This window comes from Serratia sp. JSRIV006 (genome assembly GCF_019968685.1).
In the GTDB taxonomy this organism is placed as follows: Bacteria; Pseudomonadota; Gammaproteobacteria; order Enterobacterales; family Enterobacteriaceae; genus Chania; species Chania fonticola_B.
The window spans coordinates 634,039-749,381 of record NZ_CP074137.1 but is presented as its reverse complement, the minus strand read 5'-3'; the positions used below and the strand labels follow the sequence as shown (position 1 = coordinate 749,381).

Here is a 115,343-nt window from a genome sequence, read left to right as displayed (position 1 = left end):
TTGCCTACGGCTGATCCTGACTAAAGCAGTAACAATCAACCATACGCCAATGCTGGCGCGGCCTCCCCATGCTTAAAAAGCGTGGAGGGTAATGATTGACGAAACTCAAGGATAATGACGATGTCCAGTGATGCAGTTTCTGTGCCTTCTGCCGGGGCCTTGCTCCCCTGCCCACCCAGGCTGTTAACGGCGATTATCGTGTTTGCCGCCATCGCACCGGGGATCCTGATGACCGCCCCCGCCGTCGCTGCCCAGTTAGCTAGCCAGTGGCACCTCACGCCAGGCCAGATCGGCCATCTGTTTTCCACCGAACTGGGAGCCATGAGCATCGCCACGCTGCCTGCCTGGTGGTGGATCAGCCGGATCAACTGGCGCAAAATCGCCACGCTGGCGGCTGTCGTCTTCCTGATCGGCAATCTGGCCTCGGCGATGGCCACCGATTTCAGCCTGCTATTGGCCTTGCGATTTATCGCTTCACTAGCCGGTGGCACGCTGATGATCCTCTGCATTTCCTGCGCGGCGGGCACCGCCAACCCCAGCCGGGTCTATGCCTTTTGGGTGCTGGGCCAACTGCTGCTAGGCGTATTCGGCTTGCTGGCATTGCCCCCGCTGTTTGCTCATTTCGGCCTGATGGCCGTTTATCTGATCCTGGCGGCGATCATGCTGTGTTGCCTGCCGTTACTGGGCGCATTCCCTAGCGGCTTTCGCCATAGCCACAGCGCGGCCAGTCAGATGCCTCCAAGCCCCCCCATCTACAAGCTGTTTGCCGTGCTGGCGGTATTGGCCTTTTACATCAGCCTGAGCGCGGTCTGGACCTTTATCGGCACTATCGCCGAGGCCGCAGGCCTTTCACCGGTGCACAGCGGGCAGGTGCTGGCCGCCGCCACCCTGTTTGGCATCATCGGGGCTGGTGGGGCGGCACTAGTTGGCGCAAGACGCAGCCACAAACCGCTGCTGTGGATCGGCTACGGCCTGCTGATTGCCAGCGTCCTGCTGCTGAGCCGCAACCCGCTACTCATTCGCTTCACCCTCGCCGCTGTGATGTTCAAGTTTACCTGGACCTTTGTGCTGCCATTTATTCTGGCGCGCGTCTCGGTGCTGGATAACAACGGCAAGCTGATGAACAGCATCAATCTGGTGATTGGCGGCGGCATGGCCATTGGCCCCACGCTGGCAGGTTACCTGATCGAATCTTCCGGCGGGATCAACGCATTGCTGATCGGCGCATTGAGCTGTGCGCTACTGTCACTGCTGCTGATCTCGCTGGCTTCACCGCGCGCGCCGCGCCGTTTAACAGGAGTCATAAGGTGAAAAGAACAACCGGTTTTTTCTTCGATGAACGCTGTTTCTGGCATAGCACCGGCCTACATGCCACCACGCTGCCGGTGGGCGGCTGGGTGCAGCCGCCTTCGGGGGCTGGGCATGCCGAATCGCCGGAAACCAAGCGGCGGATGAAAAACCTGATGGACGTTTCCGGCCTGTCGCGCCAGCTCAAGCTGCTGAGTGCCGAGCTGGCCGATGAGGAAGATTTACTGCGCATCCATCCGGCACATTATCTGCAACGGTTCAAACAACTGAGTGATAACGGCGGCGGTATGTTGGGAGAAGAGGCACCTTTGGGTCCAGGCAGCTATGAGATTGCCAAACTCTCCGCCGGGCTAGCCTGCGCTGCGGTCGAGGCGGTGCTGAAAGGTGAACTGGACAATGCCTATTCCCTGTCGCGCCCACCGGGCCATCACTGCCTGCCGAATCAATCGATGGGGTTCTGCTTCCTGGCTAATATTCCCATTGCCATCGAACGCGCCAAAGACCGTTTCGGGCTAGGCAAGGTGGCGGTGATCGACTGGGACGTGCACCACGGCAACGGCACCCAGCATATCTACTGGCAACGTAATGACGTGCTGACCATCTCATTGCACCAAGACGGCTGTTTCCCGGCGGGCTACGCTGGCGAACAAGATCGCGGTGAAGGGACCGGAACGGGTTACAACATCAATATTCCGCTGCTGGCCGGGACCGGTGACGACGGCTATCACTACGCCATGCAGCAAATCGTCATTCCGGCACTGGAGCAGTTCAAACCAGAGATGATCATCATCGCCTGCGGTTACGATGCCAACGCCATCGATCCACTGGCGCGGATGCAGTTGCACAGCGACAGTTTCCGCGCTATGACCGCGCAGGTGCAAAGCGCTGCGGACAGGCTCTGTGGTGGCAAGCTGGTGATGGTACATGAAGGGGGTTATTCCGAAGCCTATGTGCCGTTCTGCGGCCTGGCAGTAATGGAAGAGTTGAGCGGCATACGCACCGAGGTGCAGGACCCGATGCTGGAATTTATTCAGCAACAGCAGCCCCGCGAAGCGTTTAACCAGTTCCAGCGTGACGCTATCGACCAACTGGCACGCCAATTCGGTTTATAGCTGCATTCGGAGGCGTGGCAATCCACGCCTCTGGCTGTTAGCTAGCGAATAAAGCGGAAGGTTTTCGACTGGCAAGGGGCCAAGGTAGTGAAATCCCCTTTAGCCACATCCTGCTGTGGCAGCGGATGCTCGTCCATCCCAGTTTCCAACCATTCCTTGACTGGCTCTGCCAATGTTAACTGTCCGCCGATCGACACCTGCTCCGAAGGGTTATACACGCGAATAATCAAAGCATCGGCATCCTCAGCCTTCTTCAACACGCTCAATACTGGGCCTGATTCTGGCATCGAAAGCAGGCTAAAGTGCAGCGGCGTGCGGAAGTTTGCCAGATTGAGCTTCATCGCATCAAACGGGATTTTGTTATAACAGCGTATCGGTGTGACGTAGGCCCGAGCCTGCTGCATCACGCCCGCCCGGTGTGGATCTCCTGCAAAACCGAACAGGCTGAACCGGCAATGCAATTTGCCACGCATCTGGGAATCAGGCGTTGGTAGCTTGATGCCAGAAGGGCGACCTGGCCGCAACAGCAATTCTTCTTTACCCAGCACGCCTACCGAACGGAACAGCGTCAAGGCAAAGGTATCGCGGCGCTCACCAACAATCTCGAACTCGCGCAGCCCCTCGGTAAACAACGCCAACCCATGCAGATCGTCATGCAGGGCGGCAAAATTCATCAGTTGCCACACTGGGATCGGCGCTTCTTTCCAGCCCTCTTGCTGCCAAACGGCCATCGCCGGATCGTCCACCGGACGAGTAATACAGCCAAACTGGTTATCCGCCAGCACGCTTTCACTGGCGAACGGCGTTGGGATCAACACCCGTACGCGATGATCGTCGGCCTGGTTATCCAGCCACATCTCAATATCGATCCGGCGGCTGTTGTGGGCTAACGTCACTTGGCACAGCACATCCAGATAACCGTCACTACGGCGCTCCGCCCGCTGTTGCAGGTTGGCTGGCAATGCCATACGCAGTTCCAGTGTGGCGATACTCTGCCAAGCCTCATGTTTGATGGAGGTAGCCACTGCGCTTTGCGTGGAATAGATCAACCACTCTTCACGGGAAGGCGAATAGTCATACTCATCGCCATCGTCGGAGCCATCCTCCAGTTGCAGCACCTGCTGATAGAGATAGCCGCTCTGTTTATCGGTAATATCCAACGTACCGTTGGCATTCAGGGCAATGCGGTAATACTCGTTTTCCAACAGTTCTGCCGGTTGTGACGCAGCTTGGCGTTGCTGGCCTGCCTGGTTGGCATGAATATGCAGGGTGCAATATCCCATCGCGGGCAATGACTGACAGAGTTGAATGTCGTATTCCATAAAGGGATCGTAGTTGCCGTAATGCACAATCTGGCGATCTACCAGTCCAGGATCGATCTCCCGCGCGGCGCGGATAAAATACTCCACCGGCTGGCCCTGTTCGTCCACCAGCGAGAACTGCTGGGCACGAATACGAATGGTGGTGTTGATCATCTCTTCACGCGGGTAAGGCAGCAGGTTGAAGAACGTCAGTTTGTCGGCATCTGCGTGCTGTACCGGCATATTGTCGACGATCTTGCGCATATAGAAGCGCACCAGGTTTTCCGCCATGTCGTCCGCCAGAATAAAGCGCGTCATGATCTCCTGATGTACCTTGTCGCTACAGCAACAGCCGATGCTGTCATGGGCGTGGTTCTTGAGGATCTCTTTCCACATTTTCTCCAGCAGGCCGTGATGGTATTCAAAACCCAGCGACCAGGCGATCGCCGCCAACGGCTCGAGGATATTAACGATTTTGTTCTCGATCTCGGCGTGGGCGATCTTGATGTCCATGCGGGTAGACGAGATGGTGCGGTGCACGCGCATGTATTTGCCGTCGTTAAACTCCCCCTTCAGCGTCGCCAAACGTTCACGACTGGCCTCAATCCGTTCGAAGACCTCTTCAAAGCGGCTCATGACAAACTCGCGCTGCGGGTAAATCTCGCGCAGTTTGGCCATCACCTGGAAGATATTCTGTTGCAGCGGCATCTGATCGTGGCCATTCGGCAACAGGATATCCTTGGTAACCGAGGCGTTTTCCAGCACGGTGAAATAGCTGTCCAGCCGTTTGCGCAGCCCGGCTTCATCTTCGGGCAGGTATTTACCAATGGCGTAACCCAGCGGCAGCACCTGTGCCGCAACTTCGCTGCCGTCGTTGCTTTGCCACAGGAACTCGGTCTTGTCGGTGCCGTGGCGCTCGGAGCAGCCGCGCCAGAACATGGCGCGCGTGATACCAAACCCGTTGAAAATATGCGGTAACTGCGAAGACATGCTGAAAGAGTCCGGCAGATAGCCGATCTTCATCGGTTCGCCAAAGGACAGGCAGTCGCGCATGCCAAACATCAGGTTACGAACGATCGATTCCCCTGACACCACCATGGTATCGGTTTGGGTATACCACGGGCCAACGATCAGCTTGCCAGCCTGCACCAACGCTTTCACCCGCTCGTGGTTTTCTGGTTTGATGGCGAAGTAGTCTTCCAGCACCGCCGTTTGCCCATCCAATACATAGAAGCGATACTCGGGATCGGTTTCCAGCCGGGTCAGGATCTCTTCCATGTTGTTGATCAGCAGGATGCGTGACTCCTCGGTGGTGAAATACCACTCACGATCCCAATGCATATGCGGTGTAATGTGAACACGTGATACAGCTTTCATAATCAATTCCTAAATAAGACAGCTAATTCGTCTGGAATTACTGCGGCTGAACGAGGGTGTATTTGCCCTGCTTCATCGCCTGACGGCGCCAAAGGATCAGCACCAATGTTGAGATCGCCGTGCCAAGCAGCGCCGCCCCCAGCCAAACGGCTGCCGACAGCAAGCCACCGAGGCCATTATCGTGCAGCAGGAACAGCGAGAAGATCCCCGCGCCCGGCGTCGACAGGCCAATCCCCATCCCACCAACGATCGCACCGGTCACCAGCGATCCCACCAGGAAGGAACCGATCACCCGCACAGGATCTTCAATTGCCATCGGGATTGCCCCTTCGGTAATGCCTGCCAGACCAAGCAACCAGGTCGATTTACCGGTTTCAATCTCGAACTGTTGGAACAGCCGTGGGGCCAGCAACGTTGAAGCGGTAACCGTAAAGGCCGAGACCATTTTAACCGCGCCAAAGATCGCATAAGGGCCGAACACACCGTTGGCCATCGCACCCAGGCAGAACGCATAGGCTGCCTTGTTCACCGGGCCGCCGAGGTCGAAAGAACACATAAAACCGAGGATCGCTCCCAGCACCAACGCGTTGGTACCAGACAGGCCGTTAAGCCAGGCGGTCAGGCTGTTGTTCAACCAGGCCACCGGCTCGCCGATCACAAACAGCATCAAGCTGCCCGCTACCAGCGTGCCAATCACCGGGTAAAGATAAAACGTCAGGAAACCGTTGAAGTTGGGGCTGAGGCGCACATGGTTTTTCACCCAGCGCATCAGATAGCCGGCGATCAGGCCGCCCACAATACCGCCAAGGAAGCCGGAACCAATCATGTTTGCCGCCAGCCCGGCCGCAAAACCTGGGCCAAGGGCCGGTTTATCCGCCAGCGAATATGCCGTGTAGGCCGCCAATACCGGCACCATCAAGATACCTAGCATGCCACCACCCAGCTTGCGGTACATCCACAGCCAAGAGTTCTCTTGATCGAACAGATGCTGCAGACCAAAGATTTGCGCCAGCAGTACCGAAACAGCCAACACCGTGCCACCCGCCACAATCAGCGGCACTGCAAAAGAGATCCCGCTGAGTAATGCCTGTTTGAGTTCGGTCTTCACGCTATTTTTCTGCACCGGCGCTTCGCTTTGCTGCACCCGCTCAGCACCGTTAGCGGATTGGCCCACAGCCAATGCCTGCTGCAAAATGCGTTCGGCGTGTTTGATTGGCTCGGCGACCGGCGTTTCGATACGGGGGATACCGTTGAAGCGCTCCACTTCTTTAATCGCGACTTCGGCGGCGAACACGCAGGCCGTCGCACTATTTAGCTGTTCCGCCGTCAGGCGGCCTTCGATCCCGTTGGCTCCTTGTTTCTCCACATACACGTTGATGCCGAGCTTGCGCCCCGCCTTCTCAAGATATTCCGCCGCCATATAGGTATGGGCGATACCGGCCGGGCAAGCGGTGACGCACACCACCGTAGGCCGCGAATCATCCTGCGGTTTGGGGGCAGATTCCGGCGTCCCTCCTGCCAACAGGGCCAACAACTGTTCCGGAGTGCTGGCCTGTAACACTGCCGCGCGGATATCGTCATCCACCAGCGCCGTTGTCAGGCTGGTCAGTAATTGCATATGCGTGGTACCGGCCTGCGCCTGCGGGATCGCCAGCAGGAAGATCAGGTTGACGCTTTCCGGCCCATCAATCCCTTCCCACTCCAACGGCGTGTTCAGCGTGGCAACGGCAAATGCGGCTTCCTTTACCGCATCGCTTTTACCATGGGGCACCGCCAGCCCTTCACCCAGCGCGGTAGGGCCTTGCGCTTCCCGGGCAAAGACCTCGCGTAGAAAAGCCGCTTTGTCGTGTAATTTGCCTTGCGCATCTAGTTGGTCGGCAAGCAGATGAATGGCCTGATCGCGCCCCGCAAAGGCTACTTGCAGGTTTATCAGGCTGGGGTGGGTCAGGCTGCTCAGGTCCATCTTAATCCTCACGCTGAAGCCAGGGCGGCTCCGTCAATAAACAGGCGGCGATCATACCAACACAATCCACACCAATTTGTGATCAATTTCAAATCAACGTCATTTTTGTATTAAATTTGTATTAATTCAACTTAAAAACAACTTACCGAGAAATAGCGTTATTGGTTTGTTTATCCCTGGCCTAAGGCTAGAATGCGGGCAGCAGATCCAACAACCAGCCGGGGACACTCAAGCGTGAGCAAAAAGCCTATTTATCGCCAGATTGCGGATACCCTGCGCCAACAGGTTGCGGATGGTGAACTGAAACCCGGCGACGCGTTACCGACCGAGGCTTTACTGCGCGAGGAGTACAACGTCAGCCGGGTAACGGTGCGCCAGGCGTTGAAATTGCTGACCGAAGAGCAGGTGATTGAGAGCATTCAGGGCAGTGGCTGGTACGTCAAAGAGGAAAAGGTCAATTACGATATCTATCAGCTCACCAGCTTTTATGAAAAGTTGGCGGATCGCAACGTGGAAACCCACAGCGACGTGCTGATCTTTGAAGTCGCCAAGGCCAGCCCAACCATCGCCGAAGCATTGCACCTGACTACTGAAGACAAAGTGTATTACGTCAAACGGGTGCGCTATATCAAGCAAAAACCGGTCACGCTGGAAGAGACCTGGATGCCGTTGGCGCTGTTCCCCGACCTCAGTTACGAAGTGATGCAGAAATCCAAATATCACTACATCGAACAGGTTAAAAAGCGGGTGATTGACCGCAGCGAGCAGGAGATCATCCCGGTAATGCCAAGCGAAGAGGTGGTGAAGGCGTTAGGGATCGATCCGCAGAAACCGATCCTGGAGAAGGTCTCCACCGGTTTTCTCAACGACGGCACGGTGTTTGAGTTCAGCCGCAACTTCTTTAAAAGCGAAGATTACAAGTTCACCCTGGTAGCCAAGCGAACACGCTGAGTTTTTCCCATAAAAAAGACGCCCGCAGGCGTCTTCTGAAACTGCAGACATTCCCCACCAAACTCACAAGGGGGCCCGTACGGCCCCCCTACAAACTCCACAATATTGTCAAACTGAGATTGCCGCAGGCGTCTGTGCAATTTTTCTGTACAATAAACCATCAGAACTTGATTGTCGTACTATGTACGAGTATTGTGAATGATATGGAGGCGTCGTAATGGAATACTTTGAGTTCATCGAAACCCCAGTTTTTAGCAGGCAACGCGAAACCCTATTAGACGATGATAGCTTTCGTGAACTACAAACCCACCTGTTAAAATATCACTCAGACGGCGATACTATAAGTAAAACAGGCGGTTGTAAAAAAATCCGATGGAACCGTCCAGGCATGGGGAAACAAGGTGGTGTAAGAGTTATCTATTACGTTATCACCCGCAGCGGCAAGCTTTACCTACTGATTGTTTATCCTAAAAACGCCAAAGACGACTTAACCGAATCCGAGAAAGCGATACTTAAAGCGTTAACGGATAAACTGAATTAAACGGTGCCGCACAAGGTATAGCACTTGCTTAGAGGTTGCACAGTGGACAAAGAACTTTTTAACGATCTGGTCGAAAGCATGGAACAGATGGTCGCGATTGAAAAAGGCGAAATGCAGCCTGCTCGTGTCCATCGCCATCATATCCCCAACGTGAAATCACTACGCGAAGCCAGCGGCATGAAGCAGGAAGAGTTTGCGCAGGCGGTTGGAGTTAGTCCTTCCCTAGTGCAAAGTTGGGAACAAAATCGCCGAATACCCTCCGGCTCTTCACTCAAAATCTTGCTGATGATTGAGCGCCACCCCACAATTGTTAACGATCTACTCACCATCTAAATTCCATAAAAAAAGACGCCCGCAGGCGTCTTTTTCACAGCAACAGCCTAAATCAGTTCACTTTAACCGGCATACCGGAACGAGCCTTGATGGCCGCGTCCACGACGCTCTGGTCAACGGCTGGATCCATCAGCACTTTGCCAACCGGCGCGGTAATGGTGATTGGCACTGGCTCTTTCGACTTCAGCTCTTCTTCGTTGGCAGACAGCGGGTTGTGCACTTCCAGGTAACGTGAACCGTCTGGCTCAACGGAAGCCTTCACCGGCTCGTTGATGAACTGTACGCGAGTGCCTACTGGCACGCTGTCGAACAGGTATTTGATGTCATCAGCACGCAGACGCACACAGCCATGGCTCACGCGCAGGCCGATACCGAAGTTGGCGTTGGTACCATGGACCGCATACAGACGGCCAACATAGAGCGCGTACAGACCCATCGGGTTATCCGGGCCTGCCGGGAATACGGCTGGCAGGATTTCACCATCGGCAGCGTACTCTTCGCGCATTTTAGCGGTTGGCGTCCAGGTTGGGCCTGCCTTCTTACGCTGTACTGTAGTGACCCAGTCCAGCGGCGTATCTTTACCCAACTGGCCGATACCAATCGGCAGCACCACGACGGTCTTGGTGCCTTTCGGATAGTAGTACAGACGCATTTCTGCGCTGTTGATAATGATGCCTTCACGCGGGGCGTCTGGCAGGATCAACTGTTGTGGGATGGTCAGCGTGCTACCTGGCAGCGGCAGGAACGGGTCAACACCAGGGTTAGCCTCCAGCATGTTGCTCAAGCCCATCTGGTATTGAGCCGCAAAGCTCTCCAGCGGCAATTTGCTGTCTGCAGGCACGGTGATCTGAATATTTTCCCCAACCAGACGGCTGTCTTTGGCGGGCAAAGGGTATACAACGGCGAAGGCAGCCTGGCTGAATGCAACCAGAGCGGTAAACAGGGTTAATAACGCGCGAATGCTCATTTTCATCTTCGTAGTAAAGTGGTGGCCGCACTGGCTAAAAATGGTATGTGTTCTGCCCGGCCTGGTTTGACCGGATGCGCATTATATGTGCACTTGCCGCCAAGATGGAAACATTACTCGCGCCGATACCTCACTTTTTTGTAGCCGGATATGGGGAAAAGTGTTCTTTTGGTAAATTCCTGCCTTAGCGTAGCCCATTTCCCCCTCGCCATGGTGGATCGAGATAAGATATTTACAGCCGATTGCCGCCGTTGAAACCTCTGCTGACAATGCCTGATGTCGCCTTTCAGGCTATACGCGGTGACGGATAATCCCTGCTGGAGCAGCGGCTGTTGCGAGTACCCACTTGCCCCAGCGTACAGCTCCCCTGCTGCACGTGCCCCCCTGATTTCATCGGCGGCAGCGCAATAATCTCCACCTCTGGCGTTGGCTCATTGGTCATATGCAACGGCGGTTGCAAACCCTCACCAGGCCAGTCCAGATTGCGGCGATAGGCCGCTGGCGGCACACCAAACTGCTTTTTAAAACTCCGGGTGAAGGTCTGCTGGGAATCGAACTGGTATTTATCTGCGATACAGGCAACCGTGGTGCTGGTCAGGCGCAGTTCACGCGCCGCCGCCGTCAGCCTTCTGCGCCGGACATAGCTCCCCAACATTTCACCGGTGAAGTGTTTAAACATCCGTTGCAGGTGCCATTTGGAATAGCCAGATTTGGCCGCGATGCTACCCACCGTCAAGAGCTGATCCAGGTTTTGCTCAATCCAGGCCAGAAGTTGACTGATGACATTTTCCTGGTGCATAGCCTCTCCTTTTGCGTTATCGGTCATGAGCGCGTTACCACAAAACACGCCAGTGGCGCTTACTCTATCGGCGTTGGCGCTAGACCACATTGCACAATCAAGACATAATATTGCTCAAACACGCCAATGTGATAATTGTTCTCATGAAAGCCACTTGCCAGCATCCCAGACCCGATATCGATAACGTGCCACGCGCCATCTTCGCGGTTCAGGCATCAAGCGTGCAGAAAGACTGGGAATGCACCCATCATCGTCACCGCAAGGCGCAATTGATTTACACGGTGCGCGGCATGATCCGCTGCGAAGTGGAAAATGGCCTGTGGCTGGTGCCGCCACAGTGCGCGCTATGGATGCCCAGTAACGTCAGCCACAACGCGCGGGCCACCAGCCAAAGTGAATGCTATTGCCTGTTCGTTGAGCAGGACGCCATCCCTGGTTTGCCGCAAAACTGCTGCACTCTGACAGTGTCCCCTTTGCTGCGAGAGCTGCTGCTGCAGGCCAGCCAGTTCGATATTCTCTACCCGGAAGAGGGCCCAGAAGGGCGTATTGCGCAGGTTTTGTTGGATCAACTGGCCGCCGCACCGCTGGAGAACCTGCACCTGCCGGTATCCAATGATGCACGCATCCGCCAACTGACCGAACAACTGCTGGCCAACCCCGCCGATAAATCCACTCTGGGCCAGTGGGCACAACGCATTGGCATGAGCGAGCGTTCACTCAGTCGCACGCTGCAACAGCAGATGGGCATGAGCTTTGGCCACTGGCGGCGGCAATTACATGTGATGCTGGCTCTGCAACGCTTAACCCAAGGTGAAAGCGTCCAGACCGTGGCGTTAGATCTCGGCTACGAGAGTGCCAGTGGCTTTGTCACCATGTTCCGTAAAGCAGTAGGTAAGCCCCCTGCCCGTTATCTGGCCGAAAAAGCTGCTGCAGATCAGGCTGTTGCTGGTGCGATTAGGCTGTGAGTTCGTTCTTCGACTGAACATGTTGCCTGCATCTGTTCTGGTCAATTCTCACACAACCTGCTATAACTGAGGATAGTTTGGTTAGAATGGTTAAAACGGTTAGCTTTAGCTAACGGGAGAAGAGAATGCTGGCCCGAGAAATCGACATCAACAGAGATGGCCTCAGGATCAGGGAAGATGGGCTGCAGATGGTCATCAGTAAAAGGAAAATGAAGGCGCAGAAGCCTTTCTTTCAGCTGAAAGTTGATATAGACAACTCAACGTCTCTCGGCGTGGTCGAAGAGCACCTGAAAATCATGTTGCAAACTCTCCGCCAGGTTAGAGAAGCTGAAAACGATCATGGCGACATATGCCACATCGACGAAACACGTTTTGAAGCCATGTTTCATAGCCTGGAGCAACAGATCAATCCAGATGACACTGCCCGGATAATTCTTCCGCGGGATACGCAAAAGCCCGTCAACCACAGCGGACTGGTTGATATCTCCAAGGTGGAGCGCGGGCGTGAGCATATCCTGGCGGCCAGTGAATGGCTCACGGCAGAGCAGATTTCCCATCTGGCAGGCTTTGCTACCGAGAACCCCTCGGCCCAGCCAAGCAAATGGAAAAGCCATAACCGCATATTTTCATTGAAGAAAGGGGCAACACAACTCTTTCCCCGTTATGCGCTGGATGATAACTATCGCCCTCTCCCCGTTATGGCAGTGTTACTCGCCAGCTTTAAAAACCTGAAACACGGCTGGGGGCTTGCCCAGTGGTTCGCGACGTCAAACGCCCTGCTGGCTGGCCGCCGTCCCATGGAGATGTTGCAATCATATCCGGCCAATGTGATTGCGGCGGCGGAATATGAAGCGAAAAGGATCGCCGATGGGGCAGAACAAAATTAAACAGAAGGGTGAGCCCAAAAAGGAAGATTTTGGTTCACCCATTTTTCTTGGCCGCAAGATTACTGCCCCTGGTAAGACTCTGCGGGTAAGAATCGAAGTCATCCCCAAAGGCACGGTGTTACATCGCTGCCATGATGCGCAGTACCCCGGTGACAGTTTTAATCCCGGCAGAATATTGCTTCCCCATGAGTATGGAGCCCGCTTCAGCCCTATCTGGGATGCGGCCTTGGATCTGATCCCCACCATGTATCTGGCCAGCAGTTGCGAAGCCGCAATCGCAGAATCGGTTTTTCACGATGTGGTCGCCACCGGCAAAACGGAATTTTTCGACTTACGCCCATTTACCAATATGCACTACATCCAGTTGCAACTAGAGCGGGATCTTAACGTCGTCAGTTGCCGAGCACAGGACTGCATCTATATGGGCATCGATCGTGACGAATTGATCGGTAGTTCCCAGCTCGAATACTCACAAACCCGAGCCTGGTCGCAGGCTATTTATCAACAGCATCATAATGTTGACGGAATGCAGTGGTACTCAAAAAGAGATGACGATCATTTCGCCTTGGTCCTGTTTGGCGGCCAACGGGTCATGGCTAGTGAACTCTCAATAGTCGAACCCTCCAGCCGTCTTCTCAGCCATAAAACCCTTGGCCAAATTATCCAAAAGACCGCCGAGCGTCTGGGCCTGATCCTGACCGAAGAGTAGACACTGGCTGGATATTCTCCTCTCTCTGATTTCCCTAAACGTGACAGTTATCGCCCCAAGCAACAAAAGTGCTCCCCTTCCGTAAGAATAATGATTATCATTCACAAATATAGTGAGCCGCATGCAATGACATGACCGGCCAGATTTTGCTTTCGATTCAATGTTGAGCCCGATTTAGCCGCCGAGCAGCAGCCCGGTGGTGACCTGTATTTTGATGAAATGGAGCTTTTATGAACGCTATGATGACCACCAGCCGTAAGTTTGGCGGACGTGCGGTTTACCCTCTGTTACTGCTCAGCAGCCTGATGTTTTCCACCTCTGTGCTGGCACAGACAGAAACGGAACTGCTGCGTAAGCCGGTAGGTAAAGGCGCTTACGAGATGGTGTACAGCCAGGGCGAGAATGCGCTGTATCTGGCAACTTCACAGAGCCGCAAGCTGGATAAGGGCGGCATCGTCTATCGCCTCGACCCACAAACGCTGGATATCACGCAGATCATTCATAACGATATCAAACCGTTCGGTGCCGCCATCAATACCAAGACCGACACTCTCTATTTTGGTAACACCACCAGTAACTCGCTGACCGCGATCGACGGCAAAACCGGCGAAGTGAAAGGCCGCCTGGTGCTGGATGCGCGTAAACGCTCTGATACCGTGAAACCATTAGCCCCACGTGAGCTGGTGGCAGACGCGACCACGGACACCGTCTATATCACCGGCCTGGGCGAATCCAGCGTGGTTTGGGTTGTGGATGGCAAGGATCTGACCCTGCGCACCACCATCACCGAAACCGGTAAATACGGTACCGGTCTGGCGCTGGATGCAGCGGCAAGCCGCCTGTATGTGACCAATGCCGATGGCGAGTTGGTGACTATCGATACCAAAACCAACAAGGTGCTGTCACGTAAGAAGCTGGATGAGTCTAAGGAACACTTCTTCCTGAATATCAGCCTGGATCCGGCAAACCATCGTGCGTTTATTACCGACTCCAAACAGCCACAGGTGCTGGTTGTTGATACCAACAACGGCAACATTCTGCAGAAGATCGACGTGCCGGAATCCCTGGCCGTGCTGTTTAACCCAGCGCGTAATGAAGTCTACGTCACTCATCGTAAAGAAGGCACCGTGAGCGTAATCGACGCCAAGAGCTACAAGCTGTTGGAAACCATCAAGACGCCAACGCATCCAAACAGCCTGGCACTGTCACCAGATGGTAAGACGCTGTATGTGAGCGTGAAACAGGCTTCAAGCCGTGAAAAAGAAGCGACCGATCCGGATGATGTGATCCGCATTGCGTTGAAATAACAGCGTTATTCTCCCTCACCCTAACCCTCTCCCCTGTACAGACCGGGGACATCATGAACACTTGTTCGGGGACATGGTAGACACTTACAACATAGGTATGAGTACTTCTGAGTGGAGTTGCTTATGCCGTGGGATGAGAGATCTGCCATGTCATTACGTACCGAGTTTGTGCTTTTCGCCTCGCAAGAAGGCGCTAATATCCGTGCGCTATGCCGTCAGTTCGGCATAGCGCCTGCTACCGCATACAAGTGGTTACATCGCTGGCACTCTGATGGGCACGCCGGTCTGAACGAACGTTCTCGAGCGCCACACCATTCCCCCAGCAGAACCTCTGACACCGTTGTCCAACATCTCCGCGCTGCACACCTGGCCCATCCGATGTGGGGCGCACGCAAGCTCAAGCGGTGGCTCGAGATGCAGGGGCATACGTTACCGGCCGCCAGCACCGTGCATAACCTCATGCGCCGCCATGACCTGCTACCGGGCGGTCCGTCACCGGCGCCCACCGTCGGACGCTTTGAACATGACGCCCCGAACCGACTCTGGCAGATGGACTTTAAAGGCCACTTCCCCTTCGCCGAAGGGCGTTGTCATCTGCTGACCTTGCTGGATGACCATTCGCGCTTCTCGCTCTGTCTGGCGCACTGCCCGGACGAGCGACGTGTCACCGTGCAGTCACAGTTGATAGCGGTGTTCGAACGTTATGGCTTGCCGGAGAGAATGACCATGGATAATGGTGCCCCCTGGGGCGACACGACGGGCAGTTGGACCGCGCTGGAACTGTGGCTGATGCGTCAGGGTATCCGGGTGGGTCACTCTCGGCCTTATCATCCTCAGACTCAGGGTAAGCTGGAGCGCTTCCACCGCAGCCTGAAGGCAGAGCTCCTGCAGGGACGGTGGTTTACCCATGCCGCGCAGTTGCAGGAGGTGTTCGACGCCTGGCGAGATACCTACAACCTGGAACGCCCACACGAAGCCCTGTCAATGGCGGTGCCAGCGTCCCGTTATCAGCCTTCATCGCGACAGTACAATGGCAATCCGGCGGCAGCCGAGTATGACGAGGGGGTCCTGGTCAGGAAAGTGGATGTCAGTGGAAAACTGAGCCTGAAAGGGATGGGTCTGAAAGTGGGCAAGGCCTTTATCGGTGAATATGTCGGGCTGAAGGAAAGTGAGAGAGAGGGCTACTACGAGGTATGGTGGTACAGCACGAAAGTGGGGATGATCGACCTGAGAAATAGGTCGATCATCATGGGTAAAGGATGTTAAAAAGTGTTCACCATGTCCTTGAACACCTGTCTACCATGTCCCCGGTCTGTACACCCCAAGGAGAGGGAATCGAACGTGCAACGGTTTACGCCAGCGTTTGAAAGCCACAGCGCTGGGGTGGGAAGAATAGTCTCAACCTGGCTTTTTACCCTTTGGCTCCCGCTTCTCTCCCGCTAATGTCAATCCACGTCAAGCTCCTTAACGAAGCTTATCACTTAATTACCTGAGCTTATCTTGAGCCAGCGATCACGATGTCCTACGGTATCGGTAGTTTGAATGGATAGCTAACTGACCGTAAAAAGGATCAATGATCATGGGAAAGGTCATCCAGGACGCCGTTAATCTCAGACAAAATCCACGGCCCCCTGAGGCTGCAAACATTTATTCACTGGCTCGCCACGTAGGGGCGCTGCATGTTATCGATGAAAGTAGGCAATCACCGATGTGCCTGGCATAGTAAGTGGCTCAACTAACACCATTAAGTTATGCCACAACGAGGCCCTGATGGTTGCCGTCAATCTCTGGACACGGGAACAGTTGCTGGTAGCTTTTACGCTATACAGCCAAATCCCTTTTGGTAAATTGCACGCCAAAAACCCCGACATTATCCACTATGCCGGGTTAATCGGCCGCTCACCTTCGGCATTGGCAATGAAGTTAGTGAATATCGCCAGTCTGGATCCGTTTATCGTTAACTCTGGCCGTCGTGGACTGACAGGGGCATCCAAAGCAGATGAAGCGCTATGGCAGGAAATGAACCTCGACAGTGACGCCTTTGAACGGCAGTGCCAATTTGCGATGACACAGTTGCAGCCTCCGGTCACGGCCTTACATGACAGCGTAATAGAAGACTTCAGTGGCAGAGAAAGAACCACCATCATCAATGCGCGTGTTGGCCAGCAGTTGTTCCGCAAGCGGGTGCTGGATGCGTATGAAAATCGCTGTTGCCTGACCGAACTGGAAGAACCGATGCTGCTGGTCGCCAGCCATATCCGCCCGTGGAAGCATACCGTTGAACATCGGCTCAACCCCAACAACGGATTATGTCTGTCCAACCTGCACGATAAAGCGTTCGATCGCGGGTTAATCACCTTTAATGAACACCTTGAGCTGGTGCTTTCACCGCGCCTTAAACAACTGAAAAGCACCATCAGCGAAGAGAACTTTGCCAAATATGAAGGTCGCAGGCTGAGGCAACCGGTCGATTTCCCTCCGGATGCCAGCCAGTTGGCCTATCATCGGCAAAACATTTTTATCGCTAAAAACTGAAAAGCCCTGAGAATGACTCTCAGGGCGGTTGACCAAACCTACATCGACTCAGGCTGTCGCAATCTTCAGATTTGCGCACAACGCTTGCAGCCGCTCGCGTAACTGCTCATCGGGTTCAATACGTAAGCCCACCAGCAAAGCCTGTAACATTTCAGGTGACCAAGCAGTCTGTGGCCATGCTTCTAAAGCGTTCAGCGTCATATGCCGGTTACGGATCACCTCACTACGTAACCCTACCGCCAACAATGACCAGCCCATGCCGGGGAATTTTTTGAGATCCTGCAGCACAAAATCCAGCGCCTGATGCTGTCGGTAAGCCAACCCTAGCCCCATCGCCGTTCCTGGACCGGAGGCGATAGCCCCTAAATCCAGCTGCTGTTCGGCCAGCGATATCACTCTGGCAATATGCTCTGGTTGGTCGGTCTGCATTAACTGATACCAGTTGTCATCCGTTGGATCTGCTGACTGCCGTGAGTAAATGGCCTCCCACGGATCCTGCTGACGCAGCCGGCTAGCGGCAACGGCCAGATTGAAAAGATACTTGTCACTCCCCTGCAAGTCATTGTCGATAACACCTGGCCATTGCGGCTGTGCCATCACCGCATTGGTCAGTTCGACCAGCCGCCCGCACTGATCCTGAGTCCACGTGGCATTCTCTGCACCACTTTGTTCCTGTGCAAAACGTGCAATATCACCCGCCGCCAGATAATGCTGTATTTCTGCCGGAGGAGCCGCTAACAAGCATCGCAGATAACATTCGCAAGCCTGTGCGCCATCGTCATAATCATGCATATCCCGCGCCGGACCGCCATTAATTAACGCCTGCAAAATCTCCGCAGCGCCCAATAACCGCGCCGCATCAGGTTGCCGCTGCATTGCCTGGAGCAGTTGTCCATGGATAGCGCAATGCCAGGCAGTGTATTCATACATCACCGCGTTGCGATAACCTTCGCAGATCAACCAATCGCGGCTTTGTTGCGTCAAGGGGGTGGGTAAACGCTCGATCAGTTGTACTCTTCCCCAACCATCAGTCCGCTTGGCTAATGCAAGCCAGGCGCTTTCATACTCATCGGCGGGTAGCATTGATCCTAATGCCACTACCGCATAGAGTGTGAACTCGTCATGCCCTCCCAATACGTTGAGTATCTCGCGGTTTTTCTGCGTCGGGAACAGAGCCAACAGCGCCATGGCGACCTTGACCACGTTACGATCCGGGCTTTCGGTGGCCAGCCATTCCACCAAAGCTTGCAATGTGTTGGCGGGCAACTGCGGATCCTGTGCAACCTCAGGCAACAATGCATCGATATAATCTAACGGAGTTTCCTGACACAACAGATTATAGAGCTGCTCGACATTCTGCTGCTGCGGCTTATGCAACACACTTCTTAGTGTAACCATGATGGCCTCAACCGGCGATTCATCTTCGGTTGTGCCCCCATGATGACCAAAAACTCCATCAAGCGCCCCTGCCGACCAACGGATTTTGCCATCAATGGCCGGGGGCTCATCCGGCAAGGTTTGCGCTTCCGCGGGCAATGGCTCGGCCCTATGCTGCCAAGGTGCCAACCAACGATAAATTGCCGTACGGTCCGCCGCCCAAGGAGCCGGGAAAGCCGTTGGAATATCCTTGCCAAATAAACGTGTTAACCATGTTTTCATTTTTTATCCTTATCATTTCATGACCGGGGAGCCTTCCTTCTCCCCGGTTGATTACCCCATCACCGTGCGATAAAGCAGTTCATCCAGCGATTGGTCGCTGCGGGCCGGGCTGTCGGGCAAGGCTTCCTGCCGGGCATCCGCCGTCAGTTCCTGAGCGATAAACGCGTGGATCCTTTCTCTACGCGGGCCATACTCTGCCTCACCTGCGCGCCGTTTCGCCGCCAGTAATTCATGGATTTCCTCCAACAACAGCGGATCCGCCACCGTGCCAGCCAACAGTTGGTCAAAACGCATCGGTGGCACGCCCTTGCCCGCTTCTATCCAGCGCACCGCCAGCAACGGGCGCAGCACGTAGAAGTATTTCTTCAGCCGTACCTGCTCCCCCTGCAAATAGCCACGGAAGTTTTTCCTGGCCATCGACAGGTAGTGCCAACGCGCCCGCTGCGCGGAGAACCACTCCGGCACCACATCACGTAACGCCGCGACGCTCTCAGGGGCTTCCTGATACACCACCGGTGAATCCAGCCACTCGATCAGCGTCGGGTTAGCCCGTTTCAGCAAGCCAAGCGCCTTGCGCCATTCCCAGCCACAGACATCCAGCTCATGATCGATTGGCAGCTCTATCACATCCCTCTGCGCTTCTACCCGCAGATACCATTCTGGTGGATGAACATACAAAAAGCGCACGTCGTAATCGCTGTCCGGCGAGGCAAAGCCCCAGCCGCGACTCCCAGACTCGCAGGCATAAAGCACCCGCACGTCGTAACGTTTTTCTACCTCACCCAACGCTTGCCGGACTCTTTCCCGCATGGCGCTGTCCACGCCGTTTAATTGCTGTTCCATCACGTTATCCTTTTACACACACCACCTGCCGCAGGGTATGGACGATTTCCACCAGTGAAGACTGTGCCGCCATCACCGCATCGATATCTTTATAAGCCATTGGGATCTCATCGATCACCTCGCTGTCCTTACGGCATTCCACATGTTCGGTGGCCCGGATCTGATCGGCCACGGTGAAGCGTTTTTTCGCCGCCGTACGGCTCATGGTGCGGCCAGCGCCATGGCTGCAAGAGCAGAAGCTCTCTTCGTTCCCCAATCCGCGCACGATGAAGCTTTTCGCCCCCATTGAACCGGGGATGATCCCCATCTGCCCTTTCTGCGCAGACACGGCACCTTTACGCGTCACCAACACCGGCTCACCAAAGTGCGTCTCACGTTGCACATAGTTATGGTGGCAGTTCACAGCCTCTTGCTGAGTGGTGAACGGTTTAGTCACGATACGCGACAGCGCTGCCAGCACGTGTTCCATCATCACTTCCCGGTTATGACGAGCAAAATCCTGCGCCCAACCCACGGCTTCCATATAGTCATCAAAATGCTGGCTGCCTTCCTCGAAATAGGCCAGATTACGATCCGGCAGGTTAGCGATATGCTGTTGCATATCCTGCTGCGCCAACGCAATAAACAATGAGCCGATGGCATTCCCCACGCCACGGGAACCGCTATGCAGCATCACCCACACCTGCTGCGTTTCATCCAGGCAAACCTCGATAAAGTGGTTACCCGTTCCCAACGTTCCCAAATGCTGATAGTTGTTGGTTTTCAGCAACTGCGGATATTTGTCGGTCAAACGCTTGAAGCGCGGCAGCAACGTGGCCCAATGCTGATCGACCGTTTGCGGTGGAGTTTCCCAGGCCCCTTTATCTCTTCTGGAACGGGTCGAGGTGCGGCCATGCGGTACCGCCTGTTCGATGGCGCTACGCAGCCCGGCCAGGCTATCCGGCAGGTCGGACGCCACCAGCGAAGTACGCACCGCAATCATGCCGCAACCAATATCCACGCCAACGGCCGCCGGAATAATTGCGCCACGGGTAGGGATCACGCTACCAATGGTGGAGCCTTTACCCAAATGCACATCCGGCATCACCGCCAGATGTTTAAAAATAAACGGCATTTTGGCCGTATTCAGCAACTGCTCACGCGCTTCTGGCTCTACGGGCACGCCCTGTGTCCACATTTTGATCGGTGCGCTGTTAACCGGTGCCATCAACTCATAATTATTCTTCATTCTTTAGTCATCCTTTTTCTTTTGACGTAGTGGATATAGCGAAAGGCGTGCCAACTCGGTCAAAAACACTCATTAAAATCACAACATATTGATATTTAACCAATAAATAATTAATCAAAGATAACTGGCGATGATGCCAACAAGTCGTTATTTTATCTTGCAGGATAGTAATTTATCGCAAGGGATAATATGAAGCGCAGAGTTGTGATCGGCGTGCTGGGCACCACGCTGGATAAACGTGGCAAACGGGAAAACCGCTGGAACAAGTGGCGGCCAACGGTGGGGCTGTGCCAGCAGCCAGACTTGCCGATCGATCGCCTGGAGCTGCTACATCAGCCACGCGATAAAGGTATGGCGCAGCAGGTGGCGGAAGATATCGTGGCAGTTTCGCCAGCCACTCAGGTGGTATTACAGGAAGTAGCACTCAAAGATCCCTGGGATTTGGAAGAGGTGTACAGCGCCTTTCTGGATTTCGCCAGCCGCTATCCGTTTGATACCGAGAACGAAGACTATCTGGTGCACATCACTACCGGCACCCACGTGGTTCAGATCTGCTGGTTCCTGCTGACCGAGGCACGCTACCTGCCTGCTCAACTGCTGCAAACCGCTCCCGGTGAAAAAGCCGATCGCCCGTCCCCGCAAGGGATCTACTCGGTAATCGATCTGGATCTCAGCCGCTATACCGCGCTCACCAGCCGTTTCCTGCATGAACAACAGCGTTCGGTGTCGTTCCTCAAAGCCGGTATTGAAACGCGCAACGCCATCTTTAACACGCTGATCGACCAGATTGAACGCGTGGCCCTGCGTTCCAATGCCCCCATGCTGCTCACTGGCCCCACCGGAGCCGGCAAGTCCTTTTTGGCCGAGCGTATCTACCAACTGCGGCACTCGCGCCATCTGGTGAAAGGCCGTTTTGTCGCGGTGAACTGTGCCACCCTGCGCGGCGATAACGCCATGTCGACCCTGTTTGGTCATGTGAAAGGGGCATTCACCGGAGCATTGCAGGCGCGGGCGGGCCTACTGCGAGAAGCCGACGGAGGTGTGCTGTTCCTTGATGAGATCGCCGAGTTGGGATTAGACGAACAGGCGATGTTATTGAAAGCCATCGAGGAAAAAACCTTCTTCCCGTTTGGTGCCGATAAAGAAGCCAGCAGCGACTTTCAACTGATTGCCGGTACCCACCGCGATATGCGCGACTGGATAGCCCAAGGCCGTTTCCGTGAGGATTTATATGCCCGTATCAATATGTGGACCTTCCCACTGCCGGGCCTGGCTGAGCGCCGCGAAGATATCGAGCCGAACATCGATTACGAGTTACAGCGCTTTGCCCGCAGCAACCAGACGCAGGTCCGTTTCGATAAAGACGCCAGACAGCGTTACCTGGCTTTTGCCCGTTCCCCGCAGGCAGCTTGGCGCGGAAACTTCCGCGAACTGGGATCTTCCATCGCCCGCATGGCCACGTTGGCGGAGCAAGGACGCATCAATCTGCCGCTGGTCGATGAAGAGATAGACCGGTTGAAATCCCATTGGCAGGGGAATACCACTGAGCAACACCCCGTCGAGCTGGCCAATATCGATTTGTTTGAGCAAAGCCAGTTGGAGACAGTGCTTAAAGTGTGCCGAACCTCCCCGTCACTTTCCGAAGCGGGTAGACAGTTGTTTGCCGTCTCGCGCCAGCAGAAAAAGCAGCCCAACGATGCCGACCGGTTGCGTAAGTACCTGGCGCGCTTTGGTCTGAATTGGGACGAGGTCCGAAAATAGAGGCTGAATGGGCACCGTATGCAGCGCCGGTTTAACTATTTTAGCCCCAGATACGCCTTTGCCACCGCCATATCATTGAAGGTGATATCAACCGCAATAGGCGGTTGCCCTTTGCGATAGAGGAAAGCTCCCCAACCGCCCTCATCTTCCGAGTCCGGCTGTGGTTTTTGGCTATCGAAGATCATCCGTTGGTCTTTACCCAACGTAAAGATCAGATAGCGTTTGTCGGTGCTCACCACCTTCACATGTAGCGCTTCAAAACTTTGGGTGATCTCGCTGGCATAATAAGACCAGTCGTCCATGGCGGTAGAGTAATCCATCGCCTGTTCCGAGTTTTCATCGGCAAACGTTTTAAGCTCAGGCTGGATCAGCACCAGCTCCGTTTGCTGCATTGCAAACGCATCCTGTGCGAGCGTTGGGTCATAGGGGCTATAAAGCGTAACCGGGGCCGCAAATGCCATGGCGCTACTTACCGCCAGCACCAGGGCCGAAAGGATACCGAAATTCCGTTTTCTCACGTTCACTCCTGAATGTTCCATTAACCCTCATCGAAACAGAGAGATTATCCCAATATTTGATAGTCGCCCAGTTTTGCCTATAGTAGCAGTCGTACATCGCGATTAAATTGGAATCTTCAATGACCCAGCAGCATGTCGTTTTACTTGATGAACAAGGTCAACCCACCGGCGTGATGGAAAAATATGCGGCCCACCAGCAACAAACGCCCCTGCATCTGGCTTTCTCTTCCTGGATCTTCAACCCGCAGGGCGAGTTGCTGATCACCCGCCGAGCGCTGAGCAAAAAAGCCTGGCCCGGCGTTTGGACCAACTCGGTCTGTGGCCATCCACAGTGGCAGGAGAGCACCGAACACGCCATCGAGCAACGTTGTTTGTATGAAGTGGGCCTGAGCGTGGAACAGATCACCGCCGTAGACCCCGATTTCCGCTACTGCGAGACAGACGCCTCCGGCATTATGGAAAACGAAATCTGCCCGGTTTACGCGGCATTGGCTACGGGTGCCGTTGCAGCCAGAGCAGATGAAGTGATGGACTTCCACTGGGTAGATTTACCCGCTTTGATCTCTGCGGTAACGGCAACCCCCTGGGCTTTCAGCCCTTGGATGGGGCAGCAGTTGGCGAATGCCAAAACGGAGCAAAACCTGATCGCCTTCGCCACTCACACTTCGGCCTAAACCACTCACCCCGCCATTCCAACCGTTCGCCAGCGTATAAAACCGCTGGCTGAAATTCAGATGTCTTTCCCTATCCAGCCTGGCAATGATGAGCTGTTCCTAAACCTGACCCTAACCAGGGGAAGACGCTACAGCTAAATGTCCGACATCTAAGAATCGGATTTATCACTCAATTTTTGCAGATAGGATAAGGATACCTCATGAAACGCGAGGGGATTTTAAAACACCTCCCATGGATGCTGCTGGGGATACTCGGGGCTTCCTGCCTGGGTGTCATCGCATTGCGCCGTGGTGAAAGCATTAGTGCACTGTGGATCATCGTTGCTTCGGTAGCGGTCTACCTGGTGGCTTATCGTTACTACAGCCTCTACATCGCCACCAAGGTGATGCAGTTGGATCCCACCCGCGCCACACCGGCGGTGGTGAACAATGACGGTCTTAATTACGTCCCGACTAATAAAAACGTGCTGTTCGGCCACCACTTTGCGGCGATCGCCGGTGCGGGCCCGCTGGTTGGCCCAGTGCTGGCGGCACAGGTCGGTTATCTGCCCGGTACGCTGTGGCTGCTAGGCGGCGTGGTGTTGGCAGGGGCGGTACAGGACTTTATGGTGCTGTTTATCTCCTCACGCCGTAACGGCGCCTCATTGGGCGAGATCATCAAAAAGGAAATGGGTCCAATCCCTGGCACCATTGCGCTGTTTGGCTGCTTCCTGATCATGATCATCATCCTGGCGGTGCTGGCGTTGATCGTGGTGAAAGCCTTGGCCGAAAGCCCATGGGGCGTGTTCACCGTCTGCTCCACCGTGCCAATCGCACTGTTTATGGGCGTGTATATGCGCTTCCTGCGTCCTGGCAAGGTGGGTGAAGTATCGATCATCGGTATCGTGCTGTTGATCGCCTCCATCTGGTTCGGCGGAGTGATTGCCCACGACCCATACTGGGGCCCGGCGCTGACCTTTAAAGACACCACCATCACCTATACGCTGATTGGTTATGCCTTCGTTTCTGCCCTGCTGCCGGTATGGCTGATCCTGGCTCCGCGTGACTATCTGGCTACCTTCCTGAAAATCGGCGTGATCGTCGGGCTGGCGATCGGTATCGTGATCCTCAACCCAGAGCTGAAAATGCCTGCGGTTACGCAGTTTGTTGACGGTACCGGTCCGGTCTGGAAAGGCACCCTGTTCCCGTTCCTGTTTATTACCATTGCCTGTGGTGCCGTTTCTGGCTTCCACGCGCTGATCGCTTCAGGTACCACACCGAAACTGCTGGCCAATGAAATGGACTCTCGCTTTATCGGTTATGGTGCCATGCTGATGGAATCCTTCGTTGCCATCATGGCGCTGGTTGCGGCTTCTATCATCGAGCCTGGCCTGTATTTCGCCATGAACACCCCACCGGCGGCTCTGGGCATCACCATGCCAGACCTGCACCGTCTGGGTACCGAAGATGCGCCGATGATCATGGCCTCACTGCGTGATGTTTCCGCGCATGCTGCCGCAACCGTCAGCTCCTGGGGCTTTGTGATTACCCCAGAGCAGATCCTGCAAACGGCCAAAGACATCGGCGAACCTTCGGTACTGAACCGTGCCGGTGGCGCGCCAACTCTGGCAGTCGGTATCGCTCATGTGTTCCACCAGGTCATCCCTGGCGCGGACATGGGCTTCTGGTATCACTTCGGTATTCTGTTCGAAGCGCTGTTCATCCTGACCGCTCTGGATGCGGGTACCCGTTCTGGTCGCTTTATGCTGCAAGACCTGTTGGGTAACTTCGTGCCATTCCTGAAGAAAACCGATTCGCTGGTGGCCGGTATTGCCGGTACCGCGGGCTGCGTTGGCCTGTGGGGTTACCTGCTGTATCAAGGCGTGGTCGATCCATTAGGCGGCGTCAAGAGCCTGTGGCCGCTGTTCGGTATCTCCAACCAGATGTTGGCTGCCGTAGCGCTGGTCCTGGCCACCGTGGTATTGATCAAGATGAAGCGCACCAAGTACATCTGGGTAACCGTGATCCCAGCCGTTTGGCTGCTGATCTGTACCACCTACGCGATTTGCCTGAAGCTGTTCAGCGACAATCCGCAGTTGGAAGGTTTCTTCTACCAGGCCAGCCTGTACAGAGACAAAATAGCCGAAGGCGGTGCTGAACTGACCGCACAGCAGGTTGCCAACATGAACCATATCGTGGTGAACAACTACACCAACGCCGGTTTGAGCATCCTGTTCCTGTTGGTGGTGTACAGCATCATCTTCTTCGGTATTAAAACCGCCATGGCGGCGCACAAAAACCCGAAACGTACCGATCAGGAAACGCCATACGTGCCGGTTCCTGAGGGTGGCGTCAAAGTTTCGTCGCACCACTGATGGTGATTTGATGGATACCCTGCATAATGATAATACGTTATGTAGGGTATTTTTCTTTGGAGTAAACCCATGTTCGGAAACCTCGGCCAGGCGGGTAAATATCTCGGGCAGGCAGCACGCATGTTAGTGGGCGTGCCTGACTACGATACCTACGTCCAGCATATGAAAGACAACCATCCGGACAAGCCGGTGATGACCTATAAAGAATTTTTCCGCGAACGCCAGGATGCCCGCTACGGTGGCGATGGCAAAGGCGGTATGCGCTGTTGCTAGTTAAGTAAGTACAAGGACCAGGCATGAAACCCATTGCAGTCACCATCCTGACGGGCTTTTTGGGCGCGGGCAAAACCACCCTGCTGCGCCACATTCTAAATGAAAACCACGGTTACAAGATTGCCGTCATCGAGAACGAATTCGGTGAGGTGCCGATCGATAACGCACTGATTGGCGACCGCGCCAGCCGCATCACTACCCTCAGCAACGGTTGTATCTGTTGCAGTAAATCCAACGAGTTGGCAGACGCGCTGCTGGATCTGTTGGACGGCGTCGATCAGGGACAACTGGAATTCGACCGGCTGATTATTGAATGCACCGGCATGGCCGATCCCGGCCCGATCACCCAGACCTTCTTCTCGCACGACGTCATCGGCCAACGCTTCCTGCTGGACGGCATTATCACGCTGGTGGATGCGGTACATGCCGATCAACAGTTGAACCAGTTCACTATCTCGCAGGCCCAGGTGGGCTATGCCGACCGTATTCTGCTGACCAAAACCGATGTGGTACCGGATAACGAAGCGCTGATCCAACGTTTACAGCTGATGAACGCCCGCGCGCCGGTCTATAAGGTGACGCACGGTGATGTCGATCTCGGCGTGCTGTTTGATATCGAAGGCTTTGTGCTTAACGATAAGCTCAACCTGGCACCCCCCGTTTTCCGCCGCATTCCGCAAGCGCAAAATAATATCCAGTCAATCGTGGTGTATCACGACCAGCCGCTGGAGCTGATGCAGATTTCCGAAGTGATGGAAGGCTTATTATTGAAGTTCGCCGATAACCTGCTGCGCTACAAAGGAATTTTGTCGATTAAAGACGAACCGCGCCGCCTGTTGTTCCAGGGCGTACAGCGTCTGTATAACGCCGACTGGGACCGCGAATGGTTACCGGAAGAAGAGTGCAAAAGCACGATGGTGTTTATCGGCATCGATTTACCGGAAGACGAAATCCGCGCGGGGTTTGCTGCGCTGGGTTGAACGTTGGGGGCGATGTTGGTTGTTAAAGCCGCCAAGTCGCCTTGCTTCCATAGAGCTATTACATAGATACAATGAAACCACTGCCAATCTATTGTAGATAAGTAATAAAATCGAGTAAGGATAGAGCAAAGACTTTACGCTAGCCCTCATAATCTGCAAGTCTCTGCCGCATTTTGCGATCACAATTCCAACCAATGGAACAACTTCTTGTAAATCCATCCAGTCTGTTTTTTGCGCGGATCTATTGCGGTATTGTCTCCCCAATGAAAGCGCCCTGTCATTTTCTTCAAGGCAATAAAAAGGTATATACTTAGTTAGTACCTTGATGAGGATTTATCTATGAGTAAACAGGCCGTTTTTACCATGAAGCTTGAAGCCGAACTACGCGATACTTTTATGGCTGCCGCCGAGGCGGAGCATCGCCCAGCATCACAAGTTGTTCGTGAGCTTATGCGACAATATATTGAACGCCATGAGTATCGCCATTTTTTGGAAGAAAAAGTCAATGCAGCCCGTCAATCTATAGCGAACGGGGAGAGTGTTGAACATGAAGATGCCAAGGCTATTTTTGCAGCGCGAAGGGCAAAAGTTAAGGGTAACTAGTGAGAGTTCATTGGACGAAACAGGCGCTTGATGACAGCGAACAGATATGGGATTACCTTGTCGAAAAAAATCCCGATGCAGCCATCAAGATGGACGAACTGTTTGAAGCCACAGCCGAACGCCTCGCAGCATTTCCTTTCATGGGGCATGAAGGGGAAGTTGTTGGAACACGTGAAGTTTTTCCACATCAAAATTATCGCTTAGTGTACGAAATTCAGTCAAATACAGTTTGGATAGTCGCTTTGGTTCATACATCTCTGCTTTGGCCTAGAACAACTCCATAGGTGTTAGAAAACATAGGCGATAAGCTAAAAATAGTGACTGGGCGAACCAATAGACAACCAAAAGGAATTCAGCATGACAGTCAGGCTTCAACGCGCTAACTCTCTCCGTGATACAACATTGGCCAGCCATGCTTTATCGCGCTTATTGCTCTGCCTATGCCTGGCGTTCGGGGCCAACACGGCGGTGCAAGCCGCTTCTTTCGATTGTGAGAAAGCCACCAGTGATATCGAACATAGCATCTGCAATAGCCCAGACCTTAGCAGTCTCGACAGCCAACTGACCGAAAATTACCGGTTAGCAATGGCAAGCCTGCCAGGGGATCAGGCCGACGCGTTACGCACCGAGCAGCGTAACTGGTTGAAGCAACGGGATGCCTGCAACGGTCAGGAAAGTTGCCTGAGCGATTTATTTAGCCAACGCGCCGCCCAGTTGCAGAACACTGCCAAGCAGGCCGCCTCGGCGCTAGATAACATCATCGCCAGCATTCCGGCAGACCCGGTTACGGCGGCACAGCAGTTGCAGCTTTATCGCGGCCCGCTGGCCTCCGCCTGGCTGATTTACCTGCATCAGTTTGCGCCCACCAGCAAGGTCACGGATGCCGAGGTACAAACCAGGCATCAAAGCGTGATCAAGGCGATGAACGACGACACATTCTCCCAATCCGTGTTACGTGATATCGAGAACGATCCCAAGACCGGCCATGATGTCGCTGTTTTAACGCTCTTACGCATGACCATTGAGCGAGCCGGCTACGAAAACGCCGATGGCCGCCCCTATGCGCACTGTTTTATCTTCAAGCAGCAGGGCGCAGCGGCTTATGAAGCCTTTGGGGCGTTATATGGATCATCTCGTGATTCACAGGCTCCCATTTGCTCGCCGCAGGGCGATCTGTTTGAACGACCGGCCTGGCAGCAACTTACCAAGGCAATAGAACCGATGATTGGCAAGGCCAGTGAGAATTCCGGTACCATCCGCTTTGCCAGCTATGCCGATTGGGCCATGTTCCGCCTGCGCGCCACCGTCTCCCCCGAGGATTTCCTCAAGCCAAGCCAGAATACGCCAGCCACGGGCGATCCTGCACAGCTAATCCGCAGTTGGTCTGACGATAAGGTTTGGCCGCAAGCACAACGCGAGCAACTGCTTGTCGCCATTGAACCGGCGCGTCTGGCGACCATGGGCTGGTTGCAAACCGAGAAACATTTCTCGGCTAGCGATGCGGCCAAAGCTGCCGATGCGATAGTGAACACCTGGCTCAGTGACAGAATGGACTTTATCGGCGAGATGAGCGGGCCGGAGGACTGACTGATAAATGCGGTGAGGGGGATCTCACCGCACGCAATTTTGCCCAGGCTTAAAACGCATCCTGCTGCAAGTAGCTCCATGCATACTGCGCATACAGCTCCGCGCCGGTCGCCATCACGTCTTCGTCGATATTGAAGCAGCCGTGATGGTGCGCCCAGTCGGTGCCTTTCTCCGGGTTGCCGCAGCCCAACAGGGCAAAGCAGCCGGGGATATTTTCAATAAAGAAGCTGAAATCCTCACCGCCAGTCGTCGGTTTCTCGGCAAACAACACCTCGTCGCCGAAGGCCGAGCGCACTACCGATTGTGCCAGCAACGCGCTGCGTTCCTCGTTGATCACCGGCAAGGTGCCGTAAGTGTATTCCACCTGTGCGGTCGCGCCATAAATGGCCGCGGTATGCTCTGCGTAACGTTCAATCGCCGCCTTGATACGCTCACGAGCCTCGACGTTAAAGCAGCGCACCGTGCCGTCCAACACCGCATTTTCAGCAATCACGTTAAACCGGGTGCCGACTTCCATTTTGCCGATGGTCACGACTGCCGACTCTAACGGCGAAGTTTCACGGGAAACGATCGCCTGCACGTTCATCACGAAGGCCGAAGCAACGACCGCTGCATCCACACAGGCTTCTGGCATTGAGCCGTGGCCGCCGCGCCCTTTGAACTTCACCTTCAGCAAATCCGCAGAAGCAAAAGTAGAGCCAACATTACAAGACACCTTGCCCGATGGGCTGGTGGTCCAGATATGCATGCCAAACGCGTTATCTACGCCTTCGATCGCGCCCTGCTTCACCATTTCACGCGCGCCCTGGGCAATTTCTTCGGCAGGTTGGAAAATAAGCCGCACGTTGCCACGCAGGCTTTCACGGTTTTCATACAACGCTTTCGCCGCCGTCAGCAGCATGGCGGTGTGGGCATCGTGCCCACAGGCGTGCATCTTGCCGTCGGTTTGCGATTTATAACTTAATGAGTCGTTGAGTTCCTGCACCGGCAACGCATCCATATCGGCGCGTAAGGCCACGGTCTTGCCAGGCTGCCCACCCGTAATCTCGGCAATCACGCCCGTTGGCGTCGTCAGACGATAAGGAATACCAATCTCCTCCAGCGCTTGCGCCACCTTCTGGGTGGTACGCACCTCTTCCCAAGGCAGTTCCGGATGAGCATGCAGATCGCGACGGAACGCAATCATCGCCTCCACGTGGGCTTTAATGGATTGCGCGATAGCTTGATTAGTCATAACTGCTTGCCTCTGTGATCTCTTTTACCGTTTGAAAAATAACGTCGATGCCTTTCTGAATTTGCTCATAGTCGGTCCACTCGTCGGGGTGGTGGCTCAGGCCGTCCTTGCTGGGAACAAACACCAGCCCCACGTCGGTGATACCGGCAAAAATCATCGCATCATGTCCGGCTCCGCTGACCATAGTCCGGTGGCTCAGGCCCAGCGCTTCACTGTGTTTTTGCAGCTGGCTGTGGATACCGCTGTGCAGACGCGTCGGCTCTACCAGCAACGGTTGTTCAATCTGGCAGGCGATCCCCGCCCCGGCCTGCTGTTGGATACAGGCTTTGGTTTGCTCAACCACCTGTTGCAGCTTATCCAACCGCTTGGAACGGATATCGACGGTGAAAATCACCTTGCTCGGTATCACGTTCGCCCCGTTAGGGAACACCTGAATTTTCCCCGTGGTGGCGACCGTTTCATCACCGGCCTCGCGGGCAAAATCGCCAACGCGAGAGATCACCTGGCTGGCAGCCACTAGCGCATCATGGCGGCGATCCATCGGTGTGGTGCCCGCATGCCCGGCCTTACCGGTGATGGTGACAACCAACTGAGTGATACCGACGATCACGTCTACCAGACCAACGTCTAACCCTTCCTGTTCCAGCACCGGCCCTTGCTCAATATGCAGTTCGATAAACGCCTTGAGGGTTTGCGGCTCCCGCACCACGCTGGCCACCCGATCCGCATCAAAACCGACTTGCGCCATGCACTGTGCCGCCGATTGCCCCTGGCTATCGCGCAGACGATGCAGCTCTTCAGCATCCACCTTACCTGCAATCGCACAGGAAGCCAGCAGGCCACGGCCAAAGCTGGCCCCTTCCTCTTCCACCAGCGCCACCACTTCTAGCGGGTAACGCGGCAATAACCGATGTTCTTGGAACAGCTTGGCCACTTCCAACCCCATCACCACTCCGGCAGGGCCGTCGAAAGCGCCACCGTTGGGCACAGAATCAAAGTGGGAGCCGATCATCACGCTCGGCAATGCCGGGTCCTGCGCCTGGCTCTTACCAAAGATATTGCCGATGGCGTCCTCACATACGCTGAGGCCCGCTGCCTCCATCTGCGCCTTGATATAAGCCCGCGCCTGTTGGCCTTGTGGGCTGTAACTCATACGCGTCGTGCCTTCGCCCGGCGTAGCCGTAAACTCGGCCAGTTGTTCCAGATGCTGCTGAATACGCAGCTGATTTGCATAGCTCATGACTTATCCTGCGATTGGGGTGATGTAACCGACCATAACGCCTGCCAGCACCACGGAAACCATCGTCACGGAAATAAATCCGCCGACCAGCATCGGTGCCAACATGTGGTGCGTCAGGATCTCACGCTCTTTTTCGTCTTTGGTCAGCGCCGTTATCGCTTCGTTGGTGATGATGTAATCCGCCGGGAAGCCATACATCGCCGTCAGGGAGATCGCGAAGGCCATCTCCATGCTGACGCCAAGGAATTTACCCACGATCCACGAGACGACAAACATGCCCACCACCGCCACGGCGATCAGCACCAGCATCGGGAATACCAGCCGCAGCAACATTTCCGGGGTTGCTCTGTTCAGGGTGTCAAAGATAAACAGCATCAGCCCCATCACCGCAAACCCGAAGCCGTTGGCCTTCTGCAACGGTTGTTTTTCCAGGAAACCGATCGTGGCGGCCACTACGCCAAACAGCAAACACAGCACGAACGGGCTGATGGTGACCACCGGGGCCAGCAGGTCTGATACCAGATAAGCCAGGTAGCCTACCAGCGCCAGACGCAGAAACTTGAAGTAGCTGGTATTGTAATGAGCCGGGATCAGGCCAAACATACGCGGCATTTTTTCTTCCGCGCTGACCGTGGTTGGCATTTTATCGGCTGGCAGTAGTGCGGCAGATTCGTGCCATTCGCCATTGCGATATTTTTGCAGCACGCGTTTGCCTTCCCGCTGCAGCATGATGGCGGTTAACGGATAACCGGCAAACCCCTGCATTACGTAGATCAGGATAGCGAATACCGAGAGATCAACCAGGCCCGCGCTGGCAGCCCCCTTAGACATGATCAACGCCGAAACGATGCCACCAACCAATGGGGGAATGGTCACGATGGCGGTGTTCATATCAAACATCAGCATGCAGGTCGCAAACACGGCGGCGATAATGCCAGCAATCCCCGACAGCGAGATCACAATGGTTTTCCATTGCCGCATCAGCTCAGGTACCGAGAGCAGCGTCCCCATGTTAGTGATCAGCAGATACATCAGCATCACCGCTACCGCCGGTGTGATACCGGCCAGGCTGACGATATCCTTCGGAAAAAACGTCCAGTAGCCGAACAGGAACAACACCGCGCAGACAAATACAGAAGGGATCCAGGCTTTAGTACGCACGGATACCGCATCTCCCAGGTATAAAATCACCATTACAATCAAAAGCGCTAACATCTGTGACATAGAATATTTCCGTTCTTATATTTTTTAGAAGTCCGTTTAGGATAGTCAAATCCACTAAGTTACAATAATAATTCAGTTAACAACTCTACCTTACTGGGCGGAAATGACCGATTTTCAGAAGAAAACCTCAAGAAATGGGGCATTCTCACCAATTCCGATACTAAACAGCTATGGCAGGGGAATAAAGGAAAAAATCAGAAATAAATCTGCTGAGTGATTTTAATTTCTGCCATAGAGGATCCCCAGGCCGCTCTCTCCACCCCATTGGCAAACTACAGCAATCCAATGAGGTGTCTCAATGCTTAACGGTTGCTTATAAATAACTGACCGTCAATAAATTGGGGTGAATCAGCAACGGCTGAATCTGCTGGTTCAGCCTGGCTAAATGTTTTATAACCCTATTTAGTGACCTTGAGTGGCAAACATTTTGAAAAGGACCTTGAGTTTGAAATATGCATCAGTGCCGTTAAATCAAAACCAAAATGGCTGGTTAAAACCTGACCTGCGCCCGACCGTTTACCCAACGCTGATCGGCGATACCGAGGCCGACTGGGTGGTCGTGGGCTGCGGCTTTGCCGGGATTTCCTTCGCCAGACGGCTGGCCAATCAAGATCCTAAATTGAAGATCCTCATCGTTGATTCAGCCTGCGCGGCTGAGAGTTCTTCGGCTAGAAATTCAGGGTTTATTATCGGATTACCCCATAATATTGGCAGCTCTACGGCGGAGTTGAAAAAAGCCCAGTCGTATCGCTCTTTATTACAAGAAGGGATCAATCAATTAACCCAGCAAATTGAGCAACAGGGGATCGAATGCGAATGGGAGAATGCCGGAAAATATCACTGCCAGGTTGATGCGACTAATCAGCGGGTGCTCAAAGAATATACCGATAATCTCGATACCATGAACGAACCCTATCAAATAATGGATAAGGAGGCGCTGTATCGAAAATTGGGTACTCGTTTTTACAATAAGGGCATCTATACCCCAAGCTCGATCCTGGTTAATCCTGCCAGCCTGATCGTCGGCCTGGCAAATAATCTGCCGGACAACGTGACGATGTATAACCATACCCCGGTGATGGCGATCCAGCACGGTAGCGTGACGCAGGTGGTTACCCCCTTTGGCACGATTAAAACAGCCAACGTGATGTTAGCCACCAACGCCCTCTCCAGGGAACTGGCTCCGGTTACCAGCCAGCAGGCGGCAATGGCTACTTTCGCCAGCATCACCGCACCATTAACCGCAGAGCAACGCCAAAAGCTGCCAACCATGAACAGTTGGGGGCTGACACCGGTCAACGCGATCGCTGGAGCAACGGTGCGCTATACCCAGGATCATCGTTTCCTGATCCGCCAACATGTGACGCCAGCCTTGAACGGCCGGATCACCGCTGCACAGACCTATCAAGCGACCCTGTTGCATCAGCAGATTTTCAACAAGATATACCCGCAGCTGAGGGATGTGCCGCTGACAAGTACCTGGTCTGGCACCATCAGCGTCACCCGTAATGGCGCGCCGGTTTGGGGCGAGTTGAAGAAAGGCATTTATACCGCCGGGGGCTGTAACGGCGCAGGCGTGTCCAAGCAAACCATTGCCGGGACGTTATTGGCGGACTATGCGCTAGGGATCGACCATCCGCTGATTGGCGCGATGCAGGAACTCGGTAAGGCAAACTACCTGCCGCCTTCGCCAGTGCTGGATATTGCGATTGGCGTTTCTTTGATGAAAGAGCGCTACCTGGGGCGCAAGGAAGTCTAGCTTTGGTGGTGAACTGGGGTGGGGATCCTATCCCTGCCCCTGCTCGAAACACTGCTCCCCAAGACGCTGATACTTGTTGAACCCGATAATAAACTTGCGATTCTGCCCACGCAGATCGGCACCACGATAGCTTTCCCCCGGCAACAGATTGAACACCTTGGCGGTGTCATCCTGCCCGTCGCAGCCCTGATGGATCATCACGCGGAAATAGGTATTGCCGGTGTTTTTCAACACCCCGGCCAGCGGATCATAGTGATAAGTGAAACGCATCTTGCGCGGGCGAATTACCATGATGGTATCTAGCGCCATGGTCGGGGATACCAGCGGTGTCTTGTCTCCCCCCTGCATCTCCATCAAGTTGGCCGGGATCTCCTGGATCACTATGCGATAATAGCGCTCGCGCTCGTCCGCCGGGCCGCGATAGAAGATCTTGAAATATTCCCACGCTCCCGGCTCCAGTATTTTGCGCAGTGGGGTATAGAGCAGTTCGCCCTGTTCTAGGGGCTGAGGTTGTTCATCAACCCCCGGTTTGGCAATCCGATAGGCAGCGATCACATACAGATTGGTCTCTTTGGTGTTGTTAACAAACTGGCGCGAGAAGAAGGTGCGATCGCTCTCCAGAGTAAATACTCCGGACGAGAGATAAATCGCCTGCGCCGGAAACGCCAACATCAGCCCCGCTAGCCACCACCCTAGTCTTATCGTCATTTTCGATCCTATTGGATATCAGGGCCGGTCCAGACCGCTCTGACCCTTACCTCACCGGTGGCGCTGACAATCCCCATCCAATCCCGCCCATCCAGGGTCCACATTGAATTGCCCTCATTCATCGGGAAGCTGAGAGACAACTCGGTGCGATAAAAGCTGCCATCGTTTTGTGAAGGAACCGGCCAGGCGGTTCTTACCCAACGAGCCGCATTCAGGCTGATAGGTGCATCATCACAGCTGGCACGCGTACGGACAACTTGCCCGACGTTGTCGGTATAAGCCAGATAGGCCGAGAACGGCACCCTAAGCTTACCGTCGGTAGAGGAAAAGACGCAGTACGGGCGCCCATTGACCTGCCCTGCCGGACCGTAAACCTGCGCGGTAATGCTATCAGCCTGCCTTGGGCCAGAGGTAGTCACAATATAGTCGAACACGATCGGCGGTTCTGTGCTGCCGACTTTGCCTTCACGCTTGGGATTAAGCACCAGGTCTTTGGAGATAATGCTAATCCCATAATCGCGCGGGATCAGCAAGATAGTGTTCGAAGGCGAGAATTCGTAATATCCGGACTGCGGTGCCACCGTACTGGTAAACAGGAAAGTGAAGAAATCCTGGCTGTGGCTCAGATCCACACCCCGATCGATCAGGTTCTTCAGGAAGGTCTGCGATAAAAAGACATAAATACCGCCGCTACCGGCTTTGATCAAATTCGCCGCGTTGGTCGTGGCGCTGTAGTTCACCCAACCACTGGCACCATCGGCACTCAGGCGAATGGTATTTGCCGCAGGCGTAAACCCAAGCGCAGCAGTGTTGAGCTTCATGTTCATGCGCATCGGCGAAAGGGTACTCCCCTGCATCTGATAAGACACCAGCTTACAGATCGCGCCACTCAGTGAGCCAATGTAGCCCACAGAGCAGAACTGAGAACCCGTTCCCATCACCGGATTGCCATTGCTGTCGATAAAAATTTCCTGCAGTGCGTTGGTAGATTCCAACTGCAAATTACCCGCTTTGGTGATGGTGAACTCATGGCTGGTCTGCGAACCACCTACGCTGATGCAGCTTTGCCCTGCTGCAGGGTTGTAGTCCGTGCGGGTAGAGCAGAAACGGTATTTATAAATTTCCGTCGAGCCTACCGACACATTTTTAAAATACTCATAAGCCGAATCAGAGAAAATACCACGCCCATAACGCGCTTCACCGCTGCTGGTGTTAACCGCCACGTGATAAACGCCATTATCACCAATATAGCCCGGCAGATAACCGTTCGAGGGGCAACCGCTACCATTATTCATACAGCGGTTACCAATAAATGGCCGAGCGATGGGAGAATCCTCCAGCCAGATATCGGCGAACGAATTGGTCTGGATCAGCCCGGTATAGCCCATATAGCCCAAACTGCGTTGGTCGCCTGACGCATATTTGGTAAACGCGTTGGCCCCGCTGAAACGGGGATCGGTGCTCTGTGGCGTGATGAAGTACTCTCCATCCACCTGATTTTCGATAAAGAAATAACTGTTGCTCACGTTGGCCGCCTGGCTAGAGAAGGCAGCCAGCATCAGTACCCCAACCAACTGGCAAATATTACGCAGTTTCATGTCACACCCTTTGCTCATCGTTGTGCCAGTATGGTCTGCACGTTGCACACCACATCGCCGACCCACTTCACGCCCTTGGCCTTGGCCAAATCCAGATCGACTTCGCAAATGCCATTATCTGGCATGGTCAATGACACGCTCGGGTAGCGTTTATCAACGTCCATCTGGAAGGCGCCCGTCGCATCCGTAATGGTTTTACCGATGTGGTTACGCACAGCGGCATTGGCGATCGCCCGGCCATTTTCCATGGTCATACGGCCGAACACCGTCACTAACTGTTTCACTTCCGGCTCATAAACGGCGACGTTGCCCGGATACAGCGTGACATTGCGAGTGCGCCCCTTGACGATGTCAAAGCTGTCCATCGAGTTTTTATCGTTCATCAGTTCAACCTTGTAGCTCGAGTACGGCGGCAACGGGATAAAGTTATTCTTACCGCTCAGCGGATAGCTGCGGCCATCGATCTGAGCCGACAGCACCGCATCGTCGATGAAGCCGGTTTTTACCAACACCCCAGATTTCTCCTGAATACCGCTGGCGGCGAAGTTCTTATCGCTGTAGGCCACTGCACCGCGCGCAGTCAGGTTGCCATTGAGGCGATTGTTGTCAGGCCGTGAGAGCGACAAGGTGCCCGCGCTGTATTTGGTATCGAAGGCAGCATAGCCAGAGGCCGAATAAGCGCTGTCACCGTTGTGCTTATCCTTGACCAGCTTGGCCAGGTTGAAACCGGCAGAGGTAAACGCCGAGTCATCGAAGCTCTTGTTGCCGGCCAGGTTGGCCCGCACGTTGCCATTGTTGGAAGACACACCGGTGCTTAACCAGGCGGCCAGTGGCAAGGAGAAGTCCAACGAGATATAGCGCTGGTTGGTGCTATTGGACTGGAAATCATAGCGATAACGCTGGATACCGGCGCGTAGATTGACCGTGCCATAACGCCCGGAGAATAGTGACGTGGAGTATTCCAGATTGTTAGAGGTACTGCGTTCGCGCTTATCTACCGTGCGGCTAAGCGTAAGCTGCCCACCACGTTCAAAGAACCGGCTCAGGCTAAGGGTTCCGCCATAGGAATAGCTGTCCGACTCATAGACCGGCAACTCCTTACCGATATGGCTCTTCTCCCGGTTGGCCCACACGCTGCCGAAGCCTTTCGGTAGCATAAGGCTGGCGCTTAAAATATTGCGGTAACGCCCGCCCTGCGACAGCAACCCCTGCCAGCCCAAGCTCGCGAACTGGTTCACGTTGAGGTTGATCGAAGTTTCATTCACCACCTTCTTGTCGAAGGTATAGGTCGAGGTTTGCACTGCCAGGCCAAATATCGCCGGAACCGAGGCGATCTTGAGAATTTCCGGGATCGACATGGCCGCCGACGCCCCTGCCAGATAGGTTTCGTTGGTGGTGCTGCCATTGGTGCGGTTATTGCGGCTGTCGTAATCAACATATCCGCCATAGAGCTGCCAGTTAAGTTCTTGCGCCACGCCATTATTGCCAGAGAAGGCTTTGTTGATCGTCTGGCGCATACGCGAATGGGTTTTGCCGTCGATCACCACATCGACATCAACGTCATAAATCCCATACGGCAGACGGCTGGTATCAACCTCAAAGCTGCCCATCGGGAAATTCTGGATGTTCAACAGACGCCCCTGCCGGTAGATATGGACTTCACCCGCGCTAGGTAAGAATACGGTAATTGGCGTTAGCGAATATTGGGTATTCTGGATCTGGGTAGCGGACTTATTGCCATAGGTGACGCCGTACACCTTGCTGGAGTTAAGTGCCGATAGGTTCCCCAACGATTGCAGGTTCCAGGTGTCAACCAAGCCAAATGCCAGACGGCGTCCGCTCATGTCCCGCTCATACATGGCGCGGTAAAGCTGAGAATCCTGCTGGGACTCCCCAATACCGTAAAACGAGCCGTTCACATTGAAATGATGCTCCGCAAAGCCGAAGGTGTTATCCAGGGTCAGATAGTTATTCGAGGTGTTCTCGCCCTTTTTTAACTGCGAGCGGTAAACACCGAGATCGTAATTTAGTACCGAACTGAAATTCGGCACCGAAGAGAGTCCCAGAAGACTCGTTCGTGGGATAATTGCGGTCCCCAAGCTTTTTTCACTCACGTCCAGCGTCAGTACAAATGAACGGATATTCAGGTTCAAATCGGCATCGGACGAAACGGCAATATGGGTATTTTGATCAAAGAAACGATCTTTCAGACCACGGATCAATGTCTGGGTCGTCTCGGCCAACGTTGCCCCTTCAGACTCTTCCGCCAGCGTAATTTCTCTTATCATCAGGCGGTCTTTTTCCAGCACCACCAGCGCATCCGCTACCTTTTGTTTTTCTTGTTGGTTGCCACCTTTGTAACGTAGCAATACAGGAATAGTCATACCTTCGGTCAGCGCCTGACCAAATACCCCCGGGATAAGATAATTTCCTAAACGAACATCCTGTAGGTTTCTGGCGTTAGCCTGCATAGACATCAGAGCCGCAGCAATACATAACGCTACAGCCTTGGTTCTTGTCCTTAAGATGAAATTATTACCCATTTGCTTCCCCAAATAGCCTCCTAACCCACACCTGGAAAACATTTACGATGCAGGTAATGAGTAAAGAGGCTATTTCACGTTGATATAATCTTCGTTGTGCCAAATGCCAACGCTGAGTTTTTGATTATTGATATCAACAAATTTCAAATGCACGCCTAATCCCGGCATAACGTAATAACGCTCACGGCACCCTTTATTTTTCTCTTCACTGGTCTGTGGCTGCTTACAGGGACCAAATGCCACCACGCGGAAAGAGCTGTTTCCGGTGTTATAAGCAACACCATCTCGGTATTGATAATCGAACTTATCCTTCCGTGGTGTGACGACCATAATGGTGCTTATGGTTGCCGAGGTGGTTGCCGAAGCGGATTTTTTGGTCTTTGACAGCCCCTCTTCGGTAACCGGATTATCATTCCAGATTAAACGGTAATAACGCTCTTTATCGTCCTTAGGCCCGTAATAGAAAACGCGGAAAACATCTTTCCCCTTGCCGGGCAATATCAGGTTGGATGGCGTGGCCATTATTTCCTGCTTGCTCTCCATTGGGATCACTTTGCCACCTTCCATCGGGGAGGAAATACGCTCGACCCTCAGGCTGACCAGACGGGCATCATCCACGGTATTAATCACCTCCTTGGCGATAACGCTCTGCTCAGGGGAAATGATTGATGTAATCGCGCCAACGTTAATTGCACCGGCGTGAGTACAATAAAATAGTGCTGAGCACATCAGCGTAGGAAACCATCTGTTCATCATGTATTCCATAAGGATCGGGGCTATTCACCCCAATCCTGACTACGTTAAGACAACAAAATCACTTACAGGGTGGTGAAAGTACCGTCCCAAGTTGCTGTGAATTCAACGTTTACGTTGCCATCCCAGTAACCATCGGTCAGGTCTTTGAACGCCGTATCAGCACCGGCAACGGTCGCTTTCGCGATATCAAAGGCGAACACGCCCTGAGTGCTGGTACGGTTAGCACCAGCATAAGCACTTTCCATAGCCAGAGCAGACAGGCCAGCGCTGATGCCTGCTGAAGTATCGATCATCACCATATCGCTGCTTTCAGACAGTGCTTTGCCGTTCCACTTAACGCCAACGGTCAGCGCAGAGTCATCGCTTGCGCGGTTCAGGGTGTTGGAGATGATTTTAGAGGTCAGTTTGAAATCACTCGCGCCAGACTGGCCAGCGATGGTGATATCGAACGCGCCGTCTTGAGAGTTAAAACGCTCCAGACCTTCTGCGTAATTAAAGGTCAGTGACTTTATCGGGGTAACAACCAGCATGCTGCTGGTATCTTTAATGGCTTTTGCATCCCAAGACGCTGTCGCGTTCGCAGTACGAGTGTCCGCATTAGCCAGATTAATTGTTCCCAACGCTGAAGCTGCAATCAAAGCCAGAGCTAACTTCTTCATAAAATTTCTTCCTTTATTTATATCAATTAATTTCCCGCCAATATTTACTGGCGTGGCACAATAAATGCGACACAAGGGCGCATTCGAAAACTAAAATTTTCGAAAAGGTCCTACGGCAATTAAACAACGAAATATCTGCGATATAAAATCACCGCATATTTCATTTAATTTTTATAGCCCTATGATAATAGGTAGTTATAGTTTATCTGACAGAGTGATAGGCCTGAGTGAAAATATCATTCATTTTAGTCAACCCCATCTTGCCTAAAATATTATGGCGCAGGGCATAAACCGTTTTAGGACTAAGCCGCAACCTGTTGGCGAGATCGCCCACGGTGACACCATGTATCAGAGTACGTAATAAACATATCTCACGCGAAGACAGCCTGACTTGCGATGTTGAAGAAACCCGCTCCCCGGCAATAACATGATCGATTTTAGCAAAAATGTCACTGGACTCGCCCGTTCTCTGGATCACAGAATCAACCTGCCGAAACATGCTCTTATAATAATTGGCCAAGGGTAACAGGTAACTATCGGTGACCAGCACAATGCGATTACAAGCAGAATACATTAGCCAGTCCTGCTCCAGAAAAAGGCGCAGGTTAGCTAATTGAAAGTCAACAAATACGACTTTGAGTTGCTCCGGGGAAGTATTAACTGAGTTACAGTAACCTACGATGCCTTCACGGAAATACTTATTGGTATCTGGCCAGGTTAAAGGTCTTTTTGATGGAGAACCGGCCTGCGGCAGGCACCCAAAATCCAATATATTTAGCATAAGGATCCCTTCCTTTCTTTACTATATTACCAACTCCATTACGCCGTTGGATGAGCAGAATACCATTTAGCAAAACTAAGTTATTTCTTAATTTTCAAAACAATATTAATGGCTAAAAACAATTATTCAAAATCGGTTAAAACGATCGCGAATGGCTTTATTCATCGATAATACCTATCAAGTTGTTATTATTCATTATGAAAACTCCTAGGATTAAGAGTATACATTTTAGTTTAAAAAGTTAATTAGGAAGCTCATAGTCAACTAAGAATATTCTTTATACACCCACACTTTATAAATAAGCTTTTTCTTAAAAAATGCTGGTACAGCAGTAGATAAAGGGTATTAGCGGACGAATAACGCACAAGGATGATCAAGAACATTTCCATAAAAGTAACACTATAACGTGTTGCTTAGCTCGCGAATCAGAATAGTCTCACCCCCTCCCGTTTAACAGACACGACAGTGCAACATAATGGCAACGAAATGAGCATTTAATGAGCGATTTAAGGGTCTTTATTTGTGATTAAAATCACTTTTTTCATTGAAAAAAATCCGTTTTATCTCATGAGAGCCCGTCTGAGAGCGGTTTTAAGGCCGCCAACCCGATGCTGAGACCTCACTTTTTAGCTATCGGTGAAGATCAAGCTTGGATCCCCATGGCAACTATCTATTGATCAACGCAATGATATCAACAGCCCGATTAGCGGCTTATAGCAGTCTGCAAACAGCAATAACGCGGACTCGAGATGCATATATTGAGGTCCTACAAGAGTTTTTCGTTAGAAAAACAGGCTCATAACTGATCAAATAATGATCAAATAATAGTGGATGACCAATGCAGCCCTGAGTAACTACCTCAGATAATGCCAAGAGTGAGGAGCAAGAATATCAATACAGATACCGGGCTGCTGCAATGATCAACGTAAGGCAATACTAATCCTAGACCGAATAATGGTGATAGACAGCCAAAATCCGGCACAGAGCACTTGCCTCAACCAAGAAGATGGCTTTAAGATAATGGCAGTAAAAATTTCCCTGGTGTTGGCCAATGTGGCAACCTGACCCAACGAGGTCAGGTTTTTTTTGCTATTTTATCGAAAATAACGGGAAAGCCAGTATATTATCTGGCGTTCAACAACGGCTAGATTAAATTATTACCCCACAAGTTATGTTAGTAGCGTTATTATTTCATATTGAGGTAATTTGATGTCTACATTTTTCTGTGCTAGCCAAGATGAAAAAAACGCTTTTAAAAACCATCTGGATAAACAAATAGCGGAATTTGGCGATTTCAAATACGCCCATTTGATACTTAACAAGAAAGACTTTATGGAGACATTGATAACCTCCAGTTATCCAAGCCAATGGATTGATATCTATAAAGAAAGGAACTACCAATGCATCGATCCCGTGGTACTCTCCGCCCTGCAGAGAGTCTCTCCATTTCCTTGGGATGAAAGTACACCAATAAACCCAAGGCTAAAGCCCTCAGATATATTCAGCCATGCAAAGAACTATAATATTACCACTGGCTATACCTTTGTATTGCATGACCACGATCATAATCTGGCGATGCTGACGCTGACGCTTAATGACAGTAAATCCATCGATATAGAGGGCCAAATTCACCCTAACAAAGCCCGTTTACAGATGCTGTTGGCTAACGTTCACGAAAGGTTCGCCACCCGCCTCCAGGAAACCGCACGAAATAATCGCGATAACTCCAGCGAAGAGAAAGCCCCCCTGACAACGCGGGAGAACGAAGTGCTCTATTGGGCCAGCATGGGTAAAACCTATCAGGAAATTGCCATTATTTTAGACGTGAAGGTCCGTACGGTAAAATTCCATATTGGCAATATTGTGAAAAAGATGGGCGTGACTAATGCCAAACATGCCATCAGGCTGGGGGCAGAGTGGCAGCTTGTCAAACCGATCACGCGTTGAAATCAAGACTCCCGCTGACCTTGTAAGAAAGCCAGTAAGGTAGGGAGTGAGTGGCTGATGCTTGCCTAGAAACTATTGAATCCCTTTCGTTTTGCGAGCATGATCGCAATCACTTTCGCCGCCCGCCAGGATGCACCGATGAAAACCAGCCAGGAACTGCAAACCGCCATATCTAATCTGACCTTATGGCGCAAAGGCGATCAACGTGCACCACATAAGCCACTATTGCTGCTGTATGTGCTCTCCCAATATCAGCAAGGGCACGAGCGGCTGTTCAATTACGGCGAAGAAATCCACGGCCCCTTGCTGGCATTACTCAATAGCTTCGGCCCACAACGGCGTGACCATTACCCCACCATGCCGTTTTGGCGTTTACGCGGCGACGGATTCTGGGAATTACAGAATGCAGAGCTTTGCAGCCCGCAGAAAGGCAGCAAAGAGCCACCTAAGCGGGAAATTATCGAACATGGCGTTAGCGGCGGCTTCGACAAAGAAAGTTATCAGCTGCTACGCAGCCAACCCGCTCTGATAGACAAGCTTGCACAGCAAATTCTCTGTGAGCATTTCCCTGACAGCGTTCAGGAGCTGATAGCCAACCGCCTGGACTTTCAGCTTGATGGAATACGTAAAGCACGCGACCCAGCATTCCGGCAAACGATATTGCGTGCCTATAACTACCAATGCGCGGTGTGTGGCTACAACCTGCAACACGACACTACGCCCGTTGGCTTGGAGGCCGCGCATATCAAATGGAAGCAACACGGCGGCCCCTGCACCGTGACCAACGGATTAGCGCTGTGCTCATTGCACCACTCCGCATTCGATATGGGAGCCATCGGGCTTGATGACAGCATGAAACTGCTGGTTTCTGCAGGCGTGAACGGTACCCATATGATCGAGCAATTGTTCTGGGACTTTGCTGGGAAGACGATTCGGTTGCCAAAGATCGCCGACCATTATCCTTTGGATAAGTTTGTGGAGTGGCATCGGGGGCAGGTGTTTAAGGGGTGAGGTGCAACAGAGATATCATGTGCCCACATCATTCTCTGACCTCGCTTTGCCGTTATCCGATAAGGAACAACCCATAATTTCAACGTATCCGAGAAGGCAAAATGCTGAGCTATTGGCCGGTTAAAATCGTCATGTTCCGGATAGATCAGGTACATATCACCAACTCCTGCGAGATATTTTTGGCCGTAGGCGAACATTTGATAGAAGTCGGCCTGCGACAATCCATACATTGATTGCGGTTGTGAACGGCTATTAATCAGCTTCCATTTAGTATCCAATACCATCCTGGTTTTAATTGGGTAACGGGATTGGATCAATAGATCCGGGCGCAGCTTAAAGCAATCCTGTTCCCCATGTTTCACCAATGAATAGGTTGCTGCCTGCGATTTCAATTTGAGATTTTGCGGCAGCTCATCGGCAAGGGTTTGTGCGACAAAAGACTCAAACACCGCCTCCATCGGGAACAATAGCGACAACGCTTTGGTCTCCCCTTGTAGGGCGCTCGGGTTCATCCCGCTCAGTATCAATTGCGCCCATGCCAGTGGTTCATGGTAATGCGCCATACCGCGATCCAAGCGCAAACTCGCTATATCACTTTCGACATCTCGGCTAAGCGGGGTGCCATCAAAAGCAAAACGTAGCTCTTGCAGCCAACGCTGATTATCGGATGATAACTTCAAACTAGATAACTTATGTAACGCCGAGTGCAGCAGCCTGTTGGCCGAGCAGTCGGGTAAGTAATCATCATAATTGACGCAAAATTTATGGCGGTTCACTACGTTATGGCGTAACTGGGCCGAGAGCATCAGCTTGCCTTTCATAAAGGGCAAATTGCCGTGCTCATTCACATAGTCAGAGCGTAAACCTTGTTTTAATAATTGGCTCACGCTGTACAAAAACTGGTTGATAAATATCTCAAGCAACGGCATTCGCTGTGCCTGGACTGTTGCCTGCTGGGTTTGAATATGCCGAAAGCCCGACAGATGGCTCAGCATGATCAACAGCGTTTCCCGCGCACGTTCACGCGTGAGGTTTTTACCAACCTTGGGCAAAATTTCAATCTGTAAACCGTGGGGTGTATACAGCATCCCCGCGTAATTCTGCACCTTCAGCAGCTTACAACCGGCACGAGAGGTGAGTTTAATAAATTGGCTCCCCTGTTCGCTGGTCAGGCTAAGGGATTCAAGATAATCAAATGCTTCCTGCGGGATAAGGGTTGCGCCAGCCGAAATGGCCTTGCCAACCCCCAACAGATCATATTCAAAAACCGAGATCACCTCACCCATGCAGTGCTACCTGCGCATTAAGGATGGCTTGTTGCGGTTGATAAATCGCACGGTAAGCCAGTGGCTTATTCCAAACCTCTTGATCAAAGGCGGTTAGTTCATATACCGTCGACTGCTGATCGTGACGCCGTAAGGCATGATTGCTGCCAAAAAGCGTATCCAGATCGTCAGTTTTCTCAATCACAAACTGCAGGTCATCATCTTGCTTTTGGTTGTCTGCCAACACCAGTCTGATCTTGTTCCAGTCATCAAAGAAATACTCCTGTAACAGTGGAACGATCTTTTTCTGGAAGGCAGCCTTAAGCTGTTTAAACGCTACCTCCTCATCACCGGCCTCGAGTGCCTTTTTTACCGGCATAAAAAACGCATGCCCTAACGTATGCTCGCGATCGTAAAGCGCTTCAATGCGGCTATTGAGTTTTTCCAATAATGGCTCGAGCTCAATGCCTTTGACCTTGGCACCGCTCAACAAAGAGAGATCTGGCATCATCTCGACAAAGTCAAAGCGACGGCGCAACGCCGTGTCCATCAGCGCAAGCGAGCGATCTGCGGTATTCATTGCACCGATAATATCGACATTGCTGGGAACGCTGAATGCCTCACCGCTATACGACAATTGCAGGCTCATCGCATTTTCCATGCCCGCACGCTTGTCTACTTCGATAAGCGAGATCAGCTCACCAAAGATCTTGGAGATGTTGCCACGGTTGATCTCATCAATAAAAATGGCATAACGATGCTCAGGATCGGCATTCGCACGCTGACACAGGCGCATGAAGATACCAGGCTCGATAGGGTAAGAGATATTCCCACTTTCATCGGCACGAGCCCGCATACCTTCAATAAACTCTTCATAGCCATAAGACTGATGGAAAGTGACTACGGCAAATCGCTGAATAGACTCAGCCGTTTTAGGGCCGTGCTTCAACTCGGCATAAAGAGAAAGTAATTCATCCACTTGTTCTAACTGTGACTCCACCAAGACCCACTCACTATCCGCAGTTTTATCGAATATTGCAGGCTCACGGCGGCCTTTATACGCCACCGTGGTGGATCCCGGCACGGTAAAGGATTGCAGCGTCGCCCAGGCAGTTTGCGAAAAGTTACTGCTGCGGCCATTCAATAGCGCTTTACGTTGGAACCACTGATGTTCGGTCAATTGGCGGACTTTGGCTCGCTTATTGAGATCCAGCAATACCAACGCGATCACCTGCATCCAGTTCAAAGACTCAAGGCGAGAATCCAACCAGGCATCAAAATCGGCTGGCGCGGCCTGAACGGTGTATTCCTTCATTTTCTGCTGCAAAGTGAAGGTTTTTCCAGTGCCTGGCGGGCCAAAGTAGATCATATTCACTGGCAAGCGCTGAGCGAACTGAACGCTCACCGATGTATTATCCACGGCGGCGGTATCGCTAACGGCCTTCTCCTGTTTTTCCTCGTTATCGCGTTCGCGAAGCAATTCATAGAGATGCCAAATCGCCATGTTCACGTAATAAGGGTCTGCATCTGGCAGTTTCGCATTGATGGCCCGTTTCAATTCATGGTTTTTTTGCAGCCAACTGCCGTCAAGAGATAGGCCAAGGTTGAACTGTTCATTCAGGAACGTGGCCGCTCTGGAAAAAGCATTCCCATCCACGGTGCTGGTACAGATTTCTGGAGAAAATGCCGCAAAGACACGGTTTCTCAAACTCCAATACATACGTTTGAGTTGCCCGGTCTCCTTGGCTTGTTGTAACGCTGCCCCCACATATTGGTAAGTTTGCTCGTCCGGTTGGCGATAAATTCGCTCGGTCAAATCTCTTAGCAGCGGCAGGCTCTGTTGGAATTCCGCCAGAGACGGTACCCCCTGGCGGATACTGGCGATGCCGTTACTACGCTCATACCACAGCCGTTTAACCAGCTCATCGGTTTCAGGCTCGGTAAACGTCAGGGTTTGTTGGAGCAACAGCGTAAATTCACGATATCGCTGATCCCACCTAGAATCGGTATAATTTTTGTACTCCGCCAGAGCGTTAATCAATTCACCAAGTGGCAGCTTGCCTGCTTCAACACTAGCAACGATATCCATCACGATGTTTCCTTTGCTGTTGCATGGGGTAATGTTTGAGTTTTGCGATGTTGCATTATTAGCTTCACCCGCCTTTCAGCATATCAAACACCACGCGGGCGAACCCTTTGGCAAGTTCCGGGTTAGACAGATACTGCATCATCATCTCATGCTGAGCTTCGTTACTGTCCATGACCGCATCATCAATCGCTTTCGGGAAGTCACCTAGCATCGCCTGTTCGCGGGTATTGTTGGCAATCTGCGTCATGACGGTTTGGTTTTCAGAGAGCTTGTCACGTACCGCAAACGCATAGTTGACCATGTCTTTATCGGTAAGATTGTCCGTAATAAACAGCTCATTCAAACGCTCTAAAATATGCGATAAGAAAACCTCTTTCTTATCTTTCGGCTTAGCCGTACCCACGTCATTACCCGGCTCAAGTTGATAATCCGCCGCGTCTTCTTGCAGCTTGATATGTTGTTCCCGAATTCTCGATAACCGGTAGTGGCTCATCACGACGTTATCTAAATCCACATCGTCTTCCTGCACGTTCTTTTCTTGCAACAGCGGCCTGAGATGGCGGGCATACAGGCTAAGTTTCTCCAGGTCCCGATCTTCATACTCGACGATCTGCGACATAAATTCGTAGAACCGAACAAAGCTACCCAAGTCTTTTTTGAAGATTTCTAAGCGATCTTTCTCTTTTTTACACTCTTTAAACGTATTCTCAGCATTGGCGATTAACACCGCATCCTGCGTTTTTTTGGTGCGTTCAAAGATTTCTTTAGCTTGAATATAGGCTTCAATGGCAGAAAGATAGCGCTTTTCCCAGCGCTCTTTTGCCGGTTTGCAGATGTTGCTGATAGCGGCGTTGGACTTGTTTTTGGTAAAGAAAGCGGTGCAGAACTGCTCAACTTCGCTCCATGTAAAGATGCCACTGGACCGGAGTTTTTCGAACAGATCGAACACCAGATTAGGGTCGGTCACGTCCATCAGTTCGGCGGTCTGATAATACGGCTGGAAGGCTTGCAGGATGTCATCAGGCTGGTTATAAAAATCGAGGATGAAAGTGCCGCATTCCACCTTACCGGGATAAACACGGTTCAAACGTGAAAGCGTCTGCACACATTCAACCCCGCCTAAGGGTTTATCTACATACATGGCGCACAGCTTGGGCTGATCAAAACCGGTTTGGAATTTGTTGGCAACCAGCATCACCTGATAATCATCGCTGTCGAAGGCTTTACGCATATCGCGGCCTTTTAGCCCCGGATTCATATTGATTTCGGTGAACTTGTGGTTCAGCAATGCCAGGCTGTCTGGATCCTTATCGTTAAACTCCACCTCGCCAGAAAACGCGACCATGGCATTGATATGCTGATAGTTATTCTCAATGATGTATTTGTCGAAAGCCAACTTGTAACGCACGGCCTCTTTACGCGAACTGGTCACCACCATCGCCTTGGCCTGCCCACCAAGCAGGTGCACGACGTGGTTCTTGTAGTGCTCCACAATCACCTTCACCTTCTGTGAAATGTTGTAATCGTGCAGACGCACCCACTGGCTCAACTTGATTTTTGCTTTGGAGCTATCGACTTCTTTGTCGGCAGCCTCCATCTTTTGCACCAGCTTATAGGCCACCTGATAAGTGGTGTAATTCTTTAGCACATCCAGAATAAAGCCTTCTTCGATCGCCTGACGCATGGAGTACACATGGAAGGCCTCCGGCTTGTTGGTCTTTGACGCCGGTTCATCAGGCTTGGGCAAACGGCCAAACAACTCCAAGGTTTTTGGTTTTGGCGTGGCGGTAAACGCATAGTAGTTCAGGTTACTGCTACCGCGCCGGGCAGCCATGGTGGCATTGATGGCATCTTCAGAAGTCAGCACCGTATCGTCGTCTGTCTCTTCCAGCATCAGCACTTCTTTTAACTGACGAGCGGTAGAACCACTTTGCGATGAGTGAGCCTCATCGGCGATTACTGCGTATTTGCGCAGTTTCAAGCTGACACTGTTTTCAATCGCTTTTAGCACAAACGGGAAGGTCTGGATGGTGACGATGATAATCGGTTGCGAATTTTCCAGCGCGGCAGCGAGTTTTTCTGATTTTGAGCCGTCGCCTTCTTTATTATTGATACGCCCCACCACGCCGTCGGCATGTTCAAACTGATAGATAGTGTCTTGCAGCTGATCGTCGAGTACCGTGCGGTCGGTAACGACAATCACCGAATGGAACTGCTTTTCGCCGTTGGCATCATACAGCGTAGAGAGTTGGTGGGCAGTCCAGGCAATCGAGTTGGATTTACCAGAGCCAGCGCTGTGTTGGATCAGGTATTTATTGCCAGCGCCCTCTTCAACTGTGGCACCAATCAGTTTACGCACCACGTCCCATTGATGATAACGCGGGAAGATCAGCGTTTCTTTCTTGGTTTTCAGCCCGTTCCAGTCTTCTTTTTCTTCGATTTGCAGATGAACGTAGCTGCCTAAAATATTCAACAGGTTGCTGGGCAGTAACACCTCATTCCACAGATAATCGGTGGCATAACGGTTTTGATCGTCGGGAATGTCGTTACCCGCCCCGCCTTCTTTGGTGCCTTTGTTAAACGGCAGGAAGAAGGTTTCGTCCCCTGCCAGTTTGGTTGCCATAAACACTTCATATTGGCTAACGGCAAAGTGCACCAGCGCACCACGTTTAAAGCTAAGCAACGGCTCCGGCTTTTTGGTAATTGGGTCTTTCGGCAAACGGGTTCTTTTATACTGCTTGATGGCGTTTTGCACCGCCTGCTTGAACTCGGATTTCAGCTCCAGCGTAGCGACCGGCAAGCCGTTGACGAACAGCACCAGGTCAATGCGCCAACTTTTGGCTTTGCTGCCGGTTGCGGCAAAGTGCTCCGCATTGGCATAAGGGCTGTAAACCAGTTCCGGTACAATGCGGCAGATATTCTGCTGGTAACGCGCCAGCGTTTCAGGGTTTAGCTCGTGCTCGGGTTTAAACTGACATAGGGAGAAACGCGCATTGCGGATTTTTAACCCGTGGCGTAATACGCCCAAAGTGCCATAGGTGCGCGACAGGACATCGGTGGCATTCACATCAGCTTTTTTAAGCTGGGCTACCAACGTATCCAGAAAATAGCGCTCGGTGTCGTTAGGGTAAACCTTGGCAAACTTCTCCCATTCCTTTGGTTGGCTGACTTGTACAAAAGCCAGTGCATCCAACGTATACAGAGCACGTTCACGATCGTAGCCGTCTGATTTGCCGACAATCCAACCATTTTTCACCATCTGATCGATCATTTCATTTTGAAAGATCAGCTCCTTGGTTGTGTCTGTGCTCATGCCGTCGCCTCCTGTGGCTCCTGGTTCACTTCTGTGTCGCTGGTGGGGGCTACCCAGTTGCGTACGTCGATTTTGCCGGTGACGGCGGCGGAGATTAGGGCGGTACGGCGTTCTTGTAACAAAGAAACCTGCACAAATGCCTTATCAATTAAATCACTATAATTCTCCGTCAAGCGTCCGATATAACTCAATATTTCATTAAGTTCATTTCTTGGAGGAACTGGTATATATATAGATTCAATACCCTCACTGGATATATTTGGTTGATTCGTAATAGTCATGTTATTCGAAAATTGAGCTAAAAAAGGTGATGACTGAGTCGAAATCAATATGTAACCAGATATATCTTCTTGCTCGACAAACATAAACCCGACCCTTTGGTTAACAAGAGGAGCACTTTCATTATCAAGCAAAGTCACTTTAATCCCACCAGCAATGACAGGCCTAGTCATTGCGAATATCAATGAACCTTTGGGAGCAAGATACTCTTTATGAAGCAATGAGAAACTATAAGGTAAAAAGGAGGAATCTCCCCATTCAAAACAGAGATGAGAAACATTGGATATTTTAATGACTGGATAGCCTTCCTCTGTAAAGTCGCTACTTTTAAAAGCAAATCCGCCAATTACTTTCCCGAAGTGCTTTAACCGTTTTATTTCCCAATGCTCAGGTATCTCATCCAACCACTCAACACCGGAATCTTTCATTGGCACATCAGGATTTAACCCTTTGGTGACCGCATGACTAATCACTGCCTGACGCTTTTCTTTAAGCAGTTCAATCAGTTGCTGTTGTTTCTTGATTAGATTATCGATTTTTGTGATTTCGTGTTCTAAGAAGGTAGATATCTGAGATTGTTCTACAATGCTCGGTAATTTAAAGTACAAATTTTCGACTTGCTCAGCAGAGACAGCCTCAAAAGTACTACCTGTCGCAATTGCATCCAGCTGATATTTATAAGAGGGCAAAACCCACCATAGATAAGATGAGTTAATGTATGAGGAACTACAAATACTGCATAGTCCTCGACCTATTCCATACTCTTTATCAGCTATATTTAAAGCACCAACGGGAGCCCTAACTGAAAATAACAACTCTCCAGCCCTAGCTACTTTTCTAGGTATTGGGCAATATTGTTTTTCTTTCGGATTTACCCTGCCAAACTCAGCATTACCCTGTAAAAAAGCAACCCCATGGCCATCTAAGTTACAATCTTCTGAATTAGGTGACTGCCCCATATTAATATTTGCAACAAGTTTTAAGCGAACTGCTGACCATTCACTAGGCATCTCCCCCAACCATTCAACCCCAGAATCTTTATACTCTGGATAGCTTTGATATCTACTCATTATGAATGTACCTCTTGCAGCAGCTTCATAATCTCAGCACTAACCGCATCCAGATCCGCATCAATATCTTTGAGGTCACGCGGCGGCTGGTAAACGTAAAAATGGCGGTTAAATGGGATTTCATAGCCCACAACACCAATTTCACCGTCTTTGGCATCGCGTTTGTCGGCATTGATCCACGCATCGGCGACGTGCGGCCTTACCTCACTCTCAAAGTAGCTTTCAATCAACATACTGGTCGCTACGCTAGGGTCTAGCGGCACATTTTCGTTATCACGCAGCTCGCCGTCTTGCTCAAACTCCACCACTTTGCCCTTATATTCAAACGCGCCATACAGCGGTTGAGCCGCCTCTTTCAGCACCTTCTTCACCACCGGCTCTGCGTCTGGATTTTTAGTGGTAATGGCATCGATAAACTGCTTTTTCTCTTTGGCATCCAGCTTCACATCGGCGGCTTTCATTGCACCTTTCAAAGTGAGGTCAAACTGGTTAAAGTCGTTACTTACCAGCTCCTTTCCGCCGGCTTTGCTGCCAAAAGCGGTTTGAATTTGCTGAGCGTTTGCCATCAATGTACGTTGGGCCAGCCACAGTTTCTTATCAAGCAGATCTTTGATTTGCTTCTCTTTCAGATCGGGGAATTCGGCTTTGATAACCGCGCGGGCCTCGACTTCAATCGCGCTGAAGTCAGCGTAATTAGCGTTATCCCACTGTGAGCCAAACTCTTCATACAAACGTTCCATCGGGGCAGCAAACGGCTTCGTTGCAAAACGTAGTGAGGCAATAGCCTCATCGGTGATTTGCGCAGACAAGCGCAACGGGCGTTCGATAGTCAAGCGGCGATAGCCAAAATCTGTGCTGTTAAAGATCTTGCTAGCGAAGGTTTTCGGCGCTTCGGTTTTGCTGGTCGCAGACTGGCGACCACGGTTGGATTTCTGCTCTGGGGCTTTCTCCAGGCCCAGTTCATCCAACGGGGTCGGAGCCACAACCTTAAAGGCACCGAAGGTTTGGGTGATAAGCTTGATATCTTCTTCACCCATGATATTGCGCTTCGAGCCCAGTGACTTACGCATTTTACCGCACAGGTTGGTGCCATCAATCAGCTGCACTTTGCCTTTACGATCGGTGGTTTTGTTATTGGACAAAATCCACACGTAGGTAGCAATGCCGGTGTTATAGAACATATCGGTCGGCAGTGCGACGATGCCTTCCAACAAATCAGACTCTAAAATATGGCGGCGGATTTCGCTTTCACCACTGCCCGCACCGCCGGTAAATAGTGGGGAACCGTTGAGGATAATACCGATACGCCCACCATCATTCACCGAACCATCCGCATTGCGGATATCGCGCATTTTGCTAATCAGGTGTAACAAGAACAGCAACGAACCATCGGAGACGCGTGGCAGCCCTGGGCCAAAGCGTCCAGCAAAGCCTTTTACGCTGTGCTCGTTGTTGATCTCAGTATCAATCTTTTTCCAATCCACGCCGAACGGTGGGTTAGACAGCATGTAGTCAAACTTCTCAGTCGGTAGCTGGTCGTTAGACAGGGTATTTCCCAGCTTGATGCGACTGACATCTTGGCCTTTGATCAGCATGTCCGCTTTACAGATGGCGTATGACTCTGGGTTTAGCTCTTGGCCGAAAGCACGCATCACCGCATTTGGGTTCAACTCATGCACATACTCCATGCCTGAGGAAAGAAAACCACCGGTTCCTGCTGTAGGGTCGTAGATGGTACGAATGATGCCGTCTTTGCTAAGCACTTCATCGTCCTTCATAAACACCAATGAAGTGGTCAAACGCACAATATCGCGTGGGGTAAAGTGCTCCCCCGCAGTCTCATTCGAGCTTTCTGCAAAGCGGCGGATCAGTTCTTCAAACACCAAGCCCATTTCGTGGTTAGACACGGCGGCAGGGCTAAGATCGGTAGTGGCAAACTTCTTTACTACCTTGAACAGCAGGTTGGCATCGTTCAATTGGCCAACAAACTCATAAAACTTAAAGTGCTCAAAGATCTCACGAGCATCCTTCGAGAAACACTGAACGTAGTTCTCCAGGTTGTCCTTAATGCCGTTCTGCCCCATCTTGCTGAGATCCATCGATGAGGTATTGAAGAACGCCAAATCATTGGTCGCACGCAGAATAAGCTTTTCTTGTGCCTCCTCCGGCAGGTTCATGGCTTTGACTTTTTCAGCCTGGGCCACCACCGCATCTTTACTCTCACTTAACACACACTCCAGGCGGCGTAACAGCGTGAAGGGCAGGATCACACGGCCATACTGGGATTGTTTGAAGTCGCCACGAAGCAGATCGGCCACCGACCAGATGAAGGCAGCAGTTTGAGAGAAGTTGGTGTCAGCCATAGAAGACCCTAGAAAGATGTACAAAAAGTTGCGGAGATTATACACGAATCAATAAGGCTTGCTGTGACATCGGTGCGGATTAATTCAGGCCTCTAACGCGATGCCCCTAACAAGTTTAGGCTGACAGGTATTCTATTAGCACTAGTGATTAGCTGAGTAATTATAAAAAGTAGCAACAAAAAAAATAAATTGAATTTACAGATTATTTGTTGCATACACTAAAAATAATTTACCGAGCACATTCAGAAAAGGAATTCATCCCATGAATAACTCAACACCAAAAATGCTAAATAAGAAATTTATCATATCCGTTATCACCTCATCTGCGTTCATTACAGGTTTAACTCTTGCAATCATATGGCTTTACCTGTCAAATATCGATAGGTTAGATATCTTTCATGATGCGGCAAGTGTCAAGTCAATCATGGGGATCATCTTAGGGTTTGCTATCTTTTCAATATTGGGCTTCAGCATTTTTTTATTTGTTTCATCCTTGATGCTAATCATCACTTTCTCAAACTACGAAAAAGATATTAAAAAATATGACGGAATCGCCCATAACTTCGCTTCCGTTGGCATTCTTAACAGTTTATCATCGTGCCTATTATTAATGATATCTTTCTCGATTCATTATTTCTTCGATTGGAGTGGTTATCTAACAAGCGCATTATTCTTGCTAACTTCAACAGCATTCAGTTTTTGGTTAACAAATAAGAAAATTTTGAAATCAGAAAAATATCTTTCACAAGATAACAGCGAAGAAGAGAGCATTCTTAAGAAAACACCCACAAAAATAATGATGCCATTTTTACTGCTTACTCCGGCAATTGTGCAAATCCTTCCGCTATCATTTTTACTGAAACAATTAGAGTTTACCGAAGGCAGTAACGATTTCGTACAGCTAGCTTTAATTACTATGTTAAGCCTCATGTTTTCCATGCTAAGTATGTTACCAGGGGTAATCTATATTAATGAAAAGAAGAATGGTGAGATGCTACGTAGCATTAGCGTAATTTTAATCTCCATACCGACAACCCTGGTGGTTTTATCACTACTTGTTCGCCCAATACCTAATATGATTATAAATATGACCATGAATCTATCGGGCATCAGTGACTGGCGTACGCACCATTTCTATATCGACAACCAAACCCACCATCATACTATGTTTAATGGTGTATTATGGAATACTAGATACTACCCAGACATGCCCAGTCGTTTCTTTATCACTGGCGTAAACATTTTCACTTTAGGTGACATTCAGCTAATTTGCCCAACTAAAATAACTAACGCTAGAACGGAAAGCCTAAAGCTAACTCTTGATGACATGAATGAATACGATAGAAAAATAAAGCAATTGAAAACTGTTGCTATGGAATGCATTCCATTCAATAAAAACGACATCCATACTTGGGATTCACCAATCTCAGACCCCATATATTACGAAAAAATTAAAACCGCCAATGATAGTTCGATGCTAAAAATGCTCCACTCCCTGAAGTAACCCTTTTGGGCCGAACGTTATGTCGGCCCACCCTCACCCCAAATACCGATACCCCATCCCATACACGGTGCGGATCAGCAACGGACTATTCGCATCGAGCTCAATGGTCTTGCGCAGCTTGGAGATATGCTGATCCAGCGTGCGGCTGTTAGGCAGGAAATCATAGCCCCAGGCGGCATCGAACAGCATCTCGCGCGTGACGACCTTATTCTTGTGCTGATAGAGGCACTCCAGGATTTTCACCTCGCGCAGTGAAAGCTCCAACCTCGCCGTCTGGCGCAGAGCGCATAGCTCATTCGGGTACACGGTTAAATCACCAAAGCAAAAGCTGGCATCTGGCTGCGCGGTCTTGCTACGCAGGCAACGCCGGGCGATGGTCTTGATCCTGGCGCGGATCTCGTGAATGCCAAACGGCTTGCTGATGTAATCATCTGCTCCCAGCTCCAACCCGACCACCCGGTCGATCTCTTCATCCTTGGCAGATAGAAAGATAATCGGGATCTGCTCATCCTGTTTGCGGATCTCTCGGCATACCGCGTATCCATCCAGCTCCGGCATCATGATATCGAGGATGATAAAATCCGGTTTTTCCTGCTGATACATCTCCAACGCCACTTTGCCATTCTCTGCGGCGATCAGGGTGTAGCCCTCGCGGGAAAGCGCTTCGACCAATCCCTGGCGAATGTTCGTATCGTCTTCAACGACCAGTATTTTCATTACGACTTCCTGTAATTAATGCTATTAGCGGTGGCGATTACCGCCTGACGTGGGCGATATCATCAGCTACAGCGCTGTGTTTTCCCCTCACCCCAACCCTCTCCCCAAAAAGGAGAGGGAGCTAGAGCGCGGTTGTTGTCAGGTATAGAAGTCACTCTGCGGCACTTATCCAAAAACAGCGGCTACGGTGCTGTAATCAGGTTACGCGCCAGCCGCAAGGTGAAGCGCACCCCAGGCGACTGCTGAGCCACCAGGATCTCCCCGCCCAGGCTGTGCGCCAACTGCTGGGCAATCGTCAGGCCAATGCCGGTGCCTGATACGCCCTCGGTAATACCTGACTTCACCCGGTAAAAGGGCAGGAAAATCATCCTGAGCTCTTTCTCGGCGATACCGTCACCATAATCCCGCACGTGGATATCCACATTGTCCGCACTGCACTCCACCTGCACATCGACCTGTTTCCCGGCCGTGGCATACTTTTCCGCATTGCTCAGCAGGTTATTGATAATCTGCGTCAGGCGATCGATATCACTCTGCACCACCACGCTTTCGCATAATGAGAGGGAAATCGTCATCCCCTTGGCCTGATATGACGGAGTGAAAGTCTGAGTAATCTTCGCCAGCAGCGGGTTGAGGTCAATGGGCTGAATGTGCAGCTTCGGCTCGCGGGTAAAACTCAAAATGTTCTGGATCAGGCGCGATAGGCGCTGGCTCTCACCGATAATCACGTCCAGGTAACGCAGTCCTTCATTGTGCTGTTCATCCAGCTCTTCTTTCAGCAACTCTGCATACAGCGTGATATTAGTCAGCGGCGTTTTCAGCTCGTGGGACACCTGACTGACAAAACCCACCTGCTGGCGCGCCAGCCGTGCCGTCTGGGTGTATTCCCGGTAGAGGCGGAAAATGATCAAGCCCATGATGGCCAGCATTAGCAGGATAAACGCCCCGCCCCACAGGTAGACCGCCGTAGTACTGGCCGCTTTGCCGTAATAGCTCACCTGCCAGCCGGTAAGCGGATAAGGCAGGCTCTGTTCGGCCAACGGCTGCAGGTTTCCCAGCTCGATATAAGGATTGCTTTGGTACAGCAGGCGTCCGTTCTCTACCAGCACCAGCGTGTCTTTGCCAAAATCGAAGTTAACCGCATTGATCACGTCCGATAGCAGTTTGATATAAGGAACCCGAAATCCGATGGTCTCGCTGCCGATAGTGCGCCAGTAGATCAACAGCGGCTCCTGCACCTCGCCGGTGATATACCAGCCGGATTGTGGGATAGCCATTTCGCTTTTTACGTTTTGGCCATACAGCAAGGAAGGATCGTTCACCAGCGGTGTAATGGCCTGAACCCAGGCGAGTTCTTTTTGGCTCAGCGGGCCGTTTTCGTTGGGGTACAACAACCGATTTTTCTGCAGGACAAACACGCCATCAATGTCGTGATCCTTCTCGACCAGCTCCTTGAGCGCCTGTTCGTTGGGTTGAATGTAGTCGGTGATCGCGTCCAGCCGTGTCGCTTTCTGCCGCAGAATATCCATAACGCTGTCGCTGGCTTGCGTAACGCGCGTTTGTGCCATGGTCTGGTATTGGTAATGGCGTAGCAACACTTCGTGCTCAAGGGTGCGCACTCCCAGATAGGCGATCAGGCTGAAGACCGCCACGGTGATGATGATAAAAACCGTCAAACTTCTGGAAGTACGCTGGCTCATTAAGCTCCCTGCTACTGGTTCTTCTGGGTTTTGATGTTGTAGTTCTGTTCTTTCACGGCCTTACGGGTCGATTCCTTGCTGTCGCTCTCCATTTTACCCATCAGGTCTTTGTTCTTCTGCGCGCTGGCTTCGGCTTTTTGTCTGGCTGGCGCGGCGCTGACAGGCAAACTTTCCAAGGCTGCCGCGTTAGCGCTAAATACCTGTTTGGCTTCTTCCATTTTGCCTGCATCCATCAGCTCTACCGCGCGCTCATTTTCAATTGCCGCCTTCTGAATGGCCGAGTCCACCAGCACCTCATCAACCTGAGCGGCACTCACGTCCTTAGCGGATTGGCTATAACGCACCGCCACCTTCTCATTGAAGGTATCCACCTGTTTGGTGCTCAGGTTGGCGTAACGCACATTCACATCGGCCAGCGGTTTGCTCTGGGCGTTGCTGCCCTTGGCCGGGATCACTTCCAGCAGAACATATTTTTCCTGATTGGAATACAGCTGGTTCAGTTTCACGGTGACCGTATTACCGCTGATGCTGCCATCACGCCCCAACAGACGAACCGGCGTAACCTTATCGGCGGTTTTGATCACCACCACCACATCCTGCGCCACCACGGACATGGCGTCGTTAAACTCGTGGGCGAAGGTCTTTTCCAGATCGCTGGATTGCTCAACAAAGGCATGGTTGCCATCGCTATAGCCCGCAATGGTGGTCATCAGATCTTCGTTATAACCATCACCAATGCCGATGGTAGTGATGGCAATGCCTCTCTTGGCCGCCAGTTTGGCCAGCTCAGCCAGCTCGCTGTTGGAGGTTGGCCCAACGTTGGCCTGCCCGTCGGAAAGCAGAACAATGCGGTTAACCTGCTCTTTATCCAGATGCTTGCTCACCTGATCGATGCCCTTGCTCACCCCGGCAAACAGCGCCGTCATCCCACGCGGCTCAATACTTTTGTTAATTTTATTAATCAGTTCTTTGGTATCTTTGACCTTGGTAGCCGGGATCACCACCTCAACCCCCGAGTCATAGGCAACGACCGAAAGCGTGTCATTACCGTTGAGCATGTTAACAGCGGCGATCGCCGCCTTTCTGGCGTTTTCGATACGATCGCCACTCATTGAGGTGGAGCGGTCGATGACCAACGCCAGATTAATCGGGCTGCGTTTTTCCTGCGGCAGCGGATAGCCCACCAACGAGATTTTCAGGTAGTTTTTATCTTGGGTATTTTCCAACACCACTGGCGAGGCAACTTCAGACTTTACGACGACCTTGGGGGCAGCCGGAGCGGCACTGGCACTCCATGGCAACACCGACAGGGTGAATAACGCAAAAATACATTTCAGATCCATGGTGAAGCTCCTTGTCAAAAGAATCGAATCCATTCTTGCCCGTCTCGGCCAGCGAGTTGTCTGTTATCTGTATAAAGTTGTAAAAAATGGGTAAAAGTTACCGTTGCTGCGTTCGCGATGCTTGCCGCTCCCTCGGGTCCGCACGTGCTAAGAAACATATCACTTTTAAGCCCAGAGTGTCGCCTAAAACGCCCCACCCAACACCGGCTAAAAACCCGTTTATTCCTATAATAAGGTTAGCGTAAATCTATTAAAAAGCATTATCATTCCTTTGTACCGGCATGCTCTTAATGAAACTTCACTGATGTTACCGGATGAACTTATCTCTATATATTCATTCACAGGTGACATTATGTTTAATATTTACAGCGTTAACTATGCTTCAATGAGCAATGAGAAATCTGAAGATCTCTTTATGTTAAGAAAAAATACCTTTAAAGACAGACTGCAATGGGCTGTCGACTGCTCTGACGGCAAGGAGGTCGATCAGTTTGATAATGACAAGACCAATTATATTTTCGGCGTGGAGAACGGCATGATTATATGCGGAACCAGGATGATAGACATGAAATACCAAAATATGTTGAACAGTACATTCTCCTCATTCTTTAACAATGTCAACATTCCAGAAGGCAACTACATTGAATCCACGCGTTTCTTCGTGGATAAAGAAAGAACCCACTCGCTGTTAGGCCGTAAGTTTCCTGTCACTATGGCTTTGTTTCTCTCACTGATTAACTACGCGCGGCAACATCACTATGATGGCATTCTTGCCGTCGCCAGCCATCCGATGATGCACATCATCAGAACCTCCGGCTGGAATGTCACCGTGTTGGAAACCGGTATTTCCGAGAAAGATGAGCCGGTCTATCTATTGCTCGGCCATGTCGACTCTGAGAGCCAGAGGAAGCTAAAAGCCAAGATATTCAGCAAGTACAGCACAGCGGACGAAACCAGGCTGAACGACTGGCCGCTGGCGGCTGAGCCTTCTTTGTAATCAACTAACCGGTTTAATCAGTTGAAGTTCCACACCTAGACGTATTGCATGCCGGGCATTTGCGACTCCAAGCTTTTTGACGATGTTGGACATATGAAACTTGACCGTACGCGTAGTGATCCCCAGGATCATCCCCGTTTCCTGATAGGTTTTGCCCACGCTGGCCCAGTAGAGGATTTCGTTTTCCCGTTCGGTAAATTGGGCGCTTTTTTCCGAGCGAGAGGCGTTTTTTTCTGACAGCGAATTCAGGGTTAGATATATCTCATGCACTGACGCCAGTAAAACAGAGATGTCACCTTTATTCTTGATCAGCGTTTGGGTTAATTCCGCTCTGGTTTCAGGGGCAAGAATAAAAGATAACGTGACCAGGTTATTATTATAATCATGCAATACAAACGTATAGCCGTTATTCAGCCCAAATTTCCTGGCCCGCTCGAAGAGTTCGGAAAAATGAAACCCTCCCCCCGTCATCAGATTTTCATCCCATGAAAAAGGCGTTAGGCGGTTCAGCGCAGTGATCACCACCGGATCGGTATACTGTAAACCGTTGGCTTTATAATGCTCTACCCACTCACCAGGATAGTTGGTTACCCCAAAGATGCAGGACATATCTTTTTTCGATAACACCACATATGCCCAGATAAATTCCCCGAGATCGTTTAATGTCGCTTCGAGGTGCGTTTTTATAATGTTACTGATATGTTCTTCGTTTTCCATTAACGACCTACCCCCGATTGCTTAAATAATTTCCACCTGGCGAATATAGCAGATAAGGACGCCAGGCAGAAGGCTCCTGGTTTTCTGCCCAGGAGCGGTCCCACTCATAGTCAAGCATCTGTTATTCGAAGTACACCTCGGGGTTATCCGCCAGCGAAATGAAATTCTTGGTATTTTTATCCAGCGTGCGGATCTCGCCACTTTCGATGTCGTACACCCAGCCGTGCAGGCGTAGTGCGTTGTCGCGCAGCCCAACGGCAACGGACGGGTGAGTCTTAATATTATTTAGCTGGGCTATCACGTTCTCTTCAACCATAGCGTTAACTTTGTCGATTTCGCTATTCCAGGTTTTCTTCTCTACCACCGCTTTGGCCGCGTCCGCATAGTGTAGCCAGTGAGCAACAGCAGGCATCGGGTCAAGGCACTGGCAAGAAGCGATAGCCTTCATGGCGCCGCAGTTCGAGTGGCCGCAAATCACGATATCAGTAACGCCTAGCGCCACAACCGCGTATTCGATGGTCGCCGACACCCCACCCGGCTCCGGGCCAAAGGAAGGGACGATGTTGCCTGCGTTACGGATAACGAAAAGCTGCCCCGGATCTTGCTGGGTTACCAGCTCGGGTACCAGGCGGCTGTCAGAACACGAAATAAAAAGCGCTTTAGGATTCTGGCTGGAGGCAAGGCTGCGAAAGAGCTCCTTACGCTGCGGGAAAATCTCTTTCTGGAAACTGAGGAAACCTTCAATAATATGTTGCATAGCACACTCTCTAGATCTGTAGTCTCGATAGTATGATAATCCTTGCTGGCTAAGCTGGAAAGCGGGCCAAACCTTAAGCTAGACGCCCCAGAGGTTCAGCGGGGTGCTTTTAGTACGAGTTGACTATCTGCAAGGAACATAAGAGCCCAGGTAACACAGACGTTGCATAAATGGACGATGCAGATACGGGGCAGTGAATACGTACAAATCCCCTTCCCTCCTTCGAAGCAGTTTCAAAAGTGCTAATATTCTGGCGTTTTAAACCATTTTTAGTAAAAATATTAGTATCACACGTCATCCCCTTGCTGCTTCATGTCGAAATTATGCTAATATTATGGCGTAATCTGTACTAAAAAGATAAAATATTGACATCATGGCGAAAAAAACAGCACCATTACTTCCTACAACTAACCAATTGCTGACTGATTTTGGTGAGCGGCTGAAACTTGCGCGTCTTCGGCGCAAACTAACGGCCAAACAGGTGGCAGAACGGGCAGGTATGTCGCCAATGACACTGCGTTCGCTTGAGGCAGGGGGAGCAGGCGTTACTATAGGTGCATATTTATCTGTCATGCAGGTGTTAGGGCTTGAAAACGATCTGAATCAGTTGGCCGCCGAAGATCAACTAGGTCGCCAACTTCAGGATTCCCGGCTGATAAAGAACGACATCGTTTTCACTTCCAAGGCAAAACCAAGTAAAGCCCCGGCAGACAAAAAACCGCGCCCTGAGGTTGCCTACAGGTACGAAAGATCAGACAAACAGGCAGCTGCAACAACAAAAGCTGGCTCCGTAGCAAACAATACGGCCCGCAAAACGACAGGCACAACGTCGGCCGATCTGGTTGCTCTGCTAAAACCATTGAAGAAGTCAATCAAAGGGAGCTAACGATGGCGATGATTGGGGTATATGCAGACTGGGATGGAATGCACGGGCCAAAGCGAGTTGGCTTCCTGCATAGCCGACAAACTCGTACGCGAGAGTTATTTGAATTTCAGTATGACCCTCTAGCATTGGCCGATCCCGACCTCAATCGTTTGCAACTTGATCCAGAAATTCTTTTATTCGAAGGTGCCCAGTACCCCACTCACCCACGGGATAAATTCGGCATATTTGGCGACTCCAGTCCCGATCGCTGGGGCCGAATACTGATGAAGCGTCGCCTTGAACGGGATATTCGTGCCGGCATCCAAACTGAAGGAACCAGGCTATACGAATCAAATTATCTCTTGGGTGTACATGATCTTTATCGAGTAGGGGCCCTACGCTACAAGCTTAATGATGAAGGTGAATTTCTTGATAACCGAGCTGACGAAGCGGCTCCTCCCTTTACCGAAATTCACGCTTTAGAAAGGGCAAGCCGCGCACTAGAAGATGATCCAGACAATACATCCCTACAGGGTCAGGAATGGCTGCGGATGCTCATTGCTCCGGGTGGTTCTCTAGGTGGCGCAAGGCCCAAAGCAAGTGTCGTGGACAAGCATGGCCATCTCTATATCGCAAAATTTCCCAGCACCAAAGATGATTACGATGTTGGCGGCTGGGAGATGGTGGCCAATGCTCTCGCCGTGGGTTGTGGGCTGAACGTCGCAACAGCTGAAGCGCATAAATATGCCAGCGATTACCACTGCTTTATGGTCCGTCGGTTCGACCGTACAGGATCCGGCCAGCGCCTTCATTTTGCTTCTGCCATGACAATGACCAGACATCAAGATGGTGATGATGCCTCTACAGGTGTCAGTTATCTTGAACTTGCAGACGTCCTGATAAGACATGGCGCACAAACAAAAACCGACCTGCAAGAACTCTGGTCAAGGATTGTTTTCAATATTCTTGTCTCTAACACCGATGATCACCTACGCAATCATGGTTTCATTTTGGTCCCTGGTAAAGGCTGGCGGCTTTCTGAAGCCTACGATATGAACCCCGTTCCTTGGTCTGACGGCCTAAAGCTTAATATCACCGAAGCAGATAATGCACTAGATCTCGAACTGGCACGTGAAGTCGCTGAATATTTCCGTTTGAGCTTGACGCAGGCCGATGAAATTATTGAAAACTTTATGGGGATCGTGGCTCAATGGAGGACAATTGCTGATGGTTTGGGACTATCTCTTCGGGAGCAGGAAAGAATGTCTGAAGCATTTAGAGTTGCGAATGGATAACCCTAGCAAACATACGACACCTAGCCTACTGTTCTACTAGAGTACTGAGCACTGGTTAGCAATGAAATCACTGAGTTTTTCCGTTCAATCAATCCGGTGGCAAAGCAAATTGCAGACGTTCGTACGTAAACCCCAAGTTGATGTTGATTGAATCAGGTTGTCTGAAAAACCTCAAGAAGCCTTGCGAATACTGAATTTCAGGCACAAAAAAAGCCGCTCGAAGGCGACTTGATTTGCGTACTGACTAATGGTGCCGAAGGCCGGACTCGAACCGGCACGTATCTCTACGGTTGATTTTGAATCAACTGCGTCTACCGATTTCGCCACTTCGGCACTGAAGTAGTATGCGGAAAACGTGGGCATTATACCTTCCCACTTGCCTCGCGCAACACTTATCAAGCATTCAACGAGTTGAATGTTGAAAAAAACGTCACCCGTCGATTTTTTCGGCTTACTCTGCTTATTTATTACCCTGAGCTTACCCAGTCAACGCGGCTAGAAGGTGTTGGAACAGTGGTGCAGGGCTCAAGCTATTAACGGGCGCAGCATGCAGCGCTCCTACGTTTTGCACCCGTTGAAGTTTGTCAGCATGCTGTCCGAGCCCGGCAATCCCCTCACCACCATCCTGCACTTTTTTGTTACACCTCACACTTTTCATCACAACCTTCTGTGACTCCCATTTTCGAGAAATAAAATCACAAAATATTGAATATAAATAATTTTATACCAATAAACGCGACAACTCCTCACCCACCCTTCTGTGACAACCCTCGTTTATTTGTTAAATCCAATGATTGAATATTAATAACATAACAAAAAATAACAGCCACCCAGCGGCACCATCGCTACCGACCAGGAGTTGAGCATGATCCCATCGGAACGCCGCGATTTTATCTATCGCTATGTACATGAGTATCAGTTGGTCACCATCGTGGCCCTGGCCGAGTTGATGAGCGTTTCACATATGACCGTCAGGCGCGACATCCATCAACTGGAAGAAGAAGGCAAGGTGATCAGCGTCAGTGGCGGTGTGCGCCTGAGTGACGCGCTACGCCAGGAGCTGGCCTACAAAGAGAAGGCCCAACTGCATCACCGGCAGAAGCGAGCAATCGGCAAATATGCCGCCGGGTTGGTCGAAGATGGCCAAGTGGTCTATCTGGACGCGGGCACAACCAGCTTCGAGATCGCCCGCCAGCTGGCCGAACGCTTCAACCTGACCGTAGTCACCAACGATTTTTCCATTATCCAGCACCTGATGAATCGCCCCCAGCTCAACCTGTTTCACACCGGTGGGCGGGTCGATCAGCGCAACTATTCCTGCGTCGGCAGCTGCGCCGCCATGCTATTGCGCACCTTGAATATTGACGTGGCCTTTATCAGCACCAGCTCCTGGGATTTAGAACATGGCCTATCTACCCCGCACGAAGAGAAAGTGCTGGTGAAACAGGCGCTGCTAGACGTGGCCCGGCGCAAGGTACTGGTCTCCGACAGCAGTAAATACGGCAAGTACGGCATGTTTCGCGTCTGCCCACTGACGGCGCTCGACGACATCATCTGCGATGCCGCCCTGCCGCCAGAAACGCAGCAACAACTCCAAGAGCGTGGCGTGCGGCTGCACAGCATCAACCTCTGATAACACCCCCTACAAAGGAATATAACCATGAAGGTCATCATTACTGGCGGCGCAGGTTTTTTGGGTCAACGCTTGGCAGCCGCGCTGCTGCAAGACAATACGCTACCTTTTGACGAACTGGTGCTGGCAGATATCCAACAACCTTACGCCCCGCTAGCCGATCCGCGAGTTCGCTGCCTGGCGCTCGATCTCACTCAACCCGATGCCGCCGATCGGCTGATCGACAACGATTGCAGCGTGCTCTATCACCTGGCCGCCATCGTCAGCAGCCATGCGGAAAGCGACTTCGATCTCGGGATGCAGGTGAACTTTGACGCCACTCGCCAACTGTTGGAAGCCGCCCGCCGCAATGCCCCGGCAATGAAGTTTATCTTCACCAGCTCGCTGGCGGTGTTTGGCGGCCAGCTTCCGGCCACCGTCACCGATGAGTGCGCCGTGCAGCCACAATCCTCCTACGGTGCACAAAAGGCTCTGTGTGAACTGTTGATCAATGATTACGCCCGCAAAGGATTTGTCGATGCGCGGGTGCTGCGTCTGCCCACCATCAGCGTGCGCCCCGGCAAGCCGAATAAGGCAGCGTCCTCCTTTGCCAGCGGCATCATCCGTGAACCATTGCACGGGGAGCCTTCGGTATGCCCGGTCTCCCCAGAGTTGACGCTATGGCTGTCCAGCCCTGGCACCGTGGTACGCAACTTTATCCATGCCGCCACGTTGCCTGCCGTGCAGTTCGGCACCTCACGCATCGTCAACCTGCCCGGCATCAGCGTCACAGTAGAGCAGATGCTAGCCGCACTGGAAGAGGTGGCCGGTGAGCAGGCTCGCGCCAAGGTGAACTTTGTGCCGGACGAAGCCATCAATCGCATTGTCGCCAGTTGGCCGGGCAACTTCGATATACAACGTGCATTGGCGTTGGGGTTCCGTGCCGATGAAAACTTCCAGCAGATCATCCGCGCCTTTATGCGTGATGAGATGCCACAGGCCGGGAGCTGATTATGGCACTTTATACTCCCATCATTGGTTTGGCGGTGGCCGTGTTCGTACTGGTGTGGCTGGTATTACGCACGCGGGTTCATGCATTGATCGCCATGCTGGCAGCAGCCTCTATCGCCGGACTCAGCGGCGGGCTGAGCGCCATGCAGACGGTAGATACCATCTCCAAAGGGTTTGGCAGCACGCTCGGCAGTATCGGGATTGTTATTGGCCTGGGGGTGATGATGGGCCGCGTGCTGGAGGTTTCCGGCGCGGCGGAGCAGATCGCCTTCAGCTTTATCAAGTGGCTGGGTAAAAAACGCGAAGAGTGGGCGTTGGCGATCACCGGCTATATCGTCAGCATCCCGATTTTTGTCGATTCGGCCTTCGTCATCCTTTATCCGCTGGTCAAGGCGCTGGCCAAGAAGGGCAAACGCAATCTTCTGACACTCGGCGTAGCCTTGGCGGGTGGCCTGATCATTACCCATCACGCAGTGCCCCCAACACCGGGTCCATTAGGGGTGGCGGGGATCTTCGGCGTGGATATCGGCGCCATGATGCTGGCCGGGCTGGTGTTAGCCATTCCCTGCGTGATCGGCATTGTGATCTATGCGCGCTGGCTCGGCACCTATTACCCGGATTTTACACCGGAAAACCAGGAAGATGAGCCGGACGACCTACGGGCCGCCCACCAACGCTATCTGGCTGAGAAAGAAGCCAAGGTGCTGCCGAGCTTAGCGCTATCGCTGCTGCCAATCATCGCCCCCATCGTGCTGATCTTTATCAATGCGGTGAACACTATGCTGGCCAAGGCTGAAGGAATGTCCTGGCTGGGGGAAAGCCTGTGGGGACAAGCCTTTGCCTTCCTCGGCGCACCGGTGATTGCGTTGGCCATCAGCGTCCTGCTGGCGGTTTACACCCTGATGCCCAAGGTCGACAAGCACGAGACGCTGGAGCGGCTGGAGGAAGGCTTGCAGGCCGCTGGGATTATCTTGCTGGTGACCGGTGCCGGTGGCGCGCTAGGGGCGGTATTACGTGAAAGTGGCACCGGCACCTTGCTGGCTCAGCACGTCGCCAATCTGCCACTGTCTCCGGTGTTAATCCCCTTCTTTATCGCTACGCTGGTGCGCTTGATACAGGGGTCGGGCACCGTTGCCATGATCACCGCAGCGTCTATCTCAGCTCCTATTGTTAGCCAGTTGCCCGGCGTCAATATGCTCGCTGCCGCGCAGGCCGCCACCATGGGCGCACTGTTCTTCAGCTACTTTAACGACAGCATGTTCTGGGTCGTCAACCGGATGATGGGGATTAAGGACGTGAAGCAGCAGATGATGGTCTGGTCAGTGCCCACTACTATAGCGTGGGCGATCAGCCTGGTCGGTGTCCTGATACTGGATTGGTTGTTGTAAACGCCCCTCTCCCTGGCCCTCTCCCACAAGGAGAGGGAACCGCACGTGCCATAAATTAACTTCCACGCCTATTCCCCGCCTCGATTAAGCTAGTAAAAGCTTTCCTAATTGATTGATAAATAAAATAGTTTGACCTACTTAGCATTATTCAAGATTGGTCTGACCTTTAGGGGAAGCAGATTGACCTCGATCAAAAATGACATACCGGCTGGTCGGTATGATCGCCGCATGAATACCCACGTGCATCGCAAAAAAGACCCGGAACGGCTGCAAGAGCAGCTGCTGGAAGCCGCTAGTATCATCGCAGCCAAAGATGGGATTGCCGCGCTGTCGTTAAACGCCGTCGCCAAACAGGCTGGGGTCAGCAAGGGCGGGCTGCTACACCACTTTCCCGGCAGGCAGGAGCTAATCCACGCGCTGTTTATTCGCCTGCTGGCCGTGATGGATCGCGGCATTATGGCGCTAATGGCCGAGGACGATAACCCACACGGGCGCTTCTCCCGGGCCTATCTGATGTACCTGGCAGGCATCAGTGAAAGCGACACCAGCCGTCAATTGGCCCTGCTGTCGCTGGCCATGCCGCATGAAATGGTGTTGCGTAAATGCTGGCGGGACTGGGTGCTGCAACATCTGGCCAACGCCGATGAACTGGATCGCAGCTACGTAGGTAACTTGGTGCGCTATGGTGCAGACGGCCTATGGCTTTCTGAACTCACGGAAGGAGTCACTATGACGCCGGAAGAGCGGCTTGCATTGGTGACGAGGCTGGCGGCAATGACCTTCGAGGAGCTTTAACCTCCGCGGTTCGCGGGCAGCCAATCACCCAGGGGCGATAATGAAATACAAAATTAATGCCTTTCTTATTTATGACGCCACCGAAGGCTCGCTAAAGCTGGACGACGGCGGCAAGTCAGATAGCCAGCTCACCATCACTGCCAACGCCCTGCTGTTCTTCATGATCCAGCATCCTGGCGTGATCAGCCGCGATACGGTGATGCAGCGAGTGTGGGACGACAACGGGCTGATGTCCTCCAACAGCAACCTGAATCAGTACCTGAGCATCCTGCGTAAAGCCTTCCGCCGTTATGGCATTGAGAACGTGATCGTCACCGTGGCCAGGGGCCGGCTAGAAATCAACCCAGAGCTGACGATCGAGGTGATCGATGATTCCTTGGTGCATCCGGTGATACATGCCAGCGAACATCAATCCTCTGCCGAGATGGCTCCAGAACCAACGCCGGTAGCGGCGGTCATCACCAGCAACGATCGCTACTGGGGTTATGCCGGGGCGATGATATCGCTGTTGGCCATCGCGCTGATCGGCTGGTCGTGGAGTAACAACGGCAGCCTGACCCCTCTCACCTTCACCCCCGTCGCGCAGGACCCCATTGAGGTGTTATCCACCGACACCATGATAAATCCAAGAATGCGCGACAATTACCTGAAAAACTTTATTGCCGTCAAAGAAAAAAAGAACATCAAGTATGATAAAGACGAACGTTTTCTGTTCTTTTATGGTGATAAGCTGCAATCCAACGGTTTAGGCCGGACGTTTCTCGCACACTGTGCCAAACATCAAGATAATACATTCAGCTACTGCGATAACTATTTTTATTATTCATGGAAATAAATTATGAAAACAATCGGCTGGGGGAGAAGGCTGTTTGCCGTCTCTATCATATTGCTACTGGTCTCACTATTTATCACCGTTAAGCAGAATGTTATCCGGCGCGATGATATTTTAAACTGCTCAACCAAAGCCATTATGCATTTTGAAGACACCGTCACTGAATCCGTTAACGTCAATATTCACTTTAACTTTAATGCCAAAGGTAAAGGTTCGATCGTGGTGGAAGGATATTCAGACTCCGAGGTAGGCTGGCTTTATTTGCAACGCTACGTACAGTTTGATTATACCAGCAAGCGCGTTTCCCCCGGCGCCCGCTATTATCAGATCAACCGCTGGGTTTCCAGCAAGTCCTCTATCGATCAATCACCCGACGTGATCTTCGATTACTTTATGCGGGAAATGTCAGACAGCCACGACGGCCTGCAATTGGCAATGGGGAAAATCAATGCCGACACCGTGCTGCTCAGTTCGATCAACTCCCCATTGTTTATCTGCGCGTTAAAACCCGGCAGCCAGTTAGAGTAACGCCCGTTCCCCAGCAAAGCTGTTCCCCCTTGTCATAAGCCTCTGGCCTGCCTCTCATTACCCCAAAAACCCCCCTGATAGTCATAATGCCTACCGGTTATTCGACGATCGCTATTTCCCCCACCCCCAATCCTCTCCCCAAAAAGGAGAGGGAGCTAGTACGGTGATATCAGTAACAACGGCGGTCAATATGTAGCACGTGAAGCTACTCAAATAGCCACGGCAAAAACCTGCGCTACTCCACAGTCTGCAAGCCCCTCCGCTACCTAAAAAACCCATTTGAATACCATAGATTTAACATTCTTTTCCGCCCTTAAGTGAATGCCAAAACCCGCCATTTCTTGCCAGGGAGCAGAACTATTCTCGGGCTGATTATCAGAGCAAAAAGATAAACAGGGGATAAATAGAGGCTTATTATTAGAACAAAAAACTAAATAGATATCGATTAATGAATTTATATTTTGAATAACCACCGGAGGGGTATAGTGCCCTTAGCCGTCGGAAACCTTGATCCCCTCATGGCCGAACGGCACAGCAGATGACAACTCATAAACCGGCTTTGTGGAGGAAACAACAATGGGTGATGCATTAGGCTTAATCGAAACCAAAGGGTTGGTGGCCTGTATTGAAGCGGCGGATGCCATGTGCAAGGCGGCCAACGTCGAACTGATCGGCTATGAAAACGTCGGTTCCGGCCTGGTCACCGCCATGGTGAAAGGTGACGTCGGTGCGGTAAAAGCCGCCGTCGATTCCGGCGTGGAATCCGCACAACGCGTGGGTGAAGTAGTGACTTCACTGGTTATCGCCCGCCCACACAACGACATCAACAAAATCGTGATTAAGCACAAAGCGTAAACAGCGCATCAAGGAGAACGGATCATGGGTGACGCATTAGGATTGATTGAAACCAAAGGGCTGGTGGCCTGTATTGAAGCCGCCGATGCGATGTGCAAAGCGGCCAACGTGGAGCTGATCGGCTATGAGAACGTCGGTTCCGGCCTGGTTACCGCGATGGTGAAAGGCGACGTGGGCGCGGTCAAGGCGGCGGTGGATTCCGGTATCGAATCGGCCAAACGCGTGGGTGAAGTGGTTACCTCACTGGTCATTGCCCGCCCGCATAACGATATCCAGAAAATCATCTCGCAGTACAAAATCACCGAATAACAAGGAATTCACTGATGAAAGATGCACTCGGATTGATCGAAACCAAAGGGTTGGTGCCTGCCATCGAAGCCGCCGATGCCATGTGTAAGGCCGCCAATATTGAACTGATTGGCTATGAAAACGTCGGCTCCGGCCTGGTCACCGTGATGGTGAAAGGCGACGTGGGTGCCGTTAACGCAGCGGTGGAATCCGGTATTGAAGCTGCCAGCCGAATTGGCGAAGTGATTTCATCCCGGGTTATTGCACGCCCACATAATGATATTGAGAAAATTGCCTCACAGCATAAGGCGTAATTCAGCCTGATCACCGGCGGTGGCAGATAAGTACTCTACCCGATTGCAGCAAGTAAAAAATTAAACTCCTATTCAGGGGAATAGACTAATGACCACATTAGATCCGGATTTACAATCCATTCAGCAGGCTCGCACGCTGATTAAAAATGCCAAACAGGCACAATTGCTGTTTGCCAAATATTCACAGGAAAAGATCGACGGCATTATTAAACATATTGCCAGCGAAGCGGCCAGGCATGCCGAAGAATTGGCGAAGATGGCCCATGAAGAAACCGGCTTCGGCAATTGGCAAGACAAGGTGTTAAAAAACATTTTCGCCTCTGAAAAAGTTTTTGAGCATATTAAGGATTTAAAAACCGTCGGTATTATTCGTGACGACCAGCAGAATAAAGTGATGGACGTGGGCGTCCCGTTAGGGGTTATTACTGCCCTGGTGCCGTCCACCAACCCAACCTCAACTATTTTCTATAAAACGCTGATCGCGCTGAAGGCCGGGAACGCCATTATTTTCTCCCCGCACCCTAATGCGCGCCAGTGCAGCCAGCGGGCGATTGAAATCGTCAAGCAGGCTGCGCTTCAGGCCGGTGCCCCAGCAGGTATCGTTGACGGCCTGACCCAGCTGACGCTGGAAGCCACCAAAGCTCTGATGCACAGCAAAGACGTCGCGCTGATCCTGGCTACTGGCGGCGAAGGCATGGTTCGTGCGGCCTATAGCTCCGGCACGCCAACCATCAGCGGTGGCCCAGGCAACGGCCCGGCGTTTATCGAACGCAGCGCCAATATCCAGCAGGCGGTGAAAGACATCATCACCAGCAAGACCTTCGATAATGGCGTGATCTGCGCCTCTGAGCAGTCGATCATCGTGGAAAAGTGCATCTATCAGGATGTACACCGCGAGTTGCTGGCTCAGGGCTGCTACTTCATGAACGACGATGAATCTGCCCGCCTGGCCAATATCCTGTTACGCCCGAACGGCATGATTAATCCTGAAGTGGTGGGCAAAACCGCCATCTACCTCAGCGAACGCGCCGGGTTCTGCGTACCTGCGACCACCAGAGTACTGATTTCATTGCAAAACAGCGTCTCGCGTAAAAACCCTTACGCCCGTGAAAAACTCTGCCCGGTGCTGGGGCTGTACATCGAAGAAGACTGGATGAGCGCCTGTGACCGCGTGGTGGAGTTGCTCACCAACGAAGGCCTGGGGCATACGCTGGTCATCCACACCCAGAACCAGCAGGTGATCCGCGAGTTTGCGCTGCAAAAACCGGTGCACCGCATCCTGATCAATACGCCCGCCGCGCTTGGAGGCATTGGCGCAACCACGAATCTTATACCTGCGTTAACGCTCGGTTGCGGTGCCGTCGGTGGCGGCTCCAGCTCGGACAACGTCGGCCCGATGAACCTGCTGAACGTACGTAAAGTCGGCTATGGCGTTCGTAGCATCGAGGATCTGCGCCAACCACAACCCGCAGCTCAGCCGTGCAGCGCGCCAATCAACCATAGCACCAGCATCTTCGACGATAACCGCTTTGCAGCTCCAACGGCGGCGGTAACCCCGCAGGCCGCACCAGCACCGCTGTATGCCCAGGGCGACGATCGTTTCGGGGCGGTCACCCGCGCAGTGGTTAACGCCGCAGCCAATGACATCACCGAAGAAAACGTCGAACGGATCATTACTGAAGTGCTTGGACGCCTGTCCCGGTAACACATCAAACAAGGGTGAAAACATGCTCCTCGCAAAGGTAACCGGCCATGTGGTGGCCACACAGAAAAGTGACGAACTACGCGGCAGTAACCTGCTACTGGTCACGGCGCTGGGTGACGACCTGGAAGCCATCAAAGATCGCACCTACGTTGCCGTCGATAGCGTCGGTGCCGGTGAAAACGATCTGGTGTTGGTGGAAGAGTATTTCGCACTGAGTAAAGACCGCTACAAGGCCATGTCGATCGTTGCCATTGTCGAGAAGGTTCACCGGGAGCGTTAAGAGTAAGAGGAAGTAGGCATGAATGAGTTTCTGATTAAGCCAAAAATCCATTTCGGTGAGGATGCGCTGCTCGCGCTGAGCAGCTTGCCTGGACGCTCGGCGTTTTTGGTCACCGATCAGGCGATGGTGAAGTTTGGCTTGGCCGAGCGGGTGACCAGCCTGCTCCAACAGCAACAGATCCGCTGCCGTCAGTATGACGAGGTGGCCTCAGACCCGGATATTTCCGCCATCGTCAGCGGCATGAAGCTGATGGATGACGACTACCCGGATCTGGTGATTGCCTTGGGCGGCGGCTCGGTCATCGATGCCGCCAAGGCGGTGATGTATGCGCTGTGGCATTGCCGTAAAGACAGCGGCCGTAGCAAGCCTTGTTTTGTCGCCATCCCCACCACCAGCGGCACCGGTTCCGAAGTCACCAGCTTCTCGGTGATCAAGTCCCGCAGCCAAAAGCTGGTGTTGGTGGACGAGTTCATGCTGCCCGACATCGCCATCCTCGATCCTCAGCTAGTGAAGTCGGTGCCGGCCAGTATTACCGCCGATACCGGGATGGATGTGCTGTGCCACGCCCTGGAGGCCTATGTCTCCCGCAAGGCCAGCGACTTCAGCGATGCGATGGCCGAAAAAGTGGTGCAGATGGTATTCGGCCACCTGCTGACCTGCTACCAACAGGGCAGCAATCTGCCTGCACGGGAAAAAATGCATAACGCTTCATGCATGGCTGGAATGGCATTCACCAACGCATCGTTGGGCATTACCCACAGCCTGGCGCACGCCCTCGGCGGCATGTTTGGTATACCGCATGGCCGAGCCAATGCGCTGCTGATGACCTCGGTGGTCGCCTTCAATGCCGACGTTGACGGCAACTGCGATACCCCGGCCGCGCACAAATATGCCGCTCTGGCGCGCCTGTTGGGGCTGCCAAGCACCTCGGTACGCGATGGCGTCAATAGCCTGCTGGTGGCGATCGAAACGCTGAAACTGGAAATGCAGCTACCGGCCAATCTGCAAGCCGCAGGGGTGGAGGAACACCGCTTCCAGGTTTGCCTTGGCGAACTGGCCACGCAGGCGTTGCACGACAGCTGCACGCCAACCAACCCGCGCGACGTTAACGCGGCAGATTTGGAGAAACTGTACCGCCTCGCCTACAGCGGCGGCCCGGTACAGCTTCAATAACGCACTCATTACAGTCAACGGATTTTGCCAATTTGTGTGAAAGCCGCAGGACATCAGGAGAGATTTGAACATGGCCCATTATTCACTGACGCCACGCGTAAAACTGCTGGCAGAAAGACTCTTATCCCAAAACAGCACCATCAGCACCGAACGTGCCGCCATTCTGGAAACGCTGGGTGGCGATGTGGCCGGCATGCCGCAGTTGGTCAAGAATGCCAAGCTGTTCAATGAGCTGGTCAAGCAACTGCCCGGCTACATCGGCCCCGATGAGCTGATCATCGGCAGCCAATCCTCCACCCCGCGCGCCGCCGTGTTCCACAGCGAAAGCGAACTGCGCAGTCCTTCGGCCTTCACCGCCTTTGGCCAGACCTCACCGGACTATCTGGCGGTGATCACCAAAGGGCTGTTCGCCATCGAGGCCGAAATGGAAGACCGTGCCAGAAGCATCGGCAGCGCCGTCAGCCGTTCCGGGCTGGACGAGGTCAACCAATGCCGCGCCATGATCTACGCCTGCAATGCGGCGATGCATCTGGCGCAGAAACTGGCCAGCAAGGCCGAAAACATGGCGGCGGTAGAAAACCATCCGTACCGCAAGGCGGAGCTGCAGGAAGCGGCTGCCATGCTGAAAAAAGTCCCGGCTTACGGGGCCAGCAGCTTTAAAGAGGCTTGCCAGTCGTTCTACTTCTTCCAGTTGGCGCTGCATCTGGAAAACGGCAGCTACGCGGTTTATCCAGGCGGCTTCGACAAGCTGCTGTACAGCTTCTATCAGCAAGACGTCACCCGTGGCGTGCTGACGCCGGAGCAGGCTTATGAAATCGTCGAGTGCCTATGGCTGAAGCTGTGCGAGCTTTCCGAAGTGCGCGCACCACGTGAGCTGGATGGCTACCCGATGTTTGACGCCATGCTGCACGGCGTGCGCCTCGACGATCCGGCATTGGTGATCAACGATCTGTCCGCTATGTTGCTGGCAGCCCGCAGCAATCTGATGACGCTCAACAACAACCTGCAGGTAAAACTGTTTGCTGGCCAGGCAGGTGCTCGCCCGCAGTACACTGCGCCATCGGCCCCGTTCGTGGCGGCCTCCGCGCAAGACGTGGCAACGCACAAACTGATGGAAGGGCTGACGCCGCGCCTGCAACGCCTGCGTGACAACTACCTCGATGCTCGCCCTAGCGTCTCTATCTATCGCGCCATCACCTTTACCGAGATGGCAAAAAACAACCCGGGTCTGCCAACCATTCTGCTGCGCGCCAAGTCTTTCCGTGCCGCCTGTGAAACCGCGCCGATCCTGATCCAGCAAGATGAGCTGATCGTCGGCCATCCGTGCGGCAAACCGCGTGCCGGGGCGTTCTCACCGGATATCGCCTGGCGCTGGGTGCGTGACGAACTGGACACCATGGGCACCCGTCCGCAGGATCCATTTATTATCTCCGAGGCCGACAAGAAGACGATCCGTGAAGAGATCGTGCCATTCTGGGAAGGCCGTTCGCTCGATGAGATCTGTGAAGCACAGTACCGCGAAGCGGGCGTTTGGGCCTTCAGCGGCGAAACCTTTGTCAGCGATCTTTCCTACCACCAGATTAACGGCGGCGGCGACACCTGCCCAGGCTACGACATCCTGCTGTTCACCAAAGGGATGAACGGCATCAAGGCCGATGCCCAGCAGCACCTCGCGGCGCTGAGCATGGAAAACCCGGCGGATATCGACAAGATCTACTTCTACAAAGCGGCCATTGAGACCTGTGACGGCGTGGTGGCCTACGCCAAGCGCATCGCCGACAAGGCCCGTGAACTGGCAGCAGTAGAGCAAGACCCGGCACGCCGTGCCGAGCTGCTGACCATCGCAGAAACCAACGAGAACGTCCCAGCCAACCCACCGAAGACCCTGCAAGAAGCGCTGCAAAGCATCTGGACGGTGGAGTCGCTGTTTGAAGTGGAAGAGAATCAGACCGGGCTGTCGCTGGGCCGTCTGGATCAGTATTGCTACCCGATGTATCAGGCCGATATCGCCTCTGGCCGCCTGACGCAGGAACAGGCGCTGGAACTGTTGCAGGCCTTCATCATCAAGTGTGCCGAACTGATGTGGATGTCCAGCGAACTGGGCGCCAAGTACTTCGCCGGTTACCAGCCGTTTATCAACCTGACCATCGGCGGGCAGAAACGCAGCGGCGGCGATGCCTGTAACGACCTGACCTATCTGATCATGGACGCCGTACGCTTTGTCAAAGTGTACCAGCCGTCGCTGGCCTGCCGTATCCATAACCAGTCACCGCAGAAGTACATGGAGAAGATCGTCGACGTGGTGAAAGCGGGTATGGGCTTCCCGGCCTGCCACTTTGATGATTCGCACATCAAGATGATGCTGCGCAAGGGCTTCGACTTTGAAGACGCGCGCGACTATTGCCTGATGGGTTGTGTAGAGCCGCAAAAATCCGGCCGCATCTATCAGTGGACCTCCACCGGCTATACCCAATGGCCGATTGCCATCGAGTTCGTGCTCAACCGTGGCCGCATGGTGCTGTTCGACAGCTATCAAGGCTTGGATACCGGTGAGCTGAGCACCCTGAAAACCTACGAAGAGTTCGACAATGCGGTGAAGGCGCAGATCGCGCACATCGTCAAACTGTCGGCTATCGGTACCGTCATCAGCCAGCGTGTGCACCGCGACGTGGCGCCCAAACCGCTGATGTCGCTGTTGGTGGAAGGCTGTATGGAACAGGGTAAAGACGTGGCCGCCGGTGGCGCGGTGATCAACCACGGCCCAGGGCTGATCTTCTCCGGTCTGGCGACCTATGTCGACTCCATGGCCGCGATCCGCAAGCTGGTGTATCAGGATGGCAAATACACCCTGGAGCAGATCCGTGACGCGCTGCTGGCCAACTTTGAAGGCTTTGAACAGCTGCGCCGCGACTGTCTGAATGCGCCGAAGTACGGCAATGACGATGACACGGTCGATCAGTACGCGCTGGACATCACCGAGTGGACCGAGCGCGAGTGCCGCAAGTACAAGATGCTCTACTCCACGCTGAGCCACGGCACCCTGTCGATTTCCAACAACACGCCGATCGGTGAACTGACCGCCGCAACGCCAAACGGGCGCCTGGCCTGGATGCCGCTCTCCGACGGGATCAGCCCGACGCAGGGTGCGGACAAGCAGGGCCCAACCGCCATCATCAAGTCCGTCAGCAAGATGAACGTGGAAACCATGAACATCGGCATGGTGCACAACTTCAAGTTCCTCAAAGGGCTGCTCGATACCCCGGAAGGCAAGAACGGGCTGATCACCCTGCTGCGTACCGCGTCCATTCTGGGCAACGGCCAGATGCAGTTCAGCTACGTGGATAACGAAGTGCTGAAACAGGCGCAGGTGGAACCAGAAAAATATCGCGACCTGATCGTCCGCGTAGCCGGTTACAGCGCCTACTTCGTCGAGCTATGCAAAGAAGTTCAGGACGAGATCATAAGCCGTACGGTCATTGAGAAGTTCTGACCTTAGCCTTGGATAAGACAGGGACGTCTTATCCCATCAGCCTTCGAAGAAAGGGGAAAATAGTATGGATAACACGCTGGAGAAAAAGGGCCGGATATTCAATATCCAGAAATACTCGATCTATGACGGAGACGGTATTCGCACCCTGATTTTTTTCAAAGGTTGTAACATCCTCTGCGCCTGGTGCGCCAACCCCGAGGGGCTCACCAGCAATTTCCAGGTGATGTATTCACATGATTTGTGCGTTGACTGTGGGCAATGTGTTGATGTCTGCCCGGTGGGGATCCATTCCCAGCGCCAAAACGCACAAGGCGATCTCAAGCACCACCTCGATCGCAATATAGACTGCATCGGTTGCCGCAAATGCGAAGAAGTCTGCATCTCCGGCGCGCTGGACATCATGGGCAAGGACGTCACGGTGCAGGAGTTGATGGATATCATCCTGCAGGACGTCGATTTCTATCATGCCTCTGGCGGTGGCGTCACCCTGGGCGGTGGCGAACTGAGCCTGCAAACCGACTTTGCAGCCGCGCTGCTGACCGAATGCAAAAAACAGATGATCAACACCGCCATCGAAACCAATGGCACCACCACTTTAGCCAATTATGAAAAGCTGGCGACCTGCACCGATATGTTCCTGTTCGATATCAAGCATATCGATAGCGCACGGCATAAAGCGTTGTTTGGCGTCGGCAACGAGGGCGTAAAAAGAAACCTGGAGCGCCTGGTGGAACTGGGCAGCCATATCGTGGTGCGCATGCCTTTGGTACGCGGCTATAACGATTCTTACGATGCCATCACCGGTGCCATTGACTATGTCATGGCCCTGGCACGCAAAGGCAATATCAGCCGCATCGACGTTTTACCTTATCACCAACTGGGTAAAAACAAATACCAGCGGCTCGACATGATCTATCCGGTCAAAGACGACCCAAGCTACAGCAATGAAGAACTGGACCAACTGGCGGCTTTTTTCCAGCGCTTTGACTTTGATATCCGCCTGGTAAGGCACTAAGGAGATGGAGATGAACTTAAGCCTGGGAGTGATTGAAACCTATGGCCTGACCGCCGCGATCCACGCGGCCGATGCAGCCTGTAAATCCGCTGCGGTAACGGTGCTGGGATACAAGAAGATTGGTTCCGGCCTGGTTAGCGTGTTCTTTGCCGGGGAAATCAGCGCGGTGAAAACCGCCATCGACAACGGTGTGGCAGTGATCAAACAACCGGCGTTTATCAAAGGCCAGTTGGTGATTGCCCGCCCGGAAAAACAGGTTATCGCGCTGCTGACAGGGCTGAAAGGCAAGGAGCTTACGCCGCCAGCGGCCAAAGTACAGCAAGAAACGCCTGCGCCAGTAGCAGAAGTGGCCGCCCCGCAGGCAGAGGCCGCAGCGCCGGTAGTCGAAGCCCCTGTTGCCGACAACAAACCCGCACGCACCGGCGGCAAGAAAGAGTCTAAATAACCGTACAGCTTCTGAGATCGGGTAGGAATAACAGTATGTTTAATGAGTCGTTACTGGAAAGGATCCGCCATAACCTGGCAGAGAACTATGCTTCTCCCACCGGCATCGCCATCCCGGTTGGGGTCTCTAACCGGCATGTCCATCTGTCGCAGCAGGATATTGAAAAGCTGTTTGGTGCGGGCTATCGGCTAACGCCATGCAAAGAGCTACGCCAGCCTGGGCAGTTCGCCGCGAAAGAGTGCGTGATGATCGTCGGCCCAAAAGGCTCGCTCTCCAAGGTGCGGGTGCTGGGGCCTGCGCGCGAATGTACTCAGTTGGAAATCTCCAAGGCGGACTGCTTTACCCTGGGGCTGAAGGCTCCGGTACGCGAATCCGGCAATCTGAACGCCTCCGGTGACGCCATGCTGGCTGGCCCGGCGGGCTACGTTTCGCTGCATTCACAGGTGATTTGTGCCCAGCGCCATATCCATATGAACCCGCAGGATGCCGCCAGGTTGGGCGTGCAGAACGGGCAGAAGGTGCGGGTGAAAGCGGCAGGCGTGCGTGGGCTGATCTTTGACGAAGTCATCGTGCGGATCAAAGCCAGTTTTGCTCTGGAACTGCACATTGATACCGATGAAGCCAACGCCGCCGGGCTGGCTTCCGGTGACAACGTGGTTATCGTTCCCTAAGGCGGCAAATATGATGCAGCGTGAAATCATCGATAAGTTGGTCAGTGAAGTGCTCTCACGGATGCGGCCACGGGCGTTGGTGTTGTTAACCGCAGCGGATGGTTACCACGAAATTATCCGCGCGCGCTTGCAGCACTGCCAGGCGTTCTCGCCGGTGCTCCTGTTTAGCGATAATGCCCGGCAGTTTCACGCAGAAACAGATTGGAGCCAACTAGGGCCAATCACTTCGCTGGCGGAAATCAGTCAAACCGGCGCGCTGGATAATATTGCGCGAGTATTAATCCCTTTTCTCGATTTCGCGACGGCGGCAGAAGTGGCCAACGGTTTATTGCAGTCTGAGGCTGCGCGGTTTATTCATCTGGCCCGGATGAGCGGTAGGCCAATTATGGCACTGGATTATAACTGCAACCCGAACAGCGAATTAAATCAGCTGAAAGGCCTGAGCCGCGCAGGGGAAAACGCCCCTCAGGCAGATTATCTGCCAAAGCTGGCGGTACAGGGCATTGAGATCTGTACGTTGGATCGGATGCTATCGGCCCAGCCCGCAGCCACGGAGCCTTTGGCAGCGCCGCCACAAGCCTACGTAACGCTTAGCGAACTCAAGCGGCTCAATGGTCGTTCACCACCGGGAGCCAAGCTGACCGATTTGGCATTGGAATATAGCCGAGGGAAAAAATAACCAAGCTTCAAAATTTCACTTTATATCAATAATTATTAATCAGGAGCGAACTCTATGTCTACCAAGGCAAAAGCATGGGTATGGATGTTATTGGTCATCTTCTCCGAGACCTCGGCCACCTCAACCTTAAAAATGTTTGATAACAGCGAAGGTACCACCAAGACGTTATTACTCGGCTTGATCGTCGTGTTGTACTGCGTTTGTTATTACTCGTTATCCAACGCGGTGAAATACATTCCTGTCGGCCTGGCTTACGCCACCTGGTCAGGCACCGGGATTCTACTGGTCTCAAGCCTGGGCATGCTGTTTTACGGCCAGCACCCTGATATGCCAGCCATTATCGGCATGATCGTGATTGCCAGCGGCATCGTGATCATGAACCTCTTTTCCAAAATGGGCTCCACCGAAGAATAAGGGTATCAACTATGTTTAACATTGGCTTCTTGTGGCTGGCACTGTCGATTGGTTCAGAAATCACCGGGACCTCGATGATCAAAAAAACCAACAACTTTAAAAAGCTGGGGCCTTCGGTGCTGGTGATTAGCGCTTACTGCCTGTGCTATTTTGCCCTGACCAAGGCGATGGGGTTTATCCCGGTGGGCGTCGCCTACTCGTTGTGGTGCGGCTTTGGCATCGTCGGGGTGACCTTCGTTTCCATGCTGCTCTACAAGCAGAAACCGGATCTCCCTGCCATCTTCGCCATGGCGCTGATCATCGGCGGTGGCGTCATTATGAATATCTTCTCGCAGATGTAAGATCTCAGCCTCCTACAGCGCAGCGGCAACGTTGCGCTTTTTTTTTGATGCGCTATAGTTATGCGCATAAATTATGCTCAGGAGGTGCCATGGGAACCGTTTCAGTAATAAAAAAGCGCAATACTAACGTGTACTTAAGTGTCGACCTGATCGAAAAGGCTAAAGCATTAGACCTAAACTTATCGGCTACACTAAACCACGCATTAGAACTCGCAGTGAAGAAGGGGCAACGTGAACGTTGGTTAGCGGAAAATCGTGCTGGTCTTGAAGCATTGAATGGCTTCGTTGAGGAGAACGGCCTTTTTTCTGATGATGCTGACTTTGGTGTCCTGTAATGAAACAATTTTCTGTTTATAAAAATCAATCTAAAAACAAAAAAGCCTATCCTTTCTTTATCGTTGTTCAGTCCGATTTACTCGATCACCTTAGCACTCGTTTGGTCATGCCCTTGGCTTTAAAGCAAGCAACAAACTCACAGGTCAAAGCACTGACTCCTGTTTTGTCTGTGGATCAACAAGATTACGTGATCCTTACTAGTTTACTGACGACTACGGATGTCAAAAATCTTAATGCAGATTGCCTAGTTACCAATGCAGCCCATCTGCGTGATGAGCTGGTTGCGGCCATCGACCTGTTAGTTTTGGGCATTTGAAAAACTGCCCCACTGACTATGAACAAATTGGGCCTGTTCAACAAAGAGGTGGAAGCAACCGTTATTTCTGTTTAGCAACAGGCCTGAAAGCAACGCCCCAAGATCGGCGGCATGCTGAATAGAGGTATATGCAGGCTAATGATTTGATACCGCATAATCCTGTCATGTAACAGTTGCGGCAACGTATTTTGCAAGACAATATCTAATTTCGGAACACTGTTTCATTATTAGGGATAAATCATGCAAAGAAATATCAAGTCATTATCAGCTATGGCGATTTTTCTGCTGGCCCTGACGGGTTGTGATAACTCGGATGGTAGTATCGCCTCTCCTGTTGAGCCAGTTAAACCCGTTGTTCCCCCTGAAACTGAGAAACCTGTCGCTGACCGCAGTGGTGCCTGGCCAGCCTCAGCCCTTAACGATCCCGAATTGGCCGGGAAAGAACCGGTAATGCCTGAAGTCTGCCAAACACTCTCAGCCGAACTGAACCAGAATGCCAAAGGGCTACTGGATGAAGCCATTGATGCTGACGTGAATAATTCCCAACCCGATACCCAACGTATTCAAGCCGCGATCGACGCCTGCAACACCGGTGCCGTTAAACTGGTCGCTGGCAGTAACGAAGAGAATGCGTTCTTGAGCGGCCCACTTACGCTAAAAAGTGGCGTCACGCTCTGGGTAGATCAAGGGATCACCCTGTTTGCCTCACGTAGCCCGGTGGATTACCAGATTGCCGGTAAGAATAACTGCGGCGAAACCGCCAGTGCCGATAATGGCTGTAACGCATTGATTACCGCCACCGATGCGATAAACAGCGGCGTGATTGGTGAAGGTATTATCGACGGACGAGGGGGAGCAGTGCTCACCAGCGGAAAATATGCCGATATCCTGACCTGGTGGGATGTAGGCGCATTAACCAAAACCGTTTCCGGCGCCAATCAGAACAACCCGCGGCTAATTCAGGTCACCAACAAGAATTCCGCCAAGCCGACCAGCCAGAACTTCACGCTGTATAAGATCACCTTACAGAATGCACCCAAATTCCACTTTGTCCCCAGTGGGGTCAATGGAGTGGTAGTCTGGGGCGTGAAGGTGTTAACGCCTTCACTGGCCTATACGGTTCCAGGCTATGATTGCCCGAAAGGGACAACCCCTGCGACATCGGGTTCCCCTAACTATACCCGGGCAAGCACCTGCTTTACCCCGGATACGACCAAGAACACCGACGCGATCGATCCTGGCCAATCGCAGAATGTCCTGATTGCCTATAACCACATCAGTACCGGTGATGACGGTATCGCCATCAAAGCCCATAGCAGCAATGCCTGTGTCCCACCGATTGCCGAAAAGTATGCAGGGCAGTTGCCTATTTACACCGTCAGCAACGTCAAAATTCTGCATAACCGCCTCTACTTCACCCATGGCATGTCAATCGGCAGTGAAACCGACTGCGCGGTCAAAGACGTGGAAATTCGGGATATGAGCATTGACGGTCATGATGCTGACTTTGCCGTCGGCGTGCGTATCAAAACCGATATGAGCGTTGGAGGAGAAGTGAGGAACATCAACTATGATGGCATTTGCATCCGCCGCGCTCAGGAAGCGCTGACCATAGATACCTATTACAGCAAAAAGACCGGCCAGGCCTACCCCGATATTCAAGATGTCACCATCAAAAATTACCACTATGTGGATACGCCAGACTCCATTTATAACGGAGATAACGTTCGGGTCACCTTACGGGGCTTCAGCTCTGATGGCCAGGATCTGCCATTAAGAAATATTGTGCTCGATAACACCGTGTTTGACAGCTCACCACAGTTGGCTAGCAAAGCCTCGGCAACAATCCCTGCCGCGCCTTCTTATGCCCAGATCCTGATGGGACCTGGCCCGGTATCCCTGGCGGATCTGCTGTTGGAGGCCGCGGACAACGGTACCGCAGAGTTTGAAGTGCTGGATAACCGTAATGGATCCGAAGAGCCTTACGATTGCAGCGAAGCTTTTGCACTGTTCCCTTCTAGCGCCTCTGCACTCTAAGCGAAAAACGGGTAGGATCTCTCCCACCCGTCTTTCCTCTGCTGCGGTGACTAACACATCGCGGCTTTGATTTGCATATAGGCCCAGTCTATTGGGCCTGACTATTTCCGCTTCAGCAGCAAAACAAGGCTGATCAACAGGAACAGCAAGCTTGGCAACAGGGCCCCCAGAATTGGCGGCATGCTGTACACCATGCTCAGCGGGCCGAAGATCTGATCCAGCACGTAGAACAGGAAGCCGAAGCTGATACCGATCACCACTCGCACGCCCATCGGCACGCTACGCAGTGGGCCAAAGATAAACGACAGCGCCATCAGCATCATCACCGCCACCGACAGCGGCGAGAAGATCTTGCTCCACATATTCAGCTGGTAACGGCTGGCCTCCTGGCCACTCTGCTTGAGGTATTTCACATAGTTGTGCAAGCCGCTGATGGAAAGCGAATCCGGATCCAACGCCACCACGCCCAGCTTGTCCGGGGTCAGGTTGGTTTTCCACACCCCGGTCAGCGTCTGGGTACTGGTGACCTGATTCGGATTGGTCAGATCGGAAGTATCCACCTGCGAAAGCTGCCACGCGCCGTCTTCAAAATCTGCGGTACCGGCATAGCGAACCGTCTCTAACCGGCGCTGATCGTTGAAGTGGTAAATGTTGACGCCAGCCAGCTCTTTTTCACCCGCCACCCGTTCGATGTAGATAAAGTCGTTGCCGTCCTTCGCCCACAGGCCGCTCTTGGTGGAAAGCAGTGAGCCGCCGTACATCTGCTGTGCGCGGTAGTTACGCGCCATCTGTTCGCCCTGCGGTGCCACCCATTCGCCGATTGCCATCGTCAGCAAGACCAGCGGAATAGCGGTTTTCATCACCGACCCAGCAATCTGCAGCCGGGTGAAGCCAGAAGCTTGCATTACCACCAGTTCGCTACGCGTAGCCAGGGTGCCCAAACCGAGCAATGCCCCTAGCAGCGCCGCCATCGGGAAGAAGATCTCAATATCCTTTGGCACGCTGAGCAGGGTATAGACCCCCGCGCCCAGCGCCGAGTATTCACCCTGCCCGACTTTACGCAGCTGATCGACAAACTTGATGATGCCGGAAAGCGAAACCAGCATGAACAGCGTCATCATGATGGTGTTGAAAATCGTTTTACCGATATAACGGTCCAGTACACCAAACATCAGGCCGCTCCTCTCAGGCGTGCACGCAGTTTGCGCATCGGCACGGTATCCCACAGGTTAAGTGCCAGAGCAATCGCGAAGTACGCCAGGTTCACCAGCCACATCCACACCAGCGGATCCAGCTTGCCCTTACCGGCATTGGAACGCAGCGAGGTCTGCAGCAGGAAGAAGATCAGATACAGCAGCATCGCTGGCAACATGCTCAGCACACGGCCTTGGCGCGGGTTGACCACGCTAAGCGGCACCACCAGCAGCGCCATCAGCACCACGGAAACCACCAGCGTCAGACGCCAATGGAATTCGGCGCGCGCATCCGGTTCATTCGATTCCCACAGCGTGCGCATCGACATCTGCTCGGACTGGGTATTATCGATAGTGACCGACTGATGGCCGATAACCGCTTTATAGTCGTTGAAGTCGGTAATGCGGAAATCACGCAGCAATGCGGTGCCTTCAAACCGGGTGCCTTTGTCCAGCGTGACAACCTGCGAGCCATCGCGGCCCTGATTGATCATTCCATGCTCGGCCACCACCACCGAAGGGCGTTGGTTACCGTTCGGGCGCAGCTGCGCCAGGAACACGTCGTTGAAGGTGTTGCCCTTTACGCTGCCGACAAACAGCACAGCGTTACCATCCTGTGAGGGCTGGAACTGCCCTTCAGCCAGCCCGGCAATGCTGGGGTTGGCTTTGGCTTCGGCAATCACTTCGTCCTGATGGCTGGCCGCCCATGGCCCGACCCAGAAGACGTTTACCGCAGCCACCGCCGAGGTAAAGATCGCCAACACCATAGCGGCAATGATCAGGGTTCGTTTCCCCAGACCGCAGGCGTGCATAACGGTGATTTCGCTTTCGGTATACAACCGTCCAAGCGTCATCAAGAGGCCAAGAAACAGGCTTAAGGGCAAGATTAGCTGCGCCATCTTCGGCACACCCAATGCAAGCAGGGATAAGACTAAATTTGTCGGGATATTGCCGTCGACCGCATCACCTAACACCCTGACCAGGTTCTGACAAAAGAAGATCAGAAGCAGGATAAACAGGATGGCAATTTGGCTCTTCAGCGTTTCCCGTACCAGATATCTAATGATGATCACGCTTATTACGCCTGTGAAAACTTGTCTTTTTGCAGGAAAATCGATAGTTTCATCGCTAATCCGCCATTTTTTCTCATCATGTGGCAACCTTCACAGCTAAAATAGTATTAGAACATCAAGCTGTTTGGCCTTCCTATAGGAACAGACCTATAGTAGCCAAAACAGAACGTTTACGCCGTTCAGGTTAACCTAGTTAGTTAACTCAATGACGGAAGATCTTGGCGGAGCAGATCATTCTAGCCGTAGCTTTCGTCGTTGTCTTTAAGATTCAGGAGAGTGCATGGAGTTCAGTGTAAAAAGCGGTAGCCCGGAAAAACAGCGCAGCGCCTGTATTGTAGTAGGTGTTTTCGAACCACGCCGCCTGTCACCTATCGCAGAACAGCTCGACAAAATCAGTGATGGTTATATCAGCGCACTACTGCGCCGGGGCGAACTGGAAGGCAAAGTCGGGCAGACGTTACTGCTGCACCATGTGCCGAACATTCTCTCCGAACGCATCCTGCTGATTGGCTGTGGCAAAGAGCGCGAGCTCGATGAACGCCAGTACAAGCAGGTGATCCAGAAAACCATCAATACCCTTAACGACACCGGTTCCATGGAGGCCGTCTGCTTCCTGACAGAACTGCACGTCAAAGGCCGCAATACTTACTGGAAGGTTCGCCAGGCGGTAGAAACTGCCAAAGAAACGCTCTACACCTTCGATCAGTTGAAGAGCAACAAGGTGGAGCCACGTCGCCCGCTGCGTAAAATGGTGTTCAACGTGCCAACCCGCCGCGAACTGACCAGCGGTGAACGTGCCATCCAGCACGGCCTGGCCGTGGCTTCTGGCATCAAGGCCGCCAAAGATCTCGGCAATATGCCACCAAACATCTGTAACGCCGGTTATCTGGCCTCACAGGCACGTCAGTTGGCAGACGCCTTCAGCACCCACATCACCACCCGCGTCATCGGCGAACAGCAGATGAAAGAGCTGGGGATGAACGCCTATCTGGCGGTCGGTGCCGGTTCGCAAAATGAATCGCTGATGTCGGTGATGGAATATAAGGGAAATCCTAACCCGGACGCTAAGCCGATCGTGCTGGTAGGTAAAGGGTTGACCTTCGATTCCGGCGGCATCTCGATCAAACCGGCCGACGGCATGGACGAGATGAAATACGACATGTGCGGTGCGGCAACCGTATACGGCGTCATGCGTGTGGTGGCAGAACTGAACCTGCCGCTGAACGTGATCGGCGTGCTGGCTGGCTGTGAAAACATGCCCGGCGGACGTGCCTATCGCCCAGGCGATGTGCTGACCACCATGTCGGGCCAGACGGTAGAAGTGCTGAACACCGACGCCGAAGGCCGCCTGGTGCTGTGCGATACCCTCACCTACGTGGAACGTTTCGAGCCAGAGCTGGTGATTGATATCGCCACACTGACCGGTGCCTGCGTGATCGCACTGGGCCACCACATCACCGGCCTGATGTCGAACCACAACCCGCTGGCTCACGAACTGATCGGCGCTTCCGAGCAATCGGGTGACCGTGCGTGGCGCTTGCCGATGGCCGACGAGTATTACGAGCAGTTGGATTCCAACTTTGCGGATATGGCTAACATCGGCGGCCGTCCAGGTGGTGCCATCACCGCCGCGTGCTTCCTTTCGCGCTTTACCCGCAAGTACAGCTGGGCGCACCTGGACATCGCCGGTACCGCCTGGCGCTCCGGCAAGGCCAAAGGGGCCACTGGCCGCCCGGTAGCCCTGCTGGCGCAGTTCCTGCTCAATCGTGCTGGTCTAAACGGCGACGATTAAATCCGCGCGGTAATTCAGGTATAATCACCGAGGGCACAGCACGCTGTGCCCTTACATTTTTTGGCCACGGTGAATTGAATCATGAAACAGGCAACGTTCTACCTTCTTGAACACGCAGAACCCGCTGGTGCGCTCAGTGCACACGAGGCTGTGGCCTGTGCCGTTGCCGCCGAAAGATGGCGCGCTGGCAAGCGGGTGCTGATCGCCTGTGAAAGCCAGGAGCAGGCCCAGCGGCTGGACGAAGCCCTGTGGCAACGTGAGCCACACCAATTTGTACCGCACAACCTGGCAGGGGAAGGGCCAAACTTTGGCGCCCCGGTCGAGCTGTGCTGGCCAGGTAAACGCGGCAATGCCCCGCGCGATCTGCTGATCGCCCTGCTGCCGCAGTTTGCAGATTTTGCTACTGCTTTCCATGAAGTGGTAGACTTCGTCCCTTACGAAGACACCTTGAAACAGTTGGCGCGCGAACGTTACAAAGCCTATCGCAGCGTCGGCTTCCATTTGACCACGGCCACGCCGCCAACTAACTGAACCTTGAAATAAAAATGGAAAAGACCAACACCGATCTCGATACCGCCTATGACCCAACCCAGATCGAACAGAAGCTGTACGATCACTGGGAAAGCCAGGGCTATTTCAAACCGAATGGCGATACCAGCCAGGAAAGTTTCTGCATCATGATCCCGCCGCCGAACGTTACCGGCAGCCTGCATATGGGCCACGCGTTCCAGCAGACCATCATGGACACCATGACCCGCTACCAGCGCATGCAGGGTAAAAATACCCTGTGGCAAGCCGGTACCGACCATGCCGGTATCGCGACCCAGATGGTGGTTGAGCGCAAGATCGCCGCAGAAGAAAATAAAACTCGCCATGATTATGGCCGCGACGCGTTTATCGACAAAATCTGGCAGTGGAAGGACGAGTCCGGCGGCACCATCACCCGCCAGATGCGCCGTCTGGGCAACTCCGTGGATTGGGAGCGCGAGCGCTTCACCATGGATGAAGGCCTGTCCAACGCGGTGAAAGAAGTGTTTGTCCGCCTGTACAAAGAAGACCTGATCTACCGTGGCAAACGCCTGGTGAACTGGGATCCAAAACTGCGCACCGCCATCTCCGATCTGGAAGTGGAAAACCGCGAGTCCAAAGGTTCCATGTGGCACCTGCGCTATCCGCTGGCCGATGGGGCAAAAACGGCGGAAGGCAAAGACTACCTGGTGGTTGCCACCACCCGTCCGGAAACCGTGCTGGGTGATACCGGCGTAGCGGTAAACCCGGAAGATCCACGCTACAAGGATCTGATTGGCAAAGAGATCATTCTGCCATTGGTGGGCCGCCGCATCCGCATCGTGGGTGACGAGCACGCCGATATGGAGAAAGGCACCGGCTGCGTGAAAATCACCCCGGCGCACGACTTCAACGACTATGAGGTGGGTAAGCGTCACGGCCTGCCGATGATCAATATCCTGAGCTTCGACGGTGACATCCTCGAAGTGGCAGAGGTGTTCGATACCCTGGGCGAAGCCAGCACCGCCTACAGCGGCGAGCTGCCAGAGCAGTTCCGTGGCCTGGAGCGCTTTGCTGCGCGTAAAGCCGTGGTTGCCGCCTTTGACGAACTCGGCCTGCTGGAAGAGATCAAACCTCACGACCTGACCGTACCTTACGGCGACCGTGGCGGCGTGGTTATCGAGCCAATGCTGACCGACCAATGGTACGTGCGTACCGCACCGCTGGCGAAAGTCGCGGTGGAAGCTGTTGAGCAAGGTGAGATCCAGTTCGTGCCCAAGCAGTACGAAAACATGTACTTCAGCTGGATGCGCGATATCCAGGACTGGTGTATCTCCCGTCAGCTGTGGTGGGGCCACCGCATCCCGGCCTGGTACGACGCCGAAGGCAAAGTCTACGTTGGCCGCACCGAAGAAGAAGTGCGCCGCGAAAACAACCTGGGTGCCGACGTGGCGCTGAACCAGGACGAAGACGTGCTGGACACCTGGTTCTCCTCCGGCCTGTGGACCTTCTCGACCCTGGGTTGGCCAGAGCAAACCCCGGATCTGAAGACCTTCCACCCGACCAGCGTGCTGGTCAGCGGCTTCGACATCATCTTCTTCTGGATCGCCCGCATGATCATGCTGACCATGCACTTCGTCAAAGATGAAAATGGCAAACCGCAGGTTCCGTTCAAGACCGTGTACATGACCGGCCTGATCCGCGACGACGAAGGGCAGAAGATGTCCAAGTCGAAGGGTAACGTCATCGATCCGCTGGATATGGTTGACGGTATCTCGCTGGAAGACCTGCTGGAGAAACGTACCGGCAACATGATGCAGCCGCAGCTGGCAGAGAAAATCCGCAAGCGCACCGAGAAGCAGTTCCCGAACGGCATCGAACCGCACGGCACCGACGCCCTGCGCTTCACCCTGGCAGCACTGGCCTCTACTGGCCGTGACATCAACTGGGACATGAAGCGCCTGGAAGGCTACCGCAACTTCTGTAACAAGCTGTGGAACGCCAGCCGCTTTGTACTGATGAACACCGAAGCGCACGACTGCGGCTTCAACGGTGGCGAAATGCAGCTCTCCTTGGCCGACCGCTGGATCCTGGCCGAATTCAACCGCACGGTGAAAGCCTACCGTGAGGCGCTGGACACCTATCGCTTCGATATCGCGGCGGGCATCCTGTACGAGTTCACCTGGAACCAGTTCTGCGACTGGTATCTGGAATTGACCAAACCGGTTGTGATCAACGGTAGCGAAGCGGAACAGCGTGGCACACGTAATACGCTGATCACCGTGCTGGAAGCGTTGCTGCGCCTGGCGCACCCAATCATTCCATTTATCACCGAAACCATCTGGCAGCGCGTCAAGCCTCTGACCGGTGAAACCGCAGACACCATCATGCTGCAGCCGTTCCCGGCCTTCGACGCCGCGCTGGAAGACCAGCAGGCATTGAACGATCTGGAATGGATCAAGCAGGCGATCATCGCGGTGCGTAACATCCGCGCCGAGATGAACATCGCGCCAAGCAAACAGCTGGAAGTGCTGCTGCGTAACGCCAATGGTGATGCCCAACGCCGCGTACAGGAAAACCAGAGCTTTATCGAACGCCTGGCACGCCTGAGCTCTATCACCCTTCTGCCTGCAGGCGAGAAAGGCCCGGTTTCGGTCACCAAGCTGGTAGATGGTGCCGAACTGCTGATCCCGATGGCTGGCTTTATCGACAAGGATGCGGAAATCGCGCGCCTGTCGAAAGAGATGGGCAAGCTGGATGGTGAGATTGCGTCTATCGAAGGCAAGCTGTCCAACGAAGGCTTTGTGGCTCGCGCACCGGAAGCGGTAGTGGCCAAAGAGCGTGAGCGTCTGGCAGCCTGCAAAGAAGGCAAGCTGAAGCTACAGGAACAGCAGGCGACTATCGCCGCGCTGTAATCTGCGAGCTACCGATCAAAAACAGCGGGTGATTTTTCCCCGCTGTTTTTTTATCGGCATTGCCAAGAGCCAGGCTTAAGTGTTATTACAAAGTATTATTGATGCGGTGCATTCCGTAATAACAACGAAATTCCGGGTTCCCTCAGGTTCCCTTTGATGGTGAGTGCAAACATGACAACAGCCACCCCAGTGCGCCTTCTGGTGCGCCCAATCACGGCCGAGGACAACGCCGCGATTGCTCACGTCATTCGCGAAGTCTCCGCCGAGCATGGCCTGACGGCGGATAAGGGTTATACCGTTTCCGATCCCAATCTGGACGCCTTGTTCCAACTCTATAGCCAACCGCGCAGTGCCTACTGGGTGGTGGAGATAGACGGTCAGATTGCCGGTGGGGGTGGCGTTGCGCCTCTGCAAGGCGGGGAAGCCGACGTCTGCGAATTACAGAAAATGTATTTCCTACCGGTACTGCGTGGCAAAGGTTTGGCAAAACGCCTGGCGCTGCAGGCGCTGGAGTTTGCCCGCCAACAGGGATTCGGCCGTTGTTATCTGGAAACCACCGCCACGTTGCAGCAGGCGATCGGTCTGTATGAGCATCTTGGTTTTGAGCATATCGGCTATGCCATGGGTAATACCGGCCACGGTGACTGCGAAGTCACCATGCTGAAAGCGCTTTAACATTAGCGATCTACATACCCCCTCACCCTAACCCTCTCCCACAGGGAGAGGGGACCGAATGTGCCACGATTTGCTCCTTCGCCTGACTGTAACTTCGTATCAACACCCTCTGCTTCCATAGTCACAGTTCTACACTGCCCCTATTCACAACCCCGGGCTAGCTCCCTCTCCTTGGGGAGAGGGTTGGGGTGAGGGAGAGAGCACATCACTCACAAATAAAATTATTAATATCTACATCATTCGAAAAATTACACGGTAATTCTATATTTCAACCAGTTAAATTGATTCTACATGCTTAAATGTAAATTTATTGTGATATTCATTAATAAATTAACGATCGCAAATTGACCTACTATTCTGCTGAGTTACTCTGCCATGACAGTCTCTAACCATCACGCACAGGGAACGGTCATGTCAGAAAATAACTTCGATTACATCATTGTTGGCGCAGGCTCGGCGGGTTGCGTGTTGGCAGCCCAGCTCATCCGCCGTACCCAGGCCCGTATCCTGCTGCTGGAAGCCGGTGGCGACGACAATAATCTGTTTATCAAAATGCCCGCTGGGGTCGCCAAGATCATCGCCAAGAAAAGCTGGCCGTATGAAACCGAACCAGAGCTGCACGCCAATAATCGCCGCATGCAGATCGCCCAGGGCAAGGTGCTGGGCGGCAGCAGCTCGGTCAACGGTATGATCTATCTGCGCGGCCAACCGCAGGATTACGACGACTGGGCGCATCAATATGGCTGTACCGGCTGGAGCTATCAGGACGTGCTGCCTTACTTCAAACGCGCCGAAGCCAATGAAAGCCTGGCGGATGAGTATCACGGCAACGAAGGGCTGCTGCCGGTCAGCGAGAACCGCTACCGCCATCCGCTCAGCATGGCGTTTATCCGCGCGGGCCAGGAGTTGGATCTGCCCTACCGCAACGACTTTAATGGTGAAAATCAGCATGGTGTAGGTTTCTACCAAACCACCACTCACAATGGTGAACGCGCCAGCACCTCCCGCACCTATCTGCAAGCCGTGCGCGATAACTCGCGGCTAGTGGTGAAACTCAACGCGCTGGTGCATCGCGTCACCTTCGAAAACAACGTGGCAACTGGAGTGGTCTACAGCCTGAACGGTGGCAATGAGATCGTCGCCCACGCCAGCCAGGAAGTGATCCTCAGCGCCGGGGCGGTTGGCTCACCAAAGATCCTGATGCTGTCCGGCATCGGCCCGCGCGAACATCTGGAGCAGTTAGGCATTACGCCGCTGGCCGATCTGCCGGTGGGCAAAAACTTCCACGATCACCTGCATATGTCGATTAACGTCAGCACCCGCGAACCTGTCAGCCTGTTCGGTGCCGACCGGGGATTACAGGCGTTACGCCACGGTGCAGAGTGGCTGGCGTTTCGCAGCGGCGTGTTGACCTCTAACGTACTGGAGGGGGCCGCCTTTGCAGACTCCCTGGGTAATGGCAGGCCAGACGTGCAGGTACATTTCCTGCCGATTCTGGACAGTTGGGACGACGTGCCCGGCGAACCGCTACCGGCGATCCACGGTATGTCGCTCAAGGTCGGTTATCTGCAACCCAAAGCGCGCGGCCAGGTGCAGTTACGCAGCCGTAACCCTGCCGATCCGGTCAAGCTACAGGCCAACTACCTTGGTCATCCAGACGATCTGGCAGGCAGCATTCGCGCGGTGAAATTTGGCCTGCGCTTCCTGGAAACCGCCTCTCTCAAGCCGCTGATTAAAGATCTGCTGATGCCACAACCGGCGTGGGTGAACGATGAGGCGCAGATGGAGGAGTTTGTGCGCAACTTCTGCAAGACGGTCTATCACCCAGTGGGTAGTTGCCGGATGGGGCAAAATACGGAGGACTCGGTGACCGACTTGCAGCTACGAGTGCATGGCTTTGAGCACCTGCGGGTGGTCGACTGTTCGGTGATGCCGCAGGTCACCAGCGGCAACACCAATGCCCCCACCATTATGCTGGCCGAAAAGGCAGTGGATTTGATATTAGGGGAAACGCTGTAATTCCCTCACGCCACTGGCACGCCGCTGTGGAAGCGGAACTCGGTGTCCGGAGAGCGGATCAGTTCCGCTTCCAACTGGCCAAAAAACGCCACGCGTTCGCTGATATCGCCGCCGGCAATTTGCTCTGCCAGCGTCAGGTAATCCTGATAATGGCGGGCTTCGGAACGCAGCAGCGAGACGTAAAACCGGTTCAGCTCATCGTCCAGGAACGGGGCCAGCTTGGCGAAGCGTTCACAGGAGCGGGCCTCGATATACGCGCCGCAGATCAGTTTATCGATCAGGGTAGCCGGATCGTGAGTGCGCACCTCGCGGATCATGCTTTTGGCATAGCGGCTGGCGGTGATCTTTCTATAAGGGATCTGCCGGGCCTGCATGATCTCCAGCACCTGAGAGAAATGATGCAGCTCCTCTTTGATCAGCAACACCATCTTATCGACCAGATCCTGGCCATAGGCCGAGCCATTCTTCGGCAGGATCTTCCTGGTAAACGCGCTCTGGCGGAACAGTTCTTCTGGTACTTCCTGCGCCTCGTGCACAAACGCCTCATAGGGCCTGAGCAGTGCCAGCAGGGCATCTCCACTCTCTTTGTCTGCCACATAGCGGCGGATCAGCCACATGCCGGTCTGCGCCGCTTTCAGCTCGCATACCAGGTGGTCAGTCAGCAACAGTGGCAGGTTTTCCGGGCGACGGGCCGCTTCGATCCATCCATCCGGGGTTTCGCAGTGCAGGAAGTTTAAAATCGGGGATAATAGTGATTGGTATTTCATCGGGTTCAATCAGGGGCCAGCTTGCGCCAGCCCGCAGGATTTAATTAATGACGTTTGCCGTCGTCGTCTTCATCGATAAAGTCGCCGTCTTCGTCGTCGTCGCCTTCTTCACCGTTCGGATCTTCATAGTAGGTGCCCCAACCGTCGTAATTGACACCGCATTTTTCTGCCAGCGCCACCAGTTGTTCTACCTGGCTGTCGATCAGCTCGGCATTCAGCGCAACTTCGCTGATCACGTCACAGCACATCACCATGGAGCCATCTTCCACTTCCAGCTCTTCGGCATCGGTCACTTCGTAGCCCAACTTGAAGGCTTCCACGGCGGCCTGCTCCAAAACGTCAAACTTTTCGGCAGAGAAATGGTGCTCGATGGTGTAGAGCGCATCCGGATCGCTGCCGTCTTCCAGCAGTTCTTCGATGATCAGGCGGGTCTCTTCACGTTGTTCTTCCAGCAATTCGCGGTTTGCCATGCCTCTATCCTCAATAAAATGGGCTTCGTTACTTCTATTTTCACACACCGCTGTCACCGCTGCCACGATAAACGTGAAAGATTTCTGCCTTGGGGTTGAAATTGAATATTCATACATATAAAGTGAATTTAAATTCAATCAAAACGATAGGGATTTACGGAGATGAGCCAGATGAACCCGTTCTACAGTCGTCACTTTTTGAGATTAATGGATTTTACCCCCAGTGAGATCCAGTCTTTGCTGCAGTTGGCCGCCGATTTGAAGCAGGCCAAGAAGCAAGGCCAGGAAACCCGCTATCTGCAAGGCAAAAACATTGCGCTCATCTTCGAAAAAGACTCCACCCGTACCCGATGCTCTTTCGAAGTTGCCGCATTCGATCAGGGCGCTCAGGTGACCTACCTTGGCCCAAGCGGCAGCCAGATCGGCCATAAAGAGTCGATGAAAGACACCGCCCGCGTGCTGGGCCGGATGTACGACGGTATTCAATATCGCGGTTTTGGCCAGTGCCTGGTGGAAACCTTGGCAGAACATGCTGGTGTGCCAGTGTGGAATGGCCTGACCAACGAGTTCCATCCCACCCAACTGCTGGCAGATTTGCTCACCGTGCGTGAACACCTGCCGGGGAAAGCGTTGAGCGAGGTGAAATTCGCTTACATTGGCGATGCACGTAACAATATGGGCAATACCCTGTTGGAAGCCGCCGCGCTAGTGGGCATGGATCTGCGGTTGGTCGCGCCGAAGGCCTGTTGGCCGCAGGCCGAGCTGGTTGCTGAATGCCAGGCGCTGGCACAGCAGACCGGCGGTAAAATCACCCTGACGGAAGATATTGCCGAAGGCGTGCAAGGTGCCGATTTCCTGTATACCGACGTTTGGGTTTCCATGGGGGAAGCCAAAGAAGTCTGGCAGGAGCGGATTGCCCTGCTCAGGCCGTATCAGGTGAATATGGCGATGGTGAAACTGACCGGTAATCCACAGGTGAAGTTCCTGCACTGCTTGCCAGCATTCCATGACGATCAAACCACGTTGGGTAAACAGATGGCCGAGCAGTATGGCATGCACGGCGGTATGGAAGTGACCAACGAGGTGTTCGAGTCGGAGCACAGCATCGTATTCGATCAGGCAGAGAACCGCCTGCACACCATTAAGGCCGTGATGGTCGCCACGCTGAGCAAAACCCTGTAAATCGCCCTCTCCAAAAACCCTTCTTAGTGAAGGGTTTTTTCTGGTTAATCCCCCCTTCTGCCTCTATAGTCTTTTTCGTTATTGTTAATAACTTATTGGCCTTTGCCTGTTTTTTACCAACGTTCTACCGTGGCATTCTGGCGGCGGAAATGCCGTAAAAAACTAATGAGAACAACCTCTTCTCCGTTCTGGTTTACCGGCACATTTAAGGGAAAACATCTATGAAAGCCAAAGTCTTGCCGCTGTTTATTCTTGCCGCCCTCTCCACCACTGCACTGGCCGCCACGCCGCCGAATACGCTGGTGGTGGTGCAGTCACTGGATGATATCGTCAGCCTGGATCCGGCGGAGGCCAATGAGCTCTCCAGCATCCAGACCGTACCCAGCCTCTATCAGCGTCTGGTGCAGGCCGATCGTGATAATCCGGCCAAGGTGATCCCGGTACTGGCTGAAAGCTGGCAGGATGATGCCGCCGCCAAGACCCTGACGATCAAGCTACGCCCACAGGCAGCGTTTTCCTCCGGTAACCCGCTGACCGCCGACGACGTGATTTTCTCTTATACCCGCGCGGTAAAGATGAACAAGTCACCAGCATTTATCCTCAACGTGCTCGGCTGGCAGCCAGACAATATCGAAAAGCAGCTGAAGAAGATCGACGACCATACCGTACAACTGAGCTGGACGGCAGACGTCAGCCCGGCGGTGGCCCTGAATATCCTCTCGACGCCGATCGCCTCAATCGTTGACAGCAAAGCCGTGCAGCCTAACGTGAAGGGTGACGATTTCGGCAACGCCTGGTTGAAGATGCACTCTGCGGGCAGCGGCCCGTTCAAGATGCGGGTTTACCAGCCGCACCAGGCGATCGTGCTGGATGCCAACCCAACTTCACCGGGCGATAAGCCACTGCTAAGCAACATCATTATCAAAAACGTGCCAGACCCAAGCGCGCGCCGCCTGCTGATCCAGCAAGGGGATGCCGACGTGGCGCGTGAACTCGGCCCGGATCAAACCGCCGCGCTGAAAAGCCAGGCGGGTGTGAAGGTGTTGGAAATCCCTTCCGCCGAGCAGAACTATCTGGTGTTCAACACCGGAAATACCGCCAACCCGCTGCTGAAAAATCCGGCCTTCTGGGAAGCAGCCCGCTATCTGGTAGATTATCAGGGCATCACCAAGGATCTGCTGAAAGGGCAATACTTCGTCCATCAAAGCTTCCTGCCGGTTGGCCTACCGGGGGCGCTAGAGGATAACCCGTTCAGCTTCGATCCGGCCAAGGCCAGGGCGATCCTGGAAAAAGCTGGCATCACCAACGCCAGCCTGACGCTGGACGTGGAAAACAAACCGCCGTTCATCACCATCGCCCAGTCGCTACAGGCCAGCTTTGCCCAGGGTGGCGTGAAGCTCGATCTGTTGCCAGCAGCCGGTAGCCAGGTCTATGCCCGCGTACGCGCCAAGCAGCATCAGGCAGCGATCCGCCTGTGGATCCCGGATTACTTCGATGCGCACTCCAACGCCAGCGCCTTCGCCTATAACGATGGCAAAAGCAGCACGGTGGCCGGGCTGAACAGCTGGCAGATCCCTGAGTTGAGCAAACAAACGCTGGCAGCCGTCGCAGAAGCCGAGCCGGCCAAACGCACCGCGCTGTATACCGCCATGCAGCAGGAATTGCAGCGTAGCTCGCCGTATGTGTTTATCGATCAGGCCAAAACGCAGGTGGTGCTGCGCGATAACGTCAAAGGCTATCAACAGGGCCTGAATGCGGATATGGTCTATTACGATCGCGTTAGCAAATAATCAGGATTGCCATGTCGGTAGCAATAAAATCCACGCTGGGAAGCAATGCCCGGCGTCGTCTTTGGGGATTGGCGCAGGGGCTGCTCACGCTGGCGCTGACCCTGTTCGGCCTGTTGTTGATCACCTTCTTACTGTCTGCCCTGTCGCCGGTGGATCGCGTGTTGCAGATCGTCGGCGATCACGCCAGCGCGGCCACCTATGAGCAGGTAAAACAGCAGCTTGGTCTGGATCGCTCTTTGCCGGTGCAGTTCTGGCACTATCTGGAACGGCTGGCCCATGGCGATCTCGGCACCGCCAGCGCCACCGGCCAACCGGTGTTGCAGGATCTGCTGCATGCCTTCCCGGCCACGCTGGAACTGGCCACGCTCTCGCTGGTGATTGGTGCCCCGCTCGGTGTGCTGGCTGGCATCTTGTGTGCCCGTTTTGCTGGCAGCAAGCTGGATATCGGCGTGCGCTTTATTACCCTGCTCGGCAACTCGGTGCCCATCTTCTGGCTGGGGCTGCTGATGCTGTTGCTGTTCTACGCCAAGCTACAGTGGAGCGCCGGACCGGGGCGGTTGGACGATATCTACCAATACACCGTCGAGGCCAAAACCGGCTTCGCGCTGATGGATACCTGGCTTTCCGGCGATGCGGGGGCCGTGCGCAATGCGTTGGCACATCTGGTGCTGCCAGTCTGCCTGCTGGCTTATTATTCGTTAGCCAGCATTACCCGCCTGACCCGTTCCGCCTGCCTGAGCGAACTAAATAAAGAGTACATCACCCTGGCACGCGCCAAAGGGGCCAGCGAGATGCGCATCATGTTCCGCCACGTGCTGCCCAACATCAGCGGCACCCTGCTGACGGTAATCGCTCTTGCCTATACCAGCATGCTGGAGGGCGCGGTTCTGACCGAAACCGTGTTCTCCTGGCCGGGCATTGGCCGCTATCTGACCACCGCGCTGTTTGCCGGGGACACCACCGCCATCATGGGTGGTACGCTGCTGATCGGCCTGTGCTTTGTGATTATCAACAATTTCACTGACCTGCTGGTGCGCCTGCTTGATCCGAGGGCGCGCCAATGACTATGACGCTACTTAAACGTTCGCCCTCCGCCACCTGCGGAGCCACCATTCTGCTGGTACTGGTGCTGATAGCGCTGTTCGCACCTTGGTTGGCACCGGTCGATCCCAACTGGCAAAACGCCGCCAACCGCCTATTACCGCCGGGAGCGGGCCATTGGCTCGGCACCGACAGCTATGGCCGCGACGTCCTTTCCCGCCTGATCTACGGCACCCGACCAACCCTTGGGCTAGTGCTGTTGGTCACGGCCATCACCCTGCCGCTCGGCCTGCTGATTGGCGTGCTATCCGGCTATTACGGCGGCTGGCTGGAGCGCGTGCTGATGCGTTTTACCGACGTAGTGATGTCGATGCCACGACTGATCCTGGCCTTCGCCTTTGTGGCGATGCTCGGCCCTGGGCTGGTCAACGGTGCGTTGGCGTTGGCGCTCACCACCTGGCCCGCCTATGCTCGCCAGGCCAGAGCCGAGATCCAACTGCTGCGTAAAAGCGACTACCTGGCCGCCGCCGAGATGATGGGTATTCAGGGCCCGCGCCTGCTGTGGGGCCATATTCTGCCCATGTGCCTGCCCTCTGCCGTCGTTCGCCTGGCTTTGGATCTGGCGGGGATTATTCTGGCCGCTGCCGGTCTGGGGTTCCTGGGGCTGGGTGCACGACCGCCGATGGCGGAATGGGGATCGATGGTAGCCGACGGGATGCAAGTGATCTTCGATCAGTGGTGGATCGCCGCGATCCCTGGCGGTGCGATCCTGATCAGCAGCCTGGCGTTTAACCTGCTGGGCGACGGCCTGCGCGACTTACTGGATCCGCATCATGACTGAACCACTGCTGACAGCACAGAACCTGAGTATCGAATTTAACGGCCACAAGGTAGTGGATAACCTCTCTTTCAGCATTGGCCGGGAGAAAGTGGCGCTGGTGGGGGAATCCGGCTCTGGCAAATCCATGACCGCCCGCGCCCTGATGGGGCTGGTGCGTAAGCCGGGCATCGTCACCGCCGATAAACTGCACTATCGCGAGACCGATTTACTGAAGCTTCAACCACGCCAATGGAACGAAGTACGCGGCGCCAAAATTGCCATGGTGCTGCAAGATCCGCGCTACGCATTGAATCCGGTGCGCAGTATCGGGAAGCAGATCGAAGAATCCCTGGTGCTGCATAACGCACTAACCCGGGCCGATCGCCATGAGCGGGTGCTGAACTCACTGGCCGCCGTCGGCTTACCGGAGAGCCTTTATCACAGCTACCCCGGCCAGCTTTCCGGCGGCATGGGGCAACGTGCCATGTTGGCGATTGCGCTGGTCAACGATCCGCAACTGCTGATTGCCGATGAGCCAACCTCGGCGCTGGATGCCAGATTGCGTAATCAGATCCTCGATCTGATCGTCGAACAAACCACGCGGCGTAACATGGGGCTGTTGCTGATCAGCCACGATCTGCCGCTGGTGGCCGAGCGCTGCGACCGGGTATTGGTGATGTATCAGGGCAAGCTGGTGGATCAGGGGATCGCGGCCAACCTGCCACTAGCCACTCATCCTTACACTCGCACGCTGTGGGCCTGCCGCCCCAATGCCAGCACCTACGGCCAGGATCTGCCGGTGCTGGATCGCAGCATCGATTTTACCCGGAGTGAACATGGCGCTGATTGAAATTGAAAATTTGCAGGTCAGCTTCCCACAGGGCAACGGCCATAAGATCGCTGTGGAGTCGGTCAGCTTTGGCGTTGAGGCGGGGGAAACCTTCAGCCTGATTGGGGCTTCAGGCTGCGGCAAATCTACCGTGCTGCGCGTGCTGGCCGGTTTGCAACGTGAATGGCGCGGAGAAGTTCGCTTGCTCGGCCAGCCTCTGCAACCACAGCAACGGTTCACTGGCCAATTACGCCGCGACGTGCAGATGGTGTTCCAGGATCCCTACGCTTCGTTACATCCGCAGCATCAGATTGCCCGTACGCTGGGTGAACCGTTGAAGATCCACGGTGAAAAACACATTGCGGCGCGGATCGACGAAGCCTTGCGGCAGGTAGGGCTGAGCGAGGCCACGGCACAGCGTTATCCCCACCAGCTTTCCGGTGGCCAGCGCCAGCGCGTTGCTATCGCCCGTGCCTTGCTGCTGCGGCCTAAGCTTCTGCTGTTGGATGAGCCCACCTCGGCGCTGGATATGTCAGTACAGGCTGAGATCCTCAACCTGCTCAACCATCTCAAACGCGAGCATGGCATGACCTATCTGCTGGTCAGTCACGACGGCGACGTGATAGCCCATATGTCCGAACGCGCCGCCCTGATGGAAAACGGCCACATCGTGCAGCATTACGACCGGGCTGCCTTACAGGCCGGTGAGCATATGCATGATTAAGCGCTAGCGGCAACATGGCCAAACAATCAGACACCAAGTTCTACTCGCAGCGCTAATCGCCAAGCCAATCGATTGCGAAATCGCAAAAAGTGGTGTTTTTACCCTTGCAGAGAAAAAAAGCGCGAGTATAATGCGCGACAATTTGCCAGGAGAAAGCATGAAAAACGAGCTTTGTTTTGTTCGCCACACTCGACAAAACCGCCAGCCAATCGGCGGGCAGCTGCCGTTATTTCCCCTGTTGCATGAACCATCATTTAAAGCCCCTCGTTGAGGGGCTTTTTTTTGTCCAAAGCATTGCTATTACATTGAAAAGCCCCGCGCCAAGGGCAAGAGTCGAGGAGAGTGAACATGGCCAATCCGCTGTATCGCAAGAACATCATCTCTATTAACGATCTCAGCCGTGAAGATCTGGAGCTGGTGCTCAGCACCGCCGCCAGCCTGAAAGCTAACCCGCAGCCGGAGCTGCTCAAACACCTGGTGATCGCCAGTTGCTTCTTTGAAGCGTCTACGCGTACCCGCCTGTCGTTTGAGACCGCCATCCAGCGCCTGGGGGCTTCGGTGGTCGGCTTCTCCGACAGCAGCAACACCTCCCTCGGCAAAAAGGGCGAAACGCTGGCCGATACCATCTCGGTGATCAGCACCTACGTTGATGCCATTGTGATGCGTCATCCGCAGGAAGGCGCTTCCCGTCTGGCCGCTGAATTCTCTGGCGGTATCCCGGTGTTGAATGCCGGTGACGGCTCGAACCAGCACCCAACCCAAACGCTGCTGGATCTGTTCACCATCCAGGAAACCCAGGGCCGCCTGAGCAATATCAATATCGCCATGGTCGGCGACCTGAAATATGGCCGCACCGTGCATTCACTCACCCAGGCGCTGGCAAAATATGAAGGGAACCACTTCTTCTTCATCGCGCCAGACGCCCTGGCAATGCCGAGCTATATCCTGAAGATGCTGGACGAAAAAGGCATCTCCTACAGCCGCCACAACAGCATTGAAGAAGTGGTGCCGGAACTGGATATTCTGTATATGACCCGCGTGCAGAAAGAGCGCCTGGATCCTTCCGAATACGCCAACGTGAAGGCGCAGTTCATCCTGCGTGCGTCTGACTTGGCCGGAGCCCGGGACAACATGAAGGTGCTGCATCCGCTGCCGCGCATCGACGAGATTGCCATTGAGGTGGACAAGACACCGTATGCCCACTATTTCCAACAGGCAGGCAACGGTATTTACGCCCGTCAGGCGCTGTTGGCACTGGTTTTAAACGCAGAATTGGCTCTTTAAGGGGGAACCGTCATGACTCACGATAACAAACTCCAGGTTGAAGCGATCAAGTGCGGCACGGTAATCGACCATATTCCGGCGCAAATCGGCTTTAAGCTGCTCTCGCTGTTCAAACTGACCGCCACCGATCAGCGCATCACCATCGGCCTGAACCTGCCCTCCAAAGAGCTGGGCCGCAAGGATTTGATCAAGATCGAGAACACCTTCCTGACCGAGCAGCAGGCCAACCAGCTGGCGATGTACGCGCCCAAGGCTACGGTCAACCGTATCGATAACTATGAAGTGGTGCGCAAGCTGACGCTCAGCCTGCCGGATCATATCGACGGCGTACTGACCTGCCCGAACAGCAACTGCATCAGCCGTAGCGAGCCGGTGGCCTCCAGTTTCAGCGTCAAATCCCATGCTGGGGAAGTGCACCTGAAGTGCCGTTACTGCGAGAAAGAGTTCGATCATCAGGTGGTGTTACAGACGGACTAAAATTGGGGGGTGGCGCTGTCAATCTGGCGGGCACCCTTTATAATGGTGCGTCGTAGGGGCGCTGCATGCTGCGTCCATGTGAGTTTACGGCGGGCCGACTCGCCGTTTGAACAACAACAGGATATCAGGAGAAAAAATGTCACGTAATATCAGCACTGAACTCGCGCCAGCCGCCATTGGTCCTTACGTGCAGGGCGTTGACCTGGGCAGCATGATCATCACCTCCGGCCAGATCCCGGTCGATCCGAAAACCGGTGCCGTACCCGATGACGTTGCCGCTCAGGCGCGCCAGTCATTGGCCAACGTGAAGGCGATCGTGGAAGCCGCAGGCCTGAAAGTGGGCGACATCGTTAAAACTACCGTTTTCGTCAAAGACCTCAACGACTTCGCTACCGTTAACGCGGCCTATGAAGCGTTCTTCACCGAGCACAACGCCTCGTTCCCAGCGCGTTCTTGCGTTGAAGTGGCACGTTTGCCAAAAGACGTGAAAATCGAGATCGAAGCCATCGCCGTTCGCCGTTAATCGGCAACCCGGTGCGATCGAACGCGGCCAGCCTTTGCTGGCCGTTTTATTTCGCGGTTACTGACTCACCATAATATCCCGGCTAGCGCATTCAGGATCGGCCTGCGCGGAAACGGCCTCCATCATAAAACCGCCGACAATCGGCTGAATAATAAAATAGGCCTGTTGCTCCGCAACCGCAGGTTTTGAGCGGGATGCATCGCGTGCGCTAAACAGCATTTCGACCTGATAACGCTCCGGCTTACCCTTGCATAACCGTACCGCTCCGTAGTTGCCATAGCGGTTTTTCAACAACTGGTGTTGTTCTGCCAATGCGCTGGCGGCCTGTGGCATACTCCAGCGGTTCGCCGTCTCGTCGTCAACCTGTAGCCATTCATCCACAAAATCGCGCCCGTTCATGGCCGCCGGTTGAATGCGCTCTACCCGCTCGCCATTGATGCGATAGCGGAAGATTCCTTGGCGCGTCATCACGTCCGAATCCAACATGCCTACCTCTGCCCGCACTTCAAACCCTTGCGGAGTAGTTTTAACACGTAGGGCCGGCGTGTCGTCGTCCGTAAAACGGACATAATCTTCCTGGGTGTGGAATAACGTGCGCTGTTCCGCATTCTGCGTTGCCAATTCAATCAAGTTGAGCTGAAACACGCTCCACCGAGACGTGCACCAAGGCGTACCCTGTGCCACTACCATTCTGGGCGTTGTGGCTGGCTGTGGGGAAGGGATCAGGTGGTAGGTAAAGTTGTCGCCAAAGGCCCCCGAAATCTTCTGATAGTCATCGCTTTGCCAGCGCAGAATGCGGCTCCATTTCCCCTCGCGCCGCTGATAGGCCAGCAGCACGTTGTCGTCGCCGCAAGGAATTGCGAAACCACTGCGGATCAGCACAATATCGGGGAATTCAGGCTGGCGGGTGACTTCAAAACCTGGCTCTGAGCCATAGAAGTTCGATTCCGGCGCTTGTACTGGCAAAGCGACCATGGGCAACAGCGCTTGCTGAAGTGAGGCGTCATCGCTGTCTATGGGGCTGCAACTGAGATGGCCATCGATCCCCTTCACCAGGGCATCCTTGTACTTATGGAGTTGTTCGCGGGCAATGGCGGAAACGGCAGTATCACCGCCCTCTTCCCCATCTTCCTTGACGGCCTGTAGCTCTGTCAGTGCACTTCTGGTGTCTTGGTTGAGGCGTTCAAGCGATTGCGGTGTGCAATCGGCCTGCGCCAGTACGCTGGCGGCTAACCCGAGGCACAGCAGCACGATTTTCTGCAACATGACGGATCCTTGTCATTGAAGCCATATTGATGATAGGTGAAGCTACCCTACACCTGGGGCTTTCCTCTCTCAATAGAAATTCCTGGCCAGTTTAAATGCCGCTAATCGGTGTGGGAAAGATGATTGAAATGTTCTGGTTTGGCCATGGTGAATTCTCCCTCACCCCAACCCTCTCCCCAAGGAGAGGGAGCCAGTTCAGTGCTGTTATCAGGTGCGGGAGTTAGTCTGTGACATGTAAACCGATCATAGTCAATCTGTGGCATGTACAGTCCCCTCTGCATTTCCCCAAGGAGAGGGAGCTGATAGCCTCTGCTCTTTTGGAAGTAAAGAGGTAATAGCGCCCAGCAGAGCCAAGGTAAGTCACTACAATTTCAAACACACTCGGTCGGTCCCCTCTCCCTGTGGGTGAGGGTTAGGGTGAGGGGTCACTTCAGACGCGCAAAGCCCGCTTCCAGATCGGCGATCAGGTCGTCAATATTCTCAAAACCGATATGAACACGCACTAATGTGCCGCTAAAGTCCACCTTGGCCGCCGGGCGGATCTCGTTCAATTCTTCCGGCTGGTTGGCCAGGATCAGCGATTCAAACCCGCCCCACGAATAGGCCATGCTGAAGTGCTCAAAATGGTCCAGATAGTGGGCAACCTGCTCATTGGTCAGCCGTGCTTTCAGCACAAAAGAGAATAACCCGCAGCTACCGCTGAAATCCCGCTGGAAGAATTCATGCCCTTTACAAGAAGGCAGCGCCGGATGGTTGACCCGCTCCACCTCCGGCCGTGCCGCCAACCATTCGGCAATGGCGATACTGCTGATCTCATGTTGCTTGAGGCGGACACCCAGCGTTCTCAGGCCACGGCTACCGTTATAGGCGGTATCCGCGTCGGCCATTTGCCCCATCAGGTAGGAGTTTTCACGCAGTTGGTCCCAGCAACGAGCGTTCGACACGGCGGTACCCAACATGGCGTCGGAATGGCCAATGATGTATTTGGTTCCGGCCTGAATAGAGATATCCACGTCAAAATCCAGCGCCTTGAACAGAATGCCCGCCGCCCAGGTGTTATCAATCATGATGACGATATCTGGGTTCACGGCCCGAGCTGCCTTCACCATCGCCGGTACGTCCTGGACTTCCATGGTGATAGAGCTTGGGGACTCCAGGAACAGCACTTTGGTATTGGACTGGATCAGCTCGGCAATCCCGGCACCGATCAGCGGGTCATAATAGGTGGTTGCCACGCCCAGCTTGCTCAGGATCTTGTTGCAGAAATCCTGCGTCGGCTCATAGGCGGCTCCGGTCATCAGGATATGGTCGCCACTGGCAACAAACGCCAGGATAGCATTAGTGACAGCCGCCGCCCCACAAGGGTAAAGCGAGCAGCCTACCCCGCCTTCCAGCTCGGCCATCGCGTCCTGGAATGAGAAATGCGTCAGGGTGCCGCGACGCCCGTAGAATAGCTCACCTTTAGCACGGTTGGCGGTGGCAAACTTTTTGGCCTGCACCGTATCAAAGGTTAAGGAAGAGGCGCGTTGGATCACCGGGTTGACCGATCCTTGGGTGAATCGAGGCTTACGGCCAGCGGTGACCAGGGCGGTTTCTATTTTTTTAGCTGTCATAATCTGCCTGCTATTTATCGTCAATCAATAAAGTAGAGCGATATCCTTCACCTTTCAAGCTGAAGCTTGATAACGATAAAACTCTCACCAAGGAAAGCAACGGGGACGGCAATAGCGGCCATCCCCTGTCAGGATTATTGCACCTTTACGGCGCGCAACAGCGTTTCCAGCGGGTACACCGCCGCAATCACCACTTCATCCCGGATCTGTGCTGCCGCACCCAACTGTTGCTGAGCCTGTTCCGCCTCGTCTTTACTCAAAGGCTTCCCTTGCTGATAGCGTTCCAACAGCATCAAGCCCAGATCGGCCAACGCGCTGACATCCTGTACCACCGGTGCCAAATCCTTCATCACCACGTTACCGGCTATCACCTGCTTCACCGGTGCACCGTTACGTTGCCAGCGTTGCAGACGTTCACGGATCGCCTCCGCCGCTGCCCGATGGTTCTTGTCTTTGAGCAACAACGCCACCTGCTGATCGAGATCGCGTACCGCCGCACTTTCCGGTGGGATGGCATCGGCAAAGCGGTTCAGCGGCTCAAATTGATGGTAATTACCTGCCTTGAACTTCAGGTGCTGACGGGTGTAATACTGCCCCGGCTCCACCGCTTCGGCCAAGACCTGCAATGGGGTGATATCGACGCTGTTAGCTAAGCGGGTAAACTCGCGCGCCGTTTCAGCGTGCTGTTGCAGGCCAACAGACACCACCGACCAGGCATCTATCGCCGCCAGGCGTTGGTACATATTGTCCTCGTTGGTCACATCCTTGGCCGACCACATACGTTCCGCTACGGCAAAGGTTCTTGGCCACAGCTTGAGATCGAGCACCGGTGCGCGGATGTTTTCCGCCCAGAAGGCGGCTTCGCCCCCCAGAATATTGGCCTGATGCTGCTCATCCGGCACCACAGGCATCACGCCCGCCGGGATCGTCGTCAATTTACTGCCGCTGGTTGGGTAGCGCACGTTGCCCACCAGCGTGTAACCGCTCAATTGGTCCTGCTGCAAAGTAAATACCGGACGCGTGTCACCCATCCAGGTATCAATGCGGAAGGTCACCTGTTCTGGCGTACGCCACTCGATATCCCGTACAGCACGGCGCGATTTGTCTTTGAAATCGATAAAGCCACGCCATCCCTGCTTGCCTTCGATCAGCGTGAAGGTGCCTTCCACCGGGCTCCCCTTGAAACGCGGCATGCTGAACTGCCAGCTCTGCGCCTGCTCCCCCGCCTGCACGTTGGTATCTACCCCCAGCGGCTGCGGCAAAATTTCATTGCGATAGTGGTAGGCGGTGCTGTGCGGCTGATCGAGATAGAAACCGGTGGAGAGAATGCCTTGATAGCCATCCTGGGCGCTGGCCCCTAGCGAATCTGGCCCACGCCAGGATTGGATCACGATGGTGCGCGGCAAGGTCGGATGGTAAATCTCATCCCAACCCACCATGCGGCGCTGATGCTTTTCGAGGATCTTTTCCAGCTTCTGGTTGAAGAAAGCCTGCAGCGCATGGGCATCCGCCAGCTGGTTCTGCTGCATAAACGCCTGGATGGTTTTGGACTCTTTCCACTGGGTGGCATCCACCTCATCCCCACCGATATGCAAGTAAGGATCGGGGAAGATCGCCACCAATTCGCCGATGATGCTGTCGACAAACTGATAAACCTGGTCGTTCGAAGGATCGAGCGTGGGCTTGTGGACACCCCAGTGGCGTTCCATCTGATACGGCCCCGGCGCGCTGAGCAGCTCTGGGTAGGCAACGGCAATGGTAGAAGCATGGCCCGGAAGATCGATTTCTGGCACCACCCGGATACCCCGCGCCGTGGCATAGGCGACTACCTGCTGCATCTGTTCACGGGTGTAGAAATGGCCGTCACTGGCTAGTTGCTGTAGCTTTGGATAGTGCTCGGAAGCAAAGCGCCAGCCCTGATCGTCGGTTAGATGCCAGTGGAATACGTTGAGTTTAGCGGCCGCCATGCCATCAAGCTGGCGCAGAATATCCTCGACCGGCAGGAAATGGCGCGCCGAATCCAGCAGCACGCCGCGCCAAGGGAAACGCGGGACGTCGGTAATAAACACCTGCGGCATGAAAGTGTTTTCACCGTCGGTCTGCACCAGTTGCAGCAGCGTTTCCATGCCGCGTAGCGCACCGAAGCGAGTGTTGGCCGTCAGCGTCGCGCCCTGCGATGTCACCTTGAGCTGGTAGCTCTCATCGCTATCCGGTAACGGCTGTGCCGCAACCTGATGTTTGATGATGATGTTGATCGTTGCCGTCTGGTTTTTCTCGCCCTGTGGGGCCAACGTCCAACCGGTTTGCCGTTCAAGGCGATCGCGCCAGCGAGCCTGCGCTTCGCTCAAGTCATCGCCCTGAACGTTGAACGATAAGCGGTAATCCAGCACCAGATTGCCTTGCGGCTGAGCTAACTCAACCTGCTGCGGCCAGGGCATCAGCGGCAGATCGCCAGCCGGTTTAGCCAGCGCATTAAGGGAAAATAACAGCGAAGAAGCCAGTAGCGTATAACTGAAGGGTTTGTGCATCGGAAATTCCTCAGAGGAAAAATCAATCTAGCCAAGGAAGTAGATAAAGACTGAGCCGGAGGGAGATGTCCAACCGCAGGGGCAAAACGGTGCGATGGATCACAAATTGATTTGGTGGTGAGGAGATTTCCCTCCTCACCTCACCACCAGCAAAATTACTGCCAGCCATACCGGCGGACAAACCAGCCTTTCACGCACTGGGTCAGCACCATGTAACCCGCCAGGATCAGCACCAGCCAAGGGAAATAGCTCAGCGGCAACGCCTGCAGCTGCAGGAAGCCCGCCAGCGGCGAGAAGGTCAGGCCGATACCGACGGCGATCACCGCCAACGTCATCACGCACAGCGGCCAGGATGGGCGGCTCTGGATAAACGGAATTTTGCGCGTACGGATCATATGGACGATCAGCGTCTGCGACAGCAGTCCTTCCACAAACCAGCCGGACTGGAACAGCGTCTGCATTTCCGGCGTATTGGCCTGGAACACGTACCACATCAGGGCAAAGGTCAGCACGTCAAAGATCGAGCTGATCGGCCCAAAGAACACCATAAAGCGCCCCAGATCGCCAGAGTTCCAACGCTGTGGCTTGGTGATCTGATCGTCATCGACGTTATCGAACGGGATGGCAATCTGCGAAATATCGTACAGCAGGTTCTGGATCAACAGATGCAGCGGCAACATCGGCAGGAAGGGTAAAAAGGCGCTGGCGATCAGCACGCTGAAGACGTTACCGAAGTTGGAGCTGGCCGTCATCTTGATGTATTTCAGCATGTTGGCAAAGGTGCGGCGGCCTTCGATCACCCCCTGCTCCAGCACCATCAGGCTTTTTTCCAACAGGATGATATCTGCCGCTTCCTTGGCGATATCCACTGCAGAATCTACCGAAATACCGATATCCGCTGCACGCAGTGCCGGGGCATCGTTGATACCGTCACCCATAAAGCCCACCACGTGGCCCTGCTTACGCAGCAGTTGGACGATGCGCTCTTTGTGCAGCGGCGTCAGCTTGGCAAACACCGTGGTACGCGCCGCCGCGGCGACCAGCGTGGCGTCATCCATCAGTTCGATCTCGCTGCCACGCAGGATATGCTCCGCATCCAGCCCCACGTCCTTACACACCTTGGCGGCGACCAGTTCGTTGTCGCCGGTGAGGATTTTGACGGTTACACCATTCTTTTTCAGCGCAGCCAACGCCGGTGCGGTGCTCTCCTTCGGCGGATCGAGGAAGGCGATATAGCCTTCGAGGATCAGATCCGATTCATCCGCCACGCCATACTCATGATCCGTCGCTGGCAGGATCTTGTTGGCCACCGCCACCACGCGCAGCCCTTGCTGGTTCAGCTCGTTGGTAACACGGCGGATACGCGCCAGCAGCGCTTCACTGAGCGGGATCACTTCATCTCCCTGCCGCACGTGGCTACAGATCGACAGCATCTCTTCCAGTGCGCCCTTACAGATTAGCTCGTGGTATTGCGCCTCTTTGGCAACGACTACCGACATGCGGCGACGTTCGAAATCGAACGGGATCTCGTCCACTTTGCGGTAATGCTGCAACGCGTCCGGCTGCTGGCTTTCGTCGGCACAGGTCAGCACCGCCACATCCAGCAGGTTTTTCAGCCCGGTCTGGTAGAAGCTATTCAGCCAGGCGTAGCGCAGCACCCGCTCGCTGTTAGCACCAAACACGTCGGTATGGCGCTCCAGCACAATTTTGTCCTGAGTCAGCGTGCCGGTTTTATCGGTGCACAGTATATCCATCGCGCCAAAGTTCTGGATCGCGTCCAGACGTTTGACGATCACCTTCTGGCGCGACAGCTTGACCGCCCCTTTCGCCAAAGTAGAGGTGACGATCATCGGCAGCATTTCCGGCGTCAGCCCCACGGCCACCGAGAGCGCAAACAGCGCCGCTTCCCACCAGTCGCCTTTGGTAAAGCCGTTAATCAGCAGCACGATCGGCGTCATCACCAGCATGAAGCGGATCAACAGCCAGCTTACTTTGCTGATACCGGCCTGGAAGGCGTTGGGCTGCTCATCCTGGCTGGTCACCCGCTGTGCCAACTGGCCGAAGTAGGTTTCGCTGCCGGTGCCGATCACCATGGCCAGCGCGGTACCGCTAACGACGTTGGTGCCCATGAAGCACAGGTTTTGGCACTCCAACGGATCGCTCACCTGGCTACGGGGATCTGCCACTTTTTCTACCGGCAGTGACTCACCGGTCAACGCTGCCTGGCTGATAAACAGATCCTTGGCAGACAACAACCGCAGATCCGCCGGGATCATATCCCCAGCCGATAGCTTGATGATATCGCCCGGCACCAACTGTGAGATCGGCAGTTCGCTATGTTCACTTTTACCGGTATGCGCATCGCTGCGGTACACCGTTGCGGTGTTGCTGACCATAGCCTTCAGCGCGTCCGCCGCCTTGTTGGAGCGGGCTTCCTGGATAAAATGCAGTAACGTGGAGATCAGCACCATCAGCCCAATCACCAGCGCGGCAATCAGATCTTCGGTGGCGTAGGAAATCAGCCCCAGTACGGTCAGCAGCAGATTGAACGGGTTGCTGTAGCAGTGCCACAAATGCTTCCACCAACTTTCAGCAAGCTGGTTTTCGATGGTGTTGCTACCAAACTGGCCGCGGGCGGTTTCTGCTTCCTGCTCGGTGATGCCTTCCGGGTGGCTGTTGAAACGCTCATACAGTTGCATCGCGCTGGCGGCGGCACATTCCAGACGTTGTTGCGCCAAACCGGCAGGCAACTCTTGCGCCGATCCACTGACGCTTTCCAACAGCGCATCACGCCGCACCAGACGGCGTGGCAAATTGCGGCTGAGTAGACCCAGCAGCCGACGGGGGATTTGTTTTAATTTCATCGTTCGCACCTCATTGCCCAGCGCCTCACGGCAGTGGGTGAACGGCGGATCGGCTCGCTGGCTTGATTTTCGGACGCGCCAAAAATCCTCCGCCGGAGCAGATCACTGATTTTCAATCACAACAGAGGCGAACTATCGAACAAGTGCCGCTGCTTACCTAAACCGGTAAAACAGCAACGCAGAGCGGAGAGGTTTTACCGGGGAACCGAATGAGTAGTGTCGGGGCTCGGATCAGGATCCATTCAGGGATTTACCTCAGGTCAAAGAAAAAGTGGGAACGGCAAAGGCGGCCATTCCGTTTTGCAACACTATGGGCTGCGCACCAAGATCCGCGCGTTAAAATACGCTATGGTAGCGAGCATAAGTGGGATGTTGTAAGTTTAAGCCTCATAACCTAAACGATAAGTAAACCATGCAAAACCGGCTGACAATCAAGGATATCGCCCGCCTGAGCGGGGTAGGCAAGTCTACCGTCTCACGCGTGATGAATAACGAAGGCAGCGTAAGCCCGCAAACCCGTGAACGGGTGGAGTCGGTGATCCGCAGCCAGGGGTTTACCCCATCAAAATCGGCGCGAGCCATGCGCGGCCAGAGCGACAAAGTGGTCGCCATTATCGTTTCCCGTCTGGATTCCCCTTCGGAAAATCAGGCCGTGCGCACCATGCTGCCGCTGCTGTATCAGCAGGGCTTCGATCCGATCGTGATGGAAAGCCAGTTTGAAACCCGGCTGGTAGAGGAGCACCTCAACGTACTGCGCCAGCGCAACGTCGATGGCGTGATCCTGTTCGGCTTTACCGGCCTGACCGCTGACATGCTCAAACCATGGCAGGAAAAGATGGTGGTAGTCGCCCGCGAATATCCGGGGATCTCCTCCGTTTGTTATGACGATGAAGGAGCCGTGAAACTGCTGATGCAGCGCTTACGCAAGCAGGGTCATAGCCATATCAGCTACCTTGGCGTACAGGAGTCCGATGCCACCACCGGGATGCGTCGTCATCAGGCCTATCTGGATACCTGTCGCGAACAGAAGATCTCACCGGTCGTGGCGCTGGGAGAACTGAGCTATCAGAGCGGCTTCCAACAGGCCGCCAACGTGATTGAACCGCAAACCACCGCGCTGGTGTGCGCCTCCGATACCATCGCGCTAGGTGCGATGAAGTACCTGCAACAGCAACAGATTACGCCGATCCAGGTGTG

Annotated in this window: 98 protein-coding genes, 1 tRNA gene and 1 pseudogene (2 of these 100 only partly in view); 64 read left to right on the top strand and 36 right to left on the bottom strand. The window is 53.5% G+C overall.

Annotated features, from left to right (window positions below; genetic code table 11):
* The 3 genes from KGP16_RS03420 to KGP16_RS03410 form a co-directional block, all read left to right on the top strand.
* On the top strand, window positions 1–14 hold the 3' portion of the coding sequence (locus KGP16_RS03420) for a LuxR family transcriptional regulator (RefSeq protein WP_021179178.1). The gene continues 646 nt to the left of window position 1, outside the view; 14 of the gene's 660 nt are visible here — the last part of the coding sequence; its start codon lies beyond the left edge, outside the window; its stop codon occupies window positions 12–14.
* Window positions 15–120: 106 nt separating this feature from the next.
* Window positions 121–1,311 carry an MFS transporter gene (locus KGP16_RS03415; RefSeq protein WP_059199629.1) on the top strand — a complete coding sequence of 397 codons (1,191 nt, stop codon included), beginning with the start codon at window positions 121–123 and terminating at the stop codon, window positions 1,309–1,311.
* The gene (locus tag KGP16_RS03410) at window positions 1,308–2,420 is read left to right on the top strand and encodes a class II histone deacetylase (RefSeq protein WP_223500833.1); all 1,113 of its coding nucleotides are present in this window, start codon (window positions 1,308–1,310) and stop codon (window positions 2,418–2,420) included. The genes KGP16_RS03415 and KGP16_RS03410 overlap by 4 nt, the downstream gene beginning before the upstream one ends.
* A 41-nt stretch (window positions 2,421–2,461) precedes the next feature.
* Here KGP16_RS03410 and mngB read toward each other — a convergent pair whose 3' ends face one another.
* Together mngB and mngA are read right to left on the bottom strand one after the other, a co-directional pair.
* Window positions 2,462–5,098 carry a mannosylglycerate hydrolase gene (mngB, locus tag KGP16_RS03405; protein WP_223500831.1) on the bottom strand — a complete coding sequence of 879 codons (2,637 nt, stop codon included), beginning with the start codon at window positions 5,096–5,098 and terminating at the stop codon, window positions 2,462–2,464.
* Window positions 5,099–5,135: 37 nt separating this feature from the next.
* Window positions 5,136–7,061, bottom strand: coding sequence for a PTS 2-O-a-mannosyl-D-glycerate transporter subunit IIABC (mngA, locus tag KGP16_RS03400; protein ID WP_179253644.1), 1,926 nt, complete (start codon window positions 7,059–7,061; stop codon window positions 5,136–5,138).
* A gap of 234 nt (window positions 7,062–7,295) precedes the next feature.
* Between mngA and KGP16_RS03395 the strand changes: the two genes are divergently transcribed.
* From KGP16_RS03395 to nadS, 3 genes are all read left to right on the top strand, one after another.
* The gene (locus KGP16_RS03395; RefSeq protein ID WP_021807990.1) at window positions 7,296–8,012 is read left to right on the top strand and encodes a GntR family transcriptional regulator; all 717 of its coding nucleotides are present in this window, start codon (window positions 7,296–7,298) and stop codon (window positions 8,010–8,012) included.
* Window positions 8,013–8,229: 217 nt separating this feature from the next.
* On the top strand, window positions 8,230–8,553 hold the full coding sequence (locus KGP16_RS03390) for a type II toxin-antitoxin system RelE/ParE family toxin (protein ID WP_039995466.1): 324 nt from the start codon (window positions 8,230–8,232) through the stop codon (window positions 8,551–8,553).
* A gap of 42 nt (window positions 8,554–8,595) precedes the next feature.
* Window positions 8,596–8,886: a NadS family protein gene (nadS, locus tag KGP16_RS03385; protein ID WP_071682469.1), complete on the top strand. Its 291-nt coding sequence runs from the start codon at window positions 8,596–8,598 to the stop codon at window positions 8,884–8,886.
* Between the two features lie 52 nt (window positions 8,887–8,938).
* Here the strand turns inward: nadS and KGP16_RS03380 are convergent, their stop codons facing one another.
* Window positions 8,939–9,859, bottom strand: coding sequence for a L,D-transpeptidase family protein (locus KGP16_RS03380; protein WP_021179171.1), 921 nt, complete (start codon window positions 9,857–9,859; stop codon window positions 8,939–8,941).
* A 337-nt stretch (window positions 9,860–10,196) separates the two neighbouring features.
* A pseudogene (locus KGP16_RS03375) lies at window positions 10,197–10,652 on the bottom strand (helix-turn-helix domain-containing protein); the annotation flags it as partial.
* A gap of 143 nt (window positions 10,653–10,795) precedes the next feature.
* Here KGP16_RS03375 and KGP16_RS03370 point away from each other — a divergent pair.
* From KGP16_RS03370 to KGP16_RS03345, 6 genes are all read left to right on the top strand, one after another.
* Window positions 10,796–11,617 (top strand): helix-turn-helix domain-containing protein, encoded by an 822-nt coding sequence (locus KGP16_RS03370; RefSeq protein WP_021807988.1) that lies wholly within the window; start codon window positions 10,796–10,798, stop codon window positions 11,615–11,617.
* Window positions 11,618–11,742: 125 nt separating this feature from the next.
* Window positions 11,743–12,504 (top strand): hypothetical protein, encoded by a 762-nt coding sequence (locus KGP16_RS03365; RefSeq protein WP_051363780.1) that lies wholly within the window; start codon window positions 11,743–11,745, stop codon window positions 12,502–12,504.
* Complete coding sequence (locus KGP16_RS03360; RefSeq protein WP_021807986.1) at window positions 12,485–13,213, top strand: RES family NAD+ phosphorylase; 729 nt, start codon at window positions 12,485–12,487, stop codon at window positions 13,211–13,213. The genes KGP16_RS03365 and KGP16_RS03360 overlap by 20 nt, the downstream gene beginning before the upstream one ends.
* Before the next feature lie 305 nt (window positions 13,214–13,518).
* A complete protein-coding gene (locus tag KGP16_RS03355) occupies window positions 13,519–14,520 on the top strand; it encodes a PQQ-binding-like beta-propeller repeat protein (protein WP_371822171.1) in 1,002 nt (333 codons plus the stop codon).
* Window positions 14,521–14,631: 111 nt separating this feature from the next.
* Entirely contained in the window at window positions 14,632–15,786 is a 1,155-nt protein-coding gene (locus KGP16_RS03350) for an IS481 family transposase (protein WP_371822664.1), read from the top strand.
* A 504-nt stretch (window positions 15,787–16,290) separates the two neighbouring features.
* Window positions 16,291–17,055: an HNH endonuclease gene (locus tag KGP16_RS03345; protein WP_059199618.1), complete on the top strand. Its 765-nt coding sequence runs from the start codon at window positions 16,291–16,293 to the stop codon at window positions 17,053–17,055.
* Window positions 17,056–17,103: 48 nt separating this feature from the next.
* Here the strand turns inward: KGP16_RS03345 and KGP16_RS03340 are convergent, their stop codons facing one another.
* From KGP16_RS03340 to KGP16_RS03330, 3 genes are read right to left on the bottom strand one after another with little or no spacing between them, the layout of a single operon-like run.
* Window positions 17,104–18,714, bottom strand: a complete 1,611-nt coding sequence (locus tag KGP16_RS03340) for a hypothetical protein (RefSeq protein ID WP_223498854.1) — start codon at window positions 18,712–18,714, stop codon at window positions 17,104–17,106.
* Window positions 18,715–18,765: 51 nt separating this feature from the next.
* A complete protein-coding gene (locus KGP16_RS03335) occupies window positions 18,766–19,557 on the bottom strand; it encodes a nucleotidyltransferase domain-containing protein (RefSeq protein WP_094982194.1) in 792 nt (263 codons plus the stop codon).
* A 4-nt stretch (window positions 19,558–19,561) separates the two neighbouring features.
* Window positions 19,562–20,785, bottom strand: a complete 1,224-nt coding sequence (locus KGP16_RS03330; protein WP_179248431.1) for an RtcB family protein — start codon at window positions 20,783–20,785, stop codon at window positions 19,562–19,564.
* Between the two features lie 189 nt (window positions 20,786–20,974).
* On the opposite strand from KGP16_RS03330, the gene rtcR reads away from it, so the two are divergent.
* A complete protein-coding gene (gene rtcR, locus KGP16_RS03325; protein WP_223500830.1) occupies window positions 20,975–22,546 on the top strand; it encodes an RNA repair transcriptional activator RtcR in 1,572 nt (523 codons plus the stop codon).
* Between the two features lie 35 nt (window positions 22,547–22,581).
* On the opposite strand, the gene KGP16_RS03320 is transcribed toward rtcR, so the two are convergent.
* Window positions 22,582–23,064, bottom strand: coding sequence for a hypothetical protein (locus KGP16_RS03320; RefSeq protein ID WP_037376596.1), 483 nt, complete (start codon window positions 23,062–23,064; stop codon window positions 22,582–22,584).
* Window positions 23,065–23,183: 119 nt separating this feature from the next.
* Here KGP16_RS03320 and idi point away from each other — a divergent pair, with 119 nt between their 5' ends.
* From idi to KGP16_RS03285, 7 genes are all read left to right on the top strand, one after another.
* Window positions 23,184–23,738, top strand: a complete 555-nt coding sequence (gene idi / locus KGP16_RS03315) for an isopentenyl-diphosphate Delta-isomerase (protein WP_094982197.1) — start codon at window positions 23,184–23,186, stop codon at window positions 23,736–23,738.
* Window positions 23,739–23,938: 200 nt separating this feature from the next.
* Window positions 23,939–26,092: a carbon starvation CstA family protein gene (locus KGP16_RS03310; protein ID WP_094982198.1), complete on the top strand. Its 2,154-nt coding sequence runs from the start codon at window positions 23,939–23,941 to the stop codon at window positions 26,090–26,092.
* A gap of 69 nt (window positions 26,093–26,161) precedes the next feature.
* Window positions 26,162–26,365, top strand: coding sequence for a YbdD/YjiX family protein (locus KGP16_RS03305; protein ID WP_021179159.1), 204 nt, complete (start codon window positions 26,162–26,164; stop codon window positions 26,363–26,365).
* Between the two features lie 23 nt (window positions 26,366–26,388).
* Window positions 26,389–27,345: a GTPase gene (gene yjiA / locus KGP16_RS03300; RefSeq protein WP_223498850.1), complete on the top strand. Its 957-nt coding sequence runs from the start codon at window positions 26,389–26,391 to the stop codon at window positions 27,343–27,345.
* 339 nt (window positions 27,346–27,684) lie between these two features.
* Complete coding sequence (locus KGP16_RS03295) at window positions 27,685–27,948, top strand: CopG family ribbon-helix-helix protein (RefSeq protein WP_021179157.1); 264 nt, start codon at window positions 27,685–27,687, stop codon at window positions 27,946–27,948.
* Window positions 27,948–28,232 carry a type II toxin-antitoxin system mRNA interferase toxin, RelE/StbE family gene (locus KGP16_RS03290; protein WP_071784895.1) on the top strand — a complete coding sequence of 95 codons (285 nt, stop codon included), beginning with the start codon at window positions 27,948–27,950 and terminating at the stop codon, window positions 28,230–28,232. The genes KGP16_RS03295 and KGP16_RS03290 overlap by 1 nt, the downstream gene beginning before the upstream one ends.
* Window positions 28,233–28,305: 73 nt before the next feature.
* Entirely contained in the window at window positions 28,306–29,535 is a 1,230-nt protein-coding gene (locus tag KGP16_RS03285; protein WP_209554782.1) for a lysozyme inhibitor LprI family protein, read from the top strand.
* A 49-nt stretch (window positions 29,536–29,584) separates the two neighbouring features.
* Here the strand turns inward: KGP16_RS03285 and KGP16_RS03280 are convergent, their stop codons facing one another.
* The 3 genes from KGP16_RS03280 to KGP16_RS03270 are packed head-to-tail and all read right to left on the bottom strand — an operon-like array spanning window position 29,585 to window position 33,233.
* On the bottom strand, window positions 29,585–30,769 hold the full coding sequence (locus KGP16_RS03280; RefSeq protein WP_021807871.1) for a M20 family metallopeptidase: 1,185 nt from the start codon (window positions 30,767–30,769) through the stop codon (window positions 29,585–29,587).
* Complete coding sequence (locus KGP16_RS03275) at window positions 30,762–32,009, bottom strand: Zn-dependent hydrolase (protein WP_179252859.1); 1,248 nt, start codon at window positions 32,007–32,009, stop codon at window positions 30,762–30,764. Before KGP16_RS03275 ends, KGP16_RS03280 begins: the two co-directional genes overlap by 8 nt.
* 3 nt (window positions 32,010–32,012) lie before the next feature.
* Window positions 32,013–33,233, bottom strand: coding sequence for a hypothetical protein (locus KGP16_RS03270; RefSeq protein WP_021807869.1), 1,221 nt, complete (start codon window positions 33,231–33,233; stop codon window positions 32,013–32,015).
* A gap of 445 nt (window positions 33,234–33,678) precedes the next feature.
* Here KGP16_RS03270 and KGP16_RS03265 point away from each other — a divergent pair, with 445 nt between their 5' ends.
* Window positions 33,679–34,992: an FAD-binding oxidoreductase gene (locus KGP16_RS03265; RefSeq protein WP_059199609.1), complete on the top strand. Its 1,314-nt coding sequence runs from the start codon at window positions 33,679–33,681 to the stop codon at window positions 34,990–34,992.
* A gap of 27 nt (window positions 34,993–35,019) precedes the next feature.
* Here the strand turns inward: KGP16_RS03265 and KGP16_RS03260 are convergent, their stop codons facing one another.
* The 6 genes from KGP16_RS03260 to KGP16_RS03235 all read right to left on the bottom strand — a co-directional run bounded on the left by KGP16_RS03260 (window position 35,020) and on the right by KGP16_RS03235 (window position 42,037).
* Window positions 35,020–35,700, bottom strand: coding sequence for a hypothetical protein (locus KGP16_RS03260; protein ID WP_021807866.1), 681 nt, complete (start codon window positions 35,698–35,700; stop codon window positions 35,020–35,022).
* Between the two features lie 8 nt (window positions 35,701–35,708).
* Window positions 35,709–37,298 carry a fimbrial protein gene (locus KGP16_RS03255; protein ID WP_223500829.1) on the bottom strand — a complete coding sequence of 530 codons (1,590 nt, stop codon included), beginning with the start codon at window positions 37,296–37,298 and terminating at the stop codon, window positions 35,709–35,711.
* Window positions 37,299–37,312: 14 nt separating this feature from the next.
* Complete coding sequence (locus tag KGP16_RS03250) at window positions 37,313–39,682, bottom strand: CS1-pili formation C-terminal domain-containing protein (protein ID WP_371822663.1); 2,370 nt, start codon at window positions 39,680–39,682, stop codon at window positions 37,313–37,315.
* Window positions 39,683–39,910: 228 nt separating this feature from the next.
* Window positions 39,911–40,594 carry a hypothetical protein gene (locus KGP16_RS03245; protein WP_094982201.1) on the bottom strand — a complete coding sequence of 228 codons (684 nt, stop codon included), beginning with the start codon at window positions 40,592–40,594 and terminating at the stop codon, window positions 39,911–39,913.
* Window positions 40,595–40,659: 65 nt separating this feature from the next.
* Window positions 40,660–41,256 (bottom strand): common pilus major fimbrillin subunit EcpA, encoded by a 597-nt coding sequence (locus KGP16_RS03240; RefSeq protein WP_021807862.1) that lies wholly within the window; start codon window positions 41,254–41,256, stop codon window positions 40,660–40,662.
* A 202-nt stretch (window positions 41,257–41,458) separates the two neighbouring features.
* Complete coding sequence (locus KGP16_RS03235; RefSeq protein ID WP_037376594.1) at window positions 41,459–42,037, bottom strand: LuxR C-terminal-related transcriptional regulator; 579 nt, start codon at window positions 42,035–42,037, stop codon at window positions 41,459–41,461.
* A gap of 1,209 nt (window positions 42,038–43,246) precedes the next feature.
* Here KGP16_RS03235 and KGP16_RS03230 point away from each other — a divergent pair.
* Both KGP16_RS03230 and KGP16_RS03225 read left to right on the top strand, forming a co-directional pair.
* Complete coding sequence (locus KGP16_RS03230; protein WP_223500827.1) at window positions 43,247–43,984, top strand: LuxR family transcriptional regulator; 738 nt, start codon at window positions 43,247–43,249, stop codon at window positions 43,982–43,984.
* Between the two features lie 138 nt (window positions 43,985–44,122).
* Entirely contained in the window at window positions 44,123–44,995 is an 873-nt protein-coding gene (locus KGP16_RS03225; RefSeq protein WP_223498847.1) for a phosphorothioated DNA-binding restriction endonuclease, read from the top strand.
* Here KGP16_RS03225 and KGP16_RS03220 read toward each other — a convergent pair.
* From KGP16_RS03220 to KGP16_RS03200, 5 genes are all read right to left on the bottom strand, one after another.
* Entirely contained in the window at window positions 44,941–46,281 is a 1,341-nt protein-coding gene (locus tag KGP16_RS03220; RefSeq protein ID WP_223500826.1) for an McrC family protein, read from the bottom strand. The two genes, KGP16_RS03225 and KGP16_RS03220, sit on opposite strands and share 55 nt — an antisense overlap.
* On the bottom strand, window positions 46,274–48,349 hold the full coding sequence (locus KGP16_RS03215; protein WP_223500825.1) for an McrB family protein: 2,076 nt from the start codon (window positions 48,347–48,349) through the stop codon (window positions 46,274–46,276). Before KGP16_RS03215 ends, KGP16_RS03220 begins: the two co-directional genes overlap by 8 nt.
* A gap of 64 nt (window positions 48,350–48,413) precedes the next feature.
* Window positions 48,414–51,662, bottom strand: coding sequence for a type I restriction endonuclease subunit R (locus tag KGP16_RS03210; protein WP_223500824.1), 3,249 nt, complete (start codon window positions 51,660–51,662; stop codon window positions 48,414–48,416).
* Window positions 51,659–53,011, bottom strand: a complete 1,353-nt coding sequence (locus KGP16_RS03205; protein WP_223500823.1) for a restriction endonuclease subunit S — start codon at window positions 53,009–53,011, stop codon at window positions 51,659–51,661. Before KGP16_RS03205 ends, KGP16_RS03210 begins: the two co-directional genes overlap by 4 nt.
* Window positions 53,011–55,374 (bottom strand): class I SAM-dependent DNA methyltransferase, encoded by a 2,364-nt coding sequence (locus KGP16_RS03200; protein ID WP_223500822.1) that lies wholly within the window; start codon window positions 55,372–55,374, stop codon window positions 53,011–53,013. Before KGP16_RS03200 ends, KGP16_RS03205 begins: the two co-directional genes overlap by 1 nt.
* 262 nt (window positions 55,375–55,636) lie before the next feature.
* Here KGP16_RS03200 and KGP16_RS03195 point away from each other — a divergent pair, with 262 nt between their 5' ends.
* Window positions 55,637–56,878, top strand: coding sequence for a hypothetical protein (locus KGP16_RS03195; protein ID WP_223500820.1), 1,242 nt, complete (start codon window positions 55,637–55,639; stop codon window positions 56,876–56,878).
* A 33-nt stretch (window positions 56,879–56,911) separates the two neighbouring features.
* Here KGP16_RS03195 and KGP16_RS03190 read toward each other — a convergent pair whose 3' ends face one another.
* The 3 genes from KGP16_RS03190 to KGP16_RS03180 form a co-directional block, all read right to left on the bottom strand.
* Window positions 56,912–57,595, bottom strand: a complete 684-nt coding sequence (locus tag KGP16_RS03190) for a response regulator transcription factor (protein WP_223500818.1) — start codon at window positions 57,593–57,595, stop codon at window positions 56,912–56,914.
* Between the two features lie 182 nt (window positions 57,596–57,777).
* On the bottom strand, window positions 57,778–59,295 hold the full coding sequence (locus tag KGP16_RS03185) for a sensor histidine kinase KdpD (RefSeq protein WP_223500816.1): 1,518 nt from the start codon (window positions 59,293–59,295) through the stop codon (window positions 57,778–57,780).
* A gap of 11 nt (window positions 59,296–59,306) precedes the next feature.
* Entirely contained in the window at window positions 59,307–60,638 is a 1,332-nt protein-coding gene (locus KGP16_RS03180) for a VWA domain-containing protein (RefSeq protein WP_209524037.1), read from the bottom strand.
* Between the two features lie 352 nt (window positions 60,639–60,990).
* Between KGP16_RS03180 and KGP16_RS03175 the strand changes: the two genes are divergently transcribed.
* Window positions 60,991–61,635, top strand: coding sequence for an acyl-homoserine-lactone synthase (locus tag KGP16_RS03175; protein ID WP_223500815.1), 645 nt, complete (start codon window positions 60,991–60,993; stop codon window positions 61,633–61,635).
* Here the strand turns inward: KGP16_RS03175 and KGP16_RS03170 are convergent, their stop codons facing one another.
* Window positions 61,636–62,352 (bottom strand): LuxR family transcriptional regulator, encoded by a 717-nt coding sequence (locus tag KGP16_RS03170; protein ID WP_021179139.1) that lies wholly within the window; start codon window positions 62,350–62,352, stop codon window positions 61,636–61,638.
* A gap of 121 nt (window positions 62,353–62,473) precedes the next feature.
* Window positions 62,474–63,109: a carbonic anhydrase gene (locus KGP16_RS03165; protein ID WP_021179138.1), complete on the bottom strand. Its 636-nt coding sequence runs from the start codon at window positions 63,107–63,109 to the stop codon at window positions 62,474–62,476.
* 373 nt (window positions 63,110–63,482) lie between these two features.
* Between KGP16_RS03165 and KGP16_RS03160 the strand changes: the two genes are divergently transcribed.
* The gene (locus KGP16_RS03160; protein WP_021807854.1) at window positions 63,483–63,995 is read left to right on the top strand and encodes a helix-turn-helix domain-containing protein; all 513 of its coding nucleotides are present in this window, start codon (window positions 63,483–63,485) and stop codon (window positions 63,993–63,995) included.
* Window positions 63,996–63,997: 2 nt separating this feature from the next.
* Complete coding sequence (locus KGP16_RS03155) at window positions 63,998–65,269, top strand: type II toxin-antitoxin system HipA family toxin (RefSeq protein WP_059199595.1); 1,272 nt, start codon at window positions 63,998–64,000, stop codon at window positions 65,267–65,269.
* Between the two features lie 248 nt (window positions 65,270–65,517).
* On the opposite strand, the gene KGP16_RS03150 is transcribed toward KGP16_RS03155, so the two are convergent.
* Window positions 65,518–65,602, bottom strand: a tRNA-Leu gene (locus KGP16_RS03150).
* 532 nt (window positions 65,603–66,134) lie between these two features.
* Between KGP16_RS03150 and KGP16_RS03145 the strand changes: the two genes are divergently transcribed.
* The 22 genes from KGP16_RS03145 to KGP16_RS03040 all read left to right on the top strand — a co-directional run bounded on the left by KGP16_RS03145 (window position 66,135) and on the right by KGP16_RS03040 (window position 85,794).
* The gene (locus tag KGP16_RS03145; RefSeq protein WP_021179134.1) at window positions 66,135–66,902 is read left to right on the top strand and encodes a DeoR/GlpR family DNA-binding transcription regulator; all 768 of its coding nucleotides are present in this window, start codon (window positions 66,135–66,137) and stop codon (window positions 66,900–66,902) included.
* 27 nt (window positions 66,903–66,929) lie between these two features.
* On the top strand, window positions 66,930–67,892 hold the full coding sequence (gene denD, locus KGP16_RS03140) for a D-erythronate dehydrogenase (RefSeq protein WP_223500814.1): 963 nt from the start codon (window positions 66,930–66,932) through the stop codon (window positions 67,890–67,892).
* Entirely contained in the window at window positions 67,892–69,280 is a 1,389-nt protein-coding gene (locus KGP16_RS03135; protein ID WP_223501489.1) for a GntP family permease, read from the top strand. The genes denD and KGP16_RS03135 overlap by 1 nt, the downstream gene beginning before the upstream one ends.
* Before the next feature lie 228 nt (window positions 69,281–69,508).
* The gene (locus tag KGP16_RS03130; RefSeq protein ID WP_223500813.1) at window positions 69,509–70,075 is read left to right on the top strand and encodes a TetR/AcrR family transcriptional regulator; all 567 of its coding nucleotides are present in this window, start codon (window positions 69,509–69,511) and stop codon (window positions 70,073–70,075) included.
* Window positions 70,076–70,115: 40 nt separating this feature from the next.
* Window positions 70,116–70,910: a winged helix-turn-helix domain-containing protein gene (locus KGP16_RS03125; RefSeq protein ID WP_021807827.1), complete on the top strand. Its 795-nt coding sequence runs from the start codon at window positions 70,116–70,118 to the stop codon at window positions 70,908–70,910.
* A 3-nt stretch (window positions 70,911–70,913) separates the two neighbouring features.
* A complete protein-coding gene (locus tag KGP16_RS03120; protein WP_223498806.1) occupies window positions 70,914–71,435 on the top strand; it encodes a FidL-like protein in 522 nt (173 codons plus the stop codon).
* A 576-nt stretch (window positions 71,436–72,011) separates the two neighbouring features.
* Window positions 72,012–72,290, top strand: a complete 279-nt coding sequence (locus KGP16_RS03115; RefSeq protein WP_004249182.1) for a BMC domain-containing protein — start codon at window positions 72,012–72,014, stop codon at window positions 72,288–72,290.
* Between the two features lie 24 nt (window positions 72,291–72,314).
* Window positions 72,315–72,599, top strand: a complete 285-nt coding sequence (locus KGP16_RS03110; RefSeq protein WP_021807825.1) for a BMC domain-containing protein — start codon at window positions 72,315–72,317, stop codon at window positions 72,597–72,599.
* Window positions 72,600–72,613: 14 nt separating this feature from the next.
* Window positions 72,614–72,892 (top strand): BMC domain-containing protein, encoded by a 279-nt coding sequence (locus tag KGP16_RS03105; RefSeq protein WP_021179127.1) that lies wholly within the window; start codon window positions 72,614–72,616, stop codon window positions 72,890–72,892.
* A gap of 88 nt (window positions 72,893–72,980) precedes the next feature.
* A complete protein-coding gene (locus tag KGP16_RS03100; protein ID WP_209524039.1) occupies window positions 72,981–74,597 on the top strand; it encodes an acetaldehyde dehydrogenase (acetylating) in 1,617 nt (538 codons plus the stop codon).
* Between the two features lie 22 nt (window positions 74,598–74,619).
* Entirely contained in the window at window positions 74,620–74,877 is a 258-nt protein-coding gene (locus KGP16_RS03095; protein ID WP_037376589.1) for a EutN/CcmL family microcompartment protein, read from the top strand.
* An 18-nt stretch (window positions 74,878–74,895) separates the two neighbouring features.
* Window positions 74,896–76,050, top strand: a complete 1,155-nt coding sequence (locus KGP16_RS03090; protein ID WP_223500812.1) for a 1-propanol dehydrogenase PduQ — start codon at window positions 74,896–74,898, stop codon at window positions 76,048–76,050.
* Between the two features lie 70 nt (window positions 76,051–76,120).
* Window positions 76,121–79,540, top strand: a complete 3,420-nt coding sequence (gene cutC / locus KGP16_RS03085; RefSeq protein WP_223500810.1) for a choline trimethylamine-lyase — start codon at window positions 76,121–76,123, stop codon at window positions 79,538–79,540.
* A gap of 64 nt (window positions 79,541–79,604) precedes the next feature.
* On the top strand, window positions 79,605–80,555 hold the full coding sequence (gene cutD / locus KGP16_RS03080; protein ID WP_021807820.1) for a choline TMA-lyase-activating enzyme: 951 nt from the start codon (window positions 79,605–79,607) through the stop codon (window positions 80,553–80,555).
* A gap of 10 nt (window positions 80,556–80,565) precedes the next feature.
* Window positions 80,566–81,000, top strand: a complete 435-nt coding sequence (locus KGP16_RS03075) for a BMC domain-containing protein (protein ID WP_223500809.1) — start codon at window positions 80,566–80,568, stop codon at window positions 80,998–81,000.
* Window positions 81,001–81,035: 35 nt separating this feature from the next.
* Complete coding sequence (locus KGP16_RS03070; RefSeq protein ID WP_094982215.1) at window positions 81,036–81,671, top strand: phosphate propanoyltransferase; 636 nt, start codon at window positions 81,036–81,038, stop codon at window positions 81,669–81,671.
* Window positions 81,672–81,681: 10 nt separating this feature from the next.
* A complete protein-coding gene (locus KGP16_RS03065; protein ID WP_223500808.1) occupies window positions 81,682–82,350 on the top strand; it encodes a hypothetical protein in 669 nt (222 codons plus the stop codon).
* A 54-nt stretch (window positions 82,351–82,404) separates the two neighbouring features.
* Window positions 82,405–82,764, top strand: coding sequence for a multidrug efflux SMR transporter (locus KGP16_RS03060; RefSeq protein WP_223500807.1), 360 nt, complete (start codon window positions 82,405–82,407; stop codon window positions 82,762–82,764).
* A gap of 11 nt (window positions 82,765–82,775) precedes the next feature.
* A complete protein-coding gene (locus KGP16_RS03055) occupies window positions 82,776–83,105 on the top strand; it encodes a multidrug efflux SMR transporter (RefSeq protein ID WP_021179117.1) in 330 nt (109 codons plus the stop codon).
* 89 nt (window positions 83,106–83,194) lie between these two features.
* Complete coding sequence (locus KGP16_RS03050) at window positions 83,195–83,440, top strand: type II toxin-antitoxin system CcdA family antitoxin (RefSeq protein WP_218519922.1); 246 nt, start codon at window positions 83,195–83,197, stop codon at window positions 83,438–83,440.
* The gene (locus KGP16_RS03045; RefSeq protein WP_223500806.1) at window positions 83,440–83,757 is read left to right on the top strand and encodes a CcdB family protein; all 318 of its coding nucleotides are present in this window, start codon (window positions 83,440–83,442) and stop codon (window positions 83,755–83,757) included. The genes KGP16_RS03050 and KGP16_RS03045 overlap by 1 nt, the downstream gene beginning before the upstream one ends.
* 240 nt (window positions 83,758–83,997) lie before the next feature.
* Complete coding sequence (locus KGP16_RS03040) at window positions 83,998–85,794, top strand: glycoside hydrolase family 28 protein (protein WP_223500805.1); 1,797 nt, start codon at window positions 83,998–84,000, stop codon at window positions 85,792–85,794.
* Between the two features lie 101 nt (window positions 85,795–85,895).
* Here the strand turns inward: KGP16_RS03040 and lptG are convergent, their stop codons facing one another.
* On the bottom strand, window positions 85,896–86,966 hold the full coding sequence (gene lptG / locus KGP16_RS03035; protein ID WP_021807815.1) for an LPS export ABC transporter permease LptG: 1,071 nt from the start codon (window positions 86,964–86,966) through the stop codon (window positions 85,896–85,898).
* The gene (gene lptF, locus KGP16_RS03030; protein WP_065684324.1) at window positions 86,966–88,060 is read right to left on the bottom strand and encodes an LPS export ABC transporter permease LptF; all 1,095 of its coding nucleotides are present in this window, start codon (window positions 88,058–88,060) and stop codon (window positions 86,966–86,968) included. The genes lptG and lptF overlap by 1 nt, the downstream gene beginning before the upstream one ends.
* 280 nt (window positions 88,061–88,340) lie before the next feature.
* Here lptF and pepA point away from each other — a divergent pair, with 280 nt between their 5' ends.
* The 5 genes from pepA (at window position 88,341) to KGP16_RS03005 (ending at window position 95,968) form a co-directional block, all read left to right on the top strand.
* Complete coding sequence (pepA, locus tag KGP16_RS03025; RefSeq protein WP_021179114.1) at window positions 88,341–89,852, top strand: leucyl aminopeptidase; 1,512 nt, start codon at window positions 88,341–88,343, stop codon at window positions 89,850–89,852.
* 81 nt (window positions 89,853–89,933) lie between these two features.
* Window positions 89,934–90,383, top strand: coding sequence for a DNA polymerase III subunit chi (locus KGP16_RS03020; protein WP_021179113.1), 450 nt, complete (start codon window positions 89,934–89,936; stop codon window positions 90,381–90,383).
* Between the two features lie 14 nt (window positions 90,384–90,397).
* Window positions 90,398–93,274: a valine--tRNA ligase gene (locus tag KGP16_RS03015; protein ID WP_059199580.1), complete on the top strand. Its 2,877-nt coding sequence runs from the start codon at window positions 90,398–90,400 to the stop codon at window positions 93,272–93,274.
* A gap of 171 nt (window positions 93,275–93,445) precedes the next feature.
* Window positions 93,446–93,949 (top strand): GNAT family N-acetyltransferase, encoded by a 504-nt coding sequence (locus tag KGP16_RS03010; protein ID WP_037376601.1) that lies wholly within the window; start codon window positions 93,446–93,448, stop codon window positions 93,947–93,949.
* A gap of 411 nt (window positions 93,950–94,360) precedes the next feature.
* The gene (locus tag KGP16_RS03005) at window positions 94,361–95,968 is read left to right on the top strand and encodes a GMC family oxidoreductase (protein WP_223500804.1); all 1,608 of its coding nucleotides are present in this window, start codon (window positions 94,361–94,363) and stop codon (window positions 95,966–95,968) included.
* A 5-nt stretch (window positions 95,969–95,973) separates the two neighbouring features.
* On the opposite strand, the gene miaE is transcribed toward KGP16_RS03005, so the two are convergent.
* A complete protein-coding gene (gene miaE, locus KGP16_RS03000; RefSeq protein ID WP_021807809.1) occupies window positions 95,974–96,735 on the bottom strand; it encodes a tRNA isopentenyl-2-thiomethyl-A-37 hydroxylase MiaE in 762 nt (253 codons plus the stop codon).
* Window positions 96,736–96,779: 44 nt separating this feature from the next.
* Complete coding sequence (gene rraB, locus KGP16_RS02995; protein WP_059199578.1) at window positions 96,780–97,205, bottom strand: ribonuclease E inhibitor RraB; 426 nt, start codon at window positions 97,203–97,205, stop codon at window positions 96,780–96,782.
* A gap of 162 nt (window positions 97,206–97,367) precedes the next feature.
* Here rraB and argF point away from each other — a divergent pair, with 162 nt between their 5' ends.
* The 9 genes from argF to ridA all read left to right on the top strand — a co-directional run bounded on the left by argF (window position 97,368) and on the right by ridA (window position 105,875).
* Complete coding sequence (gene argF, locus KGP16_RS02990) at window positions 97,368–98,387, top strand: ornithine carbamoyltransferase (RefSeq protein ID WP_021807807.1); 1,020 nt, start codon at window positions 97,368–97,370, stop codon at window positions 98,385–98,387.
* A 221-nt stretch (window positions 98,388–98,608) separates the two neighbouring features.
* On the top strand, window positions 98,609–100,177 hold the full coding sequence (locus KGP16_RS02985; protein WP_094982221.1) for an ABC transporter substrate-binding protein: 1,569 nt from the start codon (window positions 98,609–98,611) through the stop codon (window positions 100,175–100,177).
* A gap of 11 nt (window positions 100,178–100,188) precedes the next feature.
* Window positions 100,189–101,241 carry an ABC transporter permease gene (locus KGP16_RS02980; RefSeq protein WP_223500803.1) on the top strand — a complete coding sequence of 351 codons (1,053 nt, stop codon included), beginning with the start codon at window positions 100,189–100,191 and terminating at the stop codon, window positions 101,239–101,241.
* Window positions 101,238–102,059 (top strand): ABC transporter permease, encoded by an 822-nt coding sequence (locus KGP16_RS02975; RefSeq protein WP_021807803.1) that lies wholly within the window; start codon window positions 101,238–101,240, stop codon window positions 102,057–102,059. The genes KGP16_RS02980 and KGP16_RS02975 overlap by 4 nt, the downstream gene beginning before the upstream one ends.
* Window positions 102,052–102,888, top strand: a complete 837-nt coding sequence (locus tag KGP16_RS02970; RefSeq protein WP_021807802.1) for an ABC transporter ATP-binding protein — start codon at window positions 102,052–102,054, stop codon at window positions 102,886–102,888. Before KGP16_RS02975 ends, KGP16_RS02970 begins: the two co-directional genes overlap by 8 nt.
* Entirely contained in the window at window positions 102,875–103,591 is a 717-nt protein-coding gene (locus KGP16_RS02965; RefSeq protein WP_179249384.1) for an ABC transporter ATP-binding protein, read from the top strand. Before KGP16_RS02970 ends, KGP16_RS02965 begins: the two co-directional genes overlap by 14 nt.
* Before the next feature lie 348 nt (window positions 103,592–103,939).
* Window positions 103,940–104,875: an aspartate carbamoyltransferase gene (pyrB, locus tag KGP16_RS02960; RefSeq protein WP_021179101.1), complete on the top strand. Its 936-nt coding sequence runs from the start codon at window positions 103,940–103,942 to the stop codon at window positions 104,873–104,875.
* A 12-nt stretch (window positions 104,876–104,887) separates the two neighbouring features.
* On the top strand, window positions 104,888–105,352 hold the full coding sequence (gene pyrI / locus KGP16_RS02955) for an aspartate carbamoyltransferase regulatory subunit (protein WP_021807800.1): 465 nt from the start codon (window positions 104,888–104,890) through the stop codon (window positions 105,350–105,352).
* A gap of 136 nt (window positions 105,353–105,488) precedes the next feature.
* The gene (gene ridA / locus KGP16_RS02950) at window positions 105,489–105,875 is read left to right on the top strand and encodes a 2-iminobutanoate/2-iminopropanoate deaminase (RefSeq protein ID WP_021179099.1); all 387 of its coding nucleotides are present in this window, start codon (window positions 105,489–105,491) and stop codon (window positions 105,873–105,875) included.
* Window positions 105,876–105,932: 57 nt separating this feature from the next.
* Here the strand turns inward: ridA and KGP16_RS02945 are convergent, their stop codons facing one another.
* The 4 genes from KGP16_RS02945 to mgtA all read right to left on the bottom strand — a co-directional run bounded on the left by KGP16_RS02945 (window position 105,933) and on the right by mgtA (window position 114,146).
* A complete protein-coding gene (locus KGP16_RS02945) occupies window positions 105,933–107,141 on the bottom strand; it encodes a hypothetical protein (protein WP_223500801.1) in 1,209 nt (402 codons plus the stop codon).
* A gap of 425 nt (window positions 107,142–107,566) precedes the next feature.
* The gene (gene metC / locus KGP16_RS02940) at window positions 107,567–108,754 is read right to left on the bottom strand and encodes a cystathionine beta-lyase (protein ID WP_223500800.1); all 1,188 of its coding nucleotides are present in this window, start codon (window positions 108,752–108,754) and stop codon (window positions 107,567–107,569) included.
* 134 nt (window positions 108,755–108,888) lie between these two features.
* Complete coding sequence (locus KGP16_RS02935; protein WP_223500799.1) at window positions 108,889–111,282, bottom strand: beta-N-acetylhexosaminidase; 2,394 nt, start codon at window positions 111,280–111,282, stop codon at window positions 108,889–108,891.
* A 155-nt stretch (window positions 111,283–111,437) separates the two neighbouring features.
* A complete protein-coding gene (mgtA, locus tag KGP16_RS02930; RefSeq protein ID WP_223500798.1) occupies window positions 111,438–114,146 on the bottom strand; it encodes a magnesium-translocating P-type ATPase in 2,709 nt (902 codons plus the stop codon).
* 412 nt (window positions 114,147–114,558) lie between these two features.
* On the opposite strand from mgtA, the gene treR reads away from it, so the two are divergent.
* Window positions 114,559–115,343 carry the 5' portion of a trehalose operon repressor TreR gene (gene treR, locus KGP16_RS02925; RefSeq protein WP_223500797.1) on the top strand. 163 nt of this gene lie beyond the right edge of the window, so only the first 785 of its 948 coding nucleotides appear in the window; the start codon lies at window positions 114,559–114,561; its stop codon lies off the right edge, out of view.

What these genes read in the sequence shown, in the direction of transcription:
- KGP16_RS03160 (WP_021807854.1), top strand. Translation starts at nt 63,483, where the DNA reads ATGGCGAAAAAAACAGCACCATTACTTCCTACAACTAACCAATTGCTG.
- KGP16_RS03205 (WP_223500823.1), bottom strand. Translation starts at nt 53,011, where the DNA reads ATGAGTAGATATCAAAGCTATCCAGAGTATAAAGATTCTGGGGTTGAA.
- KGP16_RS03295 (WP_021179157.1), top strand. Translation starts at nt 27,685, where the DNA reads ATGAGTAAACAGGCCGTTTTTACCATGAAGCTTGAAGCCGAACTACGC.
- KGP16_RS03345 (WP_059199618.1), top strand. Translation starts at nt 16,291, where the DNA reads ATGGTTGCCGTCAATCTCTGGACACGGGAACAGTTGCTGGTAGCTTTT.
- KGP16_RS03145 (WP_021179134.1), top strand. Translation starts at nt 66,135, where the DNA reads ATGATCCCATCGGAACGCCGCGATTTTATCTATCGCTATGTACATGAG.
- pepA (WP_021179114.1), top strand. Translation starts at nt 88,341, where the DNA reads ATGGAGTTCAGTGTAAAAAGCGGTAGCCCGGAAAAACAGCGCAGCGCC.
- KGP16_RS03215 (WP_223500825.1), bottom strand. Translation starts at nt 48,349, where the DNA reads ATGGATATCGTTGCTAGTGTTGAAGCAGGCAAGCTGCCACTTGGTGAA.
- KGP16_RS03195 (WP_223500820.1), top strand. Translation starts at nt 55,637, where the DNA reads ATGAATAACTCAACACCAAAAATGCTAAATAAGAAATTTATCATATCC.
- rraB (WP_059199578.1), bottom strand. Translation starts at nt 97,205, where the DNA reads ATGGCAAACCGCGAATTGCTGGAAGAACAACGTGAAGAGACCCGCCTG.
- KGP16_RS03090 (WP_223500812.1), top strand. Translation starts at nt 74,896, where the DNA reads ATGAATGAGTTTCTGATTAAGCCAAAAATCCATTTCGGTGAGGATGCG.
- cutC (WP_223500810.1), top strand. Translation starts at nt 76,121, where the DNA reads ATGGCCCATTATTCACTGACGCCACGCGTAAAACTGCTGGCAGAAAGA.
- KGP16_RS02935 (WP_223500799.1), bottom strand. Translation starts at nt 111,282, where the DNA reads ATGCACAAACCCTTCAGTTATACGCTACTGGCTTCTTCGCTGTTATTT.
- KGP16_RS02985 (WP_094982221.1), top strand. Translation starts at nt 98,609, where the DNA reads ATGAAAGCCAAAGTCTTGCCGCTGTTTATTCTTGCCGCCCTCTCCACC.
- KGP16_RS03115 (WP_004249182.1), top strand. Translation starts at nt 72,012, where the DNA reads ATGGGTGATGCATTAGGCTTAATCGAAACCAAAGGGTTGGTGGCCTGT.
- KGP16_RS03075 (WP_223500809.1), top strand. Translation starts at nt 80,566, where the DNA reads ATGAACTTAAGCCTGGGAGTGATTGAAACCTATGGCCTGACCGCCGCG.
- KGP16_RS03245 (WP_094982201.1), bottom strand. Translation starts at nt 40,594, where the DNA reads ATGAACAGATGGTTTCCTACGCTGATGTGCTCAGCACTATTTTATTGT.
- mngB (WP_223500831.1), bottom strand. Translation starts at nt 5,098, where the DNA reads ATGAAAGCTGTATCACGTGTTCACATTACACCGCATATGCATTGGGAT.
- rtcR (WP_223500830.1), top strand. Translation starts at nt 20,975, where the DNA reads ATGAAGCGCAGAGTTGTGATCGGCGTGCTGGGCACCACGCTGGATAAA.
- KGP16_RS02975 (WP_021807803.1), top strand. Translation starts at nt 101,238, where the DNA reads ATGACTATGACGCTACTTAAACGTTCGCCCTCCGCCACCTGCGGAGCC.
- KGP16_RS03200 (WP_223500822.1), bottom strand. Translation starts at nt 55,374, where the DNA reads ATGGCTGACACCAACTTCTCTCAAACTGCTGCCTTCATCTGGTCGGTG.
- yjiA (WP_223498850.1), top strand. Translation starts at nt 26,389, where the DNA reads ATGAAACCCATTGCAGTCACCATCCTGACGGGCTTTTTGGGCGCGGGC.
- KGP16_RS03330 (WP_179248431.1), bottom strand. Translation starts at nt 20,785, where the DNA reads ATGAAGAATAATTATGAGTTGATGGCACCGGTTAACAGCGCACCGATC.
- KGP16_RS03125 (WP_021807827.1), top strand. Translation starts at nt 70,116, where the DNA reads ATGAAATACAAAATTAATGCCTTTCTTATTTATGACGCCACCGAAGGC.
- KGP16_RS03260 (WP_021807866.1), bottom strand. Translation starts at nt 35,700, where the DNA reads ATGACGATAAGACTAGGGTGGTGGCTAGCGGGGCTGATGTTGGCGTTT.
- KGP16_RS03340 (WP_223498854.1), bottom strand. Translation starts at nt 18,714, where the DNA reads ATGAAAACATGGTTAACACGTTTATTTGGCAAGGATATTCCAACGGCT.
- KGP16_RS03270 (WP_021807869.1), bottom strand. Translation starts at nt 33,233, where the DNA reads ATGTCACAGATGTTAGCGCTTTTGATTGTAATGGTGATTTTATACCTG.
- KGP16_RS03285 (WP_209554782.1), top strand. Translation starts at nt 28,306, where the DNA reads ATGACAGTCAGGCTTCAACGCGCTAACTCTCTCCGTGATACAACATTG.
- KGP16_RS03120 (WP_223498806.1), top strand. Translation starts at nt 70,914, where the DNA reads ATGAAAACAATCGGCTGGGGGAGAAGGCTGTTTGCCGTCTCTATCATA.
- KGP16_RS03155 (WP_059199595.1), top strand. Translation starts at nt 63,998, where the DNA reads ATGGCGATGATTGGGGTATATGCAGACTGGGATGGAATGCACGGGCCA.
- KGP16_RS03255 (WP_223500829.1), bottom strand. Translation starts at nt 37,298, where the DNA reads ATGAAACTGCGTAATATTTGCCAGTTGGTTGGGGTACTGATGCTGGCT.
- KGP16_RS03335 (WP_094982194.1), bottom strand. Translation starts at nt 19,557, where the DNA reads ATGGAACAGCAATTAAACGGCGTGGACAGCGCCATGCGGGAAAGAGTC.
- KGP16_RS03390 (WP_039995466.1), top strand. Translation starts at nt 8,230, where the DNA reads ATGGAATACTTTGAGTTCATCGAAACCCCAGTTTTTAGCAGGCAACGC.
- KGP16_RS03185 (WP_223500816.1), bottom strand. Translation starts at nt 59,295, where the DNA reads ATGAGCCAGCGTACTTCCAGAAGTTTGACGGTTTTTATCATCATCACC.
- KGP16_RS03225 (WP_223498847.1), top strand. Translation starts at nt 44,123, where the DNA reads ATGAAAACCAGCCAGGAACTGCAAACCGCCATATCTAATCTGACCTTA.
- KGP16_RS03095 (WP_037376589.1), top strand. Translation starts at nt 74,620, where the DNA reads ATGCTCCTCGCAAAGGTAACCGGCCATGTGGTGGCCACACAGAAAAGT.
- idi (WP_094982197.1), top strand. Translation starts at nt 23,184, where the DNA reads ATGACCCAGCAGCATGTCGTTTTACTTGATGAACAAGGTCAACCCACC.
- KGP16_RS03170 (WP_021179139.1), bottom strand. Translation starts at nt 62,352, where the DNA reads ATGGAAAACGAAGAACATATCAGTAACATTATAAAAACGCACCTCGAA.
- KGP16_RS02945 (WP_223500801.1), bottom strand. Translation starts at nt 107,141, where the DNA reads ATGTTGCAGAAAATCGTGCTGCTGTGCCTCGGGTTAGCCGCCAGCGTA.
- KGP16_RS03165 (WP_021179138.1), bottom strand. Translation starts at nt 63,109, where the DNA reads ATGCAACATATTATTGAAGGTTTCCTCAGTTTCCAGAAAGAGATTTTC.
- KGP16_RS03070 (WP_094982215.1), top strand. Translation starts at nt 81,036, where the DNA reads ATGTTTAATGAGTCGTTACTGGAAAGGATCCGCCATAACCTGGCAGAG.
- KGP16_RS02965 (WP_179249384.1), top strand. Translation starts at nt 102,875, where the DNA reads ATGGCGCTGATTGAAATTGAAAATTTGCAGGTCAGCTTCCCACAGGGC.
- denD (WP_223500814.1), top strand. Translation starts at nt 66,930, where the DNA reads ATGAAGGTCATCATTACTGGCGGCGCAGGTTTTTTGGGTCAACGCTTG.
- KGP16_RS03210 (WP_223500824.1), bottom strand. Translation starts at nt 51,662, where the DNA reads ATGAGCACAGACACAACCAAGGAGCTGATCTTTCAAAATGAAATGATC.
- KGP16_RS03380 (WP_021179171.1), bottom strand. Translation starts at nt 9,859, where the DNA reads ATGAAAATGAGCATTCGCGCGTTATTAACCCTGTTTACCGCTCTGGTT.
- KGP16_RS03360 (WP_021807986.1), top strand. Translation starts at nt 12,485, where the DNA reads ATGGGGCAGAACAAAATTAAACAGAAGGGTGAGCCCAAAAAGGAAGAT.
- pyrB (WP_021179101.1), top strand. Translation starts at nt 103,940, where the DNA reads ATGGCCAATCCGCTGTATCGCAAGAACATCATCTCTATTAACGATCTC.
- KGP16_RS03050 (WP_218519922.1), top strand. Translation starts at nt 83,195, where the DNA reads ATGGGAACCGTTTCAGTAATAAAAAAGCGCAATACTAACGTGTACTTA.
- metC (WP_223500800.1), bottom strand. Translation starts at nt 108,754, where the DNA reads ATGACAGCTAAAAAAATAGAAACCGCCCTGGTCACCGCTGGCCGTAAG.
- KGP16_RS03045 (WP_223500806.1), top strand. Translation starts at nt 83,440, where the DNA reads ATGAAACAATTTTCTGTTTATAAAAATCAATCTAAAAACAAAAAAGCC.
- KGP16_RS03105 (WP_021179127.1), top strand. Translation starts at nt 72,614, where the DNA reads ATGAAAGATGCACTCGGATTGATCGAAACCAAAGGGTTGGTGCCTGCC.
- KGP16_RS03235 (WP_037376594.1), bottom strand. Translation starts at nt 42,037, where the DNA reads ATGCTAAATATATTGGATTTTGGGTGCCTGCCGCAGGCCGGTTCTCCA.
- KGP16_RS03175 (WP_223500815.1), top strand. Translation starts at nt 60,991, where the DNA reads ATGTTTAATATTTACAGCGTTAACTATGCTTCAATGAGCAATGAGAAA.
- KGP16_RS02980 (WP_223500803.1), top strand. Translation starts at nt 100,189, where the DNA reads ATGTCGGTAGCAATAAAATCCACGCTGGGAAGCAATGCCCGGCGTCGT.
- ridA (WP_021179099.1), top strand. Translation starts at nt 105,489, where the DNA reads ATGTCACGTAATATCAGCACTGAACTCGCGCCAGCCGCCATTGGTCCT.
- pyrI (WP_021807800.1), top strand. Translation starts at nt 104,888, where the DNA reads ATGACTCACGATAACAAACTCCAGGTTGAAGCGATCAAGTGCGGCACG.
- lptG (WP_021807815.1), bottom strand. Translation starts at nt 86,966, where the DNA reads ATGTTTGGTGTACTGGACCGTTATATCGGTAAAACGATTTTCAACACC.
- KGP16_RS03240 (WP_021807862.1), bottom strand. Translation starts at nt 41,256, where the DNA reads ATGAAGAAGTTAGCTCTGGCTTTGATTGCAGCTTCAGCGTTGGGAACA.
- KGP16_RS03110 (WP_021807825.1), top strand. Translation starts at nt 72,315, where the DNA reads ATGGGTGACGCATTAGGATTGATTGAAACCAAAGGGCTGGTGGCCTGT.
- KGP16_RS03065 (WP_223500808.1), top strand. Translation starts at nt 81,682, where the DNA reads ATGATGCAGCGTGAAATCATCGATAAGTTGGTCAGTGAAGTGCTCTCA.
- KGP16_RS03230 (WP_223500827.1), top strand. Translation starts at nt 43,247, where the DNA reads ATGTCTACATTTTTCTGTGCTAGCCAAGATGAAAAAAACGCTTTTAAA.
- KGP16_RS03020 (WP_021179113.1), top strand. Translation starts at nt 89,934, where the DNA reads ATGAAACAGGCAACGTTCTACCTTCTTGAACACGCAGAACCCGCTGGT.
- KGP16_RS03355 (WP_371822171.1), top strand. Translation starts at nt 13,519, where the DNA reads ATGTTTTCCACCTCTGTGCTGGCACAGACAGAAACGGAACTGCTGCGT.
- KGP16_RS03055 (WP_021179117.1), top strand. Translation starts at nt 82,776, where the DNA reads ATGTTTAACATTGGCTTCTTGTGGCTGGCACTGTCGATTGGTTCAGAA.
- KGP16_RS03250 (WP_371822663.1), bottom strand. Translation starts at nt 39,682, where the DNA reads ATGACTATTCCTGTATTGCTACGTTACAAAGGTGGCAACCAACAAGAA.
- cutD (WP_021807820.1), top strand. Translation starts at nt 79,605, where the DNA reads ATGGATAACACGCTGGAGAAAAAGGGCCGGATATTCAATATCCAGAAA.
- KGP16_RS03005 (WP_223500804.1), top strand. Translation starts at nt 94,361, where the DNA reads ATGTCAGAAAATAACTTCGATTACATCATTGTTGGCGCAGGCTCGGCG.
- mngA (WP_179253644.1), bottom strand. Translation starts at nt 7,061, where the DNA reads ATGGACCTGAGCAGCCTGACCCACCCCAGCCTGATAAACCTGCAAGTA.
- KGP16_RS03060 (WP_223500807.1), top strand. Translation starts at nt 82,405, where the DNA reads ATGTCTACCAAGGCAAAAGCATGGGTATGGATGTTATTGGTCATCTTC.
- KGP16_RS03100 (WP_209524039.1), top strand. Translation starts at nt 72,981, where the DNA reads ATGACCACATTAGATCCGGATTTACAATCCATTCAGCAGGCTCGCACG.
- KGP16_RS03220 (WP_223500826.1), bottom strand. Translation starts at nt 46,281, where the DNA reads ATGGGTGAGGTGATCTCGGTTTTTGAATATGATCTGTTGGGGGTTGGC.
- miaE (WP_021807809.1), bottom strand. Translation starts at nt 96,735, where the DNA reads ATGAAATACCAATCACTATTATCCCCGATTTTAAACTTCCTGCACTGC.
- KGP16_RS03275 (WP_179252859.1), bottom strand. Translation starts at nt 32,009, where the DNA reads ATGAGCTATGCAAATCAGCTGCGTATTCAGCAGCATCTGGAACAACTG.
- KGP16_RS03305 (WP_021179159.1), top strand. Translation starts at nt 26,162, where the DNA reads ATGTTCGGAAACCTCGGCCAGGCGGGTAAATATCTCGGGCAGGCAGCA.
- KGP16_RS03310 (WP_094982198.1), top strand. Translation starts at nt 23,939, where the DNA reads ATGAAACGCGAGGGGATTTTAAAACACCTCCCATGGATGCTGCTGGGG.
- argF (WP_021807807.1), top strand. Translation starts at nt 97,368, where the DNA reads ATGAGCCAGATGAACCCGTTCTACAGTCGTCACTTTTTGAGATTAATG.
- KGP16_RS03040 (WP_223500805.1), top strand. Translation starts at nt 83,998, where the DNA reads ATGCAAAGAAATATCAAGTCATTATCAGCTATGGCGATTTTTCTGCTG.
- KGP16_RS03415 (WP_059199629.1), top strand. Translation starts at nt 121, where the DNA reads ATGTCCAGTGATGCAGTTTCTGTGCCTTCTGCCGGGGCCTTGCTCCCC.
- KGP16_RS03010 (WP_037376601.1), top strand. Translation starts at nt 93,446, where the DNA reads ATGACAACAGCCACCCCAGTGCGCCTTCTGGTGCGCCCAATCACGGCC.
- KGP16_RS03190 (WP_223500818.1), bottom strand. Translation starts at nt 57,595, where the DNA reads ATGAAAATACTGGTCGTTGAAGACGATACGAACATTCGCCAGGGATTG.
- mgtA (WP_223500798.1), bottom strand. Translation starts at nt 114,146, where the DNA reads ATGAAATTAAAACAAATCCCCCGTCGGCTGCTGGGTCTACTCAGCCGC.
- KGP16_RS03130 (WP_223500813.1), top strand. Translation starts at nt 69,509, where the DNA reads ATGAATACCCACGTGCATCGCAAAAAAGACCCGGAACGGCTGCAAGAG.
- KGP16_RS02970 (WP_021807802.1), top strand. Translation starts at nt 102,052, where the DNA reads ATGACTGAACCACTGCTGACAGCACAGAACCTGAGTATCGAATTTAAC.
- KGP16_RS03365 (WP_051363780.1), top strand. Translation starts at nt 11,743, where the DNA reads ATGCTGGCCCGAGAAATCGACATCAACAGAGATGGCCTCAGGATCAGG.
- KGP16_RS03180 (WP_209524037.1), bottom strand. Translation starts at nt 60,638, where the DNA reads ATGGATCTGAAATGTATTTTTGCGTTATTCACCCTGTCGGTGTTGCCA.
- KGP16_RS03015 (WP_059199580.1), top strand. Translation starts at nt 90,398, where the DNA reads ATGGAAAAGACCAACACCGATCTCGATACCGCCTATGACCCAACCCAG.
- KGP16_RS03280 (WP_021807871.1), bottom strand. Translation starts at nt 30,769, where the DNA reads ATGACTAATCAAGCTATCGCGCAATCCATTAAAGCCCACGTGGAGGCG.
- KGP16_RS03370 (WP_021807988.1), top strand. Translation starts at nt 10,796, where the DNA reads ATGAAAGCCACTTGCCAGCATCCCAGACCCGATATCGATAACGTGCCA.